General features: G+C 32.1%; 102 protein-coding genes and 1 pseudogene (2 of these 103 running past the window's edge). 45 read left to right on the forward strand and 58 right to left on the reverse strand.

The window, feature by feature from the left end; translation table 11 throughout:
- The 3 genes from GVY01_RS10520 to GVY01_RS10530 form a co-directional block, all read right to left on the reverse strand.
- Positions 1-825, reverse strand: partial view of a DHA2 family efflux MFS transporter permease subunit gene (locus tag GVY01_RS10520; RefSeq protein WP_159333761.1) — the 5' portion only. The gene continues 585 nt to the left of window position 1, outside the view; 825 of the gene's 1,410 nt are visible here — the first part of the coding sequence; it begins with the start codon at positions 823-825; its stop codon lies beyond the left edge, outside the window.
- Between the two features lie 161 nt (positions 826-986).
- On the reverse strand, positions 987-1,436 hold the full coding sequence (locus GVY01_RS10525) for a MarR family winged helix-turn-helix transcriptional regulator (RefSeq protein WP_017637285.1): 450 nt from the start codon (positions 1,434-1,436) through the stop codon (positions 987-989).
- 30 nt (positions 1,437-1,466) lie between these two features.
- A complete protein-coding gene (locus GVY01_RS10530) occupies positions 1,467-2,438 on the reverse strand; it encodes an SMP-30/gluconolactonase/LRE family protein (protein WP_108017154.1) in 972 nt (323 codons plus the stop codon).
- A gap of 269 nt (positions 2,439-2,707) precedes the next feature.
- Here GVY01_RS10530 and trhO point away from each other — a divergent pair, with 269 nt between their 5' ends.
- Together trhO and GVY01_RS10540 are read left to right on the forward strand one after the other, a co-directional pair.
- Positions 2,708-3,670, forward strand: coding sequence for an oxygen-dependent tRNA uridine(34) hydroxylase TrhO (gene trhO, locus GVY01_RS10535; protein WP_017637287.1), 963 nt, complete (start codon positions 2,708-2,710; stop codon positions 3,668-3,670).
- 127 nt (positions 3,671-3,797) lie between these two features.
- Positions 3,798-4,777 (forward strand): annotated as a pseudogene (locus GVY01_RS10540) (choloylglycine hydrolase family protein).
- A 75-nt stretch (positions 4,778-4,852) separates the two neighbouring features.
- Here GVY01_RS10540 and GVY01_RS10545 read toward each other — a convergent pair.
- Both GVY01_RS10545 and GVY01_RS10550 read right to left on the reverse strand, forming a co-directional pair.
- Complete coding sequence (locus GVY01_RS10545; RefSeq protein ID WP_017637288.1) at positions 4,853-6,226, reverse strand: MFS transporter; 1,374 nt, start codon at positions 6,224-6,226, stop codon at positions 4,853-4,855.
- Positions 6,227-6,384: 158 nt separating this feature from the next.
- Positions 6,385-7,575 carry an NADH-dependent flavin oxidoreductase gene (locus GVY01_RS10550; protein ID WP_017637289.1) on the reverse strand — a complete coding sequence of 397 codons (1,191 nt, stop codon included), beginning with the start codon at positions 7,573-7,575 and terminating at the stop codon, positions 6,385-6,387.
- Positions 7,576-7,818: 243 nt separating this feature from the next.
- Between GVY01_RS10550 and GVY01_RS10555 the strand changes: the two genes are divergently transcribed.
- From GVY01_RS10555 to GVY01_RS10575, 5 genes are read left to right on the forward strand one after another with little or no spacing between them, the layout of a single operon-like run.
- On the forward strand, positions 7,819-8,823 hold the full coding sequence (locus GVY01_RS10555; protein ID WP_026083483.1) for an LLM class flavin-dependent oxidoreductase: 1,005 nt from the start codon (positions 7,819-7,821) through the stop codon (positions 8,821-8,823).
- A gap of 21 nt (positions 8,824-8,844) precedes the next feature.
- A complete protein-coding gene (locus tag GVY01_RS10560; RefSeq protein ID WP_017637291.1) occupies positions 8,845-9,177 on the forward strand; it encodes a glycine cleavage system protein H in 333 nt (110 codons plus the stop codon).
- A complete protein-coding gene (locus tag GVY01_RS10565) occupies positions 9,178-9,975 on the forward strand; it encodes a protein-ADP-ribose hydrolase (RefSeq protein ID WP_017637292.1) in 798 nt (265 codons plus the stop codon).
- The gene (locus GVY01_RS10570; protein ID WP_017637293.1) at positions 9,962-10,852 is read left to right on the forward strand and encodes an SIR2 family NAD-dependent protein deacylase; all 891 of its coding nucleotides are present in this window, start codon (positions 9,962-9,964) and stop codon (positions 10,850-10,852) included. The genes GVY01_RS10565 and GVY01_RS10570 overlap by 14 nt, the downstream gene beginning before the upstream one ends.
- Before the next feature lie 11 nt (positions 10,853-10,863).
- A complete protein-coding gene (locus GVY01_RS10575) occupies positions 10,864-11,886 on the forward strand; it encodes a lipoate--protein ligase (RefSeq protein WP_017637294.1) in 1,023 nt (340 codons plus the stop codon).
- A 162-nt stretch (positions 11,887-12,048) separates the two neighbouring features.
- Here GVY01_RS10575 and GVY01_RS10580 read toward each other — a convergent pair whose 3' ends face one another.
- The 4 genes from GVY01_RS10580 to GVY01_RS10595 are packed head-to-tail and all read right to left on the reverse strand — an operon-like array spanning position 12,049 to position 16,102.
- Complete coding sequence (locus GVY01_RS10580; protein ID WP_017637295.1) at positions 12,049-13,404, reverse strand: PTS ascorbate transporter subunit IIC; 1,356 nt, start codon at positions 13,402-13,404, stop codon at positions 12,049-12,051.
- Between the two features lie 15 nt (positions 13,405-13,419).
- The gene (locus tag GVY01_RS10585) at positions 13,420-13,704 is read right to left on the reverse strand and encodes a PTS sugar transporter subunit IIB (RefSeq protein WP_017637296.1); all 285 of its coding nucleotides are present in this window, start codon (positions 13,702-13,704) and stop codon (positions 13,420-13,422) included.
- A gap of 1 nt (position 13,705) precedes the next feature.
- Positions 13,706-14,149 (reverse strand): PTS sugar transporter subunit IIA, encoded by a 444-nt coding sequence (locus tag GVY01_RS10590; RefSeq protein ID WP_017637297.1) that lies wholly within the window; start codon positions 14,147-14,149, stop codon positions 13,706-13,708.
- Positions 14,150-14,152: 3 nt separating this feature from the next.
- The gene (locus GVY01_RS10595) at positions 14,153-16,102 is read right to left on the reverse strand and encodes a BglG family transcription antiterminator (protein WP_017637298.1); all 1,950 of its coding nucleotides are present in this window, start codon (positions 16,100-16,102) and stop codon (positions 14,153-14,155) included.
- Positions 16,103-16,295: 193 nt separating this feature from the next.
- On the opposite strand from GVY01_RS10595, the gene pcp reads away from it, so the two are divergent.
- Positions 16,296-16,934 (forward strand): pyroglutamyl-peptidase I, encoded by a 639-nt coding sequence (pcp, locus tag GVY01_RS10600; RefSeq protein WP_017637299.1) that lies wholly within the window; start codon positions 16,296-16,298, stop codon positions 16,932-16,934.
- A 58-nt stretch (positions 16,935-16,992) separates the two neighbouring features.
- Here the strand turns inward: pcp and GVY01_RS10605 are convergent, their stop codons facing one another.
- On the reverse strand, positions 16,993-17,553 hold the full coding sequence (locus GVY01_RS10605) for a tubby C-terminal domain-like protein (RefSeq protein WP_017637300.1): 561 nt from the start codon (positions 17,551-17,553) through the stop codon (positions 16,993-16,995).
- A 162-nt stretch (positions 17,554-17,715) separates the two neighbouring features.
- On the opposite strand from GVY01_RS10605, the gene GVY01_RS10610 reads away from it, so the two are divergent.
- Positions 17,716-18,183: a bacillithiol transferase BstA gene (locus GVY01_RS10610; RefSeq protein ID WP_017637301.1), complete on the forward strand. Its 468-nt coding sequence runs from the start codon at positions 17,716-17,718 to the stop codon at positions 18,181-18,183.
- Between the two features lie 171 nt (positions 18,184-18,354).
- Positions 18,355-19,773 (forward strand): anion permease, encoded by a 1,419-nt coding sequence (locus GVY01_RS10615; RefSeq protein WP_017637302.1) that lies wholly within the window; start codon positions 18,355-18,357, stop codon positions 19,771-19,773.
- Positions 19,774-19,836: 63 nt separating this feature from the next.
- Here the strand turns inward: GVY01_RS10615 and rarD are convergent, their stop codons facing one another.
- Both rarD and GVY01_RS10625 read right to left on the reverse strand, forming a co-directional pair.
- A complete protein-coding gene (rarD, locus tag GVY01_RS10620) occupies positions 19,837-20,739 on the reverse strand; it encodes an EamA family transporter RarD (protein WP_017637303.1) in 903 nt (300 codons plus the stop codon).
- A 154-nt stretch (positions 20,740-20,893) separates the two neighbouring features.
- A complete protein-coding gene (locus GVY01_RS10625) occupies positions 20,894-21,100 on the reverse strand; it encodes a zinc ribbon domain-containing protein (RefSeq protein WP_017637304.1) in 207 nt (68 codons plus the stop codon).
- 238 nt (positions 21,101-21,338) lie between these two features.
- Here GVY01_RS10625 and GVY01_RS10630 point away from each other — a divergent pair, with 238 nt between their 5' ends.
- Positions 21,339-22,346 carry a HoxN/HupN/NixA family nickel/cobalt transporter gene (locus tag GVY01_RS10630; protein WP_037536337.1) on the forward strand — a complete coding sequence of 336 codons (1,008 nt, stop codon included), beginning with the start codon at positions 21,339-21,341 and terminating at the stop codon, positions 22,344-22,346.
- 71 nt (positions 22,347-22,417) lie between these two features.
- Complete coding sequence (locus GVY01_RS10635) at positions 22,418-23,275, forward strand: SDR family oxidoreductase (RefSeq protein WP_017637306.1); 858 nt, start codon at positions 22,418-22,420, stop codon at positions 23,273-23,275.
- A 351-nt stretch (positions 23,276-23,626) separates the two neighbouring features.
- On the opposite strand, the gene GVY01_RS10640 is transcribed toward GVY01_RS10635, so the two are convergent.
- Complete coding sequence (locus GVY01_RS10640; RefSeq protein WP_017637307.1) at positions 23,627-24,652, reverse strand: SDR family oxidoreductase; 1,026 nt, start codon at positions 24,650-24,652, stop codon at positions 23,627-23,629.
- A gap of 201 nt (positions 24,653-24,853) precedes the next feature.
- Here GVY01_RS10640 and GVY01_RS10645 point away from each other — a divergent pair, with 201 nt between their 5' ends.
- The 3 genes from GVY01_RS10645 to GVY01_RS10655 all read left to right on the forward strand — a co-directional run bounded on the left by GVY01_RS10645 (position 24,854) and on the right by GVY01_RS10655 (position 27,078).
- Complete coding sequence (locus GVY01_RS10645) at positions 24,854-25,903, forward strand: ABC transporter permease (RefSeq protein ID WP_017637308.1); 1,050 nt, start codon at positions 24,854-24,856, stop codon at positions 25,901-25,903.
- A gap of 15 nt (positions 25,904-25,918) precedes the next feature.
- Complete coding sequence (locus GVY01_RS10650) at positions 25,919-26,581, forward strand: ABC transporter ATP-binding protein (protein WP_017637309.1); 663 nt, start codon at positions 25,919-25,921, stop codon at positions 26,579-26,581.
- Positions 26,582-26,664: 83 nt separating this feature from the next.
- Positions 26,665-27,078, forward strand: coding sequence for a GNAT family N-acetyltransferase (locus tag GVY01_RS10655; protein WP_017637310.1), 414 nt, complete (start codon positions 26,665-26,667; stop codon positions 27,076-27,078).
- Here the strand turns inward: GVY01_RS10655 and GVY01_RS10660 are convergent.
- The 5 genes from GVY01_RS10660 to GVY01_RS10680 all read right to left on the reverse strand — a co-directional run bounded on the left by GVY01_RS10660 (position 27,062) and on the right by GVY01_RS10680 (position 30,778).
- Positions 27,062-27,964, reverse strand: coding sequence for a sensor histidine kinase (locus GVY01_RS10660; RefSeq protein ID WP_029056226.1), 903 nt, complete (start codon positions 27,962-27,964; stop codon positions 27,062-27,064). The genes GVY01_RS10655 and GVY01_RS10660 overlap by 17 nt on opposite strands.
- A 17-nt stretch (positions 27,965-27,981) precedes the next feature.
- Positions 27,982-28,737: an ABC transporter permease gene (locus GVY01_RS10665; protein ID WP_029056227.1), complete on the reverse strand. Its 756-nt coding sequence runs from the start codon at positions 28,735-28,737 to the stop codon at positions 27,982-27,984.
- A complete protein-coding gene (locus GVY01_RS10670; RefSeq protein WP_159333762.1) occupies positions 28,730-29,644 on the reverse strand; it encodes an ABC transporter ATP-binding protein in 915 nt (304 codons plus the stop codon). The genes GVY01_RS10665 and GVY01_RS10670 overlap by 8 nt, the downstream gene beginning before the upstream one ends.
- Positions 29,645-29,733: 89 nt before the next feature.
- On the reverse strand, positions 29,734-30,402 hold the full coding sequence (locus GVY01_RS10675; protein ID WP_017637894.1) for a response regulator transcription factor: 669 nt from the start codon (positions 30,400-30,402) through the stop codon (positions 29,734-29,736).
- A gap of 124 nt (positions 30,403-30,526) precedes the next feature.
- Positions 30,527-30,778: a DUF3923 family protein gene (locus tag GVY01_RS10680; RefSeq protein WP_017637895.1), complete on the reverse strand. Its 252-nt coding sequence runs from the start codon at positions 30,776-30,778 to the stop codon at positions 30,527-30,529.
- A 207-nt stretch (positions 30,779-30,985) separates the two neighbouring features.
- Here GVY01_RS10680 and GVY01_RS10685 point away from each other — a divergent pair, with 207 nt between their 5' ends.
- The 3 genes from GVY01_RS10685 to GVY01_RS10695 all read left to right on the forward strand — a co-directional run bounded on the left by GVY01_RS10685 (position 30,986) and on the right by GVY01_RS10695 (position 32,246).
- Positions 30,986-31,414 (forward strand): DUF1433 domain-containing protein, encoded by a 429-nt coding sequence (locus tag GVY01_RS10685; RefSeq protein WP_236549874.1) that lies wholly within the window; start codon positions 30,986-30,988, stop codon positions 31,412-31,414.
- A 124-nt stretch (positions 31,415-31,538) separates the two neighbouring features.
- On the forward strand, positions 31,539-31,718 hold the full coding sequence (locus GVY01_RS10690; RefSeq protein WP_017638045.1) for a hypothetical protein: 180 nt from the start codon (positions 31,539-31,541) through the stop codon (positions 31,716-31,718).
- A 168-nt stretch (positions 31,719-31,886) separates the two neighbouring features.
- On the forward strand, positions 31,887-32,246 hold the full coding sequence (locus GVY01_RS10695; RefSeq protein ID WP_017638046.1) for a hypothetical protein: 360 nt from the start codon (positions 31,887-31,889) through the stop codon (positions 32,244-32,246).
- A gap of 75 nt (positions 32,247-32,321) precedes the next feature.
- Here GVY01_RS10695 and GVY01_RS10700 read toward each other — a convergent pair whose 3' ends face one another.
- The 6 genes from GVY01_RS10700 to GVY01_RS10725 all read right to left on the reverse strand — a co-directional run bounded on the left by GVY01_RS10700 (position 32,322) and on the right by GVY01_RS10725 (position 37,799).
- Complete coding sequence (locus GVY01_RS10700) at positions 32,322-34,016, reverse strand: ABC-ATPase domain-containing protein (RefSeq protein ID WP_017638047.1); 1,695 nt, start codon at positions 34,014-34,016, stop codon at positions 32,322-32,324.
- 198 nt (positions 34,017-34,214) lie between these two features.
- Positions 34,215-34,994: a tandem-type lipoprotein gene (locus tag GVY01_RS10705; protein ID WP_108017091.1), complete on the reverse strand. Its 780-nt coding sequence runs from the start codon at positions 34,992-34,994 to the stop codon at positions 34,215-34,217.
- Positions 34,995-35,066: 72 nt separating this feature from the next.
- The gene (locus tag GVY01_RS10710) at positions 35,067-35,735 is read right to left on the reverse strand and encodes a DUF5079 family protein (protein ID WP_108168316.1); all 669 of its coding nucleotides are present in this window, start codon (positions 35,733-35,735) and stop codon (positions 35,067-35,069) included.
- A 200-nt stretch (positions 35,736-35,935) separates the two neighbouring features.
- Positions 35,936-36,523 carry a DUF5080 family protein gene (locus tag GVY01_RS10715; RefSeq protein ID WP_029056233.1) on the reverse strand — a complete coding sequence of 196 codons (588 nt, stop codon included), beginning with the start codon at positions 36,521-36,523 and terminating at the stop codon, positions 35,936-35,938.
- Between the two features lie 134 nt (positions 36,524-36,657).
- On the reverse strand, positions 36,658-37,032 hold the full coding sequence (locus GVY01_RS10720; protein ID WP_029056234.1) for a cystatin-like fold lipoprotein: 375 nt from the start codon (positions 37,030-37,032) through the stop codon (positions 36,658-36,660).
- 308 nt (positions 37,033-37,340) lie between these two features.
- Positions 37,341-37,799 carry a DUF1433 domain-containing protein gene (locus GVY01_RS10725; RefSeq protein WP_029056235.1) on the reverse strand — a complete coding sequence of 153 codons (459 nt, stop codon included), beginning with the start codon at positions 37,797-37,799 and terminating at the stop codon, positions 37,341-37,343.
- Between the two features lie 429 nt (positions 37,800-38,228).
- Here GVY01_RS10725 and GVY01_RS10730 point away from each other — a divergent pair, with 429 nt between their 5' ends.
- From GVY01_RS10730 to GVY01_RS10755, 6 genes are all read left to right on the forward strand, one after another.
- Positions 38,229-38,840, forward strand: a complete 612-nt coding sequence (locus GVY01_RS10730; protein ID WP_017637611.1) for a DUF5067 domain-containing protein — start codon at positions 38,229-38,231, stop codon at positions 38,838-38,840.
- Positions 38,841-38,942: 102 nt separating this feature from the next.
- A complete protein-coding gene (locus tag GVY01_RS10735) occupies positions 38,943-40,427 on the forward strand; it encodes a DUF6583 family protein (RefSeq protein WP_017637612.1) in 1,485 nt (494 codons plus the stop codon).
- 146 nt (positions 40,428-40,573) lie between these two features.
- Positions 40,574-41,740: an ABC transporter permease gene (locus tag GVY01_RS10740; protein ID WP_029056237.1), complete on the forward strand. Its 1,167-nt coding sequence runs from the start codon at positions 40,574-40,576 to the stop codon at positions 41,738-41,740.
- On the forward strand, positions 41,737-42,657 hold the full coding sequence (locus tag GVY01_RS10745; protein ID WP_017637614.1) for an ABC transporter permease: 921 nt from the start codon (positions 41,737-41,739) through the stop codon (positions 42,655-42,657). Before GVY01_RS10740 ends, GVY01_RS10745 begins: the two co-directional genes overlap by 4 nt.
- Positions 42,658-42,672: 15 nt before the next feature.
- Positions 42,673-43,347 carry an ABC transporter ATP-binding protein gene (locus GVY01_RS10750; RefSeq protein WP_017637615.1) on the forward strand — a complete coding sequence of 225 codons (675 nt, stop codon included), beginning with the start codon at positions 42,673-42,675 and terminating at the stop codon, positions 43,345-43,347.
- Positions 43,348-43,371: 24 nt separating this feature from the next.
- Positions 43,372-44,295 (forward strand): hypothetical protein, encoded by a 924-nt coding sequence (locus tag GVY01_RS10755; protein ID WP_108017129.1) that lies wholly within the window; start codon positions 43,372-43,374, stop codon positions 44,293-44,295.
- A gap of 119 nt (positions 44,296-44,414) precedes the next feature.
- On the opposite strand, the gene GVY01_RS10760 is transcribed toward GVY01_RS10755, so the two are convergent.
- From GVY01_RS10760 to pflB, 9 genes are all read right to left on the reverse strand, one after another.
- On the reverse strand, positions 44,415-45,044 hold the full coding sequence (locus tag GVY01_RS10760) for a putative bacteriocin export ABC transporter (RefSeq protein WP_017637617.1): 630 nt from the start codon (positions 45,042-45,044) through the stop codon (positions 44,415-44,417).
- Positions 45,041-45,361, reverse strand: coding sequence for a YxeA family protein (locus GVY01_RS10765; RefSeq protein WP_017637618.1), 321 nt, complete (start codon positions 45,359-45,361; stop codon positions 45,041-45,043). The genes GVY01_RS10760 and GVY01_RS10765 overlap by 4 nt, the downstream gene beginning before the upstream one ends.
- A 2-nt stretch (positions 45,362-45,363) precedes the next feature.
- Positions 45,364-47,328: a DUF1430 domain-containing protein gene (locus tag GVY01_RS10770; RefSeq protein ID WP_159333763.1), complete on the reverse strand. Its 1,965-nt coding sequence runs from the start codon at positions 47,326-47,328 to the stop codon at positions 45,364-45,366.
- Between the two features lie 154 nt (positions 47,329-47,482).
- Positions 47,483-48,880: a YfcC family protein gene (locus GVY01_RS10775; protein WP_017637620.1), complete on the reverse strand. Its 1,398-nt coding sequence runs from the start codon at positions 48,878-48,880 to the stop codon at positions 47,483-47,485.
- 174 nt (positions 48,881-49,054) lie between these two features.
- Entirely contained in the window at positions 49,055-50,431 is a 1,377-nt protein-coding gene (locus GVY01_RS10780) for an MFS transporter (RefSeq protein WP_017637621.1), read from the reverse strand.
- Positions 50,432-50,443: 12 nt separating this feature from the next.
- On the reverse strand, positions 50,444-53,476 hold the full coding sequence (locus GVY01_RS10785) for an NADH-dependent flavin oxidoreductase (protein WP_017637622.1): 3,033 nt from the start codon (positions 53,474-53,476) through the stop codon (positions 50,444-50,446).
- Positions 53,477-53,547: 71 nt separating this feature from the next.
- On the reverse strand, positions 53,548-54,477 hold the full coding sequence (locus GVY01_RS10790; protein ID WP_017637623.1) for an FAD:protein FMN transferase: 930 nt from the start codon (positions 54,475-54,477) through the stop codon (positions 53,548-53,550).
- 311 nt (positions 54,478-54,788) lie between these two features.
- Entirely contained in the window at positions 54,789-55,544 is a 756-nt protein-coding gene (gene pflA / locus GVY01_RS10795; protein ID WP_017637624.1) for a pyruvate formate-lyase-activating protein, read from the reverse strand.
- Between the two features lie 19 nt (positions 55,545-55,563).
- Positions 55,564-57,807, reverse strand: a complete 2,244-nt coding sequence (gene pflB / locus GVY01_RS10800; protein ID WP_017637625.1) for a formate C-acetyltransferase — start codon at positions 57,805-57,807, stop codon at positions 55,564-55,566.
- A 367-nt stretch (positions 57,808-58,174) separates the two neighbouring features.
- Between pflB and GVY01_RS10805 the strand changes: the two genes are divergently transcribed.
- On the forward strand, positions 58,175-58,837 hold the full coding sequence (locus GVY01_RS10805; RefSeq protein WP_017636344.1) for a M15 family metallopeptidase: 663 nt from the start codon (positions 58,175-58,177) through the stop codon (positions 58,835-58,837).
- 81 nt (positions 58,838-58,918) lie between these two features.
- Here GVY01_RS10805 and GVY01_RS10810 read toward each other — a convergent pair whose 3' ends face one another.
- Entirely contained in the window at positions 58,919-59,557 is a 639-nt protein-coding gene (locus GVY01_RS10810) for an NAD(P)-dependent oxidoreductase (RefSeq protein ID WP_017636345.1), read from the reverse strand.
- Positions 59,558-59,724: 167 nt separating this feature from the next.
- The gene (pbp4, locus tag GVY01_RS10815; RefSeq protein WP_026083428.1) at positions 59,725-60,966 is read right to left on the reverse strand and encodes a penicillin-binding protein PBP4; all 1,242 of its coding nucleotides are present in this window, start codon (positions 60,964-60,966) and stop codon (positions 59,725-59,727) included.
- Between the two features lie 383 nt (positions 60,967-61,349).
- Between pbp4 and GVY01_RS10820 the strand changes: the two genes are divergently transcribed.
- On the forward strand, positions 61,350-61,706 hold the full coding sequence (locus tag GVY01_RS10820; RefSeq protein WP_017636347.1) for a DoxX family protein: 357 nt from the start codon (positions 61,350-61,352) through the stop codon (positions 61,704-61,706).
- An 84-nt stretch (positions 61,707-61,790) separates the two neighbouring features.
- On the opposite strand, the gene GVY01_RS10825 is transcribed toward GVY01_RS10820, so the two are convergent.
- Complete coding sequence (locus tag GVY01_RS10825) at positions 61,791-62,354, reverse strand: PepSY domain-containing protein (RefSeq protein WP_017636348.1); 564 nt, start codon at positions 62,352-62,354, stop codon at positions 61,791-61,793.
- Between the two features lie 566 nt (positions 62,355-62,920).
- Between GVY01_RS10825 and GVY01_RS10830 the strand changes: the two genes are divergently transcribed.
- From GVY01_RS10830 to gtfB, 8 genes are all read left to right on the forward strand, one after another.
- Entirely contained in the window at positions 62,921-69,727 is a 6,807-nt protein-coding gene (locus GVY01_RS10830) for a lectin-like domain-containing protein (protein ID WP_159333764.1), read from the forward strand.
- A 119-nt stretch (positions 69,728-69,846) separates the two neighbouring features.
- Positions 69,847-71,055 (forward strand): accessory Sec system protein translocase subunit SecY2, encoded by a 1,209-nt coding sequence (secY2, locus tag GVY01_RS10835; RefSeq protein WP_026083508.1) that lies wholly within the window; start codon positions 69,847-69,849, stop codon positions 71,053-71,055.
- 10 nt (positions 71,056-71,065) lie between these two features.
- On the forward strand, positions 71,066-72,616 hold the full coding sequence (gene asp1 / locus GVY01_RS10840; RefSeq protein ID WP_017637752.1) for an accessory Sec system protein Asp1: 1,551 nt from the start codon (positions 71,066-71,068) through the stop codon (positions 72,614-72,616).
- On the forward strand, positions 72,616-74,184 hold the full coding sequence (asp2, locus tag GVY01_RS10845; protein ID WP_017637753.1) for an accessory Sec system protein Asp2: 1,569 nt from the start codon (positions 72,616-72,618) through the stop codon (positions 74,182-74,184). The genes asp1 and asp2 overlap by 1 nt, the downstream gene beginning before the upstream one ends.
- Positions 74,174-74,755, forward strand: a complete 582-nt coding sequence (asp3, locus tag GVY01_RS10850) for an accessory Sec system protein Asp3 (protein ID WP_017637754.1) — start codon at positions 74,174-74,176, stop codon at positions 74,753-74,755. The genes asp2 and asp3 overlap by 11 nt, the downstream gene beginning before the upstream one ends.
- 35 nt (positions 74,756-74,790) lie before the next feature.
- Complete coding sequence (gene secA2, locus GVY01_RS10855; protein ID WP_017637755.1) at positions 74,791-77,181, forward strand: accessory Sec system translocase SecA2; 2,391 nt, start codon at positions 74,791-74,793, stop codon at positions 77,179-77,181.
- A gap of 15 nt (positions 77,182-77,196) precedes the next feature.
- Positions 77,197-78,714: an accessory Sec system glycosyltransferase GtfA gene (gene gtfA, locus GVY01_RS10860; protein WP_159333765.1), complete on the forward strand. Its 1,518-nt coding sequence runs from the start codon at positions 77,197-77,199 to the stop codon at positions 78,712-78,714.
- Positions 78,707-80,047 carry an accessory Sec system glycosylation chaperone GtfB gene (gtfB, locus tag GVY01_RS10865; RefSeq protein WP_017637757.1) on the forward strand — a complete coding sequence of 447 codons (1,341 nt, stop codon included), beginning with the start codon at positions 78,707-78,709 and terminating at the stop codon, positions 80,045-80,047. The genes gtfA and gtfB overlap by 8 nt, the downstream gene beginning before the upstream one ends.
- 74 nt (positions 80,048-80,121) lie before the next feature.
- On the opposite strand, the gene GVY01_RS10870 is transcribed toward gtfB, so the two are convergent.
- The gene (locus GVY01_RS10870; protein WP_017637758.1) at positions 80,122-80,595 is read right to left on the reverse strand and encodes an arginine repressor; all 474 of its coding nucleotides are present in this window, start codon (positions 80,593-80,595) and stop codon (positions 80,122-80,124) included.
- 418 nt (positions 80,596-81,013) lie between these two features.
- Between GVY01_RS10870 and arcA the strand changes: the two genes are divergently transcribed.
- From arcA to GVY01_RS10895, 5 genes are all read left to right on the forward strand, one after another.
- Positions 81,014-82,249, forward strand: coding sequence for an arginine deiminase (gene arcA, locus GVY01_RS10875; protein ID WP_017637759.1), 1,236 nt, complete (start codon positions 81,014-81,016; stop codon positions 82,247-82,249).
- 52 nt (positions 82,250-82,301) lie between these two features.
- A complete protein-coding gene (argF, locus tag GVY01_RS10880; protein ID WP_017637760.1) occupies positions 82,302-83,309 on the forward strand; it encodes an ornithine carbamoyltransferase in 1,008 nt (335 codons plus the stop codon).
- 101 nt (positions 83,310-83,410) lie between these two features.
- Complete coding sequence (gene arcD, locus GVY01_RS10885) at positions 83,411-84,841, forward strand: arginine-ornithine antiporter (protein WP_017637761.1); 1,431 nt, start codon at positions 83,411-83,413, stop codon at positions 84,839-84,841.
- Positions 84,842-84,858: 17 nt separating this feature from the next.
- Positions 84,859-85,800: a carbamate kinase gene (gene arcC / locus GVY01_RS10890; RefSeq protein ID WP_017637762.1), complete on the forward strand. Its 942-nt coding sequence runs from the start codon at positions 84,859-84,861 to the stop codon at positions 85,798-85,800.
- 19 nt (positions 85,801-85,819) lie between these two features.
- On the forward strand, positions 85,820-86,536 hold the full coding sequence (locus GVY01_RS10895) for a Crp/Fnr family transcriptional regulator (protein ID WP_017637763.1): 717 nt from the start codon (positions 85,820-85,822) through the stop codon (positions 86,534-86,536).
- A gap of 148 nt (positions 86,537-86,684) precedes the next feature.
- On the opposite strand, the gene GVY01_RS10900 is transcribed toward GVY01_RS10895, so the two are convergent.
- A complete protein-coding gene (locus GVY01_RS10900; RefSeq protein ID WP_017637764.1) occupies positions 86,685-88,280 on the reverse strand; it encodes an ABC transporter ATP-binding protein in 1,596 nt (531 codons plus the stop codon).
- Between the two features lie 101 nt (positions 88,281-88,381).
- On the opposite strand from GVY01_RS10900, the gene GVY01_RS10905 reads away from it, so the two are divergent.
- Genes GVY01_RS10905 through ggt form a run of 4 tightly spaced genes read left to right on the forward strand, consistent with a single transcriptional unit; the run spans position 88,382 to position 94,734 of the window.
- Positions 88,382-89,713 carry an ABC transporter permease gene (locus GVY01_RS10905; protein WP_017637765.1) on the forward strand — a complete coding sequence of 444 codons (1,332 nt, stop codon included), beginning with the start codon at positions 88,382-88,384 and terminating at the stop codon, positions 89,711-89,713.
- 4 nt (positions 89,714-89,717) lie between these two features.
- Positions 89,718-90,884, forward strand: a complete 1,167-nt coding sequence (locus GVY01_RS10910) for an ABC transporter permease (protein ID WP_046467245.1) — start codon at positions 89,718-89,720, stop codon at positions 90,882-90,884.
- Positions 90,885-90,900: 16 nt separating this feature from the next.
- On the forward strand, positions 90,901-92,679 hold the full coding sequence (locus GVY01_RS10915) for an ABC transporter substrate-binding protein (protein ID WP_017637767.1): 1,779 nt from the start codon (positions 90,901-90,903) through the stop codon (positions 92,677-92,679).
- Between the two features lie 42 nt (positions 92,680-92,721).
- Positions 92,722-94,734: a gamma-glutamyltransferase gene (ggt, locus tag GVY01_RS10920; RefSeq protein WP_017637768.1), complete on the forward strand. Its 2,013-nt coding sequence runs from the start codon at positions 92,722-92,724 to the stop codon at positions 94,732-94,734.
- Positions 94,735-94,994: 260 nt separating this feature from the next.
- Here ggt and GVY01_RS10925 read toward each other — a convergent pair whose 3' ends face one another.
- The 13 genes from GVY01_RS10925 to GVY01_RS10985 all read right to left on the reverse strand — a co-directional run bounded on the left by GVY01_RS10925 (position 94,995) and on the right by GVY01_RS10985 (position 108,064).
- On the reverse strand, positions 94,995-95,831 hold the full coding sequence (locus GVY01_RS10925) for a Csa1 family protein (RefSeq protein ID WP_159333766.1): 837 nt from the start codon (positions 95,829-95,831) through the stop codon (positions 94,995-94,997).
- A gap of 213 nt (positions 95,832-96,044) precedes the next feature.
- Complete coding sequence (locus GVY01_RS10930; protein ID WP_017637770.1) at positions 96,045-96,845, reverse strand: CPBP family intramembrane glutamic endopeptidase; 801 nt, start codon at positions 96,843-96,845, stop codon at positions 96,045-96,047.
- Positions 96,846-97,079: 234 nt separating this feature from the next.
- Positions 97,080-97,718: an HD domain-containing protein gene (locus tag GVY01_RS10935; RefSeq protein ID WP_017637771.1), complete on the reverse strand. Its 639-nt coding sequence runs from the start codon at positions 97,716-97,718 to the stop codon at positions 97,080-97,082.
- Between the two features lie 208 nt (positions 97,719-97,926).
- Complete coding sequence (gene cntE / locus GVY01_RS10940) at positions 97,927-99,108, reverse strand: staphylopine family metallophore export MFS transporter CntE (RefSeq protein ID WP_108016826.1); 1,182 nt, start codon at positions 99,106-99,108, stop codon at positions 97,927-97,929.
- An 11-nt stretch (positions 99,109-99,119) separates the two neighbouring features.
- Positions 99,120-99,869, reverse strand: a complete 750-nt coding sequence (locus GVY01_RS10945; protein ID WP_017637773.1) for an ABC transporter ATP-binding protein — start codon at positions 99,867-99,869, stop codon at positions 99,120-99,122.
- Complete coding sequence (gene cntD / locus GVY01_RS10950; RefSeq protein WP_017637774.1) at positions 99,862-100,677, reverse strand: staphylopine uptake ABC transporter ATP-binding protein CntD; 816 nt, start codon at positions 100,675-100,677, stop codon at positions 99,862-99,864. Before cntD ends, GVY01_RS10945 begins: the two co-directional genes overlap by 8 nt.
- Positions 100,674-101,543 (reverse strand): staphylopine uptake ABC transporter permease subunit CntC, encoded by an 870-nt coding sequence (gene cntC, locus GVY01_RS10955; protein ID WP_017637775.1) that lies wholly within the window; start codon positions 101,541-101,543, stop codon positions 100,674-100,676. Before cntC ends, cntD begins: the two co-directional genes overlap by 4 nt.
- Complete coding sequence (gene opp1B, locus GVY01_RS10960) at positions 101,540-102,475, reverse strand: nickel/cobalt ABC transporter permease (protein WP_017637776.1); 936 nt, start codon at positions 102,473-102,475, stop codon at positions 101,540-101,542. Before opp1B ends, cntC begins: the two co-directional genes overlap by 4 nt.
- Before the next feature lie 12 nt (positions 102,476-102,487).
- Complete coding sequence (gene cntA, locus GVY01_RS10965) at positions 102,488-104,086, reverse strand: staphylopine-dependent metal ABC transporter substrate-binding lipoprotein (protein WP_017637777.1); 1,599 nt, start codon at positions 104,084-104,086, stop codon at positions 102,488-102,490.
- Positions 104,087-104,155: 69 nt separating this feature from the next.
- Positions 104,156-105,445, reverse strand: coding sequence for a staphylopine biosynthesis dehydrogenase (cntM, locus tag GVY01_RS10970; RefSeq protein WP_017637778.1), 1,290 nt, complete (start codon positions 105,443-105,445; stop codon positions 104,156-104,158).
- Positions 105,438-106,253 carry a staphylopine biosynthesis enzyme CntL gene (gene cntL / locus GVY01_RS10975; RefSeq protein WP_017637779.1) on the reverse strand — a complete coding sequence of 272 codons (816 nt, stop codon included), beginning with the start codon at positions 106,251-106,253 and terminating at the stop codon, positions 105,438-105,440. Before cntL ends, cntM begins: the two co-directional genes overlap by 8 nt.
- Complete coding sequence (gene cntK, locus GVY01_RS10980; RefSeq protein ID WP_017637780.1) at positions 106,253-107,092, reverse strand: histidine racemase CntK; 840 nt, start codon at positions 107,090-107,092, stop codon at positions 106,253-106,255. The genes cntL and cntK overlap by 1 nt, the downstream gene beginning before the upstream one ends.
- A gap of 411 nt (positions 107,093-107,503) precedes the next feature.
- The gene (locus GVY01_RS10985) at positions 107,504-108,064 is read right to left on the reverse strand and encodes a TetR/AcrR family transcriptional regulator (protein WP_017637781.1); all 561 of its coding nucleotides are present in this window, start codon (positions 108,062-108,064) and stop codon (positions 107,504-107,506) included.
- 141 nt (positions 108,065-108,205) lie between these two features.
- Between GVY01_RS10985 and GVY01_RS10990 the strand changes: the two genes are divergently transcribed.
- Together GVY01_RS10990 and GVY01_RS10995 are read left to right on the forward strand one after the other, a co-directional pair.
- Positions 108,206-108,931 carry an ABC transporter ATP-binding protein gene (locus GVY01_RS10990; RefSeq protein WP_017637782.1) on the forward strand — a complete coding sequence of 242 codons (726 nt, stop codon included), beginning with the start codon at positions 108,206-108,208 and terminating at the stop codon, positions 108,929-108,931.
- A complete protein-coding gene (locus GVY01_RS10995; protein ID WP_017637783.1) occupies positions 108,931-110,016 on the forward strand; it encodes an ABC transporter permease in 1,086 nt (361 codons plus the stop codon). The genes GVY01_RS10990 and GVY01_RS10995 overlap by 1 nt, the downstream gene beginning before the upstream one ends.
- Positions 110,017-110,084: 68 nt before the next feature.
- On the opposite strand, the gene GVY01_RS11000 is transcribed toward GVY01_RS10995, so the two are convergent.
- The 7 genes from GVY01_RS11000 to GVY01_RS11030 form a co-directional block, all read right to left on the reverse strand.
- Positions 110,085-110,771 (reverse strand): type 1 glutamine amidotransferase domain-containing protein, encoded by a 687-nt coding sequence (locus GVY01_RS11000; protein ID WP_017637784.1) that lies wholly within the window; start codon positions 110,769-110,771, stop codon positions 110,085-110,087.
- A 19-nt stretch (positions 110,772-110,790) separates the two neighbouring features.
- On the reverse strand, positions 110,791-111,795 hold the full coding sequence (locus GVY01_RS11005) for an NADP-dependent oxidoreductase (RefSeq protein WP_026083512.1): 1,005 nt from the start codon (positions 111,793-111,795) through the stop codon (positions 110,791-110,793).
- A gap of 37 nt (positions 111,796-111,832) precedes the next feature.
- Positions 111,833-112,279, reverse strand: a complete 447-nt coding sequence (locus GVY01_RS11010) for a MarR family winged helix-turn-helix transcriptional regulator (RefSeq protein ID WP_017637786.1) — start codon at positions 112,277-112,279, stop codon at positions 111,833-111,835.
- 167 nt (positions 112,280-112,446) lie between these two features.
- Positions 112,447-113,355, reverse strand: coding sequence for a ribokinase (gene rbsK / locus GVY01_RS11015; protein ID WP_017637787.1), 909 nt, complete (start codon positions 113,353-113,355; stop codon positions 112,447-112,449).
- A 23-nt stretch (positions 113,356-113,378) separates the two neighbouring features.
- Entirely contained in the window at positions 113,379-113,783 is a 405-nt protein-coding gene (gene rbsD, locus GVY01_RS11020) for a D-ribose pyranase (RefSeq protein WP_017637788.1), read from the reverse strand.
- An 18-nt stretch (positions 113,784-113,801) separates the two neighbouring features.
- Positions 113,802-114,683, reverse strand: coding sequence for a ribose/proton symporter RbsU (rbsU, locus tag GVY01_RS11025; protein ID WP_017637789.1), 882 nt, complete (start codon positions 114,681-114,683; stop codon positions 113,802-113,804).
- A gap of 190 nt (positions 114,684-114,873) precedes the next feature.
- On the reverse strand, positions 114,874-115,343 hold the 3' portion of the coding sequence (locus GVY01_RS11030; RefSeq protein ID WP_017637790.1) for an amidohydrolase family protein. Its footprint extends 475 nt past the window's final position; 470 of the gene's 945 nt are visible here — the last part of the coding sequence; its start codon lies beyond the right edge, outside the window — the gene reads right to left on this strand; the stop codon is at positions 114,874-114,876.

A 115,343-nucleotide genomic window follows, 5' to 3' on the forward strand; every position in this document is an offset into this window, starting at 1 on the left:
AAGAAAAACCATAAGAGCCCCTAAATTAAACATGCCATATTTAAATACTCTTAAATTTAACATTGGAGATTTAAGTGTAAATTGACGTCTAACAAAGACTATTAATGCAAGAATACCAATCAACAACGCCCCCCAAACAACTATATTCATGAATGGTTGTTCTGCCATCATATTTAATCCAAAAATTATTCCAGAAAATCCAATTGTCGATAAAATAATAGATAATATATCAATTTTCGGTTTCGTAATTTCTGAAACATTCTCTACTTTATTGATAGCTATAATTAAAATAACGACATATAATACTGCACTAATCCAAAAAATATAGTGCCAACTAAGAGATGAAATGATGATACCAGCAATAGTTGGTCCTAAAGCTGGTCCTGCAGTCATTACAAGTCCCATAATCCCCATAACTACCCCTCTTTTTTCAATGGGGAATATAAGCATTAACACTGTAACCATTAACGGCAGAATAATTCCAGTACCTAACGCTTGGACAATACGACCTAATAGTAAAAAGGAAAATGCAGGTGCTATTGCAGCAATTACAACCCCTATAAGAGATAATATGATACCTGATATTATCAATTTTTTTGTGCTAAACCATTTAGTTAAATAGACAGATACGGGTACCATACATGCCATCGTTAATAAATATCCTGTAGTCAACCATTGGGCTAAAACAGCACTAACATGGTAATCGTTCATTACATTTGTTAATGCCATGTTTAATGCTGTTTCACTAAACATTCCCATAAATCCACCTATCATTAATACAAAAGCAAACATTTTGGGACTTTTTACTTTTACTTGAGTCGTCATTCTATACCTCTTCCCTTATAACATTCTTTTTTTAAAGCATTAGCACTAACTTTAGCAAATGCGTTTCAATTTTGTCAACTTAGTTGACAAAAATAAGGCATAAAATAACTGTTGAACTACAATCTGTGTAAATTCAACAGTTTAATTAACAAAAGATATATTCAGTTATTTTTAAACTCCTTTAAGTTCCAATCTTCACTTAAAAGTTTCTTTAAGGTTTTCATATTTTCAGTACCAAGTTGTTTTTCAATATGCGATTCTAATTGTTGATTAATTTTTAAATACTGTTCATAACATTTTTCTCCATATTTTGTGAGCTGTACACTTTTCTCTTTTTTATTACCTTCTACATCTTTTATAACAGCTATTTCTTTATCTTGTAATTTATTTACAACTTTATGAATGGCTTGACGTGATAAATTCACTGATTGATTTAATTCTACAAAACTTAATTGCTTTTTATAAATTCTAAAAATAACGTACCACTCAGAACTTGATAATTTGCTATCAGTTATTTCTTGATTCGTTAAGTCTTCAACTATCCCTCTTAAATGGCTATGGCGCTCACTTATTAAATCAACAAAATCTAATTTTTCATAGTCTTCATACATATTTTTCACCCGTTAACTTAATCTATTTTCTTATTGAAATTGATAACTGTCATGGCCTTTTGCGAATCCATTAACTGTATACAACATAGAACCGCCACCCATTTCTATATCATTCGCACATATGATTAATTGATTTGTACCAGGGATAAATTGAGGGTGTGTAGAACGTAACATATGACCTTCATCTCGACCTGGCATTAATATTTGTCCAATCGGATAGCCTTTTTTATTAAATACTAATACTCTACCTTGCCCATACATTGCTACATATAAATTATCATCACTATCTATACAACATGAGTCTGGTCCTTCATGACCTGTGAAATAATATGGAATCGTCGCGCCAAATGGTGCAATCGTCACTCCATCTTCTTCTAAGTCTATTCGATGTAGACGATTAGTAGTTGTTTCAGTTACCCAAAGAGTGCGCTCGTCAGTACTTAAAGCAATACCATTAGCAACACTAATATTTTGTATCACAGGTGTTACATGTTGAAAATCTGGTGATACGTAATATACACCGCCTTGAGGATTAGTTGAATACCCTCTAAAATCTGTAAAATAAAATCCACCTTTACTATCAAACACCATATCATCAATACAATATTCAGTAGTTAATTCAGCAATAATTTCTTCAAACTGTTCCCCTTTTTCAGTAGTAGCAAATATTCCGCCAGTTGATTTGAAATCACCTAAATAACAAATAAACAAGCGACCATCTTTATGAATTTTAATTGCTGCTGGATTGTCTTTTTCTGATTGGAATGGACGTGTTACTTCTTTAGATTCGGGATTTACTTTAAAAATATTACCTTTAAAAACATCTAGTAAAAATAATTGACCATCACGATCAAACTGTAGTCCTTCAAGTTGTAGTCCTTTATCGGAAATTTCTACCCATGGTTCAGCCGTAATTGTTTGAAGTTCACTTTCAGAAACAATCGGTGCGACACTTGCTGATTTTCCTTCATATTTTAATGTTGGTAATCCATTTTGTTCCATATCCATACCCCTTCTTTCTTTAATATTAATCACTCCTATTTTATCTGAAATTATTTTTAAAGTCATTGAATGGCTAACTCATTTTAAAATTTAATATATAAAATAATACATAATCATTTTTAATTTATAAGCTGAGATATTGAATCATTTGCTAATTTTGGTACAATATTATAATGGTATAAAAAAATGCACAGACATTAACGAAACAAATGATAAATAATCATATATGATGTAGAAATAATTAGATTAATATTTAGAGGAGAATAAGAATGGATTATAGAGTACTTTTATATTATAAATATACAACTATTGATGACCCCGAAACTTTTGCAGCTGAACATTTAGAGTTTTGTAAAAACAATAACTTAAAAGGTCGTATTTTAGTATCTACAGAAGGTATTAACGGTACATTATCAGGTACAAAAGAAGATACTGATAAATATATGGAACATATGCATGCAGACGAACGTTTTAAAGATATGACATTCAAAGTTGATAAAGCTGAAGGTCATGCTTTCAAAAAAATGCACGTACGTCCTAGAAAAGAAATCGTTGCACTTGATTTAGAAGACGATGTAGATCCACGTGAAACAACTGGTAAATATTACTCACCTAAAGAATTTAAAGAAGCACTTGAAGATGAAAATACAGTCATCTTAGATGCTAGAAATGACTATGAATTTGATTTAGGACACTTCCGTGGTGCAGTACGTCCAGATATTACACGTTTCAGAGACTTACCAGATTGGATTCGTGAAAACAAAGATCAATTAGATGGTAAAAACATCGTGACATATTGTACTGGTGGTATTCGTTGCGAAAAATTCTCTGGTTGGTTAGTTAAAGAAGGCTTTGAAAACGTAGGTCAATTACATGGCGGTATCGCTACTTACGGTAAAGATCCTGAAACTAAAGGCCAATATTGGGATGGCAAAATGTACGTTTTCGATGAACGTATTAGTGTAGATGTTAACCAAGTTGAAAAAACGGTTGTCGGTAAAGAACATTTTGATGGCACACCTTGTGAACGTTACATTAATTGTGCAAATCCAGAATGTAATAAACAAATTCTTGTTTCAGAAGAAAACGAAGAAAAATATTTAGGCGCTTGTTCATATGATTGCGCTAAACATGAACGTAACCGTTATGTAGCAACTCATGACATTAGTGATGAAGAATGGAATCGTCGTTTAGAAAACTTTAAAGACGTACCAGAACACGCTCACGCATAAATAATTATTGATTGGACCCATTTAAAAAAATGTGGTCCTTTTTTATTTTGCAAGTTCATTGAATTAAATGTTTATCAAGAATATAATTGATAATAGTTATCAATTAAAAGATGTGGAGGTTTGCTTAATGTGTACTGGTTTTACGTTTCAGTCTTATCAAAATGAGACTATTTTAGGTCGAACAATGGATTATGATTGGCCTTTAACAGGTCATCCAGCAATACTGCCTCGTCATTATACTTGGGAGTCTCGCGCTGATTATCAAGGTACTACTTTATATGGTTTTGTCGGCACAGGAAGTGACATGGAAGGCTTTATGTTTGGTGATGGCATGAATGAACATGGTCTTGCTATTTCTACACAATACGATAGAGATTATTGCACCTACGCTTCAGAAATACTAGACGATTATATTAATATTTCTCAAAATGATGTATTAATTTGGGTACTTGGATATCATCAAACGATTGAAGAACTCATTCAACATACAAGCAAAGTTAATGTCGTCGCCGTAACACTAACGATATTAATGACGTCCCACCGCTTCATTATCATCTATCCGACGCAACTGGACGTTCTGCAGAAATTACTTTTGAAGACGGACGTATGGTAGTTCGTGATAATCCAATTGGCGTATTAACGAATCATCCAGACTTAAATTGGCATTATGAGAATCTCAAACAGTATATTAATATCACACCTTATCAACCACAATCTCAATTAACCAATGGAGCTACATTACAACCTTTAGGAGCAGAAAGCGGTACACACGGCTTACCTGGTGGTTATACATCAACTGACAGATTTGTCCGTGCTGCTTATTTAACACGTCATCTTAAACCATCACCAAACGATAATCCTATCTTAGATGCTTTTAGAATTTTAGACACAGTGAGCATTCCAAAAGGAGCTGTGCGTCCTAAAGGCAGTGATTTTTACTATACGCTATATCAAACTGTATTTAATTTAAGTACTAAAACGATGTACGTCAAATACTATCAATCTAATCAAATTTTAGAATTACAGCTCAATGAAGATCTTTTAAACAAACAAGATTTAATTATTTATGAACCCATACAAGGCATTTCAACAACGTCTTTAAATTAATATATAGCATATATAAAGGCAGTACTGATACGTTTTATCATGTATCAATACTGCCTAATTTATTATTATTTGTTTTTATGCTTTTACATTTTTTGGAATAAGTATGAACGCAGAAATAACACCTAATACCATCATAACTGCACCTGTTAAGAATGAAATCGATGCAGCAGTGGCAACTGGATAAAATTGCGAACAAACAGTAAAGATTGTGGTGTTAATTGCAACACCAAATGCCATACCAAGCGTTGCTCCCATTTTATATAAACCAGTAGCAAAACTTACTTTATCATCAGGCATATTAAATACTGCAACAGTTAAACCAGGTGTAGCAACTAAACCGTTACCAATGGCGCATATCACAAACGCTACCACTACTACTCCAACATACCAATGTGGCACAAAGAACGTCATACTAATTAAAATGATTCCTAATGTTGGGAATAGTGGACCGGCAATTAACATACTTTTACCACCGAAACGTTTAATCGCAAGCTCACCGAAACGAATCATCAGTATCGCCATAATTGTATAAGGTACGATGACTAATCCAGTTTGTGCTTCGTTTAAGCCAAGTTGTTGTTGAGCATAGCCGTTAAATACAACTGTTGTACCTGTACCAGTATTAACAACAAAGTTATTAATCGTTGCTCCTAAAAATGATTTATTTTTTATAATTGAAAAGTCAATAAACGGTACTGTCTTTTTCTTTTCATAAAAATAAAATATTAATAATGCAATGACAATAATAACGACAAGTGTGATTGTGAATTTCCCAATGCCGTATGTATATCCTTGAGTCATTAGAATCATCAATGCCGCGATAAATATGCCAAACAACACCATACCAACATAATCAAATGGTTGATGATTACGTTCTTCTCGAGGTGCTTCTTGTTTATTTCGTAATATGATTAAAGCAATGATTGATAACACGATAGAAACTATAAATATAGATTGCCAGCCTAAGTGACCAGATAACCATCCACCCACATATGATGTAAGTCCTATACCACCTACCGTTGCAATCATTAAATAGCTATATGCTTTACGTAATTGTTGTCCTTTAAAATGATCTGTAACTAACCCTATCGTCGACGGTAATAAAATCGCCGCTGATAAACCTTGAAATGCACGTCCAATAATTAAAAACGCAGTAATATGCGTACTAATTAGACTTAAACAACCAATAATACTAAATAATAGGCCTAATTTCGTCATTCTTAAATTTCCTATTTTATCGGCAACATCCCCTGCACAAACCATAAATATACCAGTTACAAAGCCTACTAGACTGATAGATAAGTTTTTAGTTGCATCCGTTGTATCAAATGTTTGTTGCACACTAGAACCTATATTGATAAACGATTGTGCGAACATCCAATATGTTAACACTGCAAAGCACGCAGCTAATACGAGACTGCCATCAAATTTATTTACCTTGATAGACACATTTGTCACTCCTTATATTTTAAATGAGAATTATTATCAATTAAGACATAAGTTATTATAGCATGCTTCACTCTCATTAAACATATCTTTTTTATCATTTTTAAAGCTATAAATAACTTGATTACGATATTTATACCTTTTCATCTCATCATATAAGATTATTCATCATAGTTTTGTTCTAATTTACGAAGTTCATCGCGAGTTTGTTTTTTTAATCCTTCTCCATAATCCATCATTTTCACTATATCTTTGAATGCAGCATGTGGTATCGCTAATGCATCGAATTCTTCCGGTTGTACGTGTAAATTGATTTGTTCAGGGTGACCTTCTTTTAACTTACTAACAAAATCTGGCTCAGTCACAAATGGTGATGACATACCTACCATATCTGCATTTTGTAATGCGTCTAAAGCTGTTTCAACGGAATTAATACCACCACTAGCAATCATAGGAATTCTACCATTTAAATGTTCATAGACAACTTGATTCACACGTCGTCCAAAGTTCTCGCCAGGTGTACGTGTCGTATTTTGATATATATGACGTCCCCAACTTGCGATAGCTAAATATTGTATATCAGCAACTTCCATTACCCAGTCTAGATGTTGATTAAATTCATCTACCGTGTAGCCTAAGTCACTACCGCGCGTTTCTTCAGGTGTAGCACGATAACCTAATATAAAACCTTCAGGCGCTTCTTCATCTATTACTTGTTGCACAGCTGACATCACTTCTAAACAAAATCGTGTACGGTTTTCCAGTGAATCTACACCATATTTATCATGACGTTGATTGGAAAAGGTAGAAAGGAATGTTTGTAATAGCAATCGTTGTGCTATAGAAATTTCAACACCATCAAAGCCCGCTTGAATTGCTCTTGAAGTCGCATCTGCATATTGTTGAATGACCTCTTGAATTTTTTCTTGTGACATTTCTAATACTTCATGTTTGATGGGTGAATGTAATGTCATAGGACTTGGACCATATACTTGTCCGTAATTAAGAATAGCTTGATTCGAAAAACGTCCTGCATGAGCTAATTGTATAATTGCTTTGTTGCCTTCCTTATTCATTGCTTGAGCAACTTTTTTCAAACCTGGAATACATGCATCATCCTGAATGTTAAATCCATATTCAAATAGTTGACCATAAGGTTCGATGTACGCAGCACCCGTCACTTGTAATGCTGCCGAATGTGCACGTCTTTCAGCATATCGTAAGTCTTCATCGGTGATATGTCCTTCTTTCGTTGATGAATTGGTTGTCATCGGTGATAAAACAAATCGATTGTTAAGTTGTAAACCATTAGGTAATTGAATAGGTTGTAACAATGCTGAGTAATCTTCCATGTCGTATCCTCTTCTTTCGTTCACATTTATTAAACTCAACGTATCACTAACATGCCCAATAATCAATTTAAGAAATTGTGTCACCCATTAATATGATTTTTATATTTTAACTATGGCGCTTTTAGTACGAATATACTTTAACAATTATTTTTTATTTTTTAATCCAAAAATTTAACAAATTAGGGCAATGACAGTTACAATAAGAGTGGGTATATAAAACGGAAGTAAGATGGAGATGAGTCTTTGGTGGAACTAAGTATTCTTGATTATGCAATGATTGATGAAGGAAAAAATGCACAACAAGCTTTAGATGATACAGTCCGATTAGCTAAACTGGCTGATAAATTAAATTACAAACGTTTTTGGATTACAGAACATCACAATGTGCCTGCCTTTGCATGTAGTAGTCCAGAACTATTAATCATGCAATTGTTAGGACAAACATCACATATTAAGTTAGGGTCAGGTGGCGTAATGCTTCCACACTATAGTCCTTATAAAGTGGCCGAAAACTTTCGTATGTTAGAAAATTTTTATCCTAATCGTGTCGACTTAGGTATTGGTAATAATGTGGGGACGCCTATAGTCAAACGTGCTATGGATGAAGATAAAGCTGATTATCTAGATTATCAACAAAGCATTATCGATATCAGACAATATATAACGGATCAAACAGCGGAACAACGTTTTCCATCTATTATTGCACAACCACAAATTTCACACCATTCAGATATGTGGTTACTAGCTATGAGTCAACGTTCAGCTAAGATGGCAGCAGAACAAGGTATGGGCTTTGTCTTAGGTACATTTTTATTACCTAACGAAGCAGCTATTCAATCAAGTAAGTTAAGTATTCAAACGTACCATGATCACTTTCAAACAACATCATTACAAATGGAACCAAGAGTCATCATCACTGTTTTCACTATCGTTACTGATACAGAAGAACAAGCTTACAACTTACAACAAGCTTTAGATGTCTGGTTATTAGGAAAGGAAAACTTTTCAGAGTTCGACAAATTCCCTTCTCCTGAAACAGCAGCAGCATATCAATTATCCGACCGTGACCGAACACGAATACAAGATACACATGCTTCGATATTAGCTGGTACAATTGATACTGTTAAACCAAAACTAGATAAAATGGTTGAAGATTTTAATGCAGATGAAGTGTTAATTGTTCCACTCTTACCAGGTATTGATAATCGTTGCCGTACTATCGAATTACTAGCACAAGCATATTTATAAATATTGAAAGGAAGATGCAAAATGGCTAAATTAGCAAATTATATCAAAGTTGAAAAAGAAGGAAATCAATACGTGTACTATATGACTCCAGAATTACAAGATGACGTAGGTACTGTTGGTTATGTAGAATTCATGTCTCCAGATAAAGTCGAGAAAAATGATGAAATTGTAAGTATTGAAGCTTCTAAAACAGTATTAGATGTTCAATCACCTCTTGCAGGAACAATTGTTGAGCGTAACACTAAAGCAGAAGATGAACCTACTATCTTAAATTCTGAAAAACCTGAAGACAATTGGTTAGTTAAATTAGAAGATGTTGACGAAGACGCATTCAATGCATTACCAGAGGCATAAATGATACAGACACAACAAGAGCGACTACATTATCTCATTCAATATCTGTGGCAAGAAGCACATGGTGATAAGTCTTTAAACATACCTTCTAATGAACAAGACCAATGGGAATTATTTAGAGGATTAGTAAATGTACGATCACCTAAACCAATTGACGATGAATTCCTTAAGATACAAGACGCGTATTTAAGCACTTTAAACAATGAAAATCCGGTTAACATCGATGAGTTATCACCTATTTTAGGAAACAATATTTATTTATGGCAAGGTGACATTACTCGTCTTAAGGTAGATGGTATTGTGAATGCTGCAAACAGTCGTTTATTAGGCTGTATGCAAGCAAATCATAACTGTATAGACAATATCATTCACACTAAAGCAGGTGTTCAACTTCGTTTAGCATGTCATGATATTATCGAAGAACAAGGTCGTAAGGAAGGCATGGGCAAAGCCAAAATAACGTCTGCTTATAATCTTCCATCACAGTATGTGTTGCATACAGTTGGGCCTCAAGTTCGTAAATTGCCTGTTTCTCAAATGAATAAAGATTTGTTGGCTAATAGTTATCTTAATTGTTTAAAATTAGCTGATAAATACGACATGAAACATATCGCTTTCTGTTGTATATCTACCGGTGTTTTTGGTTTTCCTCAACAGGAAGCGTGTAATATTGCTATTGAAACAATTTTAGATTATTTAAAAGAATCTCAGTCATCGTTAAAAGTTGTATTCAACGTCTTTACTAATGAAGACCATGCATTATATAAGGAGGCGCTTAGTCATTATGAATCAAACTAATTGGAAAGCGCTCCAACTTGCTCAAAGCGAAGCATCACAATCAAGCATTTTAGCACAAGCCATCGATGAAGCCGATGCAGTGGTTATCGGTATCGGTGCGGGTATGTCCGCATCAGATGGTTTTACATATGTTGGAGAACGTTTCACGTCTAACTTTCCTGATTTTATCGAAAAATATAACTTCTTCGATATGCTTCAAGCCAGTTTATATCCATATGGTAGTTGGCAAGAATATTGGGCGTTTGAAAGTCGCTTTGTCAAACTCAATTATTTAGATCAACCAGTCGGTGCTTCTTATGTAGCACTTAAAAATATATTAAAAGATAAAGACTACCACATCATTACAACAAACGCCGATAATGCTTTTCTCGTAGCTAATTATGATTTAAATAAAGTATTTCATATTCAAGGTGAATATATTTTATGGCAATGTAGTCAACACTGCCATGCACAGACTTATCGTGATGATGATGCCATTCGTGAAATGGTAGCCAAACAAGAAGATATGAAAATTCCTTGGGAACTTATTCCTCATTGTCCTAAATGTGATGCCCCTATGGAAATTAATAAACGTAAAGCAGAAGTTGGCATGGTAGAAGATGCAGATTTCCATGCACAACTAGACCGTTATAATGCTTTCCTTGAAGCACATCAAACGGGTAAAGTATTGTATTTAGAAATTGGTATCGGCTATACGACACCTCAATTTGTGAAACATCCATTCCAACGCATGACACGTCAAAACCCAGACGCTATTTTTATGACTTTAAATAAAAAGGCTTATCGCATTCCAAATACAATTAAAGATAAAACAATTCATTTAACTGAAGATATTTCGACATTAATTACAGATGCACAACAAAAATTAACAACTTAGGAGCTAAAAATATGTATTTAATTGAACCTATTCGAAACGGCGAATACATTGCTGATGGCGCCGTAAATCTTGCGATGCAAGTATATGTAAACCAAAACATTTTCTTAGATGAAGACATTCTATTACCTTATTATTGCAAACCTAAAATAGAGATTGGACGTTTTCAAAATACTGCTGTTGAGTTAAACCAAGACTATGTTGATGATAATAATATTAAAGTCGTACGTAGAGATACTGGTGGTGGCGCTGTTTACGTAGATGAAGGCGCAGTGAATGTATGTTGTATTTTAGAACAAGACACATCTATCTATGGAGACTTTCAAAGATTTTACCGTCCAGCGATTGAAGCATTACATAATTTAGGTGCTACTGATGTTATTCAAAGCGGACGTAATGATTTAGCGCTCAATGGTAAAAAAGTTTCTGGTGCCGCAATGACTGTTATTAACAAACGTATTTATGGTGGCTATTCATTACTATTAGATGTTGATTATGAAGCAATGGTTAAATCACTTAACCCTAATCGCAAAAAGATTGAATCAAAAGGTATTCAATCCGTACGCGCTCGTGTAGGTAACATAAGGGACTCACTTTCACCAGAATATCAAAATATCACGATTCAAGACTTTAAAGATCTTATCATTACGCAATTAATGGGTATAGATGATATCAAAGATGCCAAGCGTTATGAATTAACAGATGAAGATTGGGCTGGTATTGATCAATTAGTAGCTGAAAAATATGATAATTGGGAATGGAACTATGGTCGTTCTCCACGTTATGAATATAATCGTAACGATCGCTTCGCATGTGGCACAATTGATATTTCTCTATCAATTGCCGGAAATCGTATAGAAGGATGCAGTATCTTTGGTGATTTCTTCGGTCAAGGTGATATTAAGGATGTAGAAGACCAATTGATTGGTACTCGCATGGTCAAAAGTGATTTACTCGATTGTCTTAACAATATTGATTTAAACTTCTATTTCGGCAAAGTAACTGCAGAAGAATTAGTTGCATTGATATTGAGTTAGAATTAATAAAATTTTTTCAAAGGCATAAGTCCAAAATAAAAGCCAGTAAATGAACTATTGTTAAATTCATTTACTGGCTTATTTATAATACTACGTAACAACATGTGTTTTTAAATGAAAAGTACTTTTCTATTTTCAAAAATTATAAGCTATAACTGTTTCTTAAGATTGTTGTTCTAATTTTTTGTCTGATTTATTTTTAATAAATATAGCAACCGTTGCAAGCACAATGATGAATATAATTGAGCCAACGATTCCTGTAAATTTCACTATATTACCAAATATAATACCTACTGCTAAGAAATCAGTGTCTGAGAATGTAGTTGAAGCAAGACCTAAATCTCCTAAGAAAGGCAAGAATAACAATGGTAAAAATGTAATCAATAAACCATTCAACGCTGATCCTGCAATAGCACCTTTAATTCCCCCTCGAGCGTTACCAAACACTGCTGATGCCGCTCCTAGGAAGAAGTGTGCTACTACTCCAGGTAAAATAACTACGCCACCAAATAAGAATAATATGAACATACCTATTACACCTGTGATAAAACTTACAAAGAACCCAATTAGAACGGCATTTTGTGCATAAGGGAATACTATCGGACAGTCTAACGCAGGTTTAGAATTAGGTACAATTTTCTCAGATATACCTTTAAATGCCGGCACAATTTCTGCTAATATCAATCTAACACCAGTTAAAATGATAAATACACCTGCTGCAAATGTAACCCCTTGAATCACTGAAAATACAATAAAGTTTTGGCCATCGCTAATTTTATCTACATAACCTACTCCTGCAAACAATGAAGCTATAAAGTATAATAAAGCCATGGTAATTGAAATACTAATTGTACTTTCTCTTAAAAAGCTTAATCCCTTAGGAAATTTAATATCTTCAGTTGATTTAGATTTACCTTTAAATAACTTACCAACTTCGCCTGCAGCCCAATAACTAACAGTACCAAAATGTCCCAGTGCAACTTGGTCATTTCCAGTGATCTTCCGCATTGTTGGTTGAGCTAGTGCCGGTAAAATAGCCATAATCAAACCTAAAATAATTGAGCCTATAATCACAGTCAACGATCCTTTAACATGACCGACTGTTAATAATATCGCTAAAAAAGCAGCCATATAAAATGTATGATGACCTGTTAAAAATATATATTTAAGATTTGTAACACGTGCTATCAAAATATTTAAAATCATACCAAACACCATAATAAGTGCTGCAGTAGTACCATAATCTTTTAGTGCTAATGAAATAATAGCTTCATTGTTAGGTACGATTCCTTGCACGCCAAATGCATGTTGGAAAATTTTGCCAAAAGGTTCAAGTGATTTTGAAACGACTTCCGCGCCAGCACTTAGAATTAGAAATCCTAACATGGTTTTAATTGTACCTGAAGTTATGGCTGATGCTGATTTCTTTTGAACTAATAACCCTATAAAAGCTATAAGTGCTACTAATATAGCTGGTTGACTTAAAATGTCTACTATAAAATCAAGAATTGATTTCATATGCCAAACCTCCTTTTAAATAATATTTAATTCTTTTAACTTACTTTCAAGTTTTTGCTGTAGTTCTTCTTTATCTAAAATGTTATCTAATACTAAAACATCTCCGAGACGTTCTGCATTTTCTTCTAAATCTCGACCACAGATAAATAAATCTGCCATTTCAGGACTAGCTGTCATAATATCGCTATGCTCTACTTCAACATCAGAAGGTGCATTTAAGTTTTTCAAAGCTTCCTGAGCATTCATTTCAACCATAAAACTACTTCCTAATCCATGTCCGCAAACTACTAAAATTTTCATCTTAATCATTCTCCTTTAAAATTTTTATAATTTCTTCTTTATTTTCTGCATTAGTTAAACGTGTAACTCTCTCAGAATCTCCTAAAATTCCTGCTAAACTTTGTAATATATTCAAATGTGATGTATTATCGATTGCACTCAATACGAAAACTAGTGATGCATAATGACTATTCTCTGAAAAATTAATATGTTGATTGAGCTTCAGAAGACTTAATCCTACTTCGTTAACATTATGATCTGGTCTTGCGTGTGCAATAGCTATCTCCGGTGCTATAACAATATATGGGCCAAATTCATGAACACTTTCAATCATTGAAGTAATATAATCATGATTAATAATATTGTTATCTAATAATGGCTCTGAAGCTATTTCTATCGCTTCAATCCAATTTGATACTTGATTTTTTATAATAATTTTATCTTCTGTCAAAATATCTAATGCCACTCATTACACCCTTTCTACTGAGATTTCTTTAATATATTGATTTATCTTTTTAATGTTTCCTTCCAAAAATGCTTTCTTTTTAACTTCATCAGTTAAAAGCTGACTCAATTGTCCAAGTGCTTTTAAGTGAATATGAGGTTTTTCTGTTGCTAAAACAATAATTACCTTAACTGGATCATATGTTTGATGGCCAAAAGAAATTCCATTTTCAATATAAGCTAACCCAAATCCAGCACCACTTCGAACATATGTCGTATCAGAATGAAGTAAAGCTATGTGTGGACTAATAATCATATATGGACCAAACGATTCCATTTGTTTTATGATTTCGTCTGCATATCTATAATCAATGATGTCATCATGAAACAACAATTCTGAAACTTGATGTATAGCCTTTTCTTTATTAACAATTTGATTTAATTTAATAATTCTATGTTCAGGTAAAAGTTTTCTAAGATTTTCACCCATATGTTCAATATTAACCACTTTAGATTCTCTGAAATGATTTACTATTTGATTTAATTTATCTCTAGAATTTCTATTTAAAAAGGCATCTACCGTTACAACTGGGAGCTGATTAAACTCACAGTCTACTGTTGATATAATGTAATCCACACCTTTACTTAACAATGCTTTTTCATCAATTTGATAAATTGAATATGCATCAATCACTTCAAATTCAGGATAGATATTGCCTAATTTACTTTTTAATAATTGAGATGTTCCTATCCCCGAACCACATAACAATACCACTTTGATATAACTGTGCTTTTGTGTAGAAACACGTTCGATACTAGAAACAAAATGAACAGTAAGATAAGCAATTTCATCTTCAGTAAATGTTATTTCATAAGTTTTTTCGATTAATTCGATGTTTCTACTTAAGATGTCGTAAACATTTCTATATTGATTTTGTATATCATCTTTTAAAGGATTCTTTTCAACTAAATTAAACTTTAATCTGTGAATTGCTGGTTGTAAGTGTACTATTAATCCTTTTAATAATTTTTTGTCTTCCCGCAAATCAATGCCCATTTCAACACTAACTTGTTTAATAAGCTCGTTTATCATATGTTCTAATTCACTAGTATTTATGTAATTTTCTTTGATATTAGAAATTTTGGAACTTAATAAATGTAACGTTATGAAAATGGCTTCTGATTTAGGGAATTGAATATCAAATTCTTTTTCTAAATTCTTTTTCAATTTTTCAGAAATACGATATTGAACTGTGTCACATACTTTTTCATATTCACTGTTTGGTACATCAATTGAGTAATTCAACTTCAATCTATGTATAGCAATAATAATATGATATACCAAGCCATCAACAGCCGATTGTACAAGCTGATAATCCTCTTCTATTAAAGTATCAATAACTGTTTTTCTGACACTCGCTAATTCTGCTTCAGAAAATAAATGATCTTGGAAATATGGCACAGTCATTTTGAAATAATTTTTTACTGTATTGGCATAGGCTTGTCGAAATGCTTCTTCTTCACCAATAATGATAAATCCCTTATTTTGTATATATTTCATTTCTAATTGATAAGTCGCTAACCATTGTTGTACTGATTTAAGATCATTAACAATAGTTCGTCTTGATACTTTCATTAGTTCTGCTAAATGATTAGATGACATAGGTTGTGTCGACTCAAAAAGTGTAATTAAAATATTTATTTTACGTTCATTTTTAGTAAGATGAACTGTATTAGCGATAGCTTCGAATTCACTATTTAAACTATTTTGATTCAATGACTTCGCCTTTACACCTAATGATTTATGTCTAATCAACATGAATTGCTTATTGTCTTGAACACTTTCAATATGTTGTAAATCATATTGTATTGAACGTTGTGAGATATCAAACATATCTGCTAACCTAGCGATGGATACAAACGTTTCTGCTTTCAGTAAGAAATACAAAATCTTTGTTTGTCGATTACTTAACAATATCTAATCCTCCTAATTTCATTGTAAGCGATTTCTTAATCTAATAGATGTGCAATTCTTTTCATATTTAAATCCGAAATTATGCATATCAATGTGCCGCTTTAATTTTATACAAATTTTGTTTAGCTTAAAATATAGCTAACTCATGTTATGATTTATTAAAATAACTACGTCGATTGGATGGGATATTTTTATGAAAATATTGGTCACTGGATTTGATCCGTTTGAGGGTAATGAAATGAATCCTTCTTGGGAGGCTGTCAAACAATTATCTTCTCAAATCGGGAAGCATGACATCACTAAAATAGAGATTCCTACTGTATTTCATAAAGCTATTGAGGTCATTGAGCAAAAATTAAACTCAGAGCACTATGATGCTGTCGTTGCTATTGGGCAAGCTGGAGGACGCGCAGAAATCACACCTGAACGTATTGGAATTAATATTGATGATGCGCGAATTGCAGATAACGATGGGAACCAACCTATAGATATACCTATACGAAAAAATGGAGCTGCCGCTTACTTCTCAAATTTACCTGTTAAGCGTATGACAGAAAGTATAAAAAATAATGGAGTTCCCGCTAAACTTTCGAATACTGCAGGAACATTTGTATGTAATCATATCTTGTATCAATTAGGATATTTAAATGCGACACAATACCCTAATTTATTATTTGGATTTATCCATGTCCCTTATTTACCAGAGCAGGTTACTAACAAACCCGGCACACCTTCCATGTCTTTAAATACAATTGTCCAAGGATTAACCGCTGCTATTAAATCCATCGACCATTCACCTGATTTAAAAATAGCTTTAGGCGAAACACATTAGTGTCACATATAAGAAAAAACCGGAAATGAAAAGCACATTCATTTCCGGTTTTGCTATTTTATATTGTAGGTGGTCCTAACAATGACCATGCTTTTTGACGTCTAACATGATTATCAGCAAAAATATGAAGCATAGCAATACATAATAAAGTATGTTCTTGGAAAAATGAATCTTTTCCCGCTCGAACTTCTGCATAGTCTCCTACTTGCTTCCAACTTGCAATATCTGTATCTAATTTCGCATCTTTAATATATGCATTTTGATTTTCATCGGCATAAATATTCAATATCCTATCATTGAGTTTAATAATGCCATACGTATCTTTACTTCCACTACTCTTTTTATCAAACAATACTTTTTGTTGCGTATTATCGTGATAGTAATCCAATGCAAAATGCTTACTATCTAGCATGGATTTAGCATTTGCTTTAATTATCACATTACCCTCATGATTACGAACTTCATATTTTCTAAAACGTAACGACAACGTTAAAATACTGATTAACCTTTGTATTGGATTATTATAAACTTTTCGAATATAAGCTATGTCTTGATTAGTTTCATCATATACAACAGATGCTTTGGTTGAAAAAGGATTCCTTTTTTTATACTTATACATCAAGTTACCACCTTATAATTCTATTTTAGCTACTTTTCTTAATATCATCTTACTATAAATATCCTACAACTGTACAAGCTTCTAATGCATACAACTTATTAATTACGGGTAAACATTACTGGAATGATAAGTATAATTTTTATACAAAGGAGAATAACTAATATGACTAACACAGTATATGATGTTATAGATACAGGAGTTCATTATTTATTAAATATGTACGAAGATTGGAAAATTGAAGACGTATTAGATAAAGATAGCGACGTATTCCCTAATAATTTACATTGGCAATTGGGTCATGTATTAACTGTTTTCGAAAATGCTTTATCTAAAGGTGACCAAAATGTCGTAGATTTAGATCTTTATAGAAAACTATTTGCGCCAGGTTCTAAACCTGCAGATTGGTCCAACATTGACGGTGACGTTCCTGATATAGAAAGTATCTTAAATGATATTAAAACAATTCCTGAACGTGCAAGAAAATTAACAGATGAACAATTATCTATAGAACTAGATCAACCGATTGCTGGTTTCTCAACTGTTGAAGGTTTATTAATGTTAAATGCCATCCATATTCCACTTCATGCTGGTAAAATGGAAGAAATGGCACGTGTATTAAAACATCAATAATTCTGTTTCATTTTAACGGATTACACTTTGAAGTGGAATCCGTTTTATCTTGTTAAAAGCTTACTGATAATTTTTCTCAATTAAATATTTGAAAGCTATGTACAAACTTTTATTTTAGGATTATTCTGATGTTGTACATATGAATTCTCTACAGAAAGAAGGACACTTATTGTGGAAAACTCAGTAAAATATAAAAAATTCATTTTACCAATTGTTGTTGGTTTACTGATTTGGGCTTTAACCCCTCTTAAGCCTGACTCATTAGATACACAAGCTTGGTATATGTTTGCGATATTTGTCGCTACGATTATCGCATGTATCACTCAACCTATGCCAATTGGTGCAGTATCAATCATTGGTTTTACATTAACTGTATTAGTTGGCGTAGTCGATATTAAGACGGCTGTGCAAGGCTTTGGGAATACGAGTATATGGCTGATTGCGATGGCTTTCTTCATTTCTAGAGGTTTTGTCAAAACTGGGTTAGGTCGTCGAATTGCACTACAATTCGTAAAATTATTTGGTAAAAAGACGCTTGGTCTAGCATATTCACTTGTAGGTGTTGATTTAATATTAGCTCCGGCAACTCCAAGTAATACTGCTCGTGCTGGTGGCATCATGTTCCCTATTATTAAATCCCTTTCAGAATCATTTGGCTCAACACCAAAAGATGGCACAGAAAGAAAAATGGGTGCTTTCCTGATTTTCACTGAATTCCAAGGAAATCTGATTACTGCTGCAATGTTCTTAACCGCAATGGCTGGGAATCCTCTTGCACAAAACTTAGCTGAAAAAACTGCTCATGTACATATAACATGGATGAATTGGTTTTTAGCAGCACTTGTTCCTGGATTAGTTTCACTCATTGTAGTGCCATTTATTATTTATAAAATGTACCCACCTACAGTCAAAGAAACACCAAATGCTAAAAATTGGGCAGAAAACGAACTAGCAAAAATGGGTTCAGTTTCTCTTGCTGAAAAATTTATGGCAGCTATCTTTGTCATTGCATTAGTGTTATGGATGATAGGAAGTTTTATTAATTTAGATGCTACATTAACAGCATTTATTGCTTTAGGCTTACTTTTACTTACAGGTGTCTTAACTTGGAAAGATGTATTAAATGAAACAGGGGCATGGAATACATTGGTTTGGTTCTCAGTACTTGTATTAATGGCTGATCAATTAAACCAACTTGGATTCATCCCATGGTTAAGTAAAGTAATTGCTCAAAGTTTACATGGCTTAAGTTGGCCAATTGTTATTGTGTTATTAATACTGTTCTTCTTCTACTCACATTATTTATTCGCAAGTTCAACTGCACATGTGAGTGCAATGTATGCAGCATTATTAGGTGTTGCCGTAGCAGCCGGAGCACCACCATTATTCAGTGCATTGATTCTTGGTTTCTTCGGTAACTTAATGGCTTCAACAACACATTATAGTAGTGGTCCTGCACCAATTCTTTTCGGTTCTGGTTACATTACACAAAAACGTTGGTGGACAATGAACATCGTATTAGGCTTTGTTTACTTCATTATATGGATTGGTTTAGGTTCATTATGGATGAAAGTTTTAGGTATATTTTAATCCTTTAAAATAAAGAAAAGTCATCACCTTACTCACTCGAAATAGTGTTAAGGTGATGACTTTTTATTTATTAATTGGTCTTCTTTTCATTTTTAAATATTGAGAGATACTATATAAAATAATACCTATCCATATAAAGACAAATGTAATGAGTTGATGAACATCAAATGGTTCATTAAACAAGAATATGCCTAGAACAAACATAATCGTTGGTCCAACATATTGTATAAATCCTGTTAAAGATAATGGGATACGTTTAGCTCCCGCAGAAAATAAAATTAAAGGGATTGCTGTAATGGCACCTGAAAACAGTAACCAGAATGAAGACATATTCATACCAAACGTTAATTGATGTTGTTGCCATAAATAACCTACATAAATTAGTCCTGCAGGTGCAGTAACAATACACTCTACCGCAATACTACTAATCGCATCGATATGAACAACCTTTTTAAGTAGTCCATAAATACCAAATGAGAATGCTAACATGAGTGAAACAACTGGAAATTCTCCAACTTTCAATGTCATATAAAGTACGCCGATAAATGCGAATAAAATGGCTAGCCATTCAAATTTATTGAATCTCTCTTTTAAGAAAATCAATGCTAATAAAATACTCACTAACGGATTAATGTAATAGCCTAAACTAGACTGTAATACGTGGCCGTTTGTAACTGCCCATATAAATGTACCCCAGTTAACTGTAATAACATAGCCAGCAACAATAATTGCTAAAAGTTGTATCGGATGTGATACTAACTGATTCACATCTCTCATAAAGGACTGTCTTTGATGCTTTCCTACAATCAAAATTAAAACCATGAATATTGCAGAAAAGATAATTCTAAAAGCTAAAATTTCAAACGCACCGATTTGATCAATCAATTCCCAATAAATCGGTAAAATTCCCCATAATACATATGCGCCTAACGCGAAAAATATCCCTTTTTTATATTCGTTACTCATCAAAGTCCTCCCTTCACTCTTTTAAATAGTAATAATATCAGTCTACTAATAATCACCTAGAAAAAACAATAGTTTGTTTATATTAAAAAGCAGCGTGTATGAATATCATACACGCTACTCAAATATCATATTAAATTTACCCTGTACTTTAAATTTAACCAAAGAATAAATCAACGATATCCATTTTATTATTTTTAGTGTCTTTATAAAATTCAGTGTAACCACAGTTTTTACAAGTAATCGTTTTAAAATTATTATGCTGTAAATCAAATACTTTAGATAGACCTGAGCCTGTCGCAGAGAGTGTCCCTTCTTCTACTTCAGTATGACCACATTTAACACAACCATTTTGTTCAGCCATTTCTCATCTCTCCTTTATTTAAAATGTTTATCAATATTACAATACCTAACTCAATAGTTAGCTAAACGTATAGTCATAGATATCATTTAATATGCACGATATTTAAAAAATTAATAAATTATATGTATTTTCTCCATAACAGTTTTGTTATACGAATTAATTTTTCTTTTCGGTTATCAAGAATCAGAGTATGATTAATTAGCATATTTATTGGAAAGAGGGTATTATTTTGAAATTCATGAATCGACAATCATTAAGTTGGTTGCCATACATAAGTATTGTTATTGCACTTCATATCATTGGGTTTAGCTTTTTGTGGTTTGCTGGTAAAGACCACCATATTTTATTTGGCATGGGAATATTGGCATATACATTAGGTTTGCGTCATGCATTTGATGCTGATCACATTGCAGCAATTGATAATACAGTTAGAAAGTTAATTCAACAGAAACGTGATTCAGTAGGTGTTGGATTTTACTTCTCAATTGGACATTCAACTGTTGTATTTTTAATGGCAGTTTTACTAGGTATTTCCGTAAAATGGGCTAAAAGCGAGCTACCACATTTCCAAGAGATTGGTGGCACAATTGGTACTTTAGTATCAGGATTTTTCCTAGTTTTAATTGGCGTATTAAACCTTATAATTCTAGTGTCTTTAGTTCAACTGTTTATGAAATTGCGAAAACAAAAAGGAGTTAATGACGAAGAAATCAATGATTTATTAGAATCTCGAGGATTTATTACAAGATTTGTTGGTCCTTATTTTAAAGTCATTAGTCGAAGTTGGCATGTATTACCATTAGGATTTTTATTTGGTTTAGGCTTTGATACTGCTAGTGAGATTGCATTACTTGCTCTATCATCAGGTGCTTCTCAACAAGCTATTTCATTTATTGGTATTTTGTCATTACCGATTTTATTTGCAGCAGGAATGAGTTTATTAGACACATTAGACGGTGTCGTTATGAAATCAGCGTATAATTGGGCATTTTTCAATCCTATTCGTAAAATTTATTACAATATTACGATTACGACTATTTCAGTAATTGCTGCCTTAATCATTGGTTTAATCGAATTATTACAAATAATGGCTGACAAATTTAAATTATCTGGAGGCTTCTGGTCATTTATTGAATCTATACAATTTGATTATTTAGGCTATATTTTAGTCGCATTATTCTTAATCACATGGTTAATTTCTACATTGATTTGGAAATTTGGTAAAGTTGAACAACGTTGGTCTTAAATCTTTGCGATTCTATCAATAACAAAGTAAACTAAGTTCAATTAAAAAATAGAAACTTGGGGTATTTATTCATGAATCAAAAAGTAGCATTAATTACTGGCGCATCAACTGGATTAGGATTTGAAACATCTATTTTATTAGCTAAAAATGGTTATAAAGTATATGCAACAATGCGTAATCTTGAAAAGCAAGAGGATTTAATTAACAAAGCACAAGAATTAAACTTAGATATATATACTAAACATTTAGATGTCACTAATGTAGACAATATTAATCGAGTTGTGAATGATATTGTTGAAACTGAAGGTCGCATTGATATTCTTGTAAATAATGCAGGTGCAGGTTTTGTCAAAACAACTGAACTCGCTACTGATGAAGAAATTATGTGGCAAGTGAATTTAAATTTAATGGGTGTTATTCGTATGACTAAAGCAGTATTACCTACTATGAGAAGTCAAAGAGATGGTCGTATTATTAACATTTCTTCTGTAGGTGGTTTAGTTGGGCAACCGTTTAATGAAATATACTGTGCAACGAAGTTTGGTGTAGAAGGATACACTGAATCTATGGCGAGTTATGTTCAACCTAAATTTAATATTAAGTTTACCGTTATTGAACCTGGTGGCATTCAATCAGAGTTCACGAATAATGTGATGTCACAACTTCAGTCTACGGGTGGTCTTAAAGACGACGAATACAAACCAATTCTTGATAAATATTTAGGTGGTTTGAAGGAAAATTACGGAACAGGATCTTCTCAAACATCTGAAGAGGTTGCAGAAGTTATCCTTAAAACATTAGAAATGAATGAGCCACCTATTCGTACACGTACTTCAGAATGGTCAGAAACATTTACTCAATTAAAAACAAAAGTCGATCCAGATGGTAAAGAACAACAACAACGTGTTGTTAAATTACTTGGGAAATAAAAAACAGAGAGGCTAGGACATATATCCAAAATAATAGCACTAAGATAATTTATTTTAATCATCTTAGTGCTTTCTTTATATCCAATACTTCGTATTGTATGGCTTCGCATTCCTAGGGTACAGTTTCAGCCAGAAATGCTACACAGATAAATCTGTGAGAATTTCTAAGGTCTTCAACTAGTACTGTTCCCTCAGGAGTCTTGCCATAAATACTACGTATTTGTACATAATTTTATATTAAAATACTAAAAAATAATGAAAAGGATAATTTCTATATTACTTCAATAGAAATTATCTTTTTTCACTTGTCTAAGAACTTTATCTTTCGGTTACTCTTTTTCTTCGTCTTAATTAAAATAAGTTATATTTTGCCATGCTATCTACAGCTTCTAGTACTGCATCTTCTTGTGAACCAATCGGACGCCAACCAAGAATAGATTTTGCTTGTTCATTACTTATATTTCTATTCATATTTAATAGTAATTTACCCTCTTTAGCTTCTTTATTGAAATAAGCACCAATATTAATTGCAAAGTTAGGTAAAGTTTTAGTTGATACCTTTTCTGAAAGTTCAGGACGTTTATTTTTCACTAATTTAGCTATTTCTGCTAAGGTAATTTGACCATCTGCAGAAGCAATAAATCGTTTACCATTAGCATCATCTGATTTCATTGCTAGAACGTGTAAACGAGCAACATCTCTGACATCAACTACATTTAAAGGCACATTTGGCACACGTTTCATTGATCCATTCATAATGTTTTTAATCATATCAAAGCTACCAGATACATGAGAATCCAATGATTTTCCTAACACAGCAACTGGATTAATTGTCGCAAATTCAATTTTGTTGTCTTTATTATTAACAAAATCCCAAGCTGCTTTTTCAGCTAATAGTTTTGATTTTTCATAAGCAGAAAGACCTGGTTCATCTTGATTTGTCCAATTTTCTTCAGTTGTAATAGTTGATTTATCTTTATTACTGAATCCTACTGCACCAAAGTTAGAAGTCATAACTACTTTTTTGACATTTTCCTTTTCAGCAGCTCTTAAGATACGTTGAATACCTTCTATCGCTGGTCGAATGACTTCACTTTCATCTTCAGGAATTTCGAAAAATACTGGAGAAGCAACACTTAATACGTATTTACATCCGCGCATTACTTCATTCCAATGTTCATCTTTAGAAAGATCTGCTTCAGCAAATTCTAATTTATCAGTATTGATATGGTTATTTTGCAATGTTTTGATTACTTGTTGTTTTTTATCTAATTTACGTACAGTTGTACGTACTTCATAGCCGTCTTTTAATAATTCAGAAATGATACGCATACCTAAAAATCCAGTACCGCCTGTTACTAATACTTTATCATTCATAATTTAACCTCCTCAGGTTATCCATTTGAGATTTTAGTATAACAGTTTAAAAATCTATCAACTAACTAATTATATGTTAAATACCTAAATATCAATATTTTTATTTTTTCTCATCATCTAAACTTATACTTCATTCTAAAAAATGGTATCTTTAAGAAATAAAGGTGATGGAACTAATGTTTAAAAGGAGGTTAAGTATGTATGTTCTTAGCTTGGAATGAAATTAAAAGAAATAAACTCAAATTCAGCTTAATTATCGGGATTCTAGTACTCATAAGTTATTTATTATTCTTACTATCTGGCTTAGCTAACGGTTTAATTAAGATGAATACAGAAGGCATTGAAAAGTGGCATGCAAATGCCATTATTTTGAACAAAGATGCTAATCAAACTGTTGAACAATCAGTATTTGATTGTTCTAAAATAAGTAATGAATTTAATGAAGCAACACCATTAAAACAACAAGGCGTTATTGTTTCAAATGATAATAAAGAAGAAAATGCTTTACTCTTTGGTGTTACTTCAGATTCATTTTTAATACCCAAATTAGTTGATGGTAATAAAGTTAATAAAACAAATGAGGTAATCATAGATCAAACGCTTAAAGATAAAGGTTTTAAAATTGGTGATACATTGTCATTATCCCAATCAGATGAAAAATTAAAAGTTGTTGGTGTCTCAGAAAGTGCGAAATATAATGCATCTCCTGTTATTTTTTCCAACAACAAAACTATAGAAAAGATTAATCCAGCTTTATCTAAAAATCAAACAAATGCCGTTGTAGTTAAAGATAAAAATTGGAAAAATCATAAGTTAGATAGTGAACTTGAAGGGGTTTCAATTGATCAATTTATTGAAAATCTACCGGGTTATAAAGCTCAAAATATGACACTTAATTTTATGATTTCTTTCTTATTTGTGATTTCAGCAACTGTGATTGGCGTCTTTTTATATGTTATGACGCTTCAAAAAACGCAGTTATTTGGCGTATTAAAAGCACAAGGGTTTACGAATGGATATTTGGCAAAGATGGTGCTTGCTCAAACATTTATATTATCACTCATTGGTACTGCAATTGGACTCGTACTCACACTATTAACGAGTACTATTTTACCAGATGCTGTTCCTATACAATTTAATATGGGTACGTTATTAATTTTTGGCTTAGTACTTATCATTATTTCATTATTAGGAAGTCTATTTTCAGTATTATCTATTAGAAAAATCGACCCACTAAAAGCAATTGGATAGAAAGGAGTGTGTGCTATGTTAGAGTTCAAAGGCGTTACAAAGTCCTTCAAAGATGGTAATCATATTATTGAAGCAGTTAAACCGACTGATTTGAAATTTAACCAAGGTGAATTAATCGCAATTGTTGGGCCATCTGGTTCTGGTAAGAGTACATTTTTAACTATGGCTGGCGCGTTACAAACACCAACATCTGGTGAGATATGGATTAACGGTGACAATATTACTAAATTAAAGCAAAAAGCATTATCACGAATCAGAATTAAAGAAATTGGATTTATTTTACAATCGACTAATTTAGTACCTTTTTTAACGGTAAAGCAGCAATTTCAGTTATTAAAAAAATATAAAAGAGACACACTTAATAAAGAAGAATACCAAACATTGTTGGAACAATTGGGATTAGTTGAAATAGAAAATCAATTGCCGAGCGAAATATCAGGTGGACAAAAACAACGTGTTGCTATAGCTAAAGCGATATTTACAGACCCATCACTCATTTTAGCTGATGAGCCAACCGCTTCACTCGATACAGATAACGCTATGGCCGTCATGAAAATATTAGAAAACCAAACAAAACAACGAAACAAAACATGTATCATCGTTACACACGACGAACGTCTCACACAATTTTGCGATAAAGTTTATCATATGAAAGACGGCGTGTTAAAAGAGCAATGATTTAAATAAACCTGTTCCCAACAAATTGAAGTTGAGAACAGGTTTTATATATGGGATGATGATATGGATAAGGAGGGCTTACAATGCGTTACATCAGTTCTAAACATATCCCTACTGAAGAATTACAAAAATTATACAATGATGCCGGTTGGTTCAACTATACTTACGATTTAAATAAACTTAACCAAGCTTTTAGTCATTCACTATATGTGTTATCAGTGTGGGATGACACTGAACTTATAGGATTAATTCGACTAGTTGGTGACGGTATTTCAATCGTATTGATTCAAGATTTACTTGTTAAAACTAAATATCAAAATCAAGGTATTGGTTCTAGCCTGATAGATAAAGTATTAAAACGCTATAAAGATGTTATGCAAATAGTCTGTCTTACTGACAATCAAGAAAATACCAAATCATTTTATAAAAAACGGGGATTATCCCATGTTTCAAATTATAATGTTGTAGCTATGGCAGAAATCAAGCCTCATATTTAGGCAATTGAATAGTGATAGTGAATTCATTATTTAGATAATTGGCAGATATATTGCCCTGTTGTATTTCAACTAATCTTTTCACCATATATAAACCTAATCCTGTACTACCGTTATGTCTACTAAAATCAAGGGTGTGTGATCTTTTGAAAATATTAGTTTGTTCACCAATATTGAAAGACTCATCCGTGTCATTACTTATATCTATTTGAATCGTATTTTGTGCATCATAAACCTCGATTTTTACGTACGATTTACCATATTTAAGTATATTTGATATTAAATTAGTTGATATTCTTTCTAAACATACGTTATCTGCCTTTACGAAATAAGGATGACTTTCTTTAAATATTACATCGATAGATTGACTTTCAAATTGACTGAAATAAGTTAAAAATTGCTCTTTCAATAATTCATTAATATTGATTTCTTTTATATCTAAACTATAATCACCAGAATTTAATTTAGTCATTTCGTGAAATAAATTTATCATGGCAATAAGATTATTAGTTTTATTACTTATTATATTTAAATACTTCTTAATGTCTTCTTGTGAATCGGTATCTTGTAATAAATTAGTATACCCTTTGATGGCAGTTAATGGCGTTCTTAAATCATGAGAAATATTAGTAATTTCTTGATTTAACAGTAATTCATGTTGCTTATATGTAGTCACTTCATTTCTCATTGATGTCAAACTCTCATTAATTTCTTTTATGAGTTTCACAGAATCTTTATGATGCGTATTAGTTCGTACAGTTTGATTTGAAGTGATATGCTTTTTTAAATATTTTAACTGTTTTGTGAGCTGTGAAACATCATACTTTAACAATATATATTTATAAATGATGATGATAAGCGCTACAGCCAATATTATATTAATAATCATCTTCTTACATCCTTAATTTAATCTGTAAATTCTTTATTTTTATAAAATAAATAACCGATTGTTAAAAAAACTAATCCCAGTATTAAGCCGATTATCCAATAATGCATACCCAATTCAACAGACTCATTCACATAGTTTTTGAAATTAGTGTCTAATAGTTCTGTAGGAGAATTGTTATAAATAACATCGAATTTATCACTTGCAATAGTTAATAATTCTATAAACATTGAAGATTGATAGTAAAAAATACTTATAATAATAATAACAATCGCTAAGTTAACACGAAAACTATTTATTGCGTGCGCCAATGCAAGACCACCAAATACTACAGGTGCCATATTTATTAAAGACAACAAATAATTTGTTAGTGCTGTTTGATCATATTCAAAGAAAGCAATCCCTAATATTACAGTTACTATAGCACTAATGATCGTTAAAATAAGAAAAGTAATGATATAAACAACGAACTTTCCCCAATAAATTGATGAAACAGAAGTATCAAAAGAGATTGAAATCTTATTTAATGCTTTGTTCTGTTTACTATTTACTAACATATTCATAGAGGCACCAATAACCATAATAAGCAAACCAGCTGTAACGACGTTAACATAGAAAAATTTAGCATTTCCGTATGGGAAAGTAGGTTCAATTTTATCAAAATAAAATAAAATCACTGCTGCTAAAAGCATAAGTAAATTACAAACAATGATATAAATATAGATACCTTTGCTATGGAATACTCTATATAATTCACTTTTAATGTAATTAATCATTATCACTTCCCCCTTTGCTTAAGAAATAATCTTCTAAGTTTGTTGTTTCCATCTTAAACTCTTCAACTGCAACATCATTGTTAAGTAATAATTTATTAATATAACTACTTTCTACACGAGAGGGATCAATAGCAATTGTTTTATTATGTAGTACCTTATATTTAATATTATCGATATTCTGTTCTAATATTCGTACAGCATCATCAGGACTATCAACTTTTACTATAAGTTGTTGCTTACCTTTGTTAAGCAACTGTTCTTTACTAATATCTTCTATAATCTTTCCATCTTCTATAAATACAAATCTATAGGCAAGTTGTTGTAATTCATTCAGAATATGGCTAGAAATTAATATTGTAATCCCTTGTTCTTTGTTTAATTTTAAAATCAAATCACGAAATTCTTTAATACCTTCAGCGTCTAATCCATTAATGGGTTCATCTAACACTAACAAGTCAGGACCAGTTAACAACACTAATGCTATACCTAGTCTTTGTTTCATACCCAATGAATATTGTCTTATCTTTTTAGTAACGTTCTTTAAACCTACTTGTGCCAATATATTTTCTATTTTTTCTTTATTCGTTACACCTCGTTGAATACTGAAATAATGTAAATTTTGATATGCATTAAAATTCGGAATAAAGTCAGGTGTTTCAATCATAAATCCTATTCGTTTTCTTCCTTGGCTATTAACTTTATTTCCATCTATGTTAAATAGCTTAATACACCCACCTGTAGGATGTATTTGATTTGCTAATAATTTGAATAAAGTCGATTTCCCTGCACCATTTTTACCAATAATCGCACAGATATCTCCCTCATAAAGTTTAAAATCAGTCGGGTATAATCCATAGTTATGTTTAAACTTTTTAGAAAGTTGATTTACTTCTATAACTGGATTCATGCACTCATCTCCTTCGCTATTTCTAAAATTAATATAACGAAATATGTCTTAAATTCCTTTAAGCAAAATATAAAGAAATCATAAAGATTTTATATGAGCATAAATCCTATTCCCCATACGGTTTGAATATATATATCATTTGTATATTGCGAAATTTTCTTTCTAATATTTGATATATGTACATTAATTGTATTATCGTCTCCTAAATATATCCCTTGTATAGCTTCGTATATTTGTTGTTTTGAAAATGCTTTTTCTGGATAACTCATTAACAATTTCAAAATTTCAAATTCAGAATTAGTAAGGTTGATTTCTATATTTTTATAAAATACTTGATATTTGGATGAATCGAGTGTTAAATCTTTCCATTTTAAATTTTCTTTTTTAGGAGTGTTTTCTAAATTCCTTAATTGTACAGAAACTCTTGCTGAGACTTCTTTAGCATCAAAAGGTTTAGTCATATAATCATCTGCGCCTAACTCTAACATTTTCACTTTTTCATCAACATCTGTTTTGGCTGATATTACAATCACTTTGCTATTTGTTTTTTCTTTAATAGAAGGCAATAAATCTTCGCCGCTCATTTCTGGAAGCATTAAATCTAAAATAACTAAATCATAGTCTTTATTTTGAATTGTTTGTAATGCCTCACTACCAGAATAGTTAATCGTTGTATGTATATCCATTTTTGTAAGAGTTAAAGATAAAATATGAGCTATATCAATATCGTCCTCAATTATTAATGCTGTATGTTTCATATCATTTCTCCTAACTATGTCATTTGATTAAAACATCATCATTGAAAATTTTTAGTAAGAACTACTTTTCAAAATCAACTATATAATAACATTAAAAAGTCTAGAGTTTCCCCTAGACCTTAATTTAATACTCGTTGATATTTTTCTTTTGCTTTTTGGAATAAATAATATTAATAACCAACCAAATTAATTGTACAATTAAAAATGGAAGTAACATAAATACACCTAAAATAGCTATGTTAATTAATTTTAATTGCACTGTTTGAACTGCTCCAGAGGCATCGATTTCTCTCATACATAAAAATGCTGATGCACCCGCAAAAAGAATAAGTTCAAATACTAATACTACCCACCATAGTATCCAGGACAATCTCATTAAATAGTCACTCCTTATAAAAGGTATACTGTATATAAACAATAATATTATAAATATTGTATTTTTACAAAAATCAATAATAATATAAGTGATATACTAAAAATGATTATTAATCCTATTCAATTTAAATTGTAGTTATAACAGGTTTTTGTTTTTATAAAATAGGTAATATTAAAATTAACGTTATATAGTAAATCAGGTGAATAAATGAAGAAAATATTAGCGATGAGTACAATTATTTTAGTTTTACTTGTTAGTTGTTTCTTAATTTATAATCATAATGTAAAACAACATTATGTCGATGCTCAGAAGAAACGAATTGAATTGTTCTTTCAAAAAAATTTAAAAGAATATCATTCACTTAAAATTACTGGTACTGAGAAAAATCCAATGGGAGATTATATTATTAGAGGATATGTTAATAACAATAAAAAATTGGAATTTGAAGTTATGATGAGTTCAGATACTGATTATCAGTTTGAAGATACAATAACCTCTTCGAAAGAATTGGATACTTTATATAAAGACCATAAACATAAAAAGATTTTCCCTAATCAAATTATTAAAGAAAAGCACCTTGATAAAAAAAAACTACGAAGCCAAACCACCAATGTTTTTTGCACTCTAATTCTTTAAATAGATTGATTGAAAATATTTGGAGAATCTCTATATTTAACTACACAGTTCATAATGATATTATAAGTTTAATGCTTATCGTTCGTTAAATATCCAAAAATCAATGGATTGTGAGGTTTTAATTATGTGGCGTAATTTAGAGATAATTGCTTGTACTATTGTATTTTTATTAGCATTATTTATGATTGTCTGGAACATATTTACTGGTTTTAGTATATCTGTTTCTCTACCAATGATTATCATAGCTTTAATTAGTATTTATTATTTGATTAGAGAATTAAAAGCTAAAAATGAAGAAAATTGATGTTAATATATTGGATTGTGAATTGTAGTTTTTTCTAACTACAATTCTTTTTTTATATACATAAAGAGTTTTTTGCTACAATCTACTTTTCACAATTCATTTTATAAATAAAATCAATAATTTTGTGATATTATTTTTATAATAAGTGACATAGTAAGGGGTGGTCATGTGAGAAGAGAGGAATTGAAACCTTTTCGGAATAAATCAGTGGTTGTTACTGGTAGGCTTGAATATATTGGATACAAAAATAAATTAGATCGTGATTTACCATATAAACGAAATGTACGAATTTTACTTAAAGATGTTCAAATTAATGGCATTTCAATAGATCATTTATGGCTTTTCGAGCGTCAAAAGTATTTTAAAATTGGTTTTTCACTTCTCTATAAAAGAGTAAAATTCAGAGCTATTGTTGTGCCCTATTTAAAACTTGGTGAACGGTTTTATATCGAAGATTATGGCATTCAAAGAAAAAGTTCACTCATGACAGAAGAAGAATATAATGAAAATAAACCATTCAAAAGATAATCAATCGATATACATAAATAATGCGCATGCTATCATAGTACATAACGTACAATCTGATACATGCGCATGTTGTTATTATTTCACATTCAACCCACGATATCGGTTTAATGTTCCTATAAGTTCTTGTTTACGAGGTAATGCTAAATTACCTGGATGACCTTGATGATGTGATATTGCTTCTAGACCTTTATGTTCAATAAGTTGATACACATCATCAACAATATCATTGATTATTTTGTTATTATCTAATTCATGTTGTTGGATATAATCGATCATCATCGCGAGTGTGTTAGTCTGACTATCATCTACTAATTGTTCTAAGCCATTAATATCAATCGTTTCTTTTCCATACATAACTGCATGTTGTCCTTTAGCTTTAAGTCGACTATCTTTTCCTTTTTTATTAAAACTATTTTTAAGAGGTATACGAGACGGAATTTCACCAAATGTCTTATGAGAAGTATCTTCACGTTCATATCCTGCTGTTTGAACAATTTCCTTAGCTTCTTGAGTCACATCTTTCAATACATATTCATCCATCATTAATACTTGATCAGCAACTTCAAAGTAATCACCAGAACCTCCAACGATTAAAATTGTTGAAACATCATAATCATCATACAGAGGTTTCACTCGATTTGAAAATGGGGTAATCGGTTCTTTCTCAGATGCAATTAACTTCTGCATACGTCCATCGCGAATCATAAAATTCGTTGCCGATGTATCTTCATCAATTAATAATACTTTAGTACGTGCTTCTAATGCTTCCATTACATTGGTCGCTTGTGATGTACTACCACTTGCATTATCAGTTGAAAATTGACTAGTATCTTTCTTACCAGGTAAGTGATCAATAAATGGTCGAATATTCACTTTTTCTACACTTCTACCGTCTTCAGCACGTATTTTCATCGCACTATTATTTGTAATTACATACTCACGACCATCGCCATTGATATGATCATAAACACCTCGTTCGAGTGCTTGTAATAAGGTAGATTTACCATGATAGCCGCCACCAACGATTAAAGTAATACCTTTTGGAATTCCCATACCTACAACAGGCTTACCATATGGTACCTCCATTGTTATTTCACATGATTTTGGACTGGTAAATGCAATAGCTTGAGACATCGGCCAATCTGATACGCCATTTTTTCTAGGTAATATGGAATCATTAGCGACAAATGCGATTAAGTTTTGTTGATCTAGTTGTTGTCTAATATATGTTTGATTGAGTTTCAATTCAATTTGGTGTTTTAAAGCTTGTTGATCCATATGTTGGTATTTGAGCGCTTGATCAACGACTTGTGGTAACACTTGAGTCGTTGTTGATGCTGCAGCTTTCCCTAAAATTTTACGTCCTGTAGCAGGTAGACCTACCTCTAGACGTACCTCTATGACGTCATCATTAATAACTACAGATGTGCGTTGAAGCATCTCTTGACCACAACGATCGATAAAGATTTTATGTTGTCCTTTTGCTTTTGATAATATGCTTTTTAATTTTCGAGCTACATTTCTAGTTAAAAAGTCAGCAACTGCAATACGTTTATCTTTTGTATCTAAAAAGTAATCGGGTATGCCAACTACTTTTCTATCTATAATTAGTCTCATTTTTGAAGGCGGCGCAAAAGGGTCTACTTGGACATGGTCGATAGCTAATCGAAAGTCATCAAATTGATACATCCCTTTTGTACGTTTATAAGCACCATATTTTTGTCCATCTATTTGAATTAACATCTTTTTTAATTCTTGTGCTTGTTTCATTAATCATTCTCCTTAAGAACATGACATCTATCTGTAAACATTACCCGTTTAGCATTTTCAATTAAACGTTCAATCATCAATATAAAAAGCCATTTTTAGCTAATCTAAACTAAATGACCCTTAATCAAACTACATTAATACGTAAATTAAAAATCACTTTGCTATAAACTATAACAAAGTAATTTCTTTAATTAATTTTTAGTTATATGTAGGTTGATAACTTATACTATCTGAAAATTTAACTGTTTCCTTTTGATTGCGTATAAATTCAAACTCAATTGTTTTTACGTCACCAGATTCACCACTTAAATCACCAGAACCTTTTAATATTAATTTAGGTGCTTTATTTGTAGGAATATCATAAGTATCTCTTAATTTCTTAACATTACTGTTCCGATTTGTTAAATGATATTGTAATGAATAATTTGGTACTTCAGGATTAATCTCTATATTTCCATTTTTTAATTTTGATAAGTTTTTAAAATTCCCATATTGAGAAAAGAGTTTAAATTTTTTTATTTTTCTTTCTAAATTCTTATTATCTACTTTTTCGCTTAAATGAATTTTATTATTTTTAAGCTCTACAGGATATGTTTTTTCACTTTCATCATCTTCATAACTGTCAGGATTATTTTTATACCTATTTATAAAATAATAACCTTTTGTTTCTTTTTTATTTCTATTCACTTTCAATAGCATACCCTCTGATATTAAATCTTCATTTTTTCCTTGTGTTGCCATAGATGATTGTAGAATCCATTCACCTTTATCATCTTTATCAAATTCTTCATCTCGATATCCTTCTTTGTCATATAGGTCTTCTAAATTTTTGATTGGATACATGTTCAACGTTTTCGCAAAGCTATCTTTGATTTCATTTTCTTTTTTGAGTTTCCATGAATAATAAATCCCAACTATAATGAGGACAATTGCTAAAGGTATAATGATGACTAACAACCATTTTTTTGATATATTCATTTCTTCACATCTTTCTATAATGATAGTTTTTATCTATTAACAGTTACTATTAATTCGTCACTATAATCAAACTTATAATTTTAGCCCTTCGTCCTTAATGTCATTAATTAAAACAGCTAAATAAAAGAAAGATCTCCCTACTAATATATGTATACACATTAAAAAGATACACCCTACCCAAATGACTCTACCTTCTTCAGAATCTGCCGGAGCTATTATTGATACATAAATTAATCCAATTAAACTAGCTATAACTATTAAAATACCTATCAATTTTAAGAATGTATTTTGTTGATTTCCAAATATCTCAAATTCAGAATAACAAAATAAAAACAAACCTAGTAAAGAAATAAAGATAATAGCACCCAATAATAGCCAGTACTCAAACACACTATCCTTACTACCAGAATAAAAAAATACATATGCAGAACTCATCAAATAAGGAACATTATATCCTGCTAATATATTGATGATAAAATAAATAATTATTCTAGATTTATAGTTATATCTATTAAAATTCGCGAAAATTTTTCCTTTTTCTTGTAAATATAAAAGTAACCACAATATTAATGAAATCATTAAGTAAACCTTCATATAAGTAGGAATATGTCCAGCAATTCCTACAACTTTATACATAAACAAATAAAACCCAAAGATAATAAAGTTAACTAATGCAAAACCAATTAAATATGAATTTTTTATGTTATTAATACTTAGAACTTGTAAGTTATCTTTACACATTATTATCTTTCTCCTAATTTAATATAGATTTTTCCATTTTTCCCTACTAGTAATCTGAGTTCAATCTACTATCTCAATAATGCGTATTAGAACAGTTATCTAATGACTATAAAAGCACTCTTTCATTCAATTGATAAATCTAAATCATTACTACTATGTACTTATTAAATCTAATAACTCGAACCTAATATAGTTAAAATTCAAATCAATATTACAATAGAAACAAAAATCCATACTGTTACAACCATAGGTATTAACGATTTAAAAAAGAAAATACCAAATTGTTTCTTTCTATATAAATCTAATATAAGCCAAATTAAAATGATAATAATTCCTATAGGTATAAAAATGGAAACCGTTGATAAACTATCTTCTTTTAAATCTGGAGTAATATAAATTTTAGTAAATACCAAAAGTAAAATAGCTACTGCACCATAATATTTTGACTTAGTTCGTGAAGTTTGTATGTCTAGCTTTTGATATTCTAAGTCTTCCTCTTCTTCTTGTAATTTTTTCCCTACCAAATATTTCACTAATTTAGGTTTAATCCAAAAATTTTTCACAGCATAATACATATAAATATATGATCCAATGAGCGTAAATGCTATGTAATTGCTCAAATCATTACCAGACAATTTCCTTCCGATAATATAAACTATTATTAACATTACAATTATAATAATATCTAGAATCACTGATAAAATCGAAATTCCTTCAGACTTCAATAAAGCATCGAATAGAACTAGATAAAATATAATAAACAATCCAATTAATACAAAATATACCAAGTTCCCAGCTCCTTAATCTTTTTCGAATATACTTCTTTGATTAGGTAAATATACTACATGTATGTTATGAATCGATTTGATAGATAATTGTTGAACACTTTTTTCTCTACTATTCTTCTCATTTTTCCTCTCCTTCAGTTTACTTTGATATCTTTATAATCAGCTTTATGTTCTTTAACATATGTTTCTGCGTCGAAGTTCTTCTTATAATAAATTTTGTCATCTTTAAACACATAAGGGATAAAAAACAGGTTACCACTATTTTTGAATGCTTTATAACCTATTATAATAAGTTTTCCATCATCATATACATAGGAATTCACTTTATCTTTATCAAATTCTGGTATAAATTCATCCTCCTTTTTAACCATTTCTTTATGTGTTTCTTGCTGAATTTCCATAATTTTATTTATTTTACTTTGATATTTGTTTTCCTCTTGATTATCACTACAACCACTATTCAATATACTTATCAATATAACTAAAACACCTAAAATAATTTTTTTCATTATCTTCTCCTTAAAAATCATATTTTTAAATTAATTGTACTAGGCAAATTGAAATTATATTTACAAAAAACAATAGAAAACTCGCTATTATATGTACTGAAATGAAAAACTTTAGATATTTATGTTTAATATATTTTAATGAAAAAGATAATATAAAACTGCCCAAGACAACAATTGCTGATGCAATAGGCGTCCAATATGGAAATAATCCCCAAACAAAAACAATCAACATACTACATACAGTTATCAGTATTACGAAACTGCTCATTATTGTTGATAGAATAGCAATAAGCATTAATATCTTCCGCTTAGTGATTCTTTTCATTTTGTTCACCTTCCGATTGTATTTTTCTTAAGGCATCATTAACAGAATTGGTATTTCTTTCTTTTAATATCTCCTTTACAGATTTTAAATTTCTATTTACTTTCTTCTTTTTTAGATTACCGTTTAAAATATAATCTTCTCCATTAAATTTTGGATTATAGTTACCACATTCAGCATCATAGCTTAATTCTTTATTTTTATCTCCATTAATACGGACGATAATATTGTAACTTCCTAGCGGTGAATCACTATTGCTCTTATATACTGTTGTGCTATTAATATTTTTAAAATTATATTTTAAAAACAATTCAATCCGTTTTTCTTCTTTTTGAATATATTGATGCTGAAAATATAAATGAGTACATAATGCACCTATAAAAATGATAATTTCAACGAGAATCAAAATAGCAAATATTCTCAGTATTAATGCGAACCTTTTCATATTTATCCCCCTGAAGTAATACCTCATAATTAGATATTCCCAAAATTTTTAAACCATTCTAGCAATCAACTAAAGTCATTAATCTCATTAAATGATTCCCTTAATGAACGATCCTTTTATTCTATAAACTTTATCAAGCAATGACTCAATTTCATTAACCAAAATTGAATTTAATACTATTAGATACACTGTTTTTAAATTTAAAATAAAAATAATTATAATTTAAAATATAACTGATTATTTTAGTTTTATTCATTCAGGCTATCAATATATTTTAACGTAAATATTTTTAAAATAAAGTATTACTTTAGTAACAATTAAATGCTATACTAATTACCATAAATATTCGTTATTTTATTATTCATTTAATATTAATAAGTGAATATTTTCATTACATACTATTATTTTATAATATTGGGAGGTTTAATTATGAAAAAATTACTAGCGTTACTATTTGCGTCAGTATTAGTATTAGCCGCATGTGGTGGTAAGGATGATTCTTCTAAAGATTCATCAAGTAACGATTCTTCTAACAAATCATCAGAAAGTAAAAAGGATTCAAGTGATACAGATTCTGTAAAAGTTGATTCTTCTTCAGATGATAAAAAGAAATCTGATTCTTCTTTCAAAGATGATAAATTATCAAGTAAAAACTTTGATGTTGAAATTTTAGACACTCAAATTGTCGATGCAAGCAAATATGCAGACGATGATAAACCAAATATTGCTATTGTTTATGGTGTTAAAAAGAAAACTGACAAAGAAGATGTAACAGCATCATCAGCATTTGATATGAGTTTTGAAGCATATCAAGATTCTAAAGATGTTAAGAGAGAATTAAAAACTGGGGACGCTTACGATAGCGAATTAGATAGAAAATACGGTGAAAACGGTACTGATGAAATTAATAAAGGCGGTAAAGTTAAAGCTGTTAAGTTCTATAAATTAAAAGATACAAAAACACCTGTGACATTACAAGTTAAAGATCCAGATGACTACAGCAATGATAACCTTGCTAAAAAAGAAATCAAGTTAAAATAATACCAGTAAAGTGACTGAATAAATTGCTCGCAATTATTTGGTCACTTTTGCTAAATATAGCTATTTTTAATTGGGATAACGTACATTTTGGGAGGATATACAATGTCGAAAAAATTAAAAATCATTTTACCCATAGTAATTGGACTATTACTAGTACTAGGAATTGCTTGGGGTGTTTATGCTTTTATTACGAATACACCAAAAAATTCATATTTATTAAGCGAAAAGAAAACCGCTAAGAACTTAGATTCATATATTAATGATCGTTTCAAAAATGAAATGAAATTCCAAGAAAAATATAATGATAATTCTTTCTTATCTAAATTTGAAGTTACTGCAGATGCACCTAAAGATTACATAGAAGACTTAGGTTTGCCCAAATCCGTAGTCGATGGTTCAAAAATTAAAGGTACTGTCGGACACGATCCAGAAATTAAAAAGAGTATCGTCAATATAGCACCTACTCTAGTTGATGAAGAAATTGGTAAGTTTCAAGCTAGTGCAGATGATAAAAATCAATATTATGAATCACCTTTCTTCAAAGGTGTTTATAGTGTTAAAAATAATGAAATCATTGATACTTTAGCTGAAATACAAGGAACAGACGCTTCTAAACTGAAAGAACAAGGTTATTCAAATGTAAACTTCAATTTGAATAATCAACTTGGTGTTCTACATACTCGTCAAGACGATATCGATAAAGTAACAAAACGGTATACTGATTTAATCACTGATAAATTAGATGATGATGATTTCAAAAAAGGTGATAAAGAAAAAGTGAAAATTGATGGGGAAACTAAGAAAATCAAACCAGTTACTTTATCAATTAGTAGAGAAAAAGCTAAGAAGATAACAGTAGCAGTTTTGAAAAAAGCAAAAGATGATAAAGAGTTATTGAGACTTTCAAATATGAATGAAAAAGAATACAACAAATCAATTAAAGATGCTTTGAAAGATGCTAAAGACGCACAAGATAAAGATTTCCCTAAAATTAAATCAACTATCTATCAGGAAAAACATCAAATTCTCAAACGTGATATCACAATTACTGATTCCGATGATAAAAAGATGAACATCAAAGGTACAAATAAAATTGATGATAACCTAAAAGTGAATTATAAAGTAACAGGAAATGATAATTCATTTGAAATTAAAGGCTCTTCTAAAAAGAAAGATGATAAGTACAAAGATCAATATACATTAACTAGTAGCATCGATTATGACCGCTATTCACTCGATATCGATAACAAAGAGACTCAAAATGACTCAAAACGTAAAGATGCTGGTACATTAACGATTGATGATGGTACAGATAATTATGATATCGACTATGAAAACAACTTAGACACAGACGCGAAGAACAACCAACAAAAACAAAAGTTAAATGTTGAATTCAAGCTAGATGGCGAACCAATTAATATTATTATTAATGCCAATACTAAACTTAAAGAAAAAATTAAGTTCAATACTGACGGTGCAAAAGACTTCAACGCATTATCTAAAAAAGACAAAGAAAAATTAAGTAAAGAAATGGAGAAAAAAGGTAAGGATACATTTAAAAAAGTAGAAAAAAAATTGGATGACTAATTTCAATTATTTTTGTGTATTTAATGTATTTTTAAATATGTTGGCTAATCGCCCCCTATCCATGTAAATATTCAAGGACAAATCAGCAAGCATAAGGGGTGGGACAGCTGTCCTACCCTCTTTATATTATTATTAGGAGTGGTTATTTGAATTCATTAAAGTTGTTTCATATTTACCACTCTTTTTTATTAAAAAAGTGGTACTTATTTGTGTATTTACTATTAATCATAATTGCACTTATTGTCACTTTAACTACTATTCAACATATCAATAAAAATGAATCTAAGTTTACTATTGGCATTGTAGATAAAGATCAATCCAAAGAAACACAACTTATTTTAGGATCTGTTGGTAAAGGTAGCAATTTAGGAAAGAATGTATCATTGAAAAAATATAATGAAAATGAAGCACATCAATTATTAAAACAACAAAAATTACAAGGTTATTTTGTCTTTGATAAGGGTATGACAAAAGCTTTTTATAAAAATGGTAGGCTTCCTATTTCAGTTTATACATATGACAAACAATCCACTAAAAGTGTAGTGATAAATCAACTCACCCATTCAGTATATGACCGTCTAATGCTATCTATGGGAGGAATACTAAGTTTTTCACATCTTGCTGACAAACCATCAGACCAAGATACATTAATGACTATGACAGACATGTTGTTTACCGGACTTAATCGTACTGGTTCCTTTGATTATGAATCTATCCATATTTATGACACTGGAAGTTATTATGTTGTTACTGGCTATCTACTTTCCATATTTGTTCTTTGTTTATCACTTTTCACCGTTTTGAAAATGAATCAAGAATCAGCACTTAAAGAACGTTTACAAATGTTTCATTTTTCTTTTGAAAAGTTAACACTTGTACGTGGATTCATCTCTTGGTTTTATACCTTGTTGTGGTCAGCAATAGGTTTTGTTTGGATTCAATCTGCTTTGCATAGTGCTTTCAGAACATATAATTGGCCTACGGTAGCCATCCAATTAGTATATTTGGTCACGATTTTGGTCTTATGTCTCATCATTATTGATTTAGTATCAAAATCTTGGTTGAATTTACTCCTAAAAGTTAGTCTAAGCATACTCATTATTGGATTTTCAGGGATTACTATTCCTACTATTTTCTTCCAACATATATTGAATGATGTTTTAATTAGCCAACCGTTTAGTTTAGTAACGAATCAAATGCTAGAAATTACTTTAAACAACTATATTTTAGATTCACATCCAGCGTTCTATTTTAGTTTAATTGTATTAATTTTAGCATTGCTAATCATACTTGCTTGGAGGTATCGTCGATGAAACCGTATATCCAACTCGTTATTAAAAAGCAATGGTTCGCTTATTTTATATTTATTTTGACGATTATGCTGGCATTAGGTGCATTATGGATCGCTCACAAATCTGCAAGTCAAACGTTTAAAATTCCAATTGCAGTCCAAGATATGAGTCACAGTAAAGCATCTAAACAACTGATTCATCAAATGGATTCAAGTCCATACGTAGAAATTCAATATTTATCTAAAGACGATTTTTATATTGATGACTTGGTTAAGAAAAAAGAAGTTATGGTAAGTCTGCAAATCCCCAAAGATTTCAATAGTAAACTAAAAAACAATAATTTAAAATCCTCAATCCCTTTGTATGGACGAGATGATTTTATTGGTAGTATAGCTGTCGAAATTGTGAGTCGTTCTTTATATGAACAACAGATACCATATATCATTCAAGAACACTTAGACGATATGAATCAAACAAAATCTCACTCAGATATCCAAAATCAATATTATAAAGATACACCTAAATCACAATTAACAACGCATTCTATAACTCAAAACGCAAATCAATCTATCTCCATTGGTGTTGTATTTGCATGTGTCATCATGGTTAGTGCCATTCAAATTTTATTACATCAGCGTCTCAAACAAAACGCACCATTACAGCGACTTTTCCTAACTAATCATAGTCAACTTAAACTTTATAGTACGTATGTCGTTACACATGTTTTTATTTTAATAATTATACTCATTGGCATTAGCTTAGTTATTCATCAACCATTAAGCATATTCTTTTATTTAAAATCATTAATCATATTAGTTATTTACGAATTAGGCATTGCTTTATTACTATTTAAAATTAATGTACTGAGTCATCGTATATTTATGGCTATTGTCTATGCCATTGTTATGAGTGTCATTTATCTATGGATTCAATTGTAAAGGAGTGTGAACTAGATGATAAACATTAATGACGTAAGTAAAAGTTATAGAAATAAACATATTTTCGATAAACTCAATATGCAAATTCAAGATAATCAAATTACTATTTTATTAGGAGAAAATGGTGCTGGGAAATCAACTTTATTACGTTTAATTGCTGGTATTGAAAAGGTAGATTCTGGTTCCATACAATATTTTAACCAAACACTAACTAAACGTCATATTAGAGATATGGTCGGTTATGTTCCACAAGATATCGCACTTTTTGAACATATGACAGTTAATGAAAATATTAACTTTTTCAAGTCACTGTGTAATAATCCTGTATCAGAAGAGACAATACAAGATTATTTATCACAGTTAAATTTTAAAGAAACTAAAGTTAAAGTTTCCAATTTATCAGGTGGTAATAAACGTAAAATTAATATTTTAATTGGATTGCTCAGTAATCCTCATATTTTAATACTTGATGAACCAACCGTTGGAATTGATCTTGAGTCAAGATATGATATACACCGCCTATTAGAGCAATTAAAATCACATTGTTTAATTATCATGACTACACATCATTTAGACGAAGTAGAAGTTTTAGCAGATGAAATTAAACTTATTGGACAAAACCCGTTTTATCAAGAAATGCTTGAAGATAAACATTGGCACTATGAAAAATATAATAATGCATTAACTTAAAACATAGTTAAAGGAGAACTTATTATGAAAAAATTAATTAGTGTATTTATTTTAGCCTTAGTATTATGTTTAGCAGGTTGTAGCAATAGTAATAATGATAAAGATTCACATAAAAATGAGGAGAAAAAATCAGAATCTAAAGCTAAAAGTAAAAGTGAACGTTTTAAAGAATACGATGACAATAGTGAAGCGTATGAAGAAGCTACGAAAAAATATAGTAAACAAAAACCAATCTCTATGCTTAATAAACTAGATCCAATTATGACAGATAAAACTTTCACTAATAAAAAAGGAATGCAAGGTTGGAAAGATTATAAGAAATTAATGGATAAAGTAAAGCTTGCTGATTATAAATATACTAAAGAATCTAAGGGTTCTTCATTAAGTGATGTTGATGCATTTTTCAAAGATAAAAAAGATGTAAAACGTCAAAAAATGGATGCTGGCGAAGATGGTATTAAGCAAGTTAATTATTGGTATGTCACTGGATCTGGCAAAAAAGTTGGCAACACAAATTACCCGGAATATTATACTGAAATCATGACTAAATATAAAGAAGGTAAACTTGTTTATGCTTCTGTTGAACCAGGTCTATACCATGTAAGTTTCAGCGATGCTGTAGAAAATAAAGATTTCACTAAAGTTAAAAATCTAAAGCAATTATTAAAACTTAACCAATCAAAACCTATACCATATAGTGTAGCTGAAATGAAATATGAAGCACTTCCAGTTACTAATGTGTCAGTTTTAGTTAAAGGTGAAAGGGACAAAGACGAAAAATCCGCTTCTAACTATTTAGCTTATTTTAATTTCTCACCTGTTAAATATGATAAAGATAAAAATCATGAAGTAGTGAGTGTTAATGGCGCTCCGTTTGAAAGTGCACAAGCAGACTTTGGTAACTATGCTTATGTTGCTATGAAAGAGGCACTCAAAGAAGCATTATAAAAATAAAAATATCCTCAACTTGTTTTAACATAATCCCTTGTAACTAGTATGATTCACTAGTTTTGAGAGACTTGTTTTCGAGTTGAGGATTTTCTTTAATCATTAGAAATGTTTTCAAATTATGCTAACTTCGTTAAATCAATCACTTCATCGCATTGGGAAGCGATATTCATATCATGTGTTGCCATTATCAATATATTATTTTTATCTACCAAATTGAATAATAATTGTATAATCAATTTTCCAGTTTCAGGGTCTAAAGCACCTGTTGGTTCATCAGCTAATATAATCGCTGGCTCCTTCAACATCAATCTTATTAAAGCTACGCGTTGTTGTTCGCCACCACTCAAAGTATGAACCTTTCTCTTTTTATTTTCAGTCAGTCCAAATTGACTTAAATACTTCGACTTTAATGCTTCTTTTTCTTTTTTGGACAACTTTTTATAAGCGAGTCCTATGTCTAAATTTTCATCAATAGATAAGTTCTCTACTAAACCATAATTTTGAAATAAATAACCCAGTTGTTCTCTGTAAAATTTAGCATTAAACTTTTGTATTTGGCCATTAAATAATATTTGTTCTTTACCAACTTTTTCAATGCCAGCAATGATGTTTAACAATGTTGATTTACCACATCCACTTGTTCCAATTAAGGCATATGATTTTCCATATTCGAATGTTAGGTTAACATCATCAAATATACGATAGTTATCTTTGTGAATTGATAGATGGTTCAATTGTATTGTCATTGAGATTTAACCTCTTTTGGAACATTCGCTTCTTTAACATATGTGATTTTTCTTACGTATTGTCCTTTATGCGTGACTTTCACATATTCTTTATCAGGATCAAATCCATTAAATGTAAGTTTATAATCCAATTTTTTGCCATCTTTGTTGAATACGGAAATATTTTCATAGTACTGCGTATCTTTCGGTACTTTAGCATAGTCATCTTCCATTTTGAGTAATGGATTAACACGGTCAATGACAGGATGATGTACAAAAGTGAACACAATGAGAGTAGTTGCAATAAGTAAGATAAGTAATGTAATGATGTATTTCATAGTTATAACTCCTTGATGACTTGGTGTGATTTCTGTTCAAAATGACGTAAGGTAAATAGTTGTAATAATAATTGTAAGACAATCATGAAAGAGAAAATCGACAATAATTGAGATGAAGCAAAGTAGTAATATGTAACTAGACCGACAAAGATAAGAAATAAGTTGCTCATCATTAAATACTTATAATTTGAACGTAACGCCGTGTATCCATGAATTTTCTTAATTAAAATGAGCTTTTTATTTTGGTCAAAATAATATTTCACATCAAATAAAATAATAATCACGGTAACAATCGCTATAATGATTTCAGAGACAATATAAATTACTAATTTGATATTGTTATCATGGTATTCTTGCATAATGCTGTCTTTGTAGTTAGTAATGCCACTGACATCATTTTCCAGATTATATTTTTCAATATTTTTAACTAAAGCATCGTAGTCTTTAAATAAATAACCACCTTGACTGAGCATGGCATAGTAAAAATCATTCCATAAATCTGTAGACTGCACATTGACGATAATTGGTGAATGTACGAGACTCAAGTCACCTATCGAACGGTTATTAAAGGAGAAGATGTGATAATCATCTTTATTAGTTAAATTAATATTGAGTTTTCCATCTTTGTTATGCTTATCTTTCAAAGTATTAAACCATTCTTGGTATTCTTTATTAACTTGTTTAAATTTGTCCTTATATTTATTAGGCAGTATAACTTCTAGAACATCTTTATTATTATTCATAGTCAAACCAGTTGGATAATATTTATTGTATAAATCCCAAAATTGCTGATTCACAAACATCACATTACCCTCATATGGAGAGTAATCATTCTTAGCACTTTGATGATTATTTTCCTTAATTAGAATAACGTTATTTTGATTTTCACTATCCATAATAAGTTGACGTGAGTGGACCATTCTCTTATTTTGAGTACTTTCATTTCCATTTGAAGGCGTAAATTCTACTGTGTAATAATCATCTAATAACTTCCAGTATTTCTCCGATGCCTTTATTTTATTCAACTCTGTAATCACAGCCATATTTTGAATAATTACTATAGCCATTAGCGCCAATAAAAAACCTTTAGCACTAGTATTGATTAGTCGAATCGTTTTAAAATGCTGCTTTCCTTTAATCATATGAGCTATATTCAAATTTAATAACATGAGGTAAGTCCATAAATTAATAAAACTGATGATGATAATAAAAATACTAGATAGTAGACTTAGCCTTATCATGTATAACTTTAAATTTCCATTATAGCCTAATAACCATAGCGTAATGGCACTTATTCCTATTTGAATAATATATAAGCTGAACCAATAAGCACATTTCATATGAAATTGTTCAAAAATGATTTTCGGGAGTGTGTAACCATGTAATGTTTTTACTGCGTAGGCTTTGAAATGAATATTCTTTTCATAAATATAATAAAGTAAATAAATGATTACTAATGCGATTAATGGAATGACTAGATTCATTTCAGCAATAATACCCATCGCAATCATCACTCTATTGAGTTGATACGTTTTGATATTGACACCCTTAGCCTTCAAAGTGTCTTTTAATTCTTTAGCATTAAACTGATGATCAGTAATTAAGTAGTTTCCTTTTACCTCTCTTTTAATAAGTTCTTTTTTATTGATATAGTTATATTTTTGGTTGGTATTAAAGGAATTAAGCGAAGTTTGTTGAGTTGGATTAAAGACATATATATCTTTATTTATCTTCTTATTTTGATAATTAGGAATCACTTTATATATTGCAATATGTTCTTTTTTAGCAAATTTTGTGATTGTATCAAAAATCTCTTTTTTATTATATTGATGATCCCAGTCAGTGACTTCAACTATATATTTACTACTAGGTAACAATTGTTCATTTTCTTTATATGTATATAAAAATAAAAGTGTTGATATCAATAGCAATACCGTGATGTCTAATATTATCTTAAACCATTTCATGTTGTACCTCTTATGCTGTATTAATGTCTATTTTCATTAATGATTTGCCTCCTTTTTATTTTACTGAATATTCTGATAATAATAAACATTATTTTACGACAAAAAATGGCCTACCCATAAGTAAGCCACTCGTTTTTTTCAAGTTATATAAAAATCAATACCCTATCATTAAAGCGATGGACATGGCAACTGCACAGATAACGACCCATATAATTATTAATTTCCATGCAAATTTTAGCCATTGTGTATATGTAATACGCGCTACTGCTAACGCACCCATTAATGTTGCAGATGTTGGGAATAGAATATTACTAATTGCATCACCATATTGGAATGCGAGTACTGTTATTTGACGATTAATGTGTAATAAATCAGAAATCGGAATCATTAATGGCATTGTTGTTAGCGCTTGACCTGATCCAGACGGTATAAAGAAATTAAGTATAAATTGTAAGACGAACATGACCATGATAACTAATGAAGCTGGAACATCAGCTAATAGTGTTGTCATACCATGTACAATACTATCAATGATTTTCCCATTCTCTAATAGTACAACAATCCCTTTGGCGATTCCGACGACTAGAGCACCATATAAAATATCTTGCATTCCTTTTACTAGTGCATCAAATGTGCCATTAAATCCAAGTCCAGCAACTAAACCGGCTACGATACCTGCAAGTAAAAAGTTGGCACTCATTTGTGTGAATGTCCAATCATACTTGAAAATACCGAATACATTAAATAAAATGCTTCCTAAAATTAGCGCTAAACTGAATGCTTGTCTCTTACTAAAATGCTGGTATTCAATTTCTTTATTAAGTTGTCCTTCTTCCTTTTCTAATTCATAAACAATACTTTTAGTCTTATTCTTTTTAACTTTATGACCATACAACATCACTGTTGCAATTGCTGCAAATAATATAAATATGTATATTATTGTTCGTAAACCCCAACCTGAAAACAACGGCAATTCGGCCACTTTCTGCGCAACCCCAACGGTAAATGGATTTAACATACCTCCCATAAACCCGCTTCCAGCACCTAAAATAACGACAGCTGCTCCAGTCAAGGCATCATAACCTAAGGTACGTGCGATTAAGACGCCAATCGGTACAAAGATGATTGTTTCTTCTGACAAACCAATAGAAAATCCTAAAATAGAAAAAGCCGTCATTGTTAACGGAATCATTAAGAAGTTAGCCTTCCCTAGTGTACGCATGGCTTTATTCACACCATTTTCAAAAGCACCTGTTTGATGCACAATACCGAACGCACCACCAACTAAAAACACGTAAAATACTATCTCTCCACCACTGACGAGACCCTCTGGTACAGCTCTAAAAATATCTAAGAAAGACAGATGTTGATTAGCTACTCCGTGGAATGAACCCGAAACTACAACTGTTTGACTCCCTTTCTTTTCTCGCGCATATTCTCCTGCTGGAATAATATAAGTCATAATCCATGCAAAAATAATTACCATCAGTAATAAAGCGTACGTATGTGGTGTCTTAAATTTAAATTTCTTCCTTTGTTTTTCTTTTGTCATATGATTTAACCCCTTTTTAAATCACGTCATTTAAAATCAATTTATTTTGAAGTTTTATTTTTATACAGATACCCTATTTTCAGAAAATTAACAATAATTTTATTAAAAAAGGATTTAGTAACTACTGCTAGCTACTAAATCCCTCTTTTAAATACAAATTGCTTATTTTATGATCTATACTTCTACATTTCGTTTTGGTACTAAAATAAATGCGGCGATAAATGCGACTAATACCATACAAGCACCTACGATAAATGCGATTGTTGCTGCAAAATGGGTATCGTTATAAATACTAATTGTTGAATAAACAGTTGTCACTACTGCGATACCAAATGCTGCACCTAATGTTGATGTCATTTTAATAATACCTGATGCTGTACCTACTTTTTCTTCTGGAACATTTGATACTGCTGTTGATAAGGCTGGTGTTGCAAAGAAGCCTAAGCCTAACCCTATGCAAATAAACCCAATCACTGAAACGATATAATAAATTATACTTGGTAAGGCTGTAATGGATAGTAAAATAATTCCTACAGCAATAGTGATTGGTCCAAACATTAATGGTATTTGAGGTCCATTTTTTTGCATGAAACGTTCACCAACGCGAACCATGATTAAACTACACACCATATATGGAATAGTAATTAACCCTGCTTGTGCTCCTGATAATCCCATGGCATCTTGCATATAAATATTGAATAATGCAAGCACTCCAATTTCAGTATTAACCATTAAATTAGCAATCGTTGTACCTATATAAATTTTGTTTGAAAATAACGTAAAATCAATAAATGGTTCTCTTTGTTTACGTTCATAAATGTAAAATGCAAACAATGTGATAATAAATACTACGATTAATCCTATAATCACAGGATTAAGCCAACCTAATTTTGTACCTTGTGTGATAACTATATTAATACTTAACATCATTATTACGAAGATGAAAATACCCATAATATCAAATTTCTTATTATGTGCGGATTCATCTTTAGACTCTGGCGTACCTCTTAATAATATCATTGCGATAAATGCAAAAATAATTGATAGGATAAAAATCCAACGCCATCCTACATATGTTGCGACTACACCAGCGAATAGAGAAGCTAATCCAGTTCCACCATAGGATCCAAATGACCAAAAGCTTAATGCTTTTTGACGTTCTTCACCTGAGAAGAATGAGTTAATAATCGCAATCGTCGCAGGTAATAAACAAGCGGCTGAAAGACCTTGTAATACACGTCCTGTAAGTAAGAAGAACGGCATATTAGTTATAATAACGGAAATAGATCCTAATATACTTAATACTAGTCCCGCTCTAGTCACTTTTACTCTTCCTATTTTATCTGAGAGTCCACCTGCAACAACTATGAACACACCAGTTAATAGTGAGGTAAGACTTACTGCAATATTGATAATACTCATATCAACGTGATAATCATTTTGCACATGAGGCGCTATATTTAAGAGAGATTGAGCAAACAACCAATATGTCAAAATCCCTAATATAATAGCTAGTATTAATTGATTTCCTTTTTTGTAATTTCCAGACATAGCTAGTCACTCCTATTCATTAGTAACTTGATGCGTAGCTGCACTTTTACCAGCAATTCTTCCATAAGTAAAGATATCAGCAAGTGCATTACCACCTAATCGGTTACCTGCATGAATACCTCCTGCTACCTCACCAGATGCATATAATCCTTCAATAATATGACCTTCAACATCAATAACTTGTGCTTGAGAATTAATTCGTAAGCCTCCCATAGTATGATGTACTGCTGGTTTACGAGGTGTTGCATAGAATGGTGCTTTTTCAATTTTTAAATCAAATGCACTTTTATTGAAATCATCATCATGACCTTGATCAACAAATTTGTTATAACGTTCGATAGTATTAATTAATTGTTGTGGTTCGATGTTTAGTTTTTCTGCTAATTCTTCTAATGTGTCACCTTTTACTAATGTACCGTCTTCAAGCTCATGATTAATTTTGTCTTCAGAAGTATTCATCGCTAATGATTTAATATTTTCATCAGCAATAATGTAGAACATACCATCTTTTTGTTCTAATGCCGCTTTAGATAACACGTCTCTACTTTCAAATTCATTTACGAAACGTTGTCCTTCTTTATTAACAAATACGAAGTTAGATGGTGTCACAATTAAACCTGTGAATAGTGCGCCTGTTTTAGGGTCAGATATTGGCATCATTTGAGAGAATCCCATACCAACAAGTTCTGCACCTGCTTGGACACCTAAACGTATACCATCACCAGTAATTGCAGGTGAGTTTGTTGTTTTAATATCATCTGGAATACTATCCCAATACGTATTATATTGTTGTAACATTTTAGTATTAGCACCAAATCCACCTGTAGCAAGTACTACACCATGTTTTGTATGAATTTTAACTTTAGCTCCATTTGCTTTACGAGCTTCAATACCTACAATTTTATTGCTTTCTTTGATTAATTTTTCGGCTGTTGTTTCAGTGAATATACGACCGTGATGTGTTTTAACATAGTCACCAAGATTTTCGATAAATTCTAAACCTTGTGCTTTCATTGGTTTATGACCACGACGCCATAATGCACCAACTGGCATATCTACGAATGAACGATCGAAATGTACGCCTTTTTCTGTTAGCCATTTAACAGAATCTAATACATTATCTGTGAGTGTTTTAACTAGTTCATAGTCACCTGTAATTTCTACATTATTTTTATCTTTACGTTTACCACCTAAATATGTTTGAATTCGGTGTAATTCAATTGAATCGAATAAGTTATTGCCTTTTTCACTATCGTCATCTAAATAGGCTTTAATTTGAGATTTTACTGTGCGGAAATCTTCTTTATAATCATCATCTATATCATTTTCATCATGTTCTAATAGTTGTTTTAATGTCTCATGTTCACCAGCTAATGCAGGGAAACTACCTTGCCATTCTGGTTCAACTGCATTGACTTGTCCGCCAGTACGTATCGTATTTCCTCCGATAGCGGCAAATTTTTCAAGCATAATCACTTCTTTACCTTCATCTAAAGCAGTAGCTGCAGCACTTAAACCTGCACCACCAGTACCGATTACAACAATATCCGTTGTTTCTTCAATTGTTTCGTTTGACCATTGAACAACTGGTTTAGGACGCGCGCGTAGTACATCAGGATCTTCGCCAGCTTGTTCAATCGCTTCAGCAATACCTTGAATAATACCTTCACTTGTAACAGTTGCCCCAGAAACTACGTCTACATTTAATGTTTGTCCTTCTATGATATCTTGTGGTAAACGTTCAAATACTGGATTAGCAATACCTTCAGATTCTCCACTGTCATCAACTTCAATACTTACAATTTTGTCTTCAGACAGTTCAACTTTCATAGGTAAATTACCATTATGACCTTTAGCAAAAACGTTATAAGTACCTTTATTAAATTTCACTTTTTTATTTTGTAATGCTTTAAGTTTTTCGTATTTTCTATGTTCTTCTTCTTTGTCTAATATCATAAAGTCCATTACTTTCCATAATGGTGATGGAATGTGTAATACTTTTTGGTCATGAATATCAACAAATTGTTCTACTTCTTGGTCGTTAATAATTTTTTCTGTCCAATTTGGTTCAATTAAGTATGCTTTACCAACTGCTAATAAGTCATACCCTAGTTCTAAAGCTTCTTCAGCATCTTGTTTTTGTGAAATGCTTCCGACACCTATTAAAGGAATGCTTGCCAATGTTTCATTTCTAGAATTTAAGTATTTATTAATTAATGGCTCAGAATCATCTTGATTAACGATTGACGTACGTTTATAACTATTTGCTGAAATATGGAAGTAGTCAGGTTTATATTTAGCAAGTGTATTTAAGAGATACATTGTATCTTCAAATCTAATACCTGGTTCTTCTAATTCTTCTGGAGAGAAGCGATAACCTATAATAAAATCTTTAGCGTCTGCTTGAGCTACAACACTTTGAACTTTTTTCAATACTTCGATTGGGAATTTTGTACGTTTTTCTCGACTACCGCCCCATTCATCTTGTCTTCTATTAGAGTGAGGAGAGAAGAATTGTTGAATTAAATACGTATTCGCACCGTGAATTTCTACACCATCGAATCCCGCTTCAATTGCTCTACGAGTTGCTTCGCCAAAGTGATTAATCATTTGTTCTATTTGTGATGTAGTCATTTCACGAGGTGTTGCAGCATCAGGTCGCAATGCAGTAATTGGACTTGCAGAAATGGGTTGTTCGCCTTCATTTAATTTTGGGTTAGCCATACGTCCAGCATGATAAATTTGTAGAATTGCTTTTGATCCTTTGTCTTTAATGGCTTGTGCTAATCTTGCTAGACCTTTAACCTTTTCATCTGTGTCAACACCAATAGCACCAGGGAATCCACGTCCATGATCTTCAACAAAACAACTTTCTACAATAATTGCAGCTGCGTCACCTGAACGGTATTGATAGTAATCTATCATTTCTGAAGTCACACTACCGTCAAAATAGCCAGCTTGAATTGTCATTGGCGCCATTACAATACGGTTTTTCAATTCAGCTCCAGAGTTCAATTTGACAGTATCTAAAATTTCTTTATTCATAAGTCATCCTCCTGATAAATTGTGATTATTTTCACATGTATATTTAAAAATATAATACTCATTTAGAGTATTTAAATTACATATTCTTTTTGCATAGAAATTCTTGAAGTTGAAACAATGTCGCCATCACGTTTAACAATGACACCTTCAATACCATCTATTTGATTAAGTAGTTCAATATTTTGTGATGCTTGCCCAAAACTACAAATCGTAGTCCATATCTCGCAATCCACAGAATGATCAGATACGATGGTTACGCTAGCAATATCATTATTAACTGGGTATCCTGTTTTACTATCTAATATGTGATGATACAATTGATGATCTTTTATAAAATAGCGTTCATATATACCTGAAGTCACAACAGATTGTTGATGAATCTCTAAAACTGCAAGTGGATTACTATTCTTATAAAAAGGATTACGAATACCTACTTTCCAACTTCTTGATGTTGGTGTATTTTCACCAATCGTAATCACGTTACCACCAAAATCAATAATTCCTGAAGTTACACCTTGATTAATGAAAAATGTTTGAAGTTGATCAGCAAAATACCCTTTTACAAGAGCGCCTAAATCAATCTCCATACCTTTCTTAGTTAAATAAACTTCATTTGTTGCTTCATTCAATTCTAGATTTTCAGGATTCGTTAACGTTATCGCATGTTGAATGTCTTGTTCATTCGGCTTTTTAGCATCTTCAAAACCAATTTTCCAAAGTTTAACTAAAGGGCCTATTAAGATATTCATTTTTTGATTAGAAGTTAATGTTGCATGATAACCTAGCTGAATCATTTTAAATATTTCACCACTAGTTACTACTGGCCTTATACCAGCCATTCGGTTAATTTTCATTAAATCTGAGTGCTCGTCATTAGCACTAAATTGTTTTTCCCAAGTATGAATTTTTGACTCGGCTTGAGATAAAATTGAATCTGGTTGATTGTGATTAATTGATAAGCGAATCACCGTCCCCATTGCATTAATTATGACGTTTTTCAATTTATCCCCTCCTGAAATATATTTTGATAGCGTTTACAAAAAGTGCTAAAAAAATATAAAATTTAGAAATATTGTTAACTAATTCTATTTCCAAGTTCATACTACCATAAATACACAAAAATAGTTAAAATATGATAAATGTTCACAATTAAAACACACTTTAAAAATAAACTTAATGATTATTAAATTATTTTTTATATTTTGATAAATAATTAACAATTACTTCAAATTTTATTAAAAATGGACATATCAAATTCTGCTTTGATATGTCCATAATTTGAAGGGTATTTTATGGGGTATAATATAGTTTTTTATAGCGTGATTGGAATTTTTCCTTTGAAATTAACGTATTGATATGCCATTTTGACTGCTTCATCATTTGGTGGTTCAACATTTTCTAATTGATATGGGATACCTAAATTTTTCCACTTGTGTACTCCGAGTTGGTGATAAGGTAAGATTTCAAATTTTTCAACATTATCTAGCGAATTGATAAATTCACCCAATTTAATTAAATCTTCTTTATCATCTGAAATTCCTGGGACTAGAACGTGTCTTATCCATATAGGTTGTTTCATATCTGAAAGCTTACGTGCAAATTTAAGAATATGTGTATTCGGTTTGCCCGTTAGTTTAATATGTTTTTCATTATCGATGTGTTTAATGTCTAAAAGCATGAGATCTGTATATTTTTGTAATTCATCAAAGTGACGATTAAACGCTACTGTATCGTTAACACATCCAGCAGAAGTATCAAGACATGTGTTTATTCCATTAGCTTTTAACTCTTTAAATAATGCTTCTAAAAATGGCATTTGTAGCAATGGTTCGCCACCACTAACTGTAACTCCTCCACCTGAGGCGTCAAAGTATGGCTTATAAGGCAATACTTCATTTACCATTTCATCTACTGTCACTTCTCTTGATGGCTCATTAATTTTCCATGTATCTGGATTATGACAATATAAACATCTTAATAAACAACCTTGTGTGAATAATATATATCTAATTCCTGGTCCGTCTACTGTACCCATACTTTCAACGGAGTGTAAGTGTCCTTTAAGCATTTTGCTCCCACCTTATTTTCTACATTTGTTCGTGGAATGTACGAGAAATAACATCCAATTGTTGTTCACGAGTTAATTTAATAAAGTTAACTGCATAGCCAGATACACGAATTGTTAATTGTGGGTATTCTTCAGGATGATCCATTGCATCTAGTAATGTTTCTCTATTAAATACATTGATATTTAAGTGATGGCCATGTTGCATAGCGTAGCCGTCTAGCATACTTGTTAAGTTTTTGTTTTGTGATTCTTCTTCTTTACCTAGTGATTTTGGAACAATACTAAATGTATTTGAAATTCCATCTTTACAGCAATCATAAGGTATTTTAGCTACAGAACTTAATGATGATAATGCGCCTTTTTGGTCGCGTCCATGCATTGGGTTAGCACCTGGTGCAAATGGTTCTCCAGCTTTACGTCCATCTGGTGTATTACCTGTTTTCTTACCATATACAACGTTTGAAGTAATCGTTAATACACTCATTGTATGTTCTGAATCGCGATATGTTTTATGGCTACGTAATTTTGTCATAAAGCGTTCTACTAAGTCGACTGCAATATCATCTACACGGCTGTCGTTGTTACCATATTTAGGGAAATCTCCTTCGATTTCAAAGTCTGTCACAAGTCCATTTTCATCTCTAATAGGTGTTACTTTTGCATATTTAATTGCTGATAATGAGTCTGCTGCTACAGATAATCCTGCTATACCAGTAGCCATTGTGCGAATGATATTTGTATCATGTAATGCCATTTCGATTCTTTCATAGCTATATTTATCATGCATGTAGTGGATGATATTTAATGAATTAATGTAGACACCTGCTAACCAATCCATCATTTTTTCAAATTTAGCAAAGACTTCATCATAATCAAGTACGTCAGATTTAATACCTTCGTAACTTGGTCCTACTTGTTTTCCAGATTTTTCATCTTTACCACCATTAATTGCATATAATAATGTTTTAGCTAAGTTAGCTCTTGCTCCGAAGAATTGCATTTGTTTACCAATTTTCATAGCAGATACACAACATGCAATACCATAGTCATCGCCATAACTTTCACGCATCAAGTCATCATTTTCGTATTGAATTGAACTTGTTTTAATACTCATTTTTGCACAATAAATTTTGAAGTTTTCAGGTAAACGCACTGACCAAAGTACTGTTAAGTTTGGTTCTGGTGCTGGACCTAAATTGTCTAATGAATGTAAGAAACGGAATGAGTTTTTAGTAACAAGTGGTCTGCCATCGATACCTACACCACCAATAGATTCAGTAACCCATGTTGGATCTCCTGAGAATAATTCATTATAGTCTGGTGTACGAGCAAATTTAACAATACGTAATTTCATAATGAAGTGGTCGATAATTTCTTGTACTTCACTTTCAGTAATGTCACCATTTTTCAAATCACGTTCTGCATAAATATCTAAGAATGTTGATGTACGTCCTAAACTCATTGCTGCACCATTTTGTTCTTTAATTGCAGCTAGATATGCTAGATATAACCATTGCACTGCTTCTTTAAAGTTAGTTGCTGGTCGACTTAAATCGAAACCATACATTTGACCTAATTCTTTTAATTCATTTAAAGCTCTATATTGTTCTGATAATTCTTCACGTAAACGAATTACATCTTCTGACATTTCAGTAGACATTGTATTGAAATCGTGAAGTTTTTCTTCCATTAAGAAATCTACACCGTATAATGCCACACGGCGGTAGTCTCCAATGATACGTCCACGGCCATAAGCGTCTGGTAACCCAGTAATAATTCCTGCTTTACGGCAATCTAACATTTCTCTGGAATATGCATCGAATACACCTTGGTTATGTGTTTTACGATAATCTGTGAAGACTTTTTCAGTTTCTGGATCTAATTCATATCCATATGCTTCACATGCAGCTTTCGCCATACGTATACCACCAAATGGTTGCATTGAGCGTTTGAATGGTTTATCTGTTTGAACACCAACGATTGTTTCTAAGTTTTTGTCTAAATATCCTGCATCATGTGAAGTGATTGTCGATGCAACTTTTGTATCCATATCCCACATGCCACCGCGATCACGTTCTTCTTTAGACAATTGCATCACTTGGTCCCATAATTTTGAAGTAGCTTCTGTTGGACCTTCTAGGAATGCGTCGTCGCCTTCATATAAAGAATAGTTTAATTGAATAAATTCTCTTACGTCTGAATGTCTATTCCAACGTCCATTTTTAAAACCTTGCCAAGCATGAGTATGATTTGTTTCTAACATACCTTTCGCCTCCAATTATTTATTATTAGTTAATTAATTCCAAATTTTGTTATCGCTTTCACAAAGAGTATAGCATGTATTTTGTGATTATTTTCACATAATTTATGGCTAAATTATATATAATATGTGGCTGATTAAAGAAACTGTGAAATAAATTAATACAGTATATCTTTTAAATTATCTGTTATATAACAATTTTATAGTTAATGGTAAAAAGAATAGTTTGTCACTTTAAAAAAAGTGAATTTATTGACTAAATACAATTAAATTTTCAAGCAAATATGTTAGGCTAATTTAGTATGGAATGATGACATCATCTAACCTTCAAGTATTGAGTGATTAATAGTTTAAAGGAGTTAAATGTTACATGAAGAAGTTATATCTTTTTTTATTAATGGGATTATTAATACTGTCAGCATGTTCAAATGGTCATTTAGGTGAAAAAAATCAAAAAAGTGATAATAACCATTCGAAGAAAGATCATAAAAAGATTAAAAAAGACGGAAAGACATATATTGATGGTATTCTAATCGTAAATAAACAAATTAAATTGCCTAAAGATTTCAATCCAGGAGAAAATCCAAAAGCGGTACGTGCTTTAAATAAAATGATGACAGATGCGAAGAAAGATAATATTCAATTATATAAAATAAGTGGTTTTAGAAGTTATCAAACACAAGTACAACTATTTAATAATTATAAAGCTAGAGATGGCGAAAAAGCTGCTAATAAATATAGTTCGAAACCGGGCCACTCTGAACATCAAACTGGATTATCATTTGATGTAGGTGCACAGGGCTCAGATAAAAATTTATATCGTAGCTTTGGTAAAACTAAAGAAGGTAAATGGATTAAAAAACATGCTGCTGATTATGGTTTCATTGTAAGATATGGAAAACATAAAGAGAATGAAACAGGTTATCAATATGAACCATGGCATTTACGTTATTTAGGAAAAGATAAAGCGAAAAAAGTTAAACAATCAGGTGAAAGTTTAGAATCATATTTAGGTTTATATCCTAGGAAATAAATAATAGAAAAAGGCGGAGATTTTGAATTGAATATCAACTCAAAATCTCCGCCTTACTTTATGATAAAAGTGATAACTTTATTATTTTTCTTCGCCTACAACTGTAAAACGTTCATTAATATGTTGTGGGTTTTCAATTTCATCTACAATAGCTATTGCAAAATCAGCGTAGCTAATATAACTTTTTCCATTAGAATTCACTAATAGTTGATCTTTACCAGATTTATATTTACCAGTTCTTGCACCTTCATAATCAAATTCAGCTGAAGGACTTAAAAACGTCCAAGTAATTCCTTCTGCATTTTGTAATTCTTCAAGGTTTTGTCCTTGGCCTATTGCAGTTGGTTTGACTACATCTGGAAATTCTTCAGTGTCAATCAGTTTAGTAGTGTGAGCATCATCAACATATAAGCTTCCTGCACCACCAACAATAATTGCTCTAGTATCTGTACCTTTTAAAATATCAATTAAATGACGACCTGCATTAATATGACCTTCTGAATCGCCTAATGGTGCACCAAATGCATTTACCACTACATCAAATCCTGCAATATCAGAAGTAGTTAAATCATGAATATCTTTTTCAATGACATCTACATTTGAGTTCGAAACTTTTGATGCGTTTCTTACGATAGCCGTTACTTGGTTTCCTCTATCTACTGCTTCTTCTAAAATAAGTTGTCCAACTTTACCTGAAGCCCCAATAATTCCTACTTTCATTATAAACCCCTCCGTATTTCTTGTTATAAAGGTTAATTTAAAAGCAATTAATCTAAATATATAAATGTAATCTTTGCAGTTACTTATGTTTTTGTCAATTTAATAGCTCTTAATACAAATTCTTATCCATAAAGTGGTAGGTTAGTTATCTCAATTTATATATTTATTTATTTATTATTCTTAAAATAAATTTTGATGCCAATAATTGTCAACATACCAAGTAATACAAGGCCTACGACCGCCATAAGTATGTAAAGGAAAATCATGCCCCAATGTGTCGTAGCTTCAACTTTAACGCTAGGGGCGTGATGATCTTTTATAAATTGTCTATCATAATCAACGTATAATCGATTGTCTTTAGAAACTTTCAATTTATATTTTTTCTTATCTTTTGGAACTAAATCATATAAATCTTTTTTAACTTCGTATTCCTTATCATCTATCTTATGTTCCCCTTTTGAAACAACTTTACGGTATTCATACTGTTTAAAAGCATGCTCAGTCAAAGCATTCGCAAGTTTTTGACGTGCATGTTTAGCTTGTTCATCAGGATAAGGCATTACATTAAATATGCCAGTAACAATTCTTAAATGATGTCGTTTAGCTGTTAATTCTAGATTATAGCCATTGTCACTAGTACCTGTTTTCAATCCATCAACATCTTTCATAGCATCTGCTGCATTTGGTAATGATGTATTTGTATTATGTAGCTCTTGATTAGATTGTGTATCTTTAGAAAGCTTTGTAATTTTTAAAACATCCGGATGTTCTTTTAACAAATTTGTACTGAGTATAGCCATATCTCGTGCAGATGTATGAGAAATAGTATCATTTTTATATTTTTTCGGTTCATATGGTTGTAAAACTTTATTATTTGCTCCACTTGGATTAGTAAATTTTGTATTTTTCATACCTAATTCTTTTGCTTTTTTATTCATTCTATCTGTGAATTTTGAAGAATTGCCATCAATATGTTCAGCTAAAACTAACGTAGAAGCATTACTTGATTCTAATGCTGCTTGTTTCAATAATTGATTGATTGTAACAGTTTCACCTTGTTTTAAAGGAAATGTTGTTAAATTAGGTAATTCTGACATTTTTTCATATCTTGATGTAATTTTTACTTTATCGTTCATTTTCACTTTTCCAGATTTAATATCATCGTATATTAAATTCATTGTCATCAATTTGGTTGTTGAAGCTGGATCAACTTGTTTTTTGTCGTGATAATTGTAGAGTATTTGTCCATCCTCAGTAGTTACTATCATACCTTTTGGATTGTATTGCTTATCAATGTTTTGTTTTTCTTGTTTAGCTACGTCTACAGGTGACTGTGATGCTAAAACAGTTGGTGATACAACGATTAAACACATAATTATCATCAGAATACTGGTCAAAACTTTTTTCAATGATGCTCCCCCTATTAATATTTTTATATCATTTAGTTACTATATGTAATTTGCATATACCTATGTTTATAAGTGCCCTACTTAATTTCACTCTAAACTAATTTGGTATTTATGTATATATTATACGGGCATAAGTATTATAACGTAATTGACTTACTCTATTAAAATTTTATTATCAAATTTTGTAAAACATGTATTTCTAAAGTAAGAAAGACTTTATTTTTTTAAAACTTATAGCATTTTATCGTTTTATTACATTTTGTAATCTATTTTTAATTGTTTAGTTACAATAAATATCTGATTTGTTCTTGAATGTAAATAACTAGTATTGTAATATAACTGTTATATCAAGTATATAAAATATACAAAAGGAGTTATACGCTATGAGAATAGGATTATTATTAATTAGACTTATGTTAGGTGTCACTTTTACAATACATGGTTCACAAAAGGTATTTAGTGGATTTAAAGAACCTATGGAAATGATGGCTGGTTTAGGCTTTCCAGCATTTTTTGGCATTTTATTAGGATTGTTTGAATTTATTGGTGGTATCTTTATGATTATAGGTTTACTTTCAAATTACGTTGCTGCTGGTTTTATCGTTATTATGCTAGGCGCATTATTTACGGTACATCTATCACAAGGTTATATGGCTTCAGAACTTGTAATTATACTTCTAGTTATGAGTATTGCTGTAATGATCTCATATAATTGGAAGAAATTATTAGAACTATATTAATTTTTAAATAGAACATTCAGACACACGAAAAGCAACCTAACACATCGTTAGGTTGCTTTTTCAAATACGATTTTCTATTATATACTAATCATCTTGTTGATTATCTAATACTTTACCTGTTTTAGCATCGACTGTAATTTCATGTTTTTCTTTACCTTTTTGTAGGTCGAAATCATAAACTAATTTTCCATCATCTTTAGATAATGACCATTCTTTAACGTCACCGTCAAATTCTTTTTGAGCAGATTCAATGGCATCTTTATAATCTTTTACATCACTATATTTAAACGAATCATTAGAATTATTAGATTCGCCTTTTTCAGTTTCTTTATGAATTACCTTTTTATCTTTATCATTAATAATGACTTCTGATTCTTTGTTATTCTTAGTGTCTTGTTGTTCAACTTTGTATACCCAGTCGCCATTTGATTTTTCATATGAAATATCTTTTAAATCTTGACCTTTATATGTTTGTTGCGCTTTTTTAATCGCATCTTCAGGATTTGTCTTAATATCTTTTACTGCTACAGTAGCATCTTTTGTACCTTCGTCTTTTTTATTTGAAGCTGAATCACTACCTCCATTGCCACATGCACCTAATAAAATGGCTGCCGATGATAATAAAGCTATTGTTTTTGTATGTTTCATTGTTAGTCTCTCCTTTATATTAGATATTTCTTAATCCCCAACTTTCTATACAAAAAAACTTAAATTAAGGAATTGTAAAGATTTTGTAAAGATTTATTGAAGATAAATGTTTACAGTAGTTCACTTATTTTAAAGTATTTATCATTGCTTTTTATTGAATTTTACGTTTCGATTGTACTTAAAAATTTTAGAATATTAGTTCTAAATTAGACCACGAGCACGTTGACGTCAGACAAACCTCAGTATCCCCTCACAGAAATTATTTACACTTATTTTGATTTTTATAAATTTTTAAATGTTTTCAAAAATAATAGCTACAAAAAACTTTTTTAGAAATAGATTTGTGAATAGTTATACTTGTATTACAACAAATATATTATACAAACTTATTGAATTTTACTCTATTCGTTGTAATGGGATAACAATTTTATTTTCCAAATAATATTAATATTTTTTAATCTCAAAGTGTGATATATTTGTTACGTAATATGAAGTTAAATATTAGTGTATTATTACATTGAGACTAACCCATTCTTACACAGCAACATTTAAAGGAGTATGGTTCAATGTCAAAAAGACAAAGAAATTTAAAACACAGTTTAGAAAACGAAAAATCTCGGGTTAAATTATATAAATCTGGGAAACATTGGATTAAATCAGGTATCAAAGAAATTAAATTAATGCGAATCATGGGATTACCTATCTTTTCCAATCATACAATGGAAGATTCTGATGAAGGTAAAGAAAAAGGTAACTTTGTAAAAAGAAATGCTATAAAAGCTTCTACAATAGCAGGTGGCGCTTTTACAGTTAATATGTTACATAATCATCAAGCAATGGCAGCTTCTGAATTACCTGTAACTTCAGAGCTTTCTACACAAAGTCAAGCAGTCGCAAATCAAAATTCAACTGAACTTAAACATGCAAGCAATAGTGAAAACACAGCGAAAAGTGAATCTGTTTCATCAGAAAAAACACAAAGTTCTGAAAAAAATGACACAACTGATAGTACTCAATCTACGTCTAGTAGTAGCGAGAAATCAGATACACAATCTAGTGAAAGCGTTGAAAATAAATCTGAACAACATAGTGAAACTGATCAAACTAACAAACAGAATTCTGATTCAGAGCAAGCTTCTAAGTCTAGTCAATCAGACCATAGTAACTCTGAAGCAAGCAAAAATGATTCAAAAAATTCTCAAAGTACAAAATCTACTTCATCATCTAACGATAATTCATCTGATTCACAATCGCAGAAATCAGAAACAGCTACAAATGAAAGTAAAACAAGTACTTCAAGTGAAACTAAATCAACTTCACCAGACTCTCAATCTCAAGCTTCAACGAAAAATACCGACAGTCAATCATCTGCAGGTGCTACATCAAGTGAATCCCCAAAACAAAATACAGTAAATAGTGAAGCGATTACGAATAAAACATCATATATTAATGAAAGAATGACACATACTGCTTCTGAGAGTGTTGTCACTACACCGGTTGCTAGTGAATCTAGTAAATCGACTAGTACAACTAAAGTACGTGCATTTAGTAGATTAGCGGTCAATCGTTTAGCAGCTGCAGCAACAACAGCATCACCAATTGCACCTACAACTTCACAGGTCGTAGTTGATAAGGATAACTTTACTGATCATTTCACAACTAGCGGTTCTGCAACATACGATCAAAGTACTGGTGTTGCAACATTAACTCCAGATGTTGGCGGACAAAAAGGTGCTATATCTCTAGGTACTAAAATTGACTCAAATAAAAGTTTCCATTTTGAAGGTAAAGTTAACCTAGGAACTCGTTATGAAGGAACTTCTCCAGACGGCGTCACTGGTGGCGATGGTATCGGTTTCGCCTTTTCACCAGGTACACTCGGACAAATTGGTAAAGAAGGGGCTGCCTTAGGTATTGGTGGCTTGAATAATGCTTTCGGCTTTAAGTTAGATACTTATCATAATACCTCACAACCTAACTCATCTGCCAAAGCTAATAAAGACCCTGCTAGTGTAGGTGGCGGTGGCGCATTCGGTGCATTTGTAACAACAAATAATTCAGGCGTAGCAACAACTTATACAGATAATACAAAAACTGCTAATGCGGCTAAATTAACAACACAACCTAATGGTACTTTCCAAGATTTTATCATTGATTATAATGGTGATACGAAAGTCATGACAGTAACATATGCTGGACAAACGTGGACTAGAAATATTTCTGATTGGATTAAAGCCAGTAAAAATACTAACTTCTCGCTATCTATGACAGCGTCTACTGGTGGAGCTCGAAATTTACAACAAGTTGAAATTGACTCATTCACGTATACTGAAACTGCTACGGCACAAGTTCACTATGTTGATGCCGATACTGGTAAAGAAATCGTTGCAGCTAAAACACTGGCTGGAGACGTAGACAATACTGTCACTATTGATGATCAACAAAGCGCGATTACGGCTAAAGGTTATCAATTAGTAAATATAGATAGTACATATGCACCAACATATAACGCAACAAATAAAACAGTTAAATTAACAAATGCAGGGCAAGCTATAACTGTCTTTTATAAAGATGTACAGGCACCAACTATTAACATGTCTAATCAAACTAAAGAAATTAATAGCCCAATTTCACCTATTACAGTGAATACAACAGATAATGGTACTGGCACTGTTACAAATACTGTTACAGGTCTACCTTCTGGATTAAGTTATGATTCAGCATCAAACACAATTACTGGAACTCCTACACAATTAGGAAATAATACTGTTACTGTCACTTCAGTTGATCAAGCCGGTAATTCGTCTACATCGACATTTAACATTAATGTAGTGGATACTACTAATCCGGTTATTAATATTAATAATCAATCTAACCAAGTACTATCACCTATTAATAACGTAACAATTGATACAAGTGACAACAGTGGTTCAACAACTGATACTGTAACTGGATTACCACCAGGTTTAACTTATGATCCTACAACTAAAACAGTTAGTGGCACACCTACTACAATGGGTGACTATACTGTAACAGTTACATCTAAAGATGCTAGTAATAATACAACTACTAAAACATTTACTTGGAATATTGGAAGAAATGCAGAAAGTGATTCTATTTCTAACTCACAAAGTACTTCAACAGTTGATAGTACAAGTACTTCAAATAGTACATCTAATAGTAATAGTATTTCGTCATCAAATAGTACTAGTGCATCTATAAGTAATTCTACGAGTGCTTCAACTTCTGGTAGTACAAGTGCGTCACTAAGTAACTCACAAAGTACTAGTGCATCCTTGTCTGATAGTCAATCAGTAAGTAATAGCATGTCAGTTTCTAATAGTGCAAGTGCGTCATTAAGCGATTCTATTAGCGCTTCAACTTCTGGTAGTACAAGTGCTTCACTAAGTGACTCACAAAGTACTAGTGCGTCCATGTCTGATAGCCAATCAGTAAGTAACAGCATGTCAGCTTCTGATAGCACAAGCACTTCTGTAAGTGAATCTCAAAGTTCTAGTACTTCTATGTCGGATAGCGCGAGTGCTTCAACTTCTGATAGTGCTAGTGCTTCACTAAGTGATTCATTGAGTACGTCTGTTTCTGATAGCACGAGCACTTCTGTAAGTGATTCAAATAGTACTAGTACTTCTACTTCACTTTCTGATAGTTCTAGTACATTTATGAGTGATTCTACTAGTACTAGTACGTCTACGTCTGATAGTGCAAGTACTTCACTAAGTGATTCATTGAGTACGTCTGTTTCTGACAGCACGAGTACGTCTGTGAGCGATTCAAATAGTACTAGTACTTCTACTTCGCTTTCTGATAGCGCAAGCACGTATACTAGCGATTCATCTAGTACAAGTACGTCTACGTCTGATAGCACAAGTGCTTCACTAAGTGATTCATTGAGTACGTCTGTTTCTGATAGCACGAGCACTTCTGTGAGCGATTCAAATAGTACAAGTACTTCTACTTCACTTTCTGATAGCGCAAGCACATCGACAAGTGACTCTACTAGTACAAGTACGTCTACGTCTGATAGTGCTAGTGCTTCACTAAGTGATTCATTGAGTACGTCTGTTTCTGACAGCACGAGTACGTCTGTGAGTGATTCAAATAGTACTAGTACTTCTACATCGCTTTCTGATAGTGCAAGCACGTCGACTAGCGATTCGTCTAGTACTAGTACTTCCACTTCGGATAGCACAAGTGCTTCACTAAGTGATTCATTGAGTACGTCTGTTTCAGATAGCACGAGCACTTCTGTAAGTGATTCATCTAGTACGAGTACTTCTACATCACTTTCTGACAGTGCAAGCACATCGACAAGTGACTCTACTAGTACAAGTACTTCCACTTCGGATAGCGCAAGCACGTCTACAAGTGATTCATTGAGTACGTCTGTCTCCGATAGCACGAGCACTTCTGTAAGTGAATCAACTAGTACTAGTACATCTACTTCGCTTTCTGATAGTGCAAGCACTTCTACAAGTGACTCTACTAGTACAAGTACTTCTACGTCTGATAGTACAAGTGCTTCACTAAGTGATTCTACTAGTACATCAATATCACTCTCTGATAGTGCAAGCACGTCGACAAGTGACTCTACTAGTACAAGTACATCGACGTCCGATAGTACAAGTACTTCTCTAAGTGATTCTGCTAGTACTTCTGTCTCTGACAGCACGAGCACGTCTGTAAGTGATTCATCTAGTATGAGTACTTCTACGTCGCTTTCTGACAGTGCAAGCACGTCTACGAGTGACTCATCTAGTACAAGTACGTCGACTTCTGATAGCACAAGTACTTCTCTAAGTGATTCTACTAGTACTTCTACGTCACTCTCTGATAGTTCTAGTACGTCATTGAGTGATTCTGCTAGTACAAGCACTTCGACATCTGATAGTGCAAGTACGTCTGTAAGGAATTCTACTAGTACGTCTATTTCTGCTAGTACGAGTACGTCTGTGAGTGATTCATCTAGCATGAGTACTTCTACGTCACTTTCAGACAGTGCAAGCACATCGACAAGTGAATCATCTAGTACAAGTACGTCGACTTCTGATAGCACAAGTACTTCTCTAAGTGATTCTGCTAGTACAAGTACTTCGCTTTCTGATAGCGCAAGTACGTCATTGAGCGATTCATCTAGCACGAGTACTTCGCTTTCTGACAGTTCTAGTACTTCTATGAGTGACTCAGCTAGTACACAAACGTCGCTTTCTACTAGTACGAACGAATCAATGAGTGAATCATCTAGCATAAGTTCTTCATTATCTAATAGTGTAAGTACTTCTACTTCAGGTAGTACTAGTACATCATTGAGTGGTTCATCTAGTACGAGTACGTCGCTTTCTGATAGTTCTAGTACGTCATTGAGTGAGTCTTCTAGTGATAGTGCCTCTACTTCAGATAGTACAAGTACTTCATTAAGCAGTTCTGCTAGCACGAGTACGTCACTTTCTGATAGTACAAGCACTTCTCTAAGTGAATCATCTAGTACGAGCACGTCACTTTCTGACAGTTCTAGTACGTCATTGAGCGACTCATCTAGTGATAGTGCCTCTACTTCGGATAGTACAAGTACGTCATTGAGTGGTTCGACTAGCACGAGTACGTCACTTTCTGATAGTACGAGCACTTCGTTAAGTGAATCATCTAGTACGAGCACGTCACTTTCTGACAGTTCTAGTACGTCATTGAGTGGTTCAGCTAGCACGAGTACGTCACTTTCTGATAGTACAAGCACTTCGTTAAGTGAGTCATCTAGTACAAGTACTTCTACTTCGGATAGTACAAGCACGTCATTAAGCGGTTCGACTAGTACGAGCACATCACTTTCTGACAGTACGAGCACGTCATTGAGTGGTTCGACTAGTACAAGTATTTCTACTTCGGATAGTACAAGCACGTCATTAAGCGGTTCTACTAGCATGAGTACGTCACTTTCTGACAGTACGAGCACGTCATTGAGCGGTTCTACAAGTGCAAGTACTTCAACATCAGAGAGCACGAGCACTTCTCTAAGTGGCTCAACTAGTATGAGTACGTCACTTTCTGACAGTACAAGCACGTCATTGAGTGGTTCTACAAGTGCAAGTACTTCAACGTCTGATAGCACGAGCACTTCTCTAAGCGGTTCTACTAGCACGAGCACGTCACTTTCTGACAGTACAAGCACGTCATTGAGCGATTCTACTAGTACAAGTACGTCACTTTCTGATAGCACTAGTACTTCATTGAGTGGTTCTACTAGCACAAGTACATCGCTTTCTGGCAGCACGAGCACTTCTCTAAGTGGCTCAACTAGCACAAGTACGTCACTTTCTGCGCTTTCTGGCAGCACGAGCACTTCTCTAAGTGGCTCAACTAGCACAAGTACGTCACTTTCTGATAGTTCTAGTACTTCAACTAGTATGTCTATAAGTGAAAGCTCATCTATCAGCACAAGTACGTCACTTTCTGATAGCACTAGTACTTCATTGAGTGGTTCTACTAGCACAAGTACATCGCTTTCTGGCAGCACGAGCACTTCTCTAAGTGGCTCAACTAGCACAAGTACGTCACTTTCTGATAGTTCTAGTACTTCAACTAGTATGTCTATAAGTGAAAGCTCATCTATCAGCACAAGTACGTCTAATAGCGACAGTACAAGCACTTCTGTTTCAGATAGTACTTCCACATCTAATAGTATGAGTACTTCCATAAGCGACTCTGCTAGTACAAGTACTTCGATCTCTGACAGTACATCTACGAGTGATAGTACGAGCACGTCTATAAGCGATAGTGCAAGCACTTCAACGTCTGATAGTACTTCAACATCAACATCTATAAGTCAGTCACAAAGCCATACAAATAGTACTTCATTCAGTGATTCAACAAGTGCTAGTACGTCTACGTCTGACCCAACAAGTCATAGTGATTCAACTAGCGATAGTAGATCAGCAAGCAATAGCCATAGTTCGTCTGAAACACCAAGTCATAGTGACTCATTCAGTCATTCAATGAGCGGTAGTAACTCAACTAGTACTAGCACATCAATATCTACGTCTATTAGACCAAGTGAAAGTGCATCTACATCTCAAAGTCAAAGTATGAGTACATCAACATCAGATAGTACATCACAATCTAACTCACCAAGCATGAGTACATCATCTAGTGAGGCAAATATCATTGATCCGACACATCAATCATCTGAAACACAACATCACAATACTAAAGATGATCCAGAAGCATTACCTGATACTGGTGAAAATGATAACCAATCTAAAGGATTATTATCTGGACTATTGTCATTGATTTTTGGTCTTGCTATATTTAGAAAATCTAGAAAAGATAAAAAAGATCGTAAAGAAGATAAAAATAACTAAGTAAAATAAAATAGAGGCGAAAGCATTATTATTTCAAAGTAGTTGAATGACTACTAAAATAATGAGCGCTTTTGCCTCTTTATAATCATTTTAAGAAGAGGATTATTATGGGAAATAAGATGAACTTCAAAAACATTAAAAATATTGAATATAAAATTTTATATAAACGGATTCTTTTCACCCTAATGATTATTTTCATATACATATTGGGCAGTAATATTAAAATTGCTGACATGAAATCATCACCACATTCACAAGGTTTTTTGAATCTAGCCATTTCAAATGTTGGTGGCGATATTACAACTCTAAATCTATTCTCATTAGGTTTAAGTCCATGGTTAACTACAATGATTATCATGACTTTACTCACATATAGAGATATTGAAAAAGGTCAAAAACAAACTCGCCTAGAACGTAGTTACAAAGAACGTTTTTTCACTATTTTATTAGCCATTATCCAAGGCTATTTCATTTTAAGCGAGTATATTAATAAAGGTATGATATATCATGCAAACTTTGCTTTATTGTTACTTATCCTATTAACAGGAACAATGTTACTTGTATGGTTAGCTGATCAAAATACAGTTTATGGAATTGCCGGGCCGACGCCTATTGTATTAGCAAGTATTATTAAATCTATTTTTCAAAATAAACAATTCGAGCATATTGATGGAATAACCATAATCATAGGTGGCATTATGCTTTTTATCGTACTTGTACTTTTATTATTTATAGAGTTAATTGAATATCACATGATTTATAAAGATATTATGAATATTAGTACTTCTCAAAAAGATACTTACGTTTCTTGGAAGTTAAATCCCGCTGGAAGTATCTCAATCATGTTTAACTTTTCATTATTTTTCTTAGTAGGCGTATTAGTCCATTTAGCTGGTAGATGGATAACGGGTAATGCTAAATATCGTCCTTCATTTTTGGAATTGGATAATCCATTAGGCGTTATTATTTTCATTGTGATGCTCATTGTTTTAAATTATTGTTTATCAAGAATGATGTTAAATGTGAAACGTATAGCTAAAGATTTCCAGAAAAGTGGTAACTATTTTGAAGGTATTTATCCTGGTAAAATGACCCAACATTATTTAAATCATAGAGCTAAGCGAATTAGTGCAATTGGTGCATTTGTCATTGGATTTATTATTAGTTTACCTTTAATCAGTTCGATTTTTATATCTGGTATTTCAGCACAAATTTCGATATTCACTCAATTTATTATTTTGATTTACATTACGATTAATATTGTAGAAACAATACGAACATATTTATATTTTGATAAATACAAATCATTTTTAAACAAATATTGGTAAGGAGTAAGGTATGAAATATTTTGTTCCAGCTTGGTACAACGGAGATAAATGGTGGCGTAATCTTAACCAGCCATTTTACTTAAAAAGTGCAATGATTGAATTTGATGATTCTATTAGTTTAATGTCTATGCATGAAAAAAACGACGAACCTTTCAAACTTTTACATTTAAGTTTTAACCCAAATTTGCGTTTATTTTTGCATAAATATGATTTATATGAAGCGAATGTTTGGTCACTATTTGATGAGATTCAAGGTTTCGATCAACTACCATCTCGATCATTTCAATTTGAAGATTTAGAGTGGCCTGAGAATACAGAATTCTTTTATTCACCTTATTTAATACAAGCTATGAAAGATAACTATGAATCTCGCATTTATTTCAATCAAGATGGCTATCTAATAGTAGTAGATGATTATGAAAACAGTATACGTGTACGCAGATATATATTCGATGAACGTGGTTATTTAAGTGCTATACGTTATTACTCAGAAGGTAAAGAGGTATTTCAAGATTATCTAACCGCTTCTGGTGACGTGATTTTACGCGAGAATCTCGAAACAAACCATGTTGAAGTTATGTCCAACCACCAATATAAGTTCAATTCAAATTCCTATCCATCAATGGTTGAGTTAATTGAAGAACGTTTTAATGCATACTGTAATGATGAAATGAATTCGAACGATCAACTTATTGTCGCATCAAATACTTTGCATAATAAAATATTCAACACTATCAGACCTGACGTTCGTGTATGTTATTCCGTTTTTAATAAACGAAATCATACAATTGATGAATCCTTTATTCAAACTATGGCTCACAGTAATAAATGGATTGTTGATACTAAAGAAAATGAAAAAGCATTGAAAAATCTAATTACGAATCAATCATTAAGTCCTGAAATATTAAGACTCACCCCTTTCGATACTCAAACATTATCCAATCTTAGTAGTCAACTAAATGAAACTTACATTGGTCTTTGGATAGATGACATGAATGATAATGATTTACAAAACGTATTACATCATATAATTACGTATCTTAAACGCCATACATCATACAGATTAATCATTTTAACTAAAAAGGATGCTACGCAACTTGAGCAATGGTTATTGAATTTAATTAATGATGTTAACGAAAGCTATAATGAATCTGATGACAATGACCTTGCCAAATCAGAATTAGTACAAGCAAAAGAACCTGAGGAATTTGAAGAACTGATTCAAATTCAATCAGTCCCATTTGAAGAGGATTTAATTAAACTATTATCACATCTAAGAATTGTGATAGATTTGAGTGCTGAACCTAATTTATACTTACAAATTTCAAGTATCAGTGTTAGAATTCCTCAAATCAATATTCATCAAGGTAGTTATGTCATACATCTTGAAAATGGCTATATCATTCAGCAATATGATGATGTTCCATTTGCATTAGATTACTTTTTAAGTACATTAAAGCATTGGAATCATGCTTACACTTATAATACTAATATGATTAATGACTTAGGATCTGGTCATATTATCCAACAACTTGATCGATTTTTAGAAGGTGAGAAATAATGCCACGAAAATTTAAAGCATTACAAATTGGTGGTTCTGATTTAGAACATTTATTTAACCATAGTCCAGAAGTATCTTGGGATTACTTTGATCCGAAGTTGTTCGAATTTGAAAGTAACTATATTGAAAGTATTGAGGAAATTGTTGAAGAGAACGGACAATTCGATCTAGTCTTTATCCAAACCAATTTAACTGATCATTTAGCTAACTTAATTAACATTGTTAGTCGTCCTTATAATACGCTTGTAGATGAAATTTATTGGCCAAGTGGATATGAAGAATTAGATTTAGTACAAAAATATCTTATCCGCCCTATTCATTACAATACAACTGATGAATTACACGATAAACTATTGTCGATTTCATTTCCTGGGCAATATGGTGATAAGGTTAGTCCTGCTCTTACCCATGTTTTTTCACCTAAACATATAAATGTGACTTACTTTGGAAATAAAGAAATCCAATTCCAAGGTGATTTTGGTGACCATTTCATACCTATTCTTAATTGGCAACAAAATCTTATTTATGATAAAGATAAAGTCATAGAAGTATGGCCAGAATTTCATACTGAAGGCGACGTAACATTAGAGTATACTTTCAGACTAGTATCATTTAATCCAGAAGAAGGTATAATTGAAACATTTGTGCTGAGTGAAGAGGAACTTGAAACACCACTTTATCTAAGACGAAGACCATACTCTGCTTATATTTCAACGTCCGTCAAAGCGAAAGGCAATGGCACTATTCATATTGGTGCAGTACATAAACGTCTGTCACATATTGAATTTGGTCATCTCCTTCTAGGTAGCGAACGTTTTGTTGATGAAAAGCGAGAAGAATTCTTTTATTACTTTAATCCTGGTGATTTTAAGCCACCACTTAATGTTTATTTTAGTGGTTATCGTGAAGCAGAGGGGTTTGAAGCTTTCTATCTAATGCAACAATTAGGTGCACCCTTCTTATTAATCAGTGATCCACGTATTCAAGGTGGCGCGTTCTATTTAGGATCTGAAACTTATGAAAATGGTATAAAACAAGTTATTAATGATACATTAAATCAACTCGGTTTCAATAAAAGTGATTTAATCTTATCAGGCTTGTCCATGGGTTCTTTTGGCGCTTTATATTATGGTGCACAGTTAAATCCTAAGGGTATTAATGTCGGAAAACCATTAGTCAATGTTGGTACAATTGCGGAAAATATGAAGTTATTGCGACCTAATGATTTCGAAACGTCTTTAGATATCGCCCTATCATCTAACTATCAATTGTCTGACTCAAATGAAATAAATCATATAAAACAATTAGATAATAAATTTTGGAACGTTTTTTCCAATAGTCATATTAGTGATACAACTATTGCAATCACCTATATGGAAAACGATGACTATGATCAATCTGCGTTTGAAGACTTGTTACCTATATTCAGTCAACAGAATGTTCATTTAATGAATAAAGCTGTGCCAGGACGACACAATGATGACACACCTACCGTAGTTAATTGGTTTATGAACTTTTACCATATATTACTTAAAGATCATTTTGGGAGAGACAGTCATGCAGAATAATCAAAGATTAGAAGTAAGATGGCGAAAAGTAACACGTCATACTTATCAACACGGCGCTATAATACAATTCCATGATAATTACACATATTATGAGAACCAATTGATGCCCTCAGGATTGCAAATCAATTTATGGGAACCTTCAACGTTATTTGATAAAGATGGACATCCGCCTAAACTTCCCATGTTAAAAAGGGGCTATCATTATCATATTTCGTTAAATATCGCAGCAGTTCCTGAGCATAGTGTGTATGTTATTGTGACTTTTTATTTAAAGAATGGCACTCAACTTGAACAAGTCATTATCAAAGAAGATGAAAGTGAATTTAAATATCCTAATGAAGCATATAGTTATGACATTCGACTTATGAACGCAGCATGTCATCATCTTAAATTTAAAAATATTATATTAACCGAATTAGACCATGCAACCGAGATGAGTGATTCTCCAAAGGAACCTCAAGAAAATATTAATGATAATAACAATGACAATCAGACTTCACAATCACATCAAAACGTGACATTGGTCAATCAAATTATGCGACATACTCGTATGAATAGTGATTATAATTAATCTTCGCAATATCACTAAATGAAAGGAGGATAACTATGAATCTCAATGTAAATACCGCCATTAACCATATTAGACTAAAAAAACTATACAAATTGTTGAATCAAATCAATAACTATAGTGAAGAAATGAAGCAACTCACTGACAGCCAATTACAACAAAAAACACTAGATTTTAAACAGCGTTTAAATAGTAAACAGAATACACTCGATGATTTATTACCAGAAGCCTATGCCGTTATACGTGAAGCTTCACAACGTGTATTAGGTATGTATCATAAAGACGTCCAAGTATTAGGTGCCATTGTGATGCACCAGGGCAATATTTCTGAAATGCAAACTGGTGAAGGTAAAACATTAACAGCTACCATGCCTTTATACTTAAACGCTTTATCAGGCAATTCTGTTTTTCTTATTACAACTAATGATTACTTAGCAAAACGTGACTATTTAGAAATGAAACCATTATATGAATGGTTAGGTCTCAATGCATCATTGGGATTTATAGAGAATCCTCAAGGTCCTATATCTAACCAAGAGAAGCAAGCGTTATATAACCATGATATTATTTATACTACCAACGGAAATTTAGGGTTTGATTATTTAATCGATAACTTAGCAGATACTAAAGAGAGTAAATTTTTACCTAAATTATACTTTGGCATCATTGATGAAGTAGATTCAATTATATTAGATGCAGCTCAAACACCATTAGTCATCTCTGGTGCACCAAGAGTTCAATCTAACCTATTCGAAATAGTTAAAGCATTCGTCGCAACACTTGAAGAAGATAAAGACTTTAAAATGAAAAAGACCAAACGTGAAATTTGGTTAACTGAAGAAGGCATTGAGAAAGCAAATACTTACTTTAATGTACCAAATATATATGGAGGTCCATATTTAGATTTAGTAAGGAATATTAACCTTTCCTTACGTGCTAAATACCTGTTTGATATTAATCTAGATTATATTGTTATGGATGGCGAAATTATGCTGATCGACCGTATAACAGGTCGTATGCTACCAGGTACAAAAATGCAAGCTGGACTCAACCAAGCATTAGAGGCAAAAGAAAACTTAGATATTTCAGATGATATGAGTGTCATGGCAACTATCACCTTCCAAAATCTCTTTATGCAGTTTCAACGATTTTCAGGCATGACAGCAACTGGGAAACTAGCTGAAAAAGAATTTTTCGATTTATATTCAAAAATTGTTATCCAAATTCCAACTTCCAGACCAGTTATAAGAGAAGACTTGGCTGATAGAGTATTTGTTAATGAAGACATTAAAAATGATGCCATATTAGAAGAAGTGATTAATTATCATAAAGAACAACGACCTGTCCTTTTAATTACAAGAACTGCAGAGGCAGCAGAATACTTTTCAACTGAATTATTTAGTCGTCATATTCCAAATAACCTATTAATAGCACAAAACGTTGCTCGTGAAGCACAAATGATTGCTGAAGCAGGTCAATTAAGTGCGGTAACCGTTGCAACAAGTATGGCTGGTAGAGGTACTGATATCAAACTTTCAAAAGACGTACATGCTCTTGGTGGTCTAACCGTATTAATTAATGAACATATGGAAAATAGTCGTGTAGATAGACAATTAAGAGGACGTGCTGGACGACAAGGTGACCCAGGACAATCACAAATTTTTATCTCTTTAGATGATTACCTAGTACAACGTTGGAGTGATTCAAAATTAAAAGACAATCCAACATTAATGAAACAAGATACAGACTATCTATCTGATAGCCCTACTTTTAATAACAAAATCAAGCGCATCGTTAAAAAGGCTCAACGCATTTCTGAAGAAGAAGGAATGAAAGCACGTGAAGCTGCAAATGAATTTGAGAAAAGTATTAGTACACAACGTCAGTTAATTTATAGCGAACGTAATCGCATATTAGAAAGTGAACATTTAGATACATTAGACTATGACAGTATTGCACGAGACGTATTCAATCATCACTTTAAAAATTATAAAAATATAACTGAAAACGACATCACCAAATATATTTATAAAAACTTAAGTTTTAGCTTTAATAAAGATGATTTTGAAATTCACAACCATGATTATGAAGCCATTATCGACTTATTAATTTCTCAATTTAACCACCAACTAATACTAAATAAAAATAAGATAAATGATGAGGAGTTATTCCAACAATTTCTTAGAAAATCAGTACTCAAAGCGATAGATTCTGCATGGATAGAGCAAGTAGATTACTTACAACAATTAAAATCAAACGTAAATCAACGTCAAAAAGGTCAGCGAAATTCCATTTTTGAATATCACAAAGTAGCCTTAGATTCATTCAAACAAATGGAAGATATCATTAAACATAGAATTATTAGAAACTTATGTTTAAGTATAATCGATCAACAAAAAAATAATGACTTAACAATTCATTTCCCATAGAAAGGAGGTCTATTGATGACAATATATAATATCAACTTTGGTATAGGTTGGGCGAGTAGTGGTGTTGAATATGCCCAAAGTTATCGTGCCAAAATGCTTCGCCACTTAAAAGATGATGCAAAATTCATATTTTTAGACTTTATTTCATCAGAAAACATACAAACGTTAACACAAAATTTAGGATTTAAAGATAGCGAAGTTATTTGGATGTATCAATATTTTACAGATATTCCAATCGCCCCTACGACGTATACTTTAGAACAGCTCAAACATGATATTGGAAATACCATTACACGAATTGAAGTAGATGCTCAAGGTAAAATCCAACGTCTTTATTTAGATCATCAATCACAAACTTTTGTGACTTGTTATATGAAAAATGCAAATAAACCTTATGTTGATCGTGCTGAATTTGTAGTTAATGGTATGCTTATTCGCAAAGATTTCTATAGCTATGTGCGTGTCTTTTCTGAATACTACGCACCTTATGACAACTATGCGAAACTATATATGCGACAATTCTATAATGAAAATGGCACTATTGCTTATCAAGAAATCATAGATGGCGATGCGCGTTCTTATATATTTAAAGATGCACGTTATTATAGTAAAGAATCCTTTGTTGCTTATTTTATTCAACAACTAAATTTAACTAATCAAGATATAGTAATATTAGACCGAGCCACTGACATTGGACAAGCTGTTCTACAAAATAAAGGAGAAAGTCATGTAGGTGTCGTCATACACGCTGAACATTTCAGTGATAATATCACAGATGATACTAATATATTATGGAATAACTATTATGAATATCAATTTACCAATGCAAAGTACATTGATTTCTATGTCGTTGCTACAGACCTACAAAATCAAATATTGTCTGAACAGTTTCGTCACTATACTGCAGACCGCCCTCGTATCAGAACAATACCTGTCGGAAGTCTCAATCAATTAAGTTTACCGAACGGACATCGTAAACCATACTCAATACTAACCGCTTCCCGATTAGCATCTGAAAAGCATGTGGATTGGATTGCACTCGCAGTTATTAAAGCGAAACAATCTTTTCCACAATTGGAATTTGATATATATGGTCATGGTCCTGAAAGTGATAAAATTCAAGAAATCATACATGATTATCATGCTGAAGATTTTATTCACTTACGAGGTCACGTTAATCTTGATGACATTTATTCACAATATGAATTATTTGTATCTGCTTCACAAAGTGAAGGATTTGGATTAACACTTATGGAAGCTGTTGGTTCTGGATTAGGTATGATTGGATTTAATGTTAATTATGGAAATCCAACTTTCATTGCAGATGGTCAAAATGGTTACTTACTAGACAAACCGTCTAAAGACGAGTCCATTGAGGAGATTACTGATCGTATGGCTGCTAAAATAGTTCAATACTTTAAAAATGGTCCCAAAGACCCTCATCAGAAATCATATGATATTGCTACGCCATTTGAGACCAATGAAATGATTAAAAGATGGCAACATTTAGTCGACGAGGTGCTATATGATTAATTTATTTGAATACTATAATCAACCAACACAATTATTACACCAAACATTAGAATTATCGGGTAATCAACATTTTACTATTTGTATCGAAGATGATGGATTCTTACCTGATGAAGTCACATCCCCATATCAATTCTTTGCGGCTAATCAACTTCATGATAATGATCGTCCTAAATTCTTTAACGAAGTGAGTGTTCCCCCATTTTGGGAAATTAACGGTGATGGTCAATCAGCTCAAATTAAAGATATGGGTCATATTAGAGGTGAAATCGTTTATCGTCCACACTTTAAGACAAGGATTGTTAGTCGGGTAAGATGGCTAGATGATAAAGGGCGTCTACGTTCAGAAGATCATTATACAAAGAATGGCTTTAAATTTGCGGAAACGATTTATGATTTAGCAGGAAAAGCAATATTGAAGAAATATTTAACAAGAGAAGGTAAAGAAGTGATTTATGAGAACTTTGTTACTGGAGATTATGTTTTAGATTGGCAAGGTCAATCTCATTTCTTCGCTTCAAAAGTCGAATTTATCACATACTATCTACAACAAATTCAAGTCGATTTATCAGATATTATTATTAATTCACTATCTACACCTTTCTTAGTATTACATCATATGAATGCAGCTGGTAGAGGTATCCTGTTCTGGCAAGAAAGTAGTCAAGGTCATGTCCCAGGAAATATGTTGTCCTTACTTGATAATACATTACAACGTGAATTCTCTGTCATAATTCCTGACTATAAAGAATATGACACTATCGTTTCGCAACTTAATCAAGAACAAGCTTTAAGCGTATTTCAATCTGGTTATTTGTATGATTTTAATAAAACTAATCAATATTCAAATCATGCGTTAATTCTGACAAATTCTGATGATATTCCACAACTTGAGACTTTAATTATTACACATCCAAATATACAATTTCACATTGCTGCTGTGACTGAGATGTCTTCCAAATTAATGGCATTCGACCAATATCATCACGTACATCTATATCCGGCAGCTACAAAAAATATTTTTGAAGCACTATATCAACGATGTGATATTTATCTTGATATTAATCAAGGAAATGAAATTGAAAATGCTGTTACACGTGCTTTCCATCATCAACATGTCATCTTTGCTTGGGACGAAGTGATACATCAACATACATTTATTGCACCAGAAAATATATTCACTTTGACTGATGTGGAAACATTAAACCATGTATTAACTGATATCACTTCGAATAAACAACACTTTGATCAGCATCTTGCATATCAAGCGAGACATGCAAACCAATCAACAGTAAAAGATTTTACCAACACAATGCATCTTGCATTACATGAATAAATTCTAATAAATATGTTAAAAGCCACTTCTATTTCAACTAAAAATAGAAATGGCTTTTTGTATACTTATTCATTTTAAATAATATCATTATTATACGTCTCTCCAAATAATTGATAATGAACAAACGCTGCAAGTTCTGTTGATTCCACTAAGATGAGTATTGTATCATTGCCTCCCACTGTTCCTAACACTTCATTTAAATTCATTTGATCAATATAAAAATTCACACTTTGTGCAAATCCGGGAGACGTTTTAATGATAAGATAATTATCTTTAATCGTTACCTTCTCAATTTCTTCTTTATATAAGTTAATAAGTTTTGTTTTTGCTTCATTTTGAGCATTATTATTAAATTTACGATAATAACGCTCATTATTTGCAGAAGGCATTTTATAGATTTTCAACTCATTTAAATCTCTTCCAATCGTTGCCACACTATATTTAATACCAAAATGTTTATCGATATAATCTACAATTTCAGCTTTCGAATGAATGTCATTGTCCTTAACGATTGTTGATATTAAATCTAATCGTTTACTTTTTTTCATATTTTATACTCCTTTATCTGCATATTTTATAAAATACAGACAAAATACGTCACAATTACCATAACAAATTTCCCTTCAATGATATGTGAAGTTTTTCTCATAATTAACATTTATTATAAACTTTTTTATAACAATATTGAAAATGTTTATTAAAATGTATAATTAATTACTCTCTCATGACTATAAATACATTCAAACGAATAAAAAATAATATTATATTAATCAAGCTATATAATATTAATCGAATATACATGTACATATAGGTTTTATGCGTAAATAATGCATAATTTATCATCATATTGCATTGAATAAATATTTTATATGAAGTTTTAGACATTAACTTTGTGAATTTTTTCTCAAACTATTACTTGAAAGCGCTTTATACTCTAGGTGTATTAAATCAAAGGAGGAAATAACAATGGAAACAGGACCTATCCACGTAAACAGTGAAATCGGCAAATTAAAAACGGTATTACTTAAACGACCAGGTAAAGAACTTGAGAATTTAGTACCTGATCATCTAAGTGGATTGTTATTTGACGATATTCCTTATTTGAAAGTTGCTCAAGAAGAGCACGACCGTTTTGCACAAGTATTAAAAGACGAAGGTGTTGAAGTTGTCTATTTAGAAGATTTAGCTGCTGAAGCAATCGCAGATGAATCTGTACGTGAACAATTCATTGACGATATTTTAAAAGAATCTCAAAAGACGGTACTTGGCCATGAGAATGAAATCAAAGAATTATTCGCTAACTTAAATGATAAAGAACTCGTAGAAAAGGTAATGGCTGGTGTACGTAAAGAAGAAATTCAACTTGAAACAAACCACCTAGTAGAATACATGGACGATCGTTATCCTTTCTATCTAGATCCAATGCCAAACCTTTACTTCACAAGAGACCCTCAAGCTTCTGTTGGTAGAGGAATGACAATTAACCGTATGTACTGGCGAGCACGTCGTCGTGAATCTATCTTTATGACATACATCTTGAAATATCATCCTCGATTCAAAAATGATGATGTACCTGTCTGGTTAGATAGAAACTCTCCTTTCAACATTGAAGGTGGCGATGAATTAATCTTGTCTAAAGATGTCCTTGCAATAGGTATTTCAGAACGTACTTCTGCACAAGCTATTGAACGATTATCTAGACAAATTTTGTTTGATGACAAATCTACATTTACTAAAGTACTTGCCATTGAAATTCCAAATAGTCGTACATTCATGCACTTAGACACTGTATTTACAATGATTGATTATGACAAATTTACAATGCATGCCGCTATTTTCAAAGAAGAAGATAATATGAACATCTTTACAATTGAAAAGGATGAACAAGGCAAAGATATTAAAATCTCACATTCTAGCAAATTAAAAGAAACATTAGAAAATGCATTAAACATCGATAATATTGAATTTATTCCAACTGGTAATGGAGATGTTATTGATGGCGCACGTGAGCAATGGAACGATGGTTCTAATACGTTAACTATTCGCCCAGGTGTAGTTGTCACATATGACAGAAACTATGTATCTAATCAATTATTACGAGACAAAGGTATTAAAGTAATCGAAATTACTGGTAGTGAACTAGTTCGAGGACGTGGAGGCCCAAGATGTATGAGCCAACCACTTTATAGAGAAGACATTTAACCAAACCAATATAAACGACTTACTAAACTTTTAAAGAAATGAGGAATGAATCATGTCAGAAATTCAACAACCACTTAACTTAAAAGGTAGACATTTATTAAAAGAAGACGATTTTACTAAGAAAGAATTTAGCGATTTAATCGACTTTGCAATTACTTTAAAAGATTATAAGAAACAAGGTATTCAACATCGATATTTAGACGGCAAAAATATTGCACTTCTATTTGAAAAAAATTCTACACGTACTCGTGCAGCATTCACTGTAGCATCAATCGACCTAGGTGCACATCCAGAATTTTTAGGAAAAAATGATATTCAATTAGGTAAAAAAGAATCAGTTGAAGATACTGCCAAAGTATTAGGTAGAATGTTCGACGGTATTGAATTCCGTGGTTTCTCACAAGATATGGTAGAAGATTTAGCAAAATATTCTGGCGTCCCTGTTTGGAATGGTTTAACTGACGCATGGCATCCAACTCAAATGTTAGCAGACTATATGACAGTTAAAGAAAACTTCGGTCATTTAGATGGAATTAAATTAACATATGTCGGTGACGGACGTAATAATGTAGCAAACTCACTATTAGTAGCAGGTCCAATGCTAGGTGTAGATGTAACTATTTGCTCACCAAAAGAACTCTTCCCTTCTCAAGACTACGTTGATATTGCTGAGAGACGTGCTAAACAAGACGGAGGTTCTGTAACAATTACAGATAATATTGATGAAGGCGTTAAAGATGCAGACGTTATCTATACAGATGTATGGGTATCTATGGGTGAAGAAAGTGAATTTGAATCACGTATTAACTTATTAAAAGATTATCAAGTCAATAAAGCAATGTTCGATAAAACTGGTAAAGACAGTACTATATTCTTACATTGTTTACCAGCTTTCCATGATACAAATACAACTTACGGTCAACAAATTAAAGATGACTATGGTTTATCTGAAATGGAAGTCACTGATGAAATCTTTAGAAGTAAACATTCTAAAGTATTTGATCAAGCTGAAAACCGTATGCATACCATTAAAGCTGTAATGGCTGCTACGCTTGGATAGTTAGCAAAAAAGTACATGCAGGTTTAGTTAAGATATCCTCATATCACTATACAACGTATCACTAACTGAACCTGCTTAATTATTCAAAGGAGAAATGACACATGAGCGAATCAGATACAAATAAACTAAGTAAAACCTCCTTGATTGGCCTCGTCATTGGTTCAATGATTGGTGGCGGTGCATTTAACATTATCTCTGACATGGGTAACCAAGCAGGTGGTTTAGCTATTATTATCGGTTGGATCATTACTGCAATTGGTATGATTTCCCTAGCCTTTGTCTTTCAAAATCTAACAAATGAAAGACAAGATTTGGATGGTGGTATTTATAGTTATGCACAAGCTGGGTTCGGTGATTTTATTGGATTTTCAAGTGCTTGGGGCTATTGGTTTGCAGCATTTCTAGGTAACGTTGCTTATGCCACATTATTAATGTCAGCAGTCGGTAACTTCTTCCCTATTTTCAAAGGCGGAAATACACTCCCAAGTATTATCGTAGCTTCTGTCTTATTATGGGGTGTTCATTACCTTATTTTAAAAGGAGTAGAAACAGCTGCCTTTATCAATAGTATTGTTACTGTAGCTAAATTAATCCCTATCTTACTTGTCATTGTATGTATGATAGCAGTCTTCAACTTTGACACATTTAAAGCAGGTTTATTCGGTATGACATCTGGAGATACTGGTATGTTCAGTTGGGGTGATACTTTAGGCCAAGTGAAAAGTACCATGCTTGTAACTGTATGGGTCTTCACAGGTATAGAAGGTGCGGTTGTCTTTTCAAGTCGTGCTAAAAGTAAAAAAGACGTTGGTACTGCTACCGTTATTGGCTTAATTTCAGTATTAGTCATCTATTTCTTAATGACAGTACTAGCACAAGGTGTTATACAACAAAACCACATTTCTGAGTTATCTAACCCATCAATGGCAGCAGTATTAGAACATATTGTCGGACATTGGGGATCTGTGCTAGTCAATATAGGATTAATTATTTCAGTTCTAGGTGCATGGCTAGGATGGACGTTATTAGCTGGAGAGTTACCATTTGTAGTTGCCAAAGATGGACTATTTCCTAAATGGTTTGCTAAGGAAAACAAAAATAAAGCACCTGTTAACTCTTTATTAATCACAAATATACTAGTACAAATTTTCTTAATCAGTATGTTGTTTACAGAAAGTGCATATCAATTTGCCTTTTCATTGGCATCTAGTGCCATTCTTATACCATATATGTTTAGTGCTTTCTATCAAGTTAAATACACATACTTAACTAAGGATCGTGCTACAACAAAACAATGGGTAATCGGTATTATATCTTCTATTTATGCGATTTGGTTGATTTATGCTGCGGGAATAGACTACTTATTATTAACCATGTTGCTCTATATTCCTGGACTGTTCGTTTACCAAACCGTTCAAAAAAATAATAAAAAACCTTTAACAAAATTAGATTATATATTCTTTGTATTAATCACAATTCTAGCAATCATCGGTATTATCAGATTAATAACTGGTGCCGTAGATGTATTCTAAGTAAGGAGTGAAACTTTATGGACAACAAAATTGTCATTGCCTTAGGTGGAAATGCCATTCAAACTGACGATGGTTCCGCTGATGCACAAAGAAAAGCAATACGTTCAACAATGCAAGCGCTCAAACCTTTATTCAATACAGACGCTGATATTGTTATATCACATGGTAATGGACCACAAATTGGTAGTATGTTAATTCAACAGGCTAAAGCTGATAGTCCGCAAACACCTGCCATGCCACTTGATGTTTGTGGATCTATGACACAAGGTATGATTGGTTTTTGGATAGAAACTGAAGTAAACAGAGTGCTTTCAGAGATTAATAGTCCTAGACGCGCAGGTACTGTCATTACGCGTGTAGAAATTGATGAACATGATCCTCGTATGTCTAATCCTACTAAACCAATAGGACCATTTTACACTAAAGAAGAAGCTGACCAACTACAAAAAGACAATCCAGAATCAACATATAAAGAAGATGCTGGACGTGGCTACCGTAAAGTGGTACCTTCACCTTTGCCAGTGTCTATTTTAGAGCATCAACTCATTAGTACATTAGTAGAAAATCAAAACATCATCATTGCATGTGGTGGCGGCGGCATTCCAGTTATTAAGCGAAATGACACATATGAAGGTGTGGAAGCTGTAATAGATAAAGATTTTGCCAGCGAACGCTTAGCACAACTCATCGATGCTAATACGCTAATGATATTAACGAACGTAGAAAATGTTTATATCAACTATAATCAACCTAACCAAGAGGCATTAACACAAGTTAATGTAGAAACTTTAAAAGACTATGCTAAAGCAGGTAAATTTGCTGAAGGCTCTATGCTCCCTAAAATTGAAGCAGCAATTGATTTTGTTGAAAGCGGTGAAGGCCGACGTGCGATTATTACTAATTTAGAACATGCTTATGACGCTTTCAAAGGACAAGTTGGCACACAAATCAAGCATTAATCACTAAGGTGGTGCGTTTATGACAATCAACCAATCTAGAAACACAACAATCGACAATTCATTAATCACAAATCGTAGTGAGCAGTGTCTTGAGCGTTTAGCCGCATTTATAAACATCCCTGCCGTAGCTCTACAACCGTATAAAAATGAATGCATTGTTAGGCAATACAATAAAGGACAAGTTATTTACTATTCTTCTGACGAATTAACTCATGTATATTATCTCATCGACGGTTATATACTAAGAGAACATTTTAATATGAATGGTGATGTATACAGACTCTTAAATAAAGATGATCAATTGTTCCCCATGCACAATTTATTTCAAGACAAAACAACTAATGAAATGTGTACTGCTATCACAGACTGTATTATGATTGCCATTCCTATTGAATTAATCGAATACCTTTGTAGAAATAACGATAAAGTGTTTATTAGAATCTATCAATTGTTATGTGACAACCAAAGACAACAAATTGAATATCATATGGCTTTAAGTTCTAAAAGTGCAAAAGCACGCGTGACTAAGCTATTAATCTACTTATGTCACATGATTGGTTATGATAACGATGAATTTTATGAAATCAAATCATTTTTAACAATTCAAATGATTAGTGATCTTGTTAGCATTTCACGTGAAACAACTGGACATATTATTCAAGAATTAAAAGAACACAATATTTTACTTAAGCATCATAAAAATTGGATTATAAGCAAACAAATTTCAGAGTTGTAATTTTATTCCCATGAATTCATACTTTATCCCATTTATACGTAACAATGATTCAATATGACCTCCTGTTAAATTAAATGATTGTTATAAGTAAAGCACGCCTCGGTCAGAATTAGCTGAACCGAGTCGTGCCTTTAATTTTTATCTTAACTTATCGATGAGGTATCACTGGAACGTGTGATATTAAATTTCTAGTATATGTCTCTTGTGGTCTTTCAATAATACTTTCAACATCATTTACTTCTACAATTGTTCCATATTGCATAACTGCAACACGATCACACATGTCTTTAATTACACCCATATCATGTGTAATAAATATATATGTCATTCCTAAATCATCTTGAAGTTGTTTCAATAATTGAATGATATCCTTTTGTATTGAAACATCTAATGCAGACACCGCTTCATCGCAGATTAATAATTTAGGTTTAATGGCAATGGCACGTGCAATACTAACACGCTGACGTTGGCCACCCGATAATTCATGTGGATATCGATATAAGAAACTTTCATCTAACCCTACACGTGTTAATAAACGTTTCACTTCTTTAACTAATGCTTCATGTGTTGTGACAAATCGATATAATTTTAAAGGACGACCGATAATATCTATAACTTTAAATTTAGGATTAATAGAGGAATAAGGATCTTGAAAAATCATTTGTATATCCTTACGCAAAGACTTCATTTCTTTAGCAGAAAATAAATTTAACGGCAAGTCTTGATACCAAATCATTCCTTCAGAAACATTGTTTAAACCAACTAATGCTTTAGCTAAACTAGACTTCCCTGAGCCAGACTCACCTACAATTCCTAATGATTCCCCTTCTTTAATTTCAAGATCAATATTTTTTACTGCTCTAAATTCATTGCCATTACTCTTAATATAATCGACACTTACATTTTCGATTTTCAACAATGTTTGATCACTTATCGTTCTAGGTTGTTTAGGTGCGTGCAAATCCGGAATGGCATTAATAAGACGTCGCGTATAGTCAGATTTTGGATTTTTGAAAATAGTTTTGACATCACCAGTTTCAACAACTCTGCCCTCTTTCATAACAATCATTTCATCGCAAAATTGATACACAATACCTAAATCATGCGTAATAAATAAAATAGACGTTTCGATATGTTTATATAATCGCTTCATTAATTCTAAAAGTTGATTTTGTGTGCTAACGTCAAGTGCTGTTGTTGGTTCATCTGCAATTAAGATTTGTGGCTCTAATACTAATGCCATTGCAATCATGACACGTTGGCGCATCCCACCAGAAAATTCATATGGATAAGCATGTAATTTATCTTGAGCATTTCTAATGCCTACACTTTCTAAAATATCAATTGTCATTGCTTTCGCCCGTTTTCTATCAATATTACGATGCTTTAAAATCACTTCCATAATTTGACTACCTATTGTCATTCTGGGATTGAGCGATGATAAAGGATCTTGAAATATCATGGCAATATCTTTTCCTCGTATACCTTGAAATGCTTTATTAGAAAGATTTAATAAATTTTTCCCATTAAATTTAATTTCCCCGGTTAAAGTGTGCTGAGGATAATCAGGTAATAATCCCATAATCGATTTAGCTGTAATACTCTTTCCAGAGCCTGATTCACCCACAATAGCTAACACTTTCTTTTTATCTAATTTAAAACTTACGTCTTGAACTGCTTTAACGGAATGTTGTTCATATTCGAATGATACTCCAAGGTGTTTAACTTCTAAAAAAGATGACATAATCATTCCTCCCTATTCACAAATTACAATTTTTATTCTATAATACTTTTATTATATATCATAGTAATTTAATCAAGATTATTTTTCAAGGAGTGATGCCCATGTCAAATTATCGAAAAGTCTTTTTAGTTCTTTATAATAAAGGACTTTATAAAATGATTTTTTCAATTCTTAGTCTTCCGATATTTTTGTATGCTAGTTTAGTTTATTTGTTAAAACACCATCAAAAAACAACATTAGTGCAAATCCAAGACGAATATAAATTAGAACAAGCACTAAAGAAAAAATATCAATTTCTAAATCGGCGTAAATCTCGATCGCAACTCCAAAAAGAAGCTAGAAATATTTATCACAGTCATCATCGCCGTGATAATCAATATACTGCAACTGATTTTCCCACTTTATATACAAACATCTTATTCGGAAAATTTCCCATTATAAAAATAATTTTAGCTTTACCATTGTTTGTTGTGTTGTCTTTTTATCTCAATCCAATCGTACGTTATATTTTCGAACGCATAATTATGACGCTAGTTGTCATTATTGGTGTAGTCATTGTTGTTTTTACAATACTATATTTATCACCTTTAGATGCGGCATATAGTATTTTAGGACCTAATGCGACAAAAGAACAATTTGCAAAATTTAATCAACTACACCATTTAAACGATCCATATCTTATTCAGTTATGGGAAACGATACAAGGAGTATTTACATTTGATTTAGGTACTACCTTTAAAGGTAATGAAGTTGTTTCTGATGCTGTAGGATCTAGAATACCTATTACATTAACAATATCTGTGTTGGCATTAATTGTAGCACTAGTCATTGCTATACCTATTGGGATTATTAGTGCATTTAAACGAAATAGTTGGATTGATATTACATTGATGATTATCGCTTTAATTGGATTATCTATTCCTAACTTTTGGCAAGGATTACTGTTCATTTTAGCTTTTTCACTTAGGTTAGATATTTTACCGCCATCGTATGTTCCCAATGATCCTTTATCGCTAATATTACCTGTACTAGTCATTGGTACTGCAATTGCTGCATCTATTACGAGAATGACACGTTCCTCTGTATTAGAAGTGATGCGCAATGATTATGTGATGACTGCATATGCTAAAGGTATTTCTAAATCTCAAGTTGTCATAAAGCATATTTTAAAAAATGCACTCATCCCTATTGTGACACTTATTGGAATATTATTTGTAGAATTGTTAGGCGGATCAGCAGTAACTGAACAAGTATTCAATATTAATGGAATAGGCCGATACATTGTTCAAAAGCAATTTGTACCTGATATACCAGCAGTTATGGGTGGTGTTATTTACATTTCAATTGTCATTTCACTCATCAACTTAGTTATAGATATTTTCTATGTCATGATTGACCCTCAACTTCGTGAAGAAATTAAGGAAAGGGTGTAATTATATGCCACAAATTTCAATAACAAAACTCAGTTCACTACAACTGTTTACCATTTCTGCAGTATCTGTATTTGTATTAACTTTTGTCACTACTTTGCTCAATTTATTCAAAGGTAATGTTTCAAATACATTTTACATTGCACAGTTGATATTAATTATTTTGACACTCGTAGTGGCTACTATTGGATTTTCAGAAAGTAAAATACAATCTCATAAAGTATATCGTTGGCTTACCTATGTCGTTCTCATATTAACGACAATTACCGGTAATCTATTCACATTGTTAATGTTCGTGAGTCTATTCCGTTACGAACATACATCAAAATACAATATATACAATAGTTGGGAAGCGTTTATAAGCAAGATTAAACAACATAAAGTCGCTTTAGTGAGTTTTGCTTTATTAACTTATCTTCTAACATTGTCAATTACTGGTATTTACACATTTAATACTTCTTTAGCAACCCAAAACCAATTCAATGAATTATTAAAAGGTCCAAGCTTAGCTCACCCTTTTGGAACTGATGATTTTGGTCGTGATTTATTTACAAGACTCGTGGTTGGTACCAAATTAACTTATTTTATTTCAATCACATCAGTAGTAATTTCAGTTCTGTTCGGTGTCCTTTTTGGTATGATTGCAGGCTACTTTACTAAAGTGGACAATACGGTGATGCGCATACTTGATATTATTTTTGCGATACCAACATTATTATTAGCAGTTGCGATTATCGCATCGTTTGGCGCTAGTACATTAACATTAATCATTGCTTTAAGTATTGGTAATATACCTTCCTTTGCTCGAACTATGAGAGCAAATGTACTCGAAATCAAACGACAGGAATATATACAAGCAGCTCAAATTACCGGAGAAAGTCATCGTCGTATTTTATGGAGTTACATCTTACCTAATACTCTCGCACCTATGATTGTCAGATTTTCATTAAATATAGGTGTCGTTGTACTAACTACAAGTGGCTTGAGTTTCTTGGGATTAGGTGTAGCACCAAATGTTCCTGAATGGGGAAACATACTCAGAACTGGAAGTAACTTTTTAGAAACGCACAGCAATTTAGCCATATTTCCTGGGTTATGCATCATGTTACTTGTCCTCGCATTTAATTTTATTGGGGATGCTGTCCGTGATGCACTTGATCCGAAGATTCAATAAGATAGGATGATTTTATATGAAAAGAATTTTATTAACATTAACAGTAAGTTTAACTCTGATACTAAGTGGTTGTGGTGTACCTGGTAAGGATGATACGAAAGATAAAAACAAACAAGTCAACGTTAAAGGTACTAAACCGACGATTCGCTTTTTAGGTCAAGCGAGTTATCAAAATGATATGAACATTGTTAAACAACAATTAGAGCGAGCTGGTTTTAACGTAAAGATGAATGTTCAACCTGATTACGGTAGTTACCGTACACAACGTCAAGCTGGTAATTATGATATTCAAATCGATGACTGGACAACAGTATTTGGCGATCCTAACTATGCAATGAATGCAATATTTAGCTCTACAGGTTCAAATAGTTTGATTAAAGACCCTAAAATCGATGAACTAATCAATAAAGCATCTAAAGAAAATACTTCTGAAGCTAAAAATACATATAAAAAGTTAGAAGATAAAGTGATATTCGACGAAGGATTCATGGCACCTTTATATGGTTCGAAGAAAAATCTCGTTTATGACAATAAAATTTTAAATAAAAATAGTGTTGGTTTACCTAATTCTCGCGCGCTTATTTGGCAACAATTTGATTATAATGATAAAAAATTACGTAATACACGACCTTTAGTGATGACACAACCTGATGGTGAATTCCAATCTCTAGACCCTATTCGTTCTATTGCGCCTAATGTCTACAATATCAATATGAACATGTATACACGTTTATTAACACTTAATGATAATGACAAAATCACAACTGATGGATCACTTAGTCGTAGCTATACATCTAACAAAGATAACAATGCATTTTATTTCTTATTAAGAGACGATAACTATTTTGTAAAAGTAAAAAATGGCAAAGCAGAAAATACACATGAAAAAGTATTAGCAGACGATGTCCTATTCAGTCTCAACCGTGCTAGAGATAAAAATGCTGTTCCTAACCATGTGACTTATAATATGCATAAACATATTAAAGATATTACTGAGTTAACAAATGATGATAAGAAAGAACTTAAGAAGACTAAAACAGCATCTGGCAAATCGGTATGGGATACATTAACTAAAGGTTATAAAGTTAAAGATATAACAAATCAAGATAGTGAAGTTAATAATGCTGAAGGTAAATATCAAATTATTAAAATTACAACTGATCAACCAATGCCTAAAGAAGTTAACTATTTAACACACTCATCAGCAGGTATTTTATCAAAACATTATGTTGAAAAGCTGAAAGAAGAAGGCAAAGATTTTGGAGCACCTAATACTGTACCTAAATCTGATGACGGTCAAAATGAACTCGTTACTAGTGGTGCGTACATTATGACTAAAAAAGACAATTATCAAGCTACTTTCCAACGTAATCCAGGTTTTAATATCGATGAAAAAGACAGCTACGGTCTAGCTAAAATTAAGAATATTATTTTGAAATTCAATGGTGACCCAGCAAGTGCACTGTCCGAATTAAGAAACCATGCAATCGATATATTTGCTGACATAGATCAAAAACATTTTGAATTAATAAAATCTGATAAAGATTTAAGTATGATTAGTAAACATGGACGTAAATCAGTATTCTTAATTTTAAATAGTAAGAGTGGTGTATTTAAAGACAATCCACATTTAAGAAGAGCTGTGGTTAATGCTATAGACCAAGATCAATTCATTAAGTTTTACCGTGGAGATAAATTCAAAATAAGTTCACCTGTTACACCATTACTTGATACAGGTAATGAGCAAAAACAAGATTTAGATAAAGTTGAATCTGAGATTAATCAAAGAAAATAACTCATATCAAAGATTTCTATTTTAGAAAGAAGGCACTATTCGATGTCGGACACGCATTTCAAACATCATTTAACTTCACAAGAAGGCTTGGTTTCAGTGTCACATCCACTAGCAGCTAAAGTGGGAAAAGATATACTTGATAAAGGTGGAACTGCCGTAGATGCAGTGGTGGCTATTCAGCTAGTCCTTAATGTTGTTGAACCCTTTGCCTCTGGATTAGGTGGCGGTGGTTACTTATTATATTATGACAGTACAGTTGATGATATCACTGCATTTGATGCACGTGAAACTGCCCCTAGCAATGTAGATCCGCACTTTTATTTAGATGAAAAAGGACACTATAAAAGTTTTTTAGAATTAACGACACATGGCTCTATCGTGGGGGTTCCAGGAATTGCAAAGCTCTTTGAACATTTGCATAACCATTATTGTAATTTGAATTTAGAAGACTTGATTAACCCGGCTATTGAATTAGCCGAACACGGTCATCGTGCTAATTGGGCGATTGAAAAATATTCAAAACAACAAATTAAAAGGATTAATAAGTACGATGAAACACGTCGCGTATTCACTAAAGAAGATGATGATTATATACATGACGGTGATTGGCTTAAATCTCCAGAAATAGCACGTACATTAAGATTATTAAGAGATAAAGGGTTTGGCGCATTTTATACTGGTAATATTGCGAAACAATTGGTAAATGTTGTAAACAAATATGGTGGGACAATTAATGAAGAAGATTTAAAGCATTATAATATTCGTATCAAACAACCTATAACTGCCCAATATCGAGGTTATCAAATACATTCTATGGGTCCTTCAAGTTCAGGTGGTATCACATTGATACAAATTTTAAAAATCCTTGAACCATTTGATTTAAAAAGTATGGGATCCCGTTCCATCGATTATTTACATCATCTGATTCAAGCAATGCAAATTGCCTATAGTGACCGTGCTAAATATATTGCTGATGATGACTTTTACGAGGTACCAGTTAGCGAGCTTATTGATGAGGATTATTTAAAACAACGTAACGAAATCATTGATCAACATATTGCTAATTTTAATATTGAACATGGTGAATTAAGTAATAGTTCTCGTGTAGAAAGTCATACTCATATAGATGAAACTCACACCGAAACGACACATTTTTCTGTAACAGACCGATTTGGTAACGTAGCCTCTTTCACTACATCCATAGGTATGATTTATGGTTCTGGCATCACGATTCCAGGTTATGGTGTTTTACTTAATACCACAATGGACGGCTTTGATGTCATCTCAGGTGGTATTAATGAAATCGAACCACATAAACGTCCGTTGAGTAATATGGCCCCAACAATCATTACTGAAAATGGTAAACCTATCATGGAAGTTGGCGCACCAGGTGCAATTAGTATCATCGCTAGCGTCGTACAAACCATTATTAACGTTTTAGACTTCGGGATGTCTATCCAGGAAGCAATTGATGAGCCAAGAATATACACTAGTAACCCTTCTCGTATAGAATGGGAACCAAAATTTGATCAAACACTTATTTTGAAACTTATTGCCAAGGGACACGCTTTTGAGCATCGACCAGACCCTTATATTGGTGATGTACATGGTTTACAATTTTTGGAAAATGGTGTTATCGGCGGCGCTGATAATACGAGAGAAGGAACAGTTGCAGGTGGGCCTGTCTATTATGTCAGAGAGAAAGAGAATGATTTAAATATCGATGATTTTACGCAGTATCATATTGAATACAATCACGTGAGACTACCTTTATTTAAGAACCAGATTATTAAGGAACATGGTGATTTTTGGTTAAGAAATGATGTTGTCGAATTGTTATTTGATATTAATGAAAAAGACTATGAAGTCGAGTATTTTATTGAAAAACAAGGTCAAGATAGTCGTTTTATCAATATTGAACAACTTACTCATCAATTAAATTATCAAGTTCATAAAACTGAAAATGGTATTTCTATTTATAAAGATACAAAACAACGCATTACCGAAACACAAGCCAAATACTACAGATACGATAGAGACAGTATCACAAGATAACAAACAAGCTGAGTACCGCGAATTGGGTGCTCAGCTTGATTTGTATTTTTTTATTTATATATCATTTTGAGATATTATGTAATAACTATTCCCTCATATTGATTATGAGATATTTGTGTTTCCATCATAACCATAAACATCATAAGCAAACATATTTTGTTCTGCATCTAATAAATATTTCTTTTGTCTACATATTCAATTACTTTATACCTCGACATACTATAAAAAATAGTTACTTTTATTAATTTCACCATATTATTTTATTCAATACTCACTTCATTATCCTCTTCGTCTTCTGATGGTGTAAATTCGATGATATCTGTATAAGTTATGGTTTCTTTGTCATTATCTACAAAATTATATTCTATATGTTGGCCACCTATTTTACGAGCACCTATGTTTCCTGATTCATCAAATAAAACTTTTGGCGCTTTATTCGTATTAATATCAAAACGGTTTTTAATCTCTTTTACATTTTTATCTTTATTATCAAGTTTATATTCTGCGGTATAAGACGGTCTATCACCATAACTATAAGTTATGGTTCCATTTTTATAATCTTTAATATCACTATAATCAGCAAATTCTACTAAAAATTTAAAATTATTTATCTTCTGTTCTAATGATTTACTAATCCCCTTTTCTTTTGCTTCTTTAGTTAATTTAAGCTTTTTGTTTTTATATTCAACGGGATAATGTTTTTCCTCTTTATCATGTTCATAAGTCTCACTGTTATAATTATCTTTATCTATAAAGTAATAACCACTAGCATCATGAGTCTGTCTATTAAATTTCATCTCAACACCTTCAGTTACAGTGTCCCCTTCTTCACCTTTACGTTTCGTTGTAAAGGATTTGAGTTCCCATACACCTTTGTCGTCGGCTTCTAATCCCCTGCCACCTTTTTCTTCAGCTCTTATCCCTTGTTTATCAAATAAAACATCAAGATTTTTCATAGGAAGTGGCTTAAATATATATGAAAGACTACTTTTAATTGCGTTTTCTTTAGTAATTTTAAATCCATAATAACCACTTATAATGATGATTACTGCAATGATTGGTAGTAATATAACACTCAACAATTTTTTAGAAATCAACTATAAGTCACTTCTTTCTGTATTTTAATGAGTCAATCCACCTTGTTCTTTGTGATTTACATTTTCAATTTTTAATAAAATCTTTTCATGTAAGTACTAGACCTGTTTTAGCGAAACATTAATATGTTCTTATAATATTTTTTCTCGTCGACTGCTTTTTCGAAAGGAATATGTTATCTACTGTAACCTCCATTTATCTCAACTATCACTTTATTATTTAAACAATATATAAAAATAATTGATGAGTATCATAACACCAATAAGGCCATTATGAATCATATGTACTGTCATACTGTCTTTAATGTTACCTCTTCTTGAGTAAGCAAGATAAAAAATCATACCCATTATCATATACATTAAAAATGCAATAATATTATTAATGCCATGTTGTGAGGCGAAGACAATCGATGAAAGTATGAAAGGCAGCCAGAATACTGATTTTCTAAATAGTGTTTCTTTAAAAATGCCTCTATAAATCAATTCCTCTAGATATGGAACTAAAAAAGTAAGTGTAATCACAAATATAATTACGGGAAATACTTGTCCAAGTTGACTAGCGTCTTGTGCTTGAGCATTGACGTCACCAAAAAGCAATTTATCATTATCTGTTTGCATTGAACCAGTGGTTAATTTTAGTAAGTATGTGAATCCATATACAACTAGTCTTAATATAATTGCCCAACCTATGGCTATACCTAAGTCTTTAAGACTAAAACCTTTTGTTTTTTCATATGTATGATTTAAGTAGTATCGTCTTATTAACCAAATCACTATAGCAATAACAAAAAGATATATAATAGTACCTATTGTTATACTTAAAACCTCAGCTTTAACAGAAAGACTTACAAGAGTTATTATTGCAATAACTGGTAATTGTGCTAATATCATCCAACCTATAAATATTAAAATATTTAGCGCAAGATTTCCTTTAGGTTTGATATCATTACTTTGTTCTTGATTAAATTGATTTCTATTTACATCTACATTATCGTTATCAAATCTATTTTCTTCCATATCAAAACCACCTTATATATCTTAATATTTAAAACTAATTAATTATATAATTAATATAACATTGCTCCTAAATAAAAAATAGTTGATTAGTATTCTTTATTTTTATAATTATCATTAAAAATTGATTAGAATGATTTTTCAAAACAAAATAAAAAGCCCCCGCACACTAGTACGAGAACTCATCAATTTAAACACTATTTAATTTTCATATTCCGTCGAACTTAAGTTCCAAATCTAATGATCCCAATTTGAACGTAAAATACATGAACAGAAGTTATTTTGAGGATATTCTGGTTCAAAATATTTAATAACGTCAGATTTGATATTACCAAATGTTGTTTCTGGTTTATGTTTGAATCCATCGTAGAAAGCTCGAATCACATCATGTTTAAAATTGCCACGTGGAAATTTATCTACGACTGCTTTTCGAATTTCATCAGAATATTGATTCCAGTTATCTCCCATAACGTCCATACCAACACCATGGTATAACAGTGCTACGTTATTCTCTTTATGCTCTGCAACTCCAAGTGTCGTATGCAATGCAATAGAATCCCAAGCTAATTGTAAATCTCGTTCATCATAGTTATACGTTTCTAAAAATTGTCTCACCGCATTAGCGCCGTCTACTTCAAAACGCAAATCATCACTACTATATTGATTTGTAAGACCTAAATCATGGAATAAAGCAGTAATATATAATAACTCTTTATCATATTTAAGTTTATCTTGAATACCTTTAACTTCTCCAAATAAATAGACTCTATTTGAATGATTCCAAATTAATTCATTTCCGTATTCGTGAACAATACCTTGTGCATCTTGAACAATCTTACTATCTGGAACAGTGACTTCATTAATATCTCTAATCATGGTTATACGACCCTTCTTATTGTGATATTACATCTATTCCACTCATAAGGGCTTGTTAATCTTTATACATAATATAAAATCACAAATATAGAGATACCTGAGTACTACTTCAGAACACATTTTCACATCAAAAAGTAGACAATCACTTAGTTTAAAAAACAACCGCTTAATATTTCTAATTCAATGACTGCGTCTAAAACAGGCCTTTCTATTTAACATAACGCGTCCCTTTAAACACACTCATCACGATCATACACACAACGAGCAATCCGCAAATAGTATACATCCAGCTAAATCCTACTAAATCTGATAAGGGGCCCATCAGACTTCCACCTAATGACACACCTAAATCTGCACATGCAATAAATAAACCCAATAGCATATTACGACCAGCTTTCGGTAACACAAAACTTAGATATGATGTTAGCGTTGGATAAACAAGTGCTTGTGTCGTACCAATCAATATGGCACTACTATAAAATATGAGTGCGTGTATGTTAGGTCCAATAGCAACTAACATCGCTGCAACGGCAAGCAACATCAGCACACTCACCATATACAACGGGTGCCATAACCCATCAGATGGAATGTATTTACGTAAATAAATTCTAGCTAATACCACCGCTATCGCTTGAATCGTTAAGAATATACCGGCGTCTGCAAATCCGAATTTCACAGTATATAATGGAACAAATGTACTCACTGCGCCAAAGACTATCGACACGATAATCATAATCAACCCACTCGTTAAGAGTTCCTTATTTTTAAAGAATTGGGCAAACACAGTCACACCATTAAAGGGTAAGGGTTCAACTTTGTGACTAGTATCAGGTTCCTTACCTGCAAATGAGACACGATAACCAAAGAATGTTGTCGTTAACGCTATAGCAATCATGACTACGGCAAATACTGACATTCGATCCAGATGCCAAATACCTATAGCAATGAGTGGTCCTACTAAATTAGGTATCGTTGAAAATAGAGAGTATAAAGAGACACCTTCTGAGCGATGTTCTTCAGGTAAAGCATCTATAATACCTAGTTGTAGCGACATCGAAAAGAACGCCGTACATACACCCTGCATCACTCTTGCTAAAAAATATCCCTCTAATCCAGTAAATCCATATAATATCAGTGCACAAGCATTAATAATCAAAATAATATGTAGTACTTTAATTGGACCAACACGTGCAATAATTTGTCCTGCCCATGGACGAAAGACCATTGCAGTCAACATGTAGGCACCCATAACGATACCTATCATTGTATTGGTTGCACCTAAATCATGACCTCGTAATGGAATGAACACATTCAAAATGGCATTCGCACTAAAGAACATGAGAGTTAGTATATATAATCTTAGAAATGGCCAAGCCATTGCACCTTTCATTAACTCACTCCTTAGAATGATAGTTGTTTCTCTATTAACGCTCTTGTATAAGCATTACGTGTTGTATTTAAATGGCATGTGGAAAGGCTTTCCACAATTTGACCATTTTTAAAAATAACTAATTGATCACATAAATACGTTGCCGCTTGAATATCATGCGTAATAAATATATAGCTTAAGTTCCGTTCTTCTTTTAACCGTTTCAATAAATCTAGAATTTGAGTTTGTATCGACATGTCTAGCGCGCTTATGGCTTCATCAAATAAAATATATGTTGGGTTAATACATATTGCTCTTGCAATAGCAACACGTTGTGCCTCTCCGCCCGATAGCATATTGGGATATTTTTCTAGAAAATTACTGGATAATCCTACCTCATCTAATAATTGAGTTGCCGTTGTTTCCATTTCTTTCAAGCTTTGTTTATCGCACTGGCACATGACTTCGAATAAAATATCTCTTACAGTTTGAAAAGGATGTAATGACGATGTATAGTCTTGAAATACTGCACTAATTTGATGACGTCTTACCTTTTTTATATACATCGGTTGCTCATTTAATGTCACGTTACCTTTGTCTGGTCTTTCAATGCCTAATATCATACGACTTAGTGTAGACTTACCACTGCCACTCTCACCGATAATAGCGATAGATTGACCTACAGGACAATCGAAGCTTACATCTTTAACGATAGGTTCTGTTTTAGAGCTAAATCGCGTTCGTTTGTCATAATGCTTTTCAACATTTGATATTTTAAGCATGACAATCTCCTCTCATTACACGTTGAAAATAATCATTCACCTTTTGCTTTGTGGATAATAAATATTTCGTGTACTCATGTTGAGGATCATGCAAGACCGCTTCTTTAGTTCCTTCTTCAACCAATTGTCCCTCTTTCATAACGAGTACATTATCTGCAACTTTATGAATAACTGTTAAATCATGCGAAATAAATATCATGGCACAATCAAAATGTTGTTTAATATCTTCAAATGCTTCCAACACGTCAAATTGATTAATCGTATCCAATGCAGTTGTTGGTTCGTCTGCAATAATGAGTTTTGGTTTTAATGCTAATGCTAAAGCAATCATTAACCGTTGCAGCATGCCACCTGACAACATATATGGATAAGATGCCAAAATGGTTTTAGGATCTTTTAAATTCATATACGTCATATATTTAATAAGCGTTTCTTCAATTTCTTGTGTTGATAATGATGTATGAGCTTGCATTGTTTCCATCATTTGTTTGCCGACTCTTGATGACGGATCAAAAGCTCTTGCACCTTGCTGCATGACCATCGCAATATCTTTACCTCTATATTGTCGTAATTGTTGCTCTGACAAATTCAATAGTTGTTGACCTTCAAAACAAATGTCTCCAGTAACTTTAAGACGATTAGGATTAAGTCCAATTAATGATTTACAAGTAATGGATTTACCACTACCACTTTCACCTATTAAACCTAGTGTTTCACCATGTTCAACTTGAAAGTTAATATCATCAACAAGTACATTACCTGTCCAAGAATCTATAATTGTTAAATTATTTACTTTTAACAACGTCATTCATGCATCACACCTTTCTTAACTGCACGTAATTTTTCTTTTGAAGAAATGCGTGGATCTATTGCCACTTGCAACGCATCTGATAGAAAATTGAATGCCATAACAATAATGACAATAACAATACCAGTAGTCACCATTAATTCAGGATGAGTAAACATCACTTTACGTGCTTCATTTAACATCATGCCCCACTCCGCTGTTGGTGCTTTTACTCCTAAACCTAAAAATGAAAATCCTGACATTTGTAATATCATAGAACACATGGCACTACTAGAAATAACGGCAATATCGCCTAATGTTAATGGAAGAATATGTTTACGAATAATCAATAAATGACTCATACCAATCGTTTTAGCAAATTTTACATGATCGGCTGCGGTATATTGCATGACACTAGTACGTATTACACGGCAGAACCATGCCCAACGTGTAAGTATAAATGCCAGAATAATATTTTCCACACCCATTCCGAATAATGTAATTAACGCTAAAGTGACAACGTAACTTGGGAATGCCAACATGACATCACAACATCGCATAATCAATGCATCAATATAACCCCGGAAATATCCAGATATAAATCCGAGTATGGCTCCAATTGCGACCGATACAAATAATGCAATCAATACATATAATAAGCTTGGTCGAATAGCATAAATAATCCTAGTCAATATATCTCTTCCTAAATGGTCTGTGCCTAACCAATGTGATGTGCTAATACCAGCAAATTTATTCGCTGTATCGATATGATTGGGTTCATGGACTGTAATGAGCGGTGCTGTTAACCCGAGTATGATATAAGTCGCTATAACAATTAATGCAATCACTGCACCTTTATCTTGTAATAATCGTTTTATAATCATCATCTTGTCGCCTCCCTCAACCTAGGATTCAACAAGGCATTAATAATATCTGCCAGTGTGTTAAAGACAATGAATAATACTGCAACAATTAACACATAAGCTTGTATAACTGGAAAATCATGTTCGACAATTGCTTTAATACTCAATTGTCCTAATCCTGGCCAAGCAAAGACATTTTCAACAACGACTAAACCACCCATAATCATAGGTATCGACATACAGAAAATAGATACAGCGACTTGTAATGCATTGCGTAATACGTGTTTTAATAAGGTTATAGTATGTACACCACTCGCTTTTAAATACATCACATACTCCTCATTAAGTTGTTCAATCATCGCTCGTCGTACATTTCTAAAGTAAATACCAGCATACGTCATTGTAATAACTACAACGGGTAAAATATAACTTTCTGGTCCAGTTAATCCTGATGTTGGTAATAAATTTAACTTAACTGATACAAAAATAATGAGCATTGATGCTACCCAATATGATGGTAAAGCTGTTAAAAAGAATGCTATCAATCGTATTACTCGATCTGTACTACGACCTCTAGTTAGTGCACTCACCACACCTAAAAAGATAGATGTCACCATAACTGATAGACTAGAAATTAATGTTAATTTTAATGTATTCATAAATGCAGGACCTATACGTTCTGAAACCGGGTCTCCTGTAATATAGCTTGTCCCAAATTTAAATTGTATTGCTTGTTGTAACCATTCTTTATATTGAATAAGAATAGGTGCATCAAGACCATACTTCTTTTTCGTCTCAGTAATTAATTGCTCTGTAACATTCGGTGTTCCTTGTGCATGTAGAATCGTTACAGCAGGATCTTCATTGGATAGGTACGTCATCATAAATGTCATAAAACTCACTACAATCAATAACGGAAACATGAGTGCAATACGTTTTATTATTAATTTGAACATTTAGATGCTCCTTTATTTATATTGCATTTCATTAAATGGTAATTCATATTGTGATTGCGTGAAGGATACATTTTTTAAGTCTTTAGGTGCTACTACGGTCATACTGCCATGAGAAATTGGAATAAAGACACCCTCATCATCGACTTGTTTTAAAATGTGTTGATAAGCTTTTGAACGTTCTTTCGCATTTTTAATTTTGAATGCATTGTCGATATTGTTATATAACTGTTGTTTGTCTTTAATACCTGATGTAGCAGTTTCATAACCTGTTTTTGATTTGAATGCAGCAATAGTACTTTGTGGATCATAAAGTAATCCCCATGTCTGATTGAACATTAAATCATAGTCACCAGATGTACGACGTTCAGCAATTTTATCTGATGTTTCACCATTTATATTTAATTTGACGCCTAACTTTTTAAATTCTGCTTCTAAAAATTCTGCCTGTTCTTTCTGACTTGTTGAGTCTTTGTCATAGTACATTGACATAGCTAAGTCTTTACCGTCTTTTTGACGTACGTGTTTATCTTTATTTAACTTCCAGCCTGCTTTATCTAATAATGCTTCAGCCTTTTTCTTATCAAATTGACGCGTAGGCATATTAAAATTAATATCTGTCACGTTCTTTGCAAAAAGTTGTGTAGCTGGTTTTTCTTCTCCATCAAGAATATCTTTTGCGATTTTATCGCGGTCAACCATGTGTCCAATGGCTTGTCTAACCGATTTGTTACTTACCGCACTATCTTTCTTACCAGCGTTAGCAACAATCATTTTGGTATTCATCGGTTGGCTACGTTTGACTTGGTAATTTCCAGTTTCTTTGAGTTGTTTTAAACTATCATTATCTAAACTATCTGTACCTCGATCATCAGTAAATGCAAAGTTAGTCTCACCTTTTTTCATAGATAAGAATGCTGTTTCTCCTGCTGGTTTAACCTTTGCTTCTACCTTATTTAATTTAGAAGATTCTCCCCAATAGTGTTGGTTTTTATTAAAGGTAGCAGATTCATCTTTCTTATGTTCGCCCATTTTGAACGGACCTGTACCATCAAACGATTTCACACCATCTTTAGTCGTTCCATGTTTAAAGTCTTTAGGTGATACAAACACATATGGACGAGGCATTGCTAATTCTGCTAATGCAGGTTGATATGCTTCTTTCAAATGAATTTGTACCGTGTATGTATCTTTCACTTTGACATCATCAATTAATGTCGAAATCTTTAACCATGAATGTAACTTTTTGTTTTGTTGTATGGCATCAATATTTTTCTTCACAGCGTCTGCATTAAACTTTGAACCATCATGGAATTTGACGTCCTTTCTTAAATGAAACGTATACGTCTTGCCGTCTTTAGAGATGTCCCATTTCTTAGCTAATAATGGTTTGATACCATCTTTAGTGTTACGTACTAATGGTTCATATATCATACTTTCCGCTGACATTGATCCACCATAAACATGAGGGTTCATATCACCAATATCTTTTACAGTTGTATAGGATAATGTCTTTTGATCCTTTTTATCTTGTAATGCCTTATCGCCACCGCATCCCGCTAATACAATTCCTGATGCTAATAAAATTGCGCTTATTTTAGTTTTTGTTTTCATTAATTTTTCCTCTTTCTATATTGAAAAGTGTGTTGTCTCTTCTTAAAACCTCAAATCTTTAAAAAATCCCTATTGCATTGCTAAATAAGTTGTAATGAGTGAAATATCCTGTTGGAAATGGTTAAGCTCAAATTGAGAAGATAGTGATTGATGTGGATGTTGGCTTTGGTAATGTCGACAATACGTTTTATATCTCTCCAACAATTCATCTATCATAGGTGTAGGCACTTCTAAAGCTTTACCAATAGACTGAATAACCGTTGTACGATAATAATCTTCACTAGGCATTCTTGGTATATGTACGACACCCTTTTCGTTTTGATATAACTGTTTGAACGGAACCGCTGAAAAGTCGAAATAGCGACCCTCTTGATCTGGTTGTGAAAATGGATCAATTAATATAGCTGAATATCTCACATAGAGTAGATATTCTTGTTTTACGCTAGGTAAAGATTCAAATTGACTGATATCTGCCTCGTTTAACGTTTCTGGTCTCACTGGATAATTTTCTTTAACCATAAATTTCAAAAGATTGACTGAGGGCACACTTAATTTCTGTAAAATTGCCATCATCTCTTGCCACATCTGACGCATTTCACTAATTAGCGTCATTGTAATTGGTCCTTCTGGAAATAATTTATATACATAAACAGGTACATCTGTACCTTCGAAAATAGCTTTTAATGAAAAATCATTCATAAACAATGGCGGATGTACATATAATGAACTATTACGTATTTCCGCATGTAACGGTGTATTCATCACTGAAAGCTTTATGTTTAATCTCTTAAATAATAGCTGTAATTGATTCATTAATTTTGATGATTGTTTATTCGAACCTACAAATAACTTCGATTTCACTCCTGTTGTAAGTACACGATGAGGTTGGGACGAGTCTATGATTCTTGTATCTCCTAGGTATGTTGAAAATGAAATGATCTCAACATCCTCATTCTTGTCTTTCATTAATTGTTCTATCATCATATGCGAACCGAACGTCGGCGACACTAATATAATATCTTTGATCTTTTGCAATGTATTGGAATCTAATTGACGCAGCATAGAACAATACGCATCAGCAGTACATGCCAAAATAATTGTGTCGTATAGTTGATTCACATGTTGAATGTCTTTATAAAAACGACGAATTCGGAATTCCCCTGCAAATTGACTATGAGCTTCATTTTGCGTTGTAACTTTGAACATACCGTCGTGTTGATAACCGTTATAGACTGCTAACGATTTCTCGGATGTAGTAGCACGACCAACCATATCTATATCTTTAATTGATAATTGATGACAAATTTGTGCTAGTTGTACGCCAACAGGACCACTACCAATAATTAATACGTTAGACATACGGTTTATCCTCTTTCAACAAAGGCTTTTGATATAATGCGATATCAAAAATTTGATTCTCTTGTACTAATCGATAAACACATTGCCAATGATGCGTTAATGTTGGTTGTGAGGGATAATTAAATATCGATTTCAGATCATCGCCATAACGCATAGCTACAACCACGTTATCGTTCGTTAATTCAAATAGTTGGTCTAAGATGTCATATTTAACAGGTATGGTTGAACTAAAAATAATATGTGTCACTTCATTGATATCTGGTATTTGATCTACAGTTTTGTTTGATATTTCAATATTTTCGTTAGGTGCTAATACATTAACGACACGTTGACCTAAGTCCACAGCTTCACTATCAACATCGATACCAATAACAGAAGCACCAGTTTCTTTAGCAACTTGTATTAATGTCATTGGATACGCACCTGATCCAACAAGTAACAATTTATCATCCTTACATATACGCCATTGTCCAAACTCTTCATCAATGCAATGTTCAATGTTGTCAAAGTATCCTGAGGTAGACGTCTTACCGTCTAACAATCGTCTTGCTCTTATCATTTCAACTTGTTTTACACACTGTGCTGTAATGTCTTGTAGTTGTTGCGTGAGTTGATGTTTTCTCTCTTCATCTTGCCAAGCTACAAATTGTTCTTGCTGTGTTGAATCCAATATGAATTGACTATAGCTATCAACCAATGTTTCTAACTTATTAATGTCATTTGGATTCTGAATCACATCTTGATACACCTTTTCAAATTGATTTAAGTATTGTTGTAAAAGATGATCTATCTCTATCTTTGAATTCATCAATTTACCATCGTCTCCTGTTCTATATAAGCTTTTCCTGATGCAACAGTAGATACGCTACCTTTAATTGAAGTACGATATCCATGAGTCGGGCAGTGCTTAGATGTTACTGAAATACTGCCACCTGGTTGATATACAATGTAATCAGCACACGGATTTTGACTTTGATAATTATTAAATACACCTATAGTAGCCGCCCCAGAACCACAGCTATTCTCCCAAATTAAACTTTCCACTTCTGGTATATAAATTAAAGGGTGGAGAAATTGTTTTTGCACATGAAATAACATGATGCCAATGGTTTTATATTGATTATCCCACTGCTGATTTTTAACATATTGCTCTATTTGATGCTTAATGAACGGCGAAATCTCTTCTATTGGAATGACATAATGTACATATGAGTCATATGTCACCTTTATCGCTTGCCATACCTGTTGCCCAATATGTAAATATTCCTGTGATACTTGCTGTGCTTGGGGCATGCCAACTTCATATAATTGATAATCATGTATCGTGCAAGGTACTAACTTTTCACATCCAGATACATCGACATAACATTGTTTTGATGTCAGTAGTTTGTGCTCCTTTAAATATTGAATGTAAGACATTGTTGCATTGCCACAAAATTCATTTCCACTCATGACCAAACGAAATGTCTCACCGCTGTCTTGCTTCATAGATTCTATAAATCCTACTTGTTCACAACATACATGTGTAGATGCCATTAGTTGATTGGCAATCCTTGCATAGTCACTTGGACAATGTTGTGAATGTACAAGAATAGTCATATTTCCAGACGGATTATACTTAGAAAATTCAACAACTTGTCGTTGCATATAATACTCCTTTATGTTGTAAATTCTTTTTACATTTATTGATATAAGCCAGTTCTGACCTATATATCCAAAAATGCAAAATAGTTGCACGAAATAAATCGTAATTATTACGATTTAAAGAAGATAATATACGACTAAGATATTATTGTCAATATAATTGATAATAATTTTCATTAAAATTCCATATATTTATTAAATTTGTGCCTTTAAATATGGGATAGATACTGATATATTAACCCCATCAAAAATGTCTATTCTATATACAAAAAATCACCTTACTATGTGTCTTAGTAAGGTGATCTTATGCGCGTATTTAATAATTTATTTTATTATTATAGATATGTGTAACATAATAAAAATAGTGCCATTCTAAAAATAATTTCCTTGATACTGATGTATTTTAAATTCTTATTAGGCAAATACTGTGTTAAAAATTTTATCAATAATTAAGGTTAATTCTTTAGGTGATTCTTGTCTGCCACGCTTTACCCAATCTTGTAAAACACCAAAGACTGCATTGCTCATAAAAATAATTAAAAAATATTTTTCTTTAGTCGTTAATGTTTGAGTATTGACGATAGGTATTAACTGTACTTCAATATTTTGCTGTAAATTCTGCTTCATTACTTGATGAATAGTATAAGCACCATTATCTTTTAACAATAATAGGAATAATTCCCCTTCATTAAGCCAAAAGTTCAAAGCATATTCAAAAAATTGAAGACGATGTGTAAAGTGAATGTTCGCTAAGCGTTTCTTTCCTTTCTTCATCATTGCTTGCTGATATTTAAATAAAAAATCATCTTTATCTTTATAATGTTGATAGAAAGTCCCTCTACTAATACCACTTTTAAGACAAATGCCTTTTACAGTAATTTCATTATATGATTTATTTTCTAATAACTTAATTATGCCTTTTTCTATTCTCATTAACGTTTTATATACACGTTTATCAACCACTTGTTCATCCATTTTCTTCATCTCACTAACTTTATTGAACATCTATTTATGATTTGTCTAATACTTTTCAATTAATATACTTTTATATGTAAATCTGATTTATATTGAATATACAGTAATTAGACACAGTGTCAAATAAGGAGGTAAATGAATATGACAAAGCCAATCGCAGCATTAACTGATGCAGTAAAAATATACGATAAACATAAAGTATTAGATCATATTAGCCTTGAAATTCATGAAGGAGAACTATTAGGACTAATTGGTCCAAGTGGTTCAGGTAAGACAACAACAATTAAATGCTTATTAGGTATGGAAAAATTAAATTCTGGTTCAACACAAGTTTTTAATAAAAAAATGCCCCATCGACGTGTATTGAGTCATATTGGTTATATGGGACAAACTGATGCACTATATGAATCATTATCAGCTAAAGAGAATTTAACCTTTTTTGGTCATTTAGCAGAATTAAAAGGTGAACAATTAAAACAGAGTATTGGTAAAAATTTACAATTAGTCAATTTAGAAAATTCACTAACTAAGACTGTTAATACATTCTCCGGTGGTATGAAACGTCGATTATCACTGGCAATTACACTATTAGCTAATCCAAGCCTTATCATACTAGATGAACCGACTGTCGGTATTGATCCTAAGCTGCGACAACAGGTCTGGTCTCAATTAAAAAATTTAACTCATGAAGGTAAAAGTGTCATTGTCACTACACATGTAATGGACGAAGCTGAACGTTGTGACAAAATAGGTCTCATAGTTGAAGGACGACTATTTGCTATAGGAACACCTAATGAATTAAAACAAAAATTCAAAGTCAAAACAATTGAAGAAGTCTTTATAAAAGCAGAGGAGGTTAAACACTAATGAAACTGATGGCTATCATTCAACGTGTCATTATAGAATTACTAAGAGATAAGCGCACATTGGCACTTATGTTCTTAGCACCTTTATTAGTTCTCACACTCATGTATTTTGTATTTAATTCTGATGAAGATACCGATTTGAAAATTGGTGTTGCCGATTCTGTATCAAGCCATGTTACTGATAATATTAAAAATGATGATGTTTCTTTTAAACACTTTGATTCAGACAAAAATATTAAATCTAAAATAGAAAACAACGATTTAGATGCCTATATTTATCAAGATAAACATACTTTGCATGTCACATATACAAACGAAGATCCAAGTAAATCAGGTTCAATTAAACAATTATTACATCAGTCAATTCAGAAAAATAAAATGTCTGACGTTAAAAAGATAATCAATTCTATGCCTCAAGCTGCAAAAGGAAAACAATCAGAAGATACTAAAATAGACAATAGCTATTTATATGGAGACAAAGATAGTAACTATTTTGATAAAATGTTCCCAATTTTAATGGGATTCTTTGTATTTTTCTTCGTCTTTCTTATTTCAGGAATTGCACTACTGCGTGAACGTACGACAGGTACTTTAGAACGTGTGTTATCAACTCCTATCAGACGTAGTGAAATTGTCTTTGGTTATCTATTCGGCTACGGTATTTTCGCTATTATACAAACGCTTATCATTGTCCTGTTTTCAATCTATTTATTAAGTATCAACTTAGCAGGTAGTCTGGGGTATGTCTTGCTCATTAATATTTTACTAGCTATTACAGCTTTAGTAATGGGAATATTTATCTCTACATTTGCTAATTCAGAATTTCAAATGGTTCAATTCATACCTATCGTTGCCATCCCACAAGTGTTCTTTTCTGGTATCTTTCCACTAGAAAACATGACACCTTGGTTAAGTAATATTGGCTACTTGTTCCCACTTCGATATGCTGGTGACGCTTTAACAAATATTATGATTAAAGGGCAAGGTTGGTATCATATTTGGTTTGATGTAATGATACTTTGTTTATTTATCATTATTTTCATTCTACTCAATATCATTGGACTCAAACGCTATCGAAAAGTTTAATCATTTAATCTTCATAATAAAGAAGTACTTGATTTCAACTATAATCAAGTACTCTTTTTTATTCTAATCTATTTATTTAACAATGCTTTTACTTCACGGGCAACATGTTCTGGTGATTGTGGGTTTTGGCCAGTAACGATTTGTCCATCAACAACAACATATGGACGAAATGGCAATTTAGCTTTACTATAATGTGCGCCACGACGTTTAATTTCGTCTTCTAATTTAAAAGGAACGACATTTTTACGATTGGCCAACACTTCTTCTACATTTGAAAATCCAGTCAATTGATGTTGATCAATAATGAAACGTCCTTTACTATTCTTAGCATTTAATAATCCTGCGATGCCGTGACATACAGCTGAAACAATACCACCATGATTATAAATTTCATTAATTGCATTTTGTGCATCTTTATTATCAGGAAAATCAAACATCACACCATGACCACCTGTAAAATAAATGGCGTCATATTGCTTAGGGTCCGCTTCAGCAATAGGTTGTGAATACTTCAATAAATTCATAAAGTTCTCATCATATAAATATGATTTAGTCGTTTTATCTAATGTTAGACGTCCAAGACTTACTGGATCGATAGGTGTGTTGCCACCAGTAATGTTGAATAAATCGACTTGGTAGTCATCACTTCTAAATTGATTATAAAAATGTACGAGTTCACTTAACCATAAACCAGTTGGTATTTCAGTACCTTCAAAGACATCAGTACTTGTATTTACTATCATTATTTTTTTCATTGTATCGGCTCCCTATTCTCTATTTATCTTCCATCTTAATAATAATTTTCCCTTTAGCTCTACCGCTATTTGAATATTCAATAGCTTGTTGAGTATCTTTAAAATCATATACTCTATCTATAACTGGTTTAATTTGACCTTTTTCAATTAAGTTGCGAATGATTTCAAGCTGTTCGCCGCTAGGTTCCATAAATAAAAATTCATAATTGACATGATGTTTCTTCGCTTTAAGTAATAATTTTAAGGATGCCAAGCCTAATAGGGTAGTTTTAGCAAATCCAAGTTTCAAACGTCGTCCTAGTTTAGCTGTTGGAATACCTGAAACTGATGCCACTGTACCGCCAGTCTTGAGTACCTCAAATGAATGATTCAAATTATCTTCACCCAATGTATCAAATACACCATCATAGTTTGATATTTCTTCCCAAAAGTTTTGTTCTCTATAATTAATTATTTTATCAGCACCTAATTGTGATACAAGGTCATATCCTTTTGGACTTGCTGTTGTCGCTACAAATAATCCCATTGCTTTAGCTAATTGAATAGCAAATGTACCTACACCACCTGATCCAGCTTGAATTAATACTTTATCACTTTTTTTAAGTTTCATCATATCATTAAGCGCTTGATATGATGTTAGACCAACAAGAGGTACACTCGCTGCTTCTTCAAAAGTTAAATTATTTGGTTTTAAAGCAATATCATGTTCATCAATTGAAATATACTCTGCAAATGTGCCTATTTTCTTTTTACGTGGGCGACCATATACCTCGTCTCCAATTTTAAATTGTTTTACGTTACTACCAACTTCTGTAATGACACCAGAAAAATCATTTCCTAGTATGAGCGGGAATTGATATTTCAATAATATACGTAACTCACCATCTCTAATTTTAGAATCTATAGGATTTATACTTGCTGCTATAATTTTTACTCTTACTTCATTTGGATTCATACTTGGTATCGGCATACGTGTTTCAGTTACAGGGTTATTTCCATATTGATAGATAACCATTGCCCTCATATCTGTTTTCATCTTTATCTCTCCTTTAAATGAATGTTTAATGATGTCTGCTTAATACTTGTTCTAGTTTATCGAGTTGATTCACGAAGTCGATAAGTTCTTGCTCACTAAATTCATTATTTAATCTTGATTTCAAAGCATTAGCAATTTTTGAAGTAACTTCACTAATCAATTTCTCTCCCTCATCAGTTAATGTGATTAATTTAATTCGCTTATTATCAGAAGGTGCTTGCGCTACATAGCCTTTGTCTTGCAGTTTATTTATTCTCTTTGAGGCTGCCGTCTTAAATATATTTTGCTGTGTGGCTAATTCTCCAACAGTCATTGAACCATTAGCTTGTATCATTCTAAGTGCTTCAATTTGTTCTCTTGATAATACATCATCAAGTCCTGTTTCTTTAACCATGTCATCGATTTCTTTATTAATGTGCATCATTACAACATGAAATTGGTTAATGGATTGTTCTAGTTGATTAATATTCATTTTATTGCCCCTATTTCAAAAGTAATTATTTAATAGTACACCCGGTGTACTATTAAATATAAGATATCTTTCTTTATAATTCAAATGATTGATTTGATTAATACTTTTTAGAAATTAAAAACCTCTGATTAGCCGTTCAAAAAGAAGACTATCAGAGGTTTATATGATTATTCTACCTCTTCTGCTAAAGGAATAGAGGCTTGTGCGCCTGATTTTTGTACTGTAAGTGAGGCTGCCTTGTTAGCAAAATCAATGGCTTCTACAAGGTTACGTTCTTCCATATTAAATCGACTGACGAAAGCGCCGATAAAAGTATCTCCTGCTGCTGTTGTATCAATAGCTTTTACTTTTTGAGCTGGTACTAATCCGGAGTCATTTTCAACGGCATAATATGTACCTTGTTCTCCTAAAGTAATGATGACCACTTTTGCACCTAATCCTAAGAAATAATTCGCATTTTGTGCCATAGACGCTTCATCTGTGACAGGAGTGCCTGATAATATTTCTGCTTCAAATTCATTAGGCACAATCACATCAATTAATTCCAATAATTCTTGTGGTAATTCCTTGGCTGGTGCTGGATTTAAGACTGTCGTTACACCTGCTGCTCTTGCTACTTTGAAAGCTTCAATGATTGCTGGTACCGGTACTTCTAACTGTGCAACAATGAAATCTGCTTGTGTAATTGCCTCTTTAGCACTAACAACATCTTCTGGTGTAATGGCCATATTTGCACCGCCATAGACGTAAATCGTATTTTGACCTTGCGCGTCAACAGTGATAAATGCTTGGCCAGTTGATTCAGTTTCAGATTCTAAAATATAATCTATATTCATACCTGCATCTTTAAAATCGTCAAACATAAATTGCGCTAATCCATCTTTACCTACTTTAGAAATAAATGTCGTATTAGCTTTCATACGTGCTGTTGCAATAGCTTGGTTGGCACCTTTACCGCCACCATAGGATTGTTGTGCTTTTTCCACATGTAATGTTTCCCCTGGTTTGGCATATCGTTCAACTGTTAAAAATTGGTCTACATTTGTAGATCCCAAGATAACGACTTTATTCGTCATAACAATCTCTCCATTTCAATTTGTTAAAATGTTACGTTTGATTCAAGGATGATATTAGAGAATGGTGTAGTTTCACCAGTACGTATATTTCCTTTATTTAATGGGTGACTTAAATATGCTTTCATTTCTGAATGAGGAATAAATTCAATTTCTACGTCATCATCAATCAAATCTTTAATTTGTTTTAACTGTGTCGCATTATTTATTTTGATTTCTTCAGCTAAATAGATTTTTTGAATCTTCATTTCAGATAATACTGTTTCTAGTACATCAATGAATTTAGGTAATTCCTTTGTTACTGCTAAATCTATTCTTCTGTCATCATTTGGGATAGGCATTCCCGCGTCATTAACTGTTAGTAAATCATAATGACCAATCGTTGCGATAGCTTTTGATACATGACTATTGAGTAATGCTGTTTTCTTCATTAAACTCACTCCACTTAATTATTTGATAAATACTGTTACCGTTGCTGCTACTAAAATAAGTACTAATCCAATGACAGTAACTAACATTTCTTTAGATGTTTTACGTTGGTTTAAGAAGTAAATGCCAGTTAATGTTGCAAGCACAACAGAAGTTTGAGATAGTACGAACCCTGTTGCTAAACCATTCATATTTGGTTGTGCAGAGATAAGATATGTCAATGCTGCAAATGCAAAGAAGAAACCTGAGATAATTTGCAACCATGTTACTTTCATAGTAAATGGATTACTTTCTTTCATGTTCATCAATCCATAAATTACAGCTACAATAACCATACCGATTGCTTGTGGTAAGAATGCTGCTTTACCACCAATATCTGTCGCTTGTGGTGCTGCTGAATATAACCAATAACCAATTTCACCAATTAATAAAATCACAACTGCTTTTCTTAATAATTTGCTATTTGTTGCTTCTGGATGCTCATCCCAAACTGTCATACGCGCACCAATTAAAATAACAATTAATGCGATAAATCCGATAATTTTATTTGTAACACCAGGCCAGTTACCAAGTGCAAAGACGCCCCATAAAGAAGCACCTAACAATTGAAATGCTGTTGTTACTGGCATTGCACGTGATGATCCTACGTATTCAAATGCTTTGAATGTCATGATTTGACCAAAACTCCACCCTGCGCCTGATAACAGTGCAAAGAATAAATCCATACCTGTTGGGAAACTATGACTTGTCGATGCAAAGAACACAATGGCAAAAATTAATGTTCCGACCGTAGCACCTATAATTTGGTTTACTGGTTTACCACCGAATTTTGAAGCTATAGTTGGAAATAGACCCCAACCAATTAGTGGTCCTAAACCAATAAGTATTGCGACTAAATTCATTATTGAACACCTCTATCTATATTTTTTATAATGACCAAATTTTTAGGAAAACGCTTTACTCAAGTATAGCACTATCATGTATAATTGATGAAATATTAAGAGGACAAAAGATTTATTCTGATTTATTGTCATAACTTATTCAAAATATAAAAGGAGCATTCCAATCGGAACGCTCCTTTTTTAAATACTATTATTTATTTGAAAATCCTAACAATTTACTTGCATTGTTATATAAGAATTTTTCTTTTTGTTCATTAGATAATTGATCTGTAGATTCAAGCTGATTCGCTAATAATTTAATTACTTCATCAGTTGTATAAGGCGCATCTGCACCATACACAATTTTATCTTCATCCACCATTTCTAATAATGTTGGTAATTGATAAGGTAATACCATACCGGCTAAATCAAAGTATAAGTTTTTCATAACTTGTTCTATATCATCCGGTCCATTTTCAACATTAAACATTTTATTACCTATGCTCACACGTTGTGCGATAACTGGTAACAACGCACCGCTATGTGGCACAATCCATTTAATATTAGGATATTTACTAAACACATTATTTTGACTCATGAAAATAATAGTACGTGTCGTATCAAAGAAAAATTCCATCAATGGTGATAGTATTTTTTCTTTAATTGAATCATTAACTGGTT

The sequence above is a fragment of the Staphylococcus sp. 8AQ genome (genome assembly GCF_902506595.1).
Lineage (GTDB): Bacteria > Bacillota > Bacilli > Staphylococcales > Staphylococcaceae > Staphylococcus > Staphylococcus pasteuri.

What these genes read in the sequence shown, in the direction of transcription:
- rbsD (WP_017637788.1), bottom strand. Translation starts at nt 113,783, where the DNA reads ATGAAGAAAACAGCATTACTCAATAGTCATGTATCAAAAGCTATCGCA.
- opp1B (WP_017637776.1), bottom strand. Translation starts at nt 102,475, where the DNA reads ATGTTCAAATTAATAATAAAACGTATTGCACTCATGTTTCCGTTATTG.
- GVY01_RS10755 (WP_108017129.1), top strand. Translation starts at nt 43,372, where the DNA reads ATGAAAAAATTAATTAGTGTATTTATTTTAGCCTTAGTATTATGTTTA.
- GVY01_RS10785 (WP_017637622.1), bottom strand. Translation starts at nt 53,476, where the DNA reads ATGAATAAAGAAATTTTAGATACTGTCAAATTGAACTCTGGAGCTGAA.
- GVY01_RS10805 (WP_017636344.1), top strand. Translation starts at nt 58,175, where the DNA reads ATGAAGAAGTTATATCTTTTTTTATTAATGGGATTATTAATACTGTCA.
- GVY01_RS10910 (WP_046467245.1), top strand. Translation starts at nt 89,718, where the DNA reads ATGCCACAAATTTCAATAACAAAACTCAGTTCACTACAACTGTTTACC.
- secY2 (WP_026083508.1), top strand. Translation starts at nt 69,847, where the DNA reads ATGAACTTCAAAAACATTAAAAATATTGAATATAAAATTTTATATAAA.
- GVY01_RS10690 (WP_017638045.1), top strand. Translation starts at nt 31,539, where the DNA reads ATGTGGCGTAATTTAGAGATAATTGCTTGTACTATTGTATTTTTATTA.
- GVY01_RS10665 (WP_029056227.1), bottom strand. Translation starts at nt 28,737, where the DNA reads ATGATTAATTACATTAAAAGTGAATTATATAGAGTATTCCATAGCAAA.
- GVY01_RS10575 (WP_017637294.1), top strand. Translation starts at nt 10,864, where the DNA reads ATGTATTTAATTGAACCTATTCGAAACGGCGAATACATTGCTGATGGC.
- rbsK (WP_017637787.1), bottom strand. Translation starts at nt 113,355, where the DNA reads ATGACGAATAAAGTCGTTATCTTGGGATCTACAAATGTAGACCAATTT.
- GVY01_RS10550 (WP_017637289.1), bottom strand. Translation starts at nt 7,575, where the DNA reads ATGGAAGATTACTCAGCATTGTTACAACCTATTCAATTACCTAATGGT.
- GVY01_RS10710 (WP_108168316.1), bottom strand. Translation starts at nt 35,735, where the DNA reads ATGTGTAAAGATAACTTACAAGTTCTAAGTATTAATAACATAAAAAAT.
- rarD (WP_017637303.1), bottom strand. Translation starts at nt 20,739, where the DNA reads ATGAGTAACGAATATAAAAAAGGGATATTTTTCGCGTTAGGCGCATAT.
- arcC (WP_017637762.1), top strand. Translation starts at nt 84,859, where the DNA reads ATGGACAACAAAATTGTCATTGCCTTAGGTGGAAATGCCATTCAAACT.
- GVY01_RS10680 (WP_017637895.1), bottom strand. Translation starts at nt 30,778, where the DNA reads ATGAGATTGTCCTGGATACTATGGTGGGTAGTATTAGTATTTGAACTT.
- GVY01_RS10580 (WP_017637295.1), bottom strand. Translation starts at nt 13,404, where the DNA reads ATGAAATCAATTCTTGATTTTATAGTAGACATTTTAAGTCAACCAGCT.
- GVY01_RS10630 (WP_037536337.1), top strand. Translation starts at nt 21,339, where the DNA reads ATGAATCGACAATCATTAAGTTGGTTGCCATACATAAGTATTGTTATT.
- secA2 (WP_017637755.1), top strand. Translation starts at nt 74,791, where the DNA reads ATGAATCTCAATGTAAATACCGCCATTAACCATATTAGACTAAAAAAA.
- GVY01_RS10830 (WP_159333764.1), top strand. Translation starts at nt 62,921, where the DNA reads ATGTCAAAAAGACAAAGAAATTTAAAACACAGTTTAGAAAACGAAAAA.
- ggt (WP_017637768.1), top strand. Translation starts at nt 92,722, where the DNA reads ATGTCGGACACGCATTTCAAACATCATTTAACTTCACAAGAAGGCTTG.
- GVY01_RS10825 (WP_017636348.1), bottom strand. Translation starts at nt 62,354, where the DNA reads ATGAAACATACAAAAACAATAGCTTTATTATCATCGGCAGCCATTTTA.
- GVY01_RS10765 (WP_017637618.1), bottom strand. Translation starts at nt 45,361, where the DNA reads ATGAAATACATCATTACATTACTTATCTTACTTATTGCAACTACTCTC.
- cntC (WP_017637775.1), bottom strand. Translation starts at nt 101,543, where the DNA reads ATGATGATTATAAAACGATTATTACAAGATAAAGGTGCAGTGATTGCA.
- GVY01_RS10915 (WP_017637767.1), top strand. Translation starts at nt 90,901, where the DNA reads ATGAAAAGAATTTTATTAACATTAACAGTAAGTTTAACTCTGATACTA.
- GVY01_RS10655 (WP_017637310.1), top strand. Translation starts at nt 26,665, where the DNA reads ATGCGTTACATCAGTTCTAAACATATCCCTACTGAAGAATTACAAAAA.
- GVY01_RS10725 (WP_029056235.1), bottom strand. Translation starts at nt 37,799, where the DNA reads ATGAAAAGGTTCGCATTAATACTGAGAATATTTGCTATTTTGATTCTC.
- pflB (WP_017637625.1), bottom strand. Translation starts at nt 57,807, where the DNA reads ATGTTAGAAACAAATCATACTCATGCTTGGCAAGGTTTTAAAAATGGA.
- GVY01_RS10870 (WP_017637758.1), bottom strand. Translation starts at nt 80,595, where the DNA reads ATGAAAAAAAGTAAACGATTAGATTTAATATCAACAATCGTTAAGGAC.
- GVY01_RS10705 (WP_108017091.1), bottom strand. Translation starts at nt 34,994, where the DNA reads ATGAATATATCAAAAAAATGGTTGTTAGTCATCATTATACCTTTAGCA.
- GVY01_RS11005 (WP_026083512.1), bottom strand. Translation starts at nt 111,795, where the DNA reads ATGAGGGCAATGGTTATCTATCAATATGGAAATAACCCTGTAACTGAA.
- GVY01_RS10625 (WP_017637304.1), bottom strand. Translation starts at nt 21,100, where the DNA reads ATGGCTGAACAAAATGGTTGTGTTAAATGTGGTCATACTGAAGTAGAA.
- GVY01_RS10660 (WP_029056226.1), bottom strand. Translation starts at nt 27,964, where the DNA reads ATGATTATTAATATAATATTGGCTGTAGCGCTTATCATCATCATTTAT.
- GVY01_RS10900 (WP_017637764.1), bottom strand. Translation starts at nt 88,280, where the DNA reads ATGTCATCTTTTTTAGAAGTTAAACACCTTGGAGTATCATTCGAATAT.
- GVY01_RS10530 (WP_108017154.1), bottom strand. Translation starts at nt 2,438, where the DNA reads ATGGAACAAAATGGATTACCAACATTAAAATATGAAGGAAAATCAGCA.
- cntL (WP_017637779.1), bottom strand. Translation starts at nt 106,253, where the DNA reads ATGAATTCAAAGATAGAGATAGATCATCTTTTACAACAATACTTAAAT.
- rbsU (WP_017637789.1), bottom strand. Translation starts at nt 114,683, where the DNA reads ATGAATTTAGTCGCAATACTTATTGGTTTAGGACCACTAATTGGTTGG.
- trhO (WP_017637287.1), top strand. Translation starts at nt 2,708, where the DNA reads ATGGATTATAGAGTACTTTTATATTATAAATATACAACTATTGATGAC.
- GVY01_RS10760 (WP_017637617.1), bottom strand. Translation starts at nt 45,044, where the DNA reads ATGACAATACAATTGAACCATCTATCAATTCACAAAGATAACTATCGT.
- GVY01_RS10810 (WP_017636345.1), bottom strand. Translation starts at nt 59,557, where the DNA reads ATGAAAGTAGGAATTATTGGGGCTTCAGGTAAAGTTGGACAACTTATT.
- GVY01_RS10635 (WP_017637306.1), top strand. Translation starts at nt 22,418, where the DNA reads ATGAATCAAAAAGTAGCATTAATTACTGGCGCATCAACTGGATTAGGA.
- GVY01_RS10745 (WP_017637614.1), top strand. Translation starts at nt 41,737, where the DNA reads ATGAAACCGTATATCCAACTCGTTATTAAAAAGCAATGGTTCGCTTAT.
- asp3 (WP_017637754.1), top strand. Translation starts at nt 74,174, where the DNA reads ATGCAGAATAATCAAAGATTAGAAGTAAGATGGCGAAAAGTAACACGT.
- GVY01_RS10820 (WP_017636347.1), top strand. Translation starts at nt 61,350, where the DNA reads ATGAGAATAGGATTATTATTAATTAGACTTATGTTAGGTGTCACTTTT.
- GVY01_RS10585 (WP_017637296.1), bottom strand. Translation starts at nt 13,704, where the DNA reads ATGAAAATTTTAGTAGTTTGCGGACATGGATTAGGAAGTAGTTTTATG.
- GVY01_RS10605 (WP_017637300.1), bottom strand. Translation starts at nt 17,553, where the DNA reads ATGTATAAGTATAAAAAAAGGAATCCTTTTTCAACCAAAGCATCTGTT.
- GVY01_RS10990 (WP_017637782.1), top strand. Translation starts at nt 108,206, where the DNA reads ATGACAAAGCCAATCGCAGCATTAACTGATGCAGTAAAAATATACGAT.
- GVY01_RS10770 (WP_159333763.1), bottom strand. Translation starts at nt 47,328, where the DNA reads ATGAAATGGTTTAAGATAATATTAGACATCACGGTATTGCTATTGATA.
- asp1 (WP_017637752.1), top strand. Translation starts at nt 71,066, where the DNA reads ATGAAATATTTTGTTCCAGCTTGGTACAACGGAGATAAATGGTGGCGT.
- GVY01_RS10610 (WP_017637301.1), top strand. Translation starts at nt 17,716, where the DNA reads ATGACTAACACAGTATATGATGTTATAGATACAGGAGTTCATTATTTA.
- GVY01_RS10640 (WP_017637307.1), bottom strand. Translation starts at nt 24,652, where the DNA reads ATGAATGATAAAGTATTAGTAACAGGCGGTACTGGATTTTTAGGTATG.
- cntE (WP_108016826.1), bottom strand. Translation starts at nt 99,108, where the DNA reads ATGAAAGGTGCAATGGCTTGGCCATTTCTAAGATTATATATACTAACT.
- GVY01_RS10945 (WP_017637773.1), bottom strand. Translation starts at nt 99,869, where the DNA reads ATGCTTAAAATATCAAATGTTGAAAAGCATTATGACAAACGAACGCGA.
- GVY01_RS10645 (WP_017637308.1), top strand. Translation starts at nt 24,854, where the DNA reads ATGTTCTTAGCTTGGAATGAAATTAAAAGAAATAAACTCAAATTCAGC.
- gtfB (WP_017637757.1), top strand. Translation starts at nt 78,707, where the DNA reads ATGATTAATTTATTTGAATACTATAATCAACCAACACAATTATTACAC.
- GVY01_RS10995 (WP_017637783.1), top strand. Translation starts at nt 108,931, where the DNA reads ATGAAACTGATGGCTATCATTCAACGTGTCATTATAGAATTACTAAGA.
- GVY01_RS10895 (WP_017637763.1), top strand. Translation starts at nt 85,820, where the DNA reads ATGACAATCAACCAATCTAGAAACACAACAATCGACAATTCATTAATC.
- asp2 (WP_017637753.1), top strand. Translation starts at nt 72,616, where the DNA reads ATGCCACGAAAATTTAAAGCATTACAAATTGGTGGTTCTGATTTAGAA.
- GVY01_RS10685 (WP_236549874.1), top strand. Translation starts at nt 30,986, where the DNA reads ATGAAGAAAATATTAGCGATGAGTACAATTATTTTAGTTTTACTTGTT.
- GVY01_RS10780 (WP_017637621.1), bottom strand. Translation starts at nt 50,431, where the DNA reads ATGTCTGGAAATTACAAAAAAGGAAATCAATTAATACTAGCTATTATA.
- arcA (WP_017637759.1), top strand. Translation starts at nt 81,014, where the DNA reads ATGGAAACAGGACCTATCCACGTAAACAGTGAAATCGGCAAATTAAAA.
- GVY01_RS10775 (WP_017637620.1), bottom strand. Translation starts at nt 48,880, where the DNA reads ATGACAAAAGAAAAACAAAGGAAGAAATTTAAATTTAAGACACCACAT.
- GVY01_RS10935 (WP_017637771.1), bottom strand. Translation starts at nt 97,718, where the DNA reads ATGATTAGAGATATTAATGAAGTCACTGTTCCAGATAGTAAGATTGTT.
- GVY01_RS10525 (WP_017637285.1), bottom strand. Translation starts at nt 1,436, where the DNA reads ATGTATGAAGACTATGAAAAATTAGATTTTGTTGATTTAATAAGTGAG.
- cntA (WP_017637777.1), bottom strand. Translation starts at nt 104,086, where the DNA reads ATGAAAACAAAAACTAAAATAAGCGCAATTTTATTAGCATCAGGAATT.
- GVY01_RS10720 (WP_029056234.1), bottom strand. Translation starts at nt 37,032, where the DNA reads ATGAAAAAAATTATTTTAGGTGTTTTAGTTATATTGATAAGTATATTG.
- GVY01_RS10565 (WP_017637292.1), top strand. Translation starts at nt 9,178, where the DNA reads ATGATACAGACACAACAAGAGCGACTACATTATCTCATTCAATATCTG.
- cntD (WP_017637774.1), bottom strand. Translation starts at nt 100,677, where the DNA reads ATGACGTTGTTAAAAGTAAATAATTTAACAATTATAGATTCTTGGACA.
- GVY01_RS10650 (WP_017637309.1), top strand. Translation starts at nt 25,919, where the DNA reads ATGTTAGAGTTCAAAGGCGTTACAAAGTCCTTCAAAGATGGTAATCAT.
- GVY01_RS10905 (WP_017637765.1), top strand. Translation starts at nt 88,382, where the DNA reads ATGTCAAATTATCGAAAAGTCTTTTTAGTTCTTTATAATAAAGGACTT.
- cntM (WP_017637778.1), bottom strand. Translation starts at nt 105,445, where the DNA reads ATGTCTAACGTATTAATTATTGGTAGTGGTCCTGTTGGCGTACAACTA.
- GVY01_RS10730 (WP_017637611.1), top strand. Translation starts at nt 38,229, where the DNA reads ATGAAAAAATTACTAGCGTTACTATTTGCGTCAGTATTAGTATTAGCC.
- cntK (WP_017637780.1), bottom strand. Translation starts at nt 107,092, where the DNA reads ATGCAACGACAAGTTGTTGAATTTTCTAAGTATAATCCGTCTGGAAAT.
- GVY01_RS10560 (WP_017637291.1), top strand. Translation starts at nt 8,845, where the DNA reads ATGGCTAAATTAGCAAATTATATCAAAGTTGAAAAAGAAGGAAATCAA.
- GVY01_RS10930 (WP_017637770.1), bottom strand. Translation starts at nt 96,845, where the DNA reads ATGGAAGAAAATAGATTTGATAACGATAATGTAGATGTAAATAGAAAT.
- GVY01_RS10570 (WP_017637293.1), top strand. Translation starts at nt 9,962, where the DNA reads ATGAATCAAACTAATTGGAAAGCGCTCCAACTTGCTCAAAGCGAAGCA.
- GVY01_RS10670 (WP_159333762.1), bottom strand. Translation starts at nt 29,644, where the DNA reads ATGAATCCAGTTATAGAAGTAAATCAACTTTCTAAAAAGTTTAAACAT.
- pflA (WP_017637624.1), bottom strand. Translation starts at nt 55,544, where the DNA reads ATGCTTAAAGGACACTTACACTCCGTTGAAAGTATGGGTACAGTAGAC.
- GVY01_RS10985 (WP_017637781.1), bottom strand. Translation starts at nt 108,064, where the DNA reads ATGGATGAACAAGTGGTTGATAAACGTGTATATAAAACGTTAATGAGA.
- argF (WP_017637760.1), top strand. Translation starts at nt 82,302, where the DNA reads ATGTCAGAAATTCAACAACCACTTAACTTAAAAGGTAGACATTTATTA.
- pcp (WP_017637299.1), top strand. Translation starts at nt 16,296, where the DNA reads ATGAAAATATTGGTCACTGGATTTGATCCGTTTGAGGGTAATGAAATG.
- GVY01_RS10735 (WP_017637612.1), top strand. Translation starts at nt 38,943, where the DNA reads ATGTCGAAAAAATTAAAAATCATTTTACCCATAGTAATTGGACTATTA.
- GVY01_RS10700 (WP_017638047.1), bottom strand. Translation starts at nt 34,016, where the DNA reads ATGAAACAAGCACAAGAATTAAAAAAGATGTTAATTCAAATAGATGGA.
- GVY01_RS10750 (WP_017637615.1), top strand. Translation starts at nt 42,673, where the DNA reads ATGATAAACATTAATGACGTAAGTAAAAGTTATAGAAATAAACATATT.
- arcD (WP_017637761.1), top strand. Translation starts at nt 83,411, where the DNA reads ATGAGCGAATCAGATACAAATAAACTAAGTAAAACCTCCTTGATTGGC.
- gtfA (WP_159333765.1), top strand. Translation starts at nt 77,197, where the DNA reads ATGACAATATATAATATCAACTTTGGTATAGGTTGGGCGAGTAGTGGT.
- GVY01_RS11000 (WP_017637784.1), bottom strand. Translation starts at nt 110,771, where the DNA reads ATGAAAAAAATAATGATAGTAAATACAAGTACTGATGTCTTTGAAGGT.
- GVY01_RS10675 (WP_017637894.1), bottom strand. Translation starts at nt 30,402, where the DNA reads ATGAAACATACAGCATTAATAATTGAGGACGATATTGATATAGCTCAT.
- GVY01_RS11010 (WP_017637786.1), bottom strand. Translation starts at nt 112,279, where the DNA reads ATGAATATTAATCAACTAGAACAATCCATTAACCAATTTCATGTTGTA.